The organism is Burkholderia arboris, from assembly GCF_902499125.1.
GTDB classification, from domain to species: Bacteria; Pseudomonadota; Gammaproteobacteria; order Burkholderiales; family Burkholderiaceae; genus Burkholderia; species Burkholderia arboris.
Window position 1 is genome coordinate 1 of sequence record NZ_CABVPX010000003.1, and the last position, 113504, is coordinate 113504.

The 113504-nt window shown below is 68.1% G+C and carries 106 protein-coding genes and 1 pseudogene (1 of these 107 running past the window's edge); 50 read left to right on the forward strand and 57 right to left on the reverse strand.

What is annotated here, in order from left to right:
- The 4 genes from BLA15945_RS04385 to BLA15945_RS04400 all read left to right on the forward strand — a co-directional run.
- Nucleotides 1–875, forward strand: an 875-nt coding sequence (locus tag BLA15945_RS04385) for a heme/hemin ABC transporter substrate-binding protein (protein WP_407045087.1), incomplete at its 5' end; no start/stop codon positions are given.
- A gap of 15 nt (nt 876–890) precedes the next feature.
- On the forward strand, nt 891–1979 hold the full coding sequence (locus tag BLA15945_RS04390; RefSeq protein WP_174991591.1) for a FecCD family ABC transporter permease: 1089 nt from the start codon (nt 891–893) through the stop codon (nt 1977–1979).
- Between the two features lie 19 nt (nt 1980–1998).
- The gene (locus tag BLA15945_RS04395) at nt 1999–2820 is read left to right on the forward strand and encodes a heme ABC transporter ATP-binding protein (RefSeq protein ID WP_059238683.1); all 822 of its coding nucleotides are present in this window, start codon (nt 1999–2001) and stop codon (nt 2818–2820) included.
- An 87-nt stretch (nt 2821–2907) separates the two neighbouring features.
- Nucleotides 2908–3297 (forward strand): VOC family protein, encoded by a 390-nt coding sequence (locus tag BLA15945_RS04400; protein ID WP_174991592.1) that lies wholly within the window; start codon nt 2908–2910, stop codon nt 3295–3297.
- Between the two features lie 31 nt (nt 3298–3328).
- Here BLA15945_RS04400 and BLA15945_RS04405 read toward each other — a convergent pair whose 3' ends face one another.
- Both BLA15945_RS04405 and BLA15945_RS04410 read right to left on the reverse strand, forming a co-directional pair.
- Nucleotides 3329–3940: a trimeric intracellular cation channel family protein gene (locus BLA15945_RS04405; RefSeq protein ID WP_059238679.1), complete on the reverse strand. Its 612-nt coding sequence runs from the start codon at nt 3938–3940 to the stop codon at nt 3329–3331.
- Between the two features lie 8 nt (nt 3941–3948).
- Entirely contained in the window at nt 3949–6069 is a 2121-nt protein-coding gene (locus tag BLA15945_RS04410) for a penicillin-binding protein 1A (protein ID WP_174991593.1), read from the reverse strand.
- A 241-nt stretch (nt 6070–6310) separates the two neighbouring features.
- On the opposite strand from BLA15945_RS04410, the gene BLA15945_RS04415 reads away from it, so the two are divergent.
- Nucleotides 6311–7114 carry an aminoglycoside phosphotransferase family protein gene (locus BLA15945_RS04415; protein WP_174991594.1) on the forward strand — a complete coding sequence of 268 codons (804 nt, stop codon included), beginning with the start codon at nt 6311–6313 and terminating at the stop codon, nt 7112–7114.
- 72 nt (nt 7115–7186) lie between these two features.
- Here the strand turns inward: BLA15945_RS04415 and BLA15945_RS04420 are convergent, their stop codons facing one another.
- From BLA15945_RS04420 to BLA15945_RS04440, 5 genes are all read right to left on the reverse strand, one after another.
- Nucleotides 7187–8023 carry a bifunctional allantoicase/(S)-ureidoglycine aminohydrolase gene (locus BLA15945_RS04420; protein WP_059238674.1) on the reverse strand — a complete coding sequence of 279 codons (837 nt, stop codon included), beginning with the start codon at nt 8021–8023 and terminating at the stop codon, nt 7187–7189.
- Nucleotides 8024–8807: 784 nt separating this feature from the next.
- Nucleotides 8808–9245: a hypothetical protein gene (locus BLA15945_RS04425; protein WP_059238672.1), complete on the reverse strand. Its 438-nt coding sequence runs from the start codon at nt 9243–9245 to the stop codon at nt 8808–8810.
- A 378-nt stretch (nt 9246–9623) separates the two neighbouring features.
- Nucleotides 9624–10283 (reverse strand): methyltransferase family protein, encoded by a 660-nt coding sequence (locus BLA15945_RS04430; protein WP_059238669.1) that lies wholly within the window; start codon nt 10281–10283, stop codon nt 9624–9626.
- A gap of 156 nt (nt 10284–10439) precedes the next feature.
- On the reverse strand, nt 10440–10604 hold the full coding sequence (locus BLA15945_RS04435) for a hypothetical protein (RefSeq protein ID WP_174991595.1): 165 nt from the start codon (nt 10602–10604) through the stop codon (nt 10440–10442).
- Between the two features lie 253 nt (nt 10605–10857).
- Entirely contained in the window at nt 10858–11277 is a 420-nt protein-coding gene (locus tag BLA15945_RS04440) for an HIT family protein (RefSeq protein ID WP_174991596.1), read from the reverse strand.
- A gap of 289 nt (nt 11278–11566) precedes the next feature.
- Between BLA15945_RS04440 and BLA15945_RS04445 the strand changes: the two genes are divergently transcribed.
- Together BLA15945_RS04445 and BLA15945_RS04450 are read left to right on the forward strand one after the other, a co-directional pair.
- Nucleotides 11567–12736, forward strand: coding sequence for a YncE family protein (locus tag BLA15945_RS04445; protein WP_174991597.1), 1170 nt, complete (start codon nt 11567–11569; stop codon nt 12734–12736).
- Between the two features lie 193 nt (nt 12737–12929).
- Entirely contained in the window at nt 12930–14342 is a 1413-nt protein-coding gene (locus BLA15945_RS04450; RefSeq protein WP_174991598.1) for a serine hydrolase domain-containing protein, read from the forward strand.
- A gap of 67 nt (nt 14343–14409) precedes the next feature.
- Here BLA15945_RS04450 and BLA15945_RS04455 read toward each other — a convergent pair whose 3' ends face one another.
- The 6 genes from BLA15945_RS04455 to BLA15945_RS04480 form a co-directional block, all read right to left on the reverse strand.
- Nucleotides 14410–15033 carry a glutathione S-transferase family protein gene (locus BLA15945_RS04455; RefSeq protein ID WP_174991599.1) on the reverse strand — a complete coding sequence of 208 codons (624 nt, stop codon included), beginning with the start codon at nt 15031–15033 and terminating at the stop codon, nt 14410–14412.
- A 72-nt stretch (nt 15034–15105) separates the two neighbouring features.
- Nucleotides 15106–16605, reverse strand: a complete 1500-nt coding sequence (locus BLA15945_RS04460) for a TIGR01777 family oxidoreductase (protein WP_174991600.1) — start codon at nt 16603–16605, stop codon at nt 15106–15108.
- Complete coding sequence (locus tag BLA15945_RS04465) at nt 16602–17471, reverse strand: thiol-disulfide oxidoreductase DCC family protein (RefSeq protein WP_174991601.1); 870 nt, start codon at nt 17469–17471, stop codon at nt 16602–16604. The genes BLA15945_RS04460 and BLA15945_RS04465 overlap by 4 nt, the downstream gene beginning before the upstream one ends.
- 97 nt (nt 17472–17568) lie before the next feature.
- Complete coding sequence (locus tag BLA15945_RS04470; RefSeq protein ID WP_059238660.1) at nt 17569–18039, reverse strand: DUF2269 family protein; 471 nt, start codon at nt 18037–18039, stop codon at nt 17569–17571.
- Nucleotides 18036–19355, reverse strand: coding sequence for an SDR family oxidoreductase (locus BLA15945_RS04475; RefSeq protein WP_174991602.1), 1320 nt, complete (start codon nt 19353–19355; stop codon nt 18036–18038). Before BLA15945_RS04475 ends, BLA15945_RS04470 begins: the two co-directional genes overlap by 4 nt.
- Before the next feature lie 88 nt (nt 19356–19443).
- The gene (locus BLA15945_RS04480) at nt 19444–19977 is read right to left on the reverse strand and encodes a GbsR/MarR family transcriptional regulator (protein WP_006480371.1); all 534 of its coding nucleotides are present in this window, start codon (nt 19975–19977) and stop codon (nt 19444–19446) included.
- Nucleotides 19978–20137: 160 nt separating this feature from the next.
- Here BLA15945_RS04480 and fabV point away from each other — a divergent pair, with 160 nt between their 5' ends.
- Both fabV and BLA15945_RS04490 read left to right on the forward strand, forming a co-directional pair.
- Complete coding sequence (gene fabV / locus BLA15945_RS04485) at nt 20138–21340, forward strand: enoyl-ACP reductase FabV (RefSeq protein WP_174991603.1); 1203 nt, start codon at nt 20138–20140, stop codon at nt 21338–21340.
- Between the two features lie 111 nt (nt 21341–21451).
- Nucleotides 21452–21880 (forward strand): VOC family protein, encoded by a 429-nt coding sequence (locus tag BLA15945_RS04490; RefSeq protein WP_174991604.1) that lies wholly within the window; start codon nt 21452–21454, stop codon nt 21878–21880.
- A gap of 30 nt (nt 21881–21910) precedes the next feature.
- Here the strand turns inward: BLA15945_RS04490 and BLA15945_RS04495 are convergent, their stop codons facing one another.
- Nucleotides 21911–22489 (reverse strand): hypothetical protein, encoded by a 579-nt coding sequence (locus BLA15945_RS04495; protein WP_059238654.1) that lies wholly within the window; start codon nt 22487–22489, stop codon nt 21911–21913.
- A 303-nt stretch (nt 22490–22792) separates the two neighbouring features.
- On the opposite strand from BLA15945_RS04495, the gene BLA15945_RS04500 reads away from it, so the two are divergent.
- Complete coding sequence (locus BLA15945_RS04500; RefSeq protein WP_174991605.1) at nt 22793–23710, forward strand: DMT family transporter; 918 nt, start codon at nt 22793–22795, stop codon at nt 23708–23710.
- Between the two features lie 15 nt (nt 23711–23725).
- Here the strand turns inward: BLA15945_RS04500 and BLA15945_RS04505 are convergent, their stop codons facing one another.
- Both BLA15945_RS04505 and BLA15945_RS04510 read right to left on the reverse strand, forming a co-directional pair.
- Nucleotides 23726–24511, reverse strand: coding sequence for a YhfC family intramembrane metalloprotease (locus tag BLA15945_RS04505; RefSeq protein ID WP_174991606.1), 786 nt, complete (start codon nt 24509–24511; stop codon nt 23726–23728).
- An 11-nt stretch (nt 24512–24522) separates the two neighbouring features.
- On the reverse strand, nt 24523–25053 hold the full coding sequence (locus BLA15945_RS04510) for a GNAT family N-acetyltransferase (RefSeq protein ID WP_174991607.1): 531 nt from the start codon (nt 25051–25053) through the stop codon (nt 24523–24525).
- 201 nt (nt 25054–25254) lie between these two features.
- Here BLA15945_RS04510 and BLA15945_RS04515 point away from each other — a divergent pair, with 201 nt between their 5' ends.
- From BLA15945_RS04515 to BLA15945_RS04530, 4 genes are all read left to right on the forward strand, one after another.
- A complete protein-coding gene (locus BLA15945_RS04515; protein WP_174991783.1) occupies nt 25255–25620 on the forward strand; it encodes an ArsR/SmtB family transcription factor in 366 nt (121 codons plus the stop codon).
- A complete protein-coding gene (locus tag BLA15945_RS04520; RefSeq protein ID WP_174991608.1) occupies nt 25592–26077 on the forward strand; it encodes an SRPBCC family protein in 486 nt (161 codons plus the stop codon). Before BLA15945_RS04515 ends, BLA15945_RS04520 begins: the two co-directional genes overlap by 29 nt.
- Nucleotides 26078–26196: 119 nt before the next feature.
- Nucleotides 26197–26673 (forward strand): SRPBCC family protein, encoded by a 477-nt coding sequence (locus BLA15945_RS04525; RefSeq protein WP_174991609.1) that lies wholly within the window; start codon nt 26197–26199, stop codon nt 26671–26673.
- Nucleotides 26674–26782: 109 nt separating this feature from the next.
- A complete protein-coding gene (locus BLA15945_RS04530; RefSeq protein ID WP_059238641.1) occupies nt 26783–27421 on the forward strand; it encodes a 2-hydroxychromene-2-carboxylate isomerase in 639 nt (212 codons plus the stop codon).
- 12 nt (nt 27422–27433) lie between these two features.
- Here BLA15945_RS04530 and BLA15945_RS04535 read toward each other — a convergent pair whose 3' ends face one another.
- On the reverse strand, nt 27434–28432 hold the full coding sequence (locus tag BLA15945_RS04535) for a LysR family transcriptional regulator (protein WP_059238639.1): 999 nt from the start codon (nt 28430–28432) through the stop codon (nt 27434–27436).
- 101 nt (nt 28433–28533) lie between these two features.
- On the opposite strand from BLA15945_RS04535, the gene BLA15945_RS04540 reads away from it, so the two are divergent.
- Both BLA15945_RS04540 and BLA15945_RS04545 read left to right on the forward strand, forming a co-directional pair.
- Nucleotides 28534–29766: an MFS transporter gene (locus tag BLA15945_RS04540; RefSeq protein WP_059240881.1), complete on the forward strand. Its 1233-nt coding sequence runs from the start codon at nt 28534–28536 to the stop codon at nt 29764–29766.
- Nucleotides 29767–30191: 425 nt separating this feature from the next.
- Nucleotides 30192–30884 carry a phosphatase PAP2 family protein gene (locus BLA15945_RS04545; RefSeq protein WP_059240880.1) on the forward strand — a complete coding sequence of 231 codons (693 nt, stop codon included), beginning with the start codon at nt 30192–30194 and terminating at the stop codon, nt 30882–30884.
- Between the two features lie 103 nt (nt 30885–30987).
- Here BLA15945_RS04545 and BLA15945_RS04550 read toward each other — a convergent pair whose 3' ends face one another.
- Nucleotides 30988–31647, reverse strand: a complete 660-nt coding sequence (locus BLA15945_RS04550) for a glutathione S-transferase family protein (protein ID WP_174991610.1) — start codon at nt 31645–31647, stop codon at nt 30988–30990.
- 121 nt (nt 31648–31768) lie between these two features.
- Nucleotides 31769–32839, reverse strand: a complete 1071-nt coding sequence (locus tag BLA15945_RS04555; protein WP_059238635.1) for a rhodanese-like domain-containing protein — start codon at nt 32837–32839, stop codon at nt 31769–31771.
- A 53-nt stretch (nt 32840–32892) separates the two neighbouring features.
- Between BLA15945_RS04555 and BLA15945_RS04560 the strand changes: the two genes are divergently transcribed.
- The 3 genes from BLA15945_RS04560 to BLA15945_RS04570 all read left to right on the forward strand — a co-directional run bounded on the left by BLA15945_RS04560 (nt 32893) and on the right by BLA15945_RS04570 (nt 34454).
- On the forward strand, nt 32893–33054 hold the full coding sequence (locus BLA15945_RS04560; protein ID WP_174991611.1) for a hypothetical protein: 162 nt from the start codon (nt 32893–32895) through the stop codon (nt 33052–33054).
- 134 nt (nt 33055–33188) lie between these two features.
- Nucleotides 33189–34094 (forward strand): HTH-type transcriptional regulator ArgP, encoded by a 906-nt coding sequence (locus tag BLA15945_RS04565; RefSeq protein ID WP_059238633.1) that lies wholly within the window; start codon nt 33189–33191, stop codon nt 34092–34094.
- A 147-nt stretch (nt 34095–34241) separates the two neighbouring features.
- Entirely contained in the window at nt 34242–34454 is a 213-nt protein-coding gene (locus BLA15945_RS04570) for a DUF1059 domain-containing protein (protein ID WP_011353793.1), read from the forward strand.
- A 114-nt stretch (nt 34455–34568) separates the two neighbouring features.
- On the opposite strand, the gene ltaE is transcribed toward BLA15945_RS04570, so the two are convergent.
- The 3 genes from ltaE to BLA15945_RS04585 form a co-directional block, all read right to left on the reverse strand.
- Nucleotides 34569–35582, reverse strand: coding sequence for a low-specificity L-threonine aldolase (ltaE, locus tag BLA15945_RS04575; protein WP_174991612.1), 1014 nt, complete (start codon nt 35580–35582; stop codon nt 34569–34571).
- A gap of 115 nt (nt 35583–35697) precedes the next feature.
- Entirely contained in the window at nt 35698–36249 is a 552-nt protein-coding gene (locus tag BLA15945_RS04580; protein ID WP_174991613.1) for a YMGG-like glycine zipper-containing protein, read from the reverse strand.
- Between the two features lie 13 nt (nt 36250–36262).
- Nucleotides 36263–36589, reverse strand: coding sequence for a hypothetical protein (locus tag BLA15945_RS04585; RefSeq protein ID WP_059238627.1), 327 nt, complete (start codon nt 36587–36589; stop codon nt 36263–36265).
- Nucleotides 36590–37091: 502 nt separating this feature from the next.
- Between BLA15945_RS04585 and BLA15945_RS04590 the strand changes: the two genes are divergently transcribed.
- The 3 genes from BLA15945_RS04590 to BLA15945_RS04600 are packed head-to-tail and all read left to right on the forward strand — an operon-like array spanning nt 37092 to nt 39690.
- Nucleotides 37092–38504 (forward strand): cytochrome ubiquinol oxidase subunit I, encoded by a 1413-nt coding sequence (locus tag BLA15945_RS04590; protein WP_059238625.1) that lies wholly within the window; start codon nt 37092–37094, stop codon nt 38502–38504.
- A gap of 27 nt (nt 38505–38531) precedes the next feature.
- Complete coding sequence (gene cydB / locus BLA15945_RS04595; RefSeq protein WP_034187693.1) at nt 38532–39539, forward strand: cytochrome d ubiquinol oxidase subunit II; 1008 nt, start codon at nt 38532–38534, stop codon at nt 39537–39539.
- Entirely contained in the window at nt 39511–39690 is a 180-nt protein-coding gene (locus BLA15945_RS04600) for a hypothetical protein (protein WP_174991614.1), read from the forward strand. The genes cydB and BLA15945_RS04600 overlap by 29 nt, the downstream gene beginning before the upstream one ends.
- A 156-nt stretch (nt 39691–39846) precedes the next feature.
- On the opposite strand, the gene BLA15945_RS04605 is transcribed toward BLA15945_RS04600, so the two are convergent.
- Nucleotides 39847–40458, reverse strand: a complete 612-nt coding sequence (locus BLA15945_RS04605; protein WP_233464121.1) for a hypothetical protein — start codon at nt 40456–40458, stop codon at nt 39847–39849.
- A 179-nt stretch (nt 40459–40637) separates the two neighbouring features.
- Between BLA15945_RS04605 and BLA15945_RS04610 the strand changes: the two genes are divergently transcribed.
- Nucleotides 40638–41543, forward strand: a complete 906-nt coding sequence (locus BLA15945_RS04610) for a LysR substrate-binding domain-containing protein (RefSeq protein WP_233464122.1) — start codon at nt 40638–40640, stop codon at nt 41541–41543.
- 44 nt (nt 41544–41587) lie between these two features.
- On the opposite strand, the gene BLA15945_RS04615 is transcribed toward BLA15945_RS04610, so the two are convergent.
- From BLA15945_RS04615 to BLA15945_RS04640, 6 genes are all read right to left on the reverse strand, one after another.
- Nucleotides 41588–41782, reverse strand: coding sequence for a YqaE/Pmp3 family membrane protein (locus BLA15945_RS04615; RefSeq protein WP_048023552.1), 195 nt, complete (start codon nt 41780–41782; stop codon nt 41588–41590).
- A gap of 100 nt (nt 41783–41882) precedes the next feature.
- Nucleotides 41883–42338 carry a TIGR00725 family protein gene (locus tag BLA15945_RS04620; RefSeq protein WP_155627300.1) on the reverse strand — a complete coding sequence of 152 codons (456 nt, stop codon included), beginning with the start codon at nt 42336–42338 and terminating at the stop codon, nt 41883–41885.
- Between the two features lie 76 nt (nt 42339–42414).
- A complete protein-coding gene (locus tag BLA15945_RS04625) occupies nt 42415–43245 on the reverse strand; it encodes an ABC transporter permease (RefSeq protein WP_174991616.1) in 831 nt (276 codons plus the stop codon).
- A gap of 10 nt (nt 43246–43255) precedes the next feature.
- Nucleotides 43256–44344, reverse strand: coding sequence for an extracellular solute-binding protein (locus tag BLA15945_RS04630; RefSeq protein ID WP_059238616.1), 1089 nt, complete (start codon nt 44342–44344; stop codon nt 43256–43258).
- Between the two features lie 26 nt (nt 44345–44370).
- Entirely contained in the window at nt 44371–45414 is a 1044-nt protein-coding gene (locus BLA15945_RS04635; RefSeq protein ID WP_059238614.1) for an ABC transporter ATP-binding protein, read from the reverse strand.
- Between the two features lie 7 nt (nt 45415–45421).
- A complete protein-coding gene (locus BLA15945_RS04640) occupies nt 45422–46273 on the reverse strand; it encodes an ABC transporter permease (RefSeq protein WP_174991617.1) in 852 nt (283 codons plus the stop codon).
- Nucleotides 46274–46435: 162 nt separating this feature from the next.
- Between BLA15945_RS04640 and BLA15945_RS04645 the strand changes: the two genes are divergently transcribed.
- Complete coding sequence (locus BLA15945_RS04645; protein WP_059238610.1) at nt 46436–47332, forward strand: LysR substrate-binding domain-containing protein; 897 nt, start codon at nt 46436–46438, stop codon at nt 47330–47332.
- 101 nt (nt 47333–47433) lie between these two features.
- Here the strand turns inward: BLA15945_RS04645 and BLA15945_RS04650 are convergent, their stop codons facing one another.
- Nucleotides 47434–49110 (reverse strand): alkaline phosphatase family protein, encoded by a 1677-nt coding sequence (locus BLA15945_RS04650; protein WP_174991618.1) that lies wholly within the window; start codon nt 49108–49110, stop codon nt 47434–47436.
- A gap of 251 nt (nt 49111–49361) precedes the next feature.
- Here BLA15945_RS04650 and BLA15945_RS04655 point away from each other — a divergent pair, with 251 nt between their 5' ends.
- The gene (locus BLA15945_RS04655) at nt 49362–49583 is read left to right on the forward strand and encodes a hypothetical protein (RefSeq protein ID WP_059238606.1); all 222 of its coding nucleotides are present in this window, start codon (nt 49362–49364) and stop codon (nt 49581–49583) included.
- A gap of 53 nt (nt 49584–49636) precedes the next feature.
- Here the strand turns inward: BLA15945_RS04655 and BLA15945_RS04660 are convergent, their stop codons facing one another.
- From BLA15945_RS04660 to BLA15945_RS04680, 5 genes are all read right to left on the reverse strand, one after another.
- Nucleotides 49637–53422 (reverse strand): DUF748 domain-containing protein, encoded by a 3786-nt coding sequence (locus tag BLA15945_RS04660; protein ID WP_174991619.1) that lies wholly within the window; start codon nt 53420–53422, stop codon nt 49637–49639.
- Nucleotides 53423–53573: 151 nt separating this feature from the next.
- Nucleotides 53574–55010, reverse strand: coding sequence for a DUF1254 domain-containing protein (locus tag BLA15945_RS04665; protein WP_174991620.1), 1437 nt, complete (start codon nt 55008–55010; stop codon nt 53574–53576).
- A gap of 334 nt (nt 55011–55344) precedes the next feature.
- Nucleotides 55345–55812 (reverse strand): OB-fold protein, encoded by a 468-nt coding sequence (locus tag BLA15945_RS04670; RefSeq protein ID WP_174991621.1) that lies wholly within the window; start codon nt 55810–55812, stop codon nt 55345–55347.
- Nucleotides 55813–55893: 81 nt separating this feature from the next.
- Nucleotides 55894–56322 (reverse strand): helix-turn-helix domain-containing protein, encoded by a 429-nt coding sequence (locus tag BLA15945_RS04675; protein WP_174991622.1) that lies wholly within the window; start codon nt 56320–56322, stop codon nt 55894–55896.
- 427 nt (nt 56323–56749) lie between these two features.
- Nucleotides 56750–57313, reverse strand: a complete 564-nt coding sequence (locus BLA15945_RS04680) for a PH domain-containing protein (RefSeq protein ID WP_174991623.1) — start codon at nt 57311–57313, stop codon at nt 56750–56752.
- A 279-nt stretch (nt 57314–57592) separates the two neighbouring features.
- Here BLA15945_RS04680 and BLA15945_RS04685 point away from each other — a divergent pair, with 279 nt between their 5' ends.
- Nucleotides 57593–60658 carry a heavy metal translocating P-type ATPase gene (locus BLA15945_RS04685; RefSeq protein WP_174991624.1) on the forward strand — a complete coding sequence of 1022 codons (3066 nt, stop codon included), beginning with the start codon at nt 57593–57595 and terminating at the stop codon, nt 60656–60658.
- Between the two features lie 169 nt (nt 60659–60827).
- Here the strand turns inward: BLA15945_RS04685 and BLA15945_RS04690 are convergent, their stop codons facing one another.
- From BLA15945_RS04690 to BLA15945_RS04705, 4 genes are all read right to left on the reverse strand, one after another.
- The gene (locus BLA15945_RS04690) at nt 60828–61307 is read right to left on the reverse strand and encodes a GNAT family N-acetyltransferase (RefSeq protein WP_174991625.1); all 480 of its coding nucleotides are present in this window, start codon (nt 61305–61307) and stop codon (nt 60828–60830) included.
- Between the two features lie 159 nt (nt 61308–61466).
- A complete protein-coding gene (locus BLA15945_RS04695; RefSeq protein WP_174991626.1) occupies nt 61467–61622 on the reverse strand; it encodes a hypothetical protein in 156 nt (51 codons plus the stop codon).
- Nucleotides 61623–61797: 175 nt separating this feature from the next.
- The gene (locus BLA15945_RS04700; protein ID WP_174991627.1) at nt 61798–63165 is read right to left on the reverse strand and encodes a flagellar hook-length control protein FliK; all 1368 of its coding nucleotides are present in this window, start codon (nt 63163–63165) and stop codon (nt 61798–61800) included.
- A 92-nt stretch (nt 63166–63257) separates the two neighbouring features.
- Nucleotides 63258–63956: an MgtC/SapB family protein gene (locus tag BLA15945_RS04705; protein WP_174991628.1), complete on the reverse strand. Its 699-nt coding sequence runs from the start codon at nt 63954–63956 to the stop codon at nt 63258–63260.
- Between the two features lie 115 nt (nt 63957–64071).
- On the opposite strand from BLA15945_RS04705, the gene BLA15945_RS04710 reads away from it, so the two are divergent.
- Nucleotides 64072–65181 (forward strand): AGE family epimerase/isomerase, encoded by a 1110-nt coding sequence (locus BLA15945_RS04710; protein ID WP_174991629.1) that lies wholly within the window; start codon nt 64072–64074, stop codon nt 65179–65181.
- Here the strand turns inward: BLA15945_RS04710 and BLA15945_RS04715 are convergent.
- Nucleotides 65154–66773: a methyl-accepting chemotaxis protein gene (locus BLA15945_RS04715; protein ID WP_174991630.1), complete on the reverse strand. Its 1620-nt coding sequence runs from the start codon at nt 66771–66773 to the stop codon at nt 65154–65156. The genes BLA15945_RS04710 and BLA15945_RS04715 overlap by 28 nt on opposite strands.
- A gap of 270 nt (nt 66774–67043) precedes the next feature.
- Here BLA15945_RS04715 and BLA15945_RS04720 point away from each other — a divergent pair, with 270 nt between their 5' ends.
- The gene (locus BLA15945_RS04720) at nt 67044–67487 is read left to right on the forward strand and encodes a PaaI family thioesterase (RefSeq protein ID WP_059238587.1); all 444 of its coding nucleotides are present in this window, start codon (nt 67044–67046) and stop codon (nt 67485–67487) included.
- A 62-nt stretch (nt 67488–67549) separates the two neighbouring features.
- Here BLA15945_RS04720 and BLA15945_RS04725 read toward each other — a convergent pair whose 3' ends face one another.
- Nucleotides 67550–68602, reverse strand: coding sequence for a CaiB/BaiF CoA transferase family protein (locus tag BLA15945_RS04725; protein ID WP_059238585.1), 1053 nt, complete (start codon nt 68600–68602; stop codon nt 67550–67552).
- Between the two features lie 94 nt (nt 68603–68696).
- Entirely contained in the window at nt 68697–69464 is a 768-nt protein-coding gene (locus tag BLA15945_RS04730) for an IclR family transcriptional regulator (protein ID WP_059238583.1), read from the reverse strand.
- A gap of 138 nt (nt 69465–69602) precedes the next feature.
- Here BLA15945_RS04730 and BLA15945_RS04735 point away from each other — a divergent pair, with 138 nt between their 5' ends.
- The 7 genes from BLA15945_RS04735 (at nt 69603) to BLA15945_RS04765 (ending at nt 77125) form a co-directional block, all read left to right on the forward strand.
- Nucleotides 69603–70385, forward strand: a complete 783-nt coding sequence (locus BLA15945_RS04735) for a crotonase/enoyl-CoA hydratase family protein (protein WP_059238580.1) — start codon at nt 69603–69605, stop codon at nt 70383–70385.
- Between the two features lie 80 nt (nt 70386–70465).
- Nucleotides 70466–71686: a CaiB/BaiF CoA transferase family protein gene (locus BLA15945_RS04740; RefSeq protein WP_059240878.1), complete on the forward strand. Its 1221-nt coding sequence runs from the start codon at nt 70466–70468 to the stop codon at nt 71684–71686.
- On the forward strand, nt 71683–72483 hold the full coding sequence (locus tag BLA15945_RS04745) for an enoyl-CoA hydratase/isomerase family protein (RefSeq protein ID WP_174991631.1): 801 nt from the start codon (nt 71683–71685) through the stop codon (nt 72481–72483). Before BLA15945_RS04740 ends, BLA15945_RS04745 begins: the two co-directional genes overlap by 4 nt.
- An 86-nt stretch (nt 72484–72569) precedes the next feature.
- Nucleotides 72570–73622 carry a porin gene (locus BLA15945_RS04750; RefSeq protein WP_174991632.1) on the forward strand — a complete coding sequence of 351 codons (1053 nt, stop codon included), beginning with the start codon at nt 72570–72572 and terminating at the stop codon, nt 73620–73622.
- 10 nt (nt 73623–73632) lie between these two features.
- Nucleotides 73633–74955: an MFS transporter gene (locus tag BLA15945_RS04755; protein ID WP_174991633.1), complete on the forward strand. Its 1323-nt coding sequence runs from the start codon at nt 73633–73635 to the stop codon at nt 74953–74955.
- A 38-nt stretch (nt 74956–74993) separates the two neighbouring features.
- A complete protein-coding gene (locus tag BLA15945_RS04760; RefSeq protein ID WP_174991634.1) occupies nt 74994–76148 on the forward strand; it encodes an acyl-CoA dehydrogenase family protein in 1155 nt (384 codons plus the stop codon).
- A 38-nt stretch (nt 76149–76186) separates the two neighbouring features.
- Nucleotides 76187–77125, forward strand: a complete 939-nt coding sequence (locus tag BLA15945_RS04765) for an alpha/beta hydrolase (RefSeq protein WP_174991635.1) — start codon at nt 76187–76189, stop codon at nt 77123–77125.
- Between the two features lie 58 nt (nt 77126–77183).
- Here the strand turns inward: BLA15945_RS04765 and prpF are convergent, their stop codons facing one another.
- The 4 genes from prpF to prpB form a co-directional block, all read right to left on the reverse strand.
- Nucleotides 77184–78374: a 2-methylaconitate cis-trans isomerase PrpF gene (gene prpF, locus BLA15945_RS04770; RefSeq protein ID WP_174991636.1), complete on the reverse strand. Its 1191-nt coding sequence runs from the start codon at nt 78372–78374 to the stop codon at nt 77184–77186.
- Between the two features lie 24 nt (nt 78375–78398).
- Nucleotides 78399–80993: a Fe/S-dependent 2-methylisocitrate dehydratase AcnD gene (gene acnD / locus BLA15945_RS04775; RefSeq protein ID WP_174991637.1), complete on the reverse strand. Its 2595-nt coding sequence runs from the start codon at nt 80991–80993 to the stop codon at nt 78399–78401.
- Between the two features lie 81 nt (nt 80994–81074).
- On the reverse strand, nt 81075–82247 hold the full coding sequence (gene prpC, locus BLA15945_RS04780; RefSeq protein WP_059238566.1) for a bifunctional 2-methylcitrate synthase/citrate synthase: 1173 nt from the start codon (nt 82245–82247) through the stop codon (nt 81075–81077).
- A gap of 97 nt (nt 82248–82344) precedes the next feature.
- Nucleotides 82345–83238: a methylisocitrate lyase gene (gene prpB, locus BLA15945_RS04785; protein WP_174991638.1), complete on the reverse strand. Its 894-nt coding sequence runs from the start codon at nt 83236–83238 to the stop codon at nt 82345–82347.
- 170 nt (nt 83239–83408) lie between these two features.
- Between prpB and prpR the strand changes: the two genes are divergently transcribed.
- Nucleotides 83409–85391, forward strand: coding sequence for a propionate catabolism operon regulatory protein PrpR (gene prpR, locus BLA15945_RS04790; protein WP_174991639.1), 1983 nt, complete (start codon nt 83409–83411; stop codon nt 85389–85391).
- A 45-nt stretch (nt 85392–85436) separates the two neighbouring features.
- On the opposite strand, the gene BLA15945_RS04795 is transcribed toward prpR, so the two are convergent.
- On the reverse strand, nt 85437–86078 hold the full coding sequence (locus tag BLA15945_RS04795) for a CGNR zinc finger domain-containing protein (protein ID WP_174991640.1): 642 nt from the start codon (nt 86076–86078) through the stop codon (nt 85437–85439).
- A 250-nt stretch (nt 86079–86328) separates the two neighbouring features.
- Here BLA15945_RS04795 and BLA15945_RS04805 point away from each other — a divergent pair, with 250 nt between their 5' ends.
- The gene (locus tag BLA15945_RS04805) at nt 86329–86712 is read left to right on the forward strand and encodes a VOC family protein (RefSeq protein WP_059238558.1); all 384 of its coding nucleotides are present in this window, start codon (nt 86329–86331) and stop codon (nt 86710–86712) included.
- A gap of 296 nt (nt 86713–87008) precedes the next feature.
- On the opposite strand, the gene BLA15945_RS04810 is transcribed toward BLA15945_RS04805, so the two are convergent.
- Nucleotides 87009–87617, reverse strand: a complete 609-nt coding sequence (locus BLA15945_RS04810) for a glutathione S-transferase family protein (RefSeq protein WP_174991641.1) — start codon at nt 87615–87617, stop codon at nt 87009–87011.
- A 120-nt stretch (nt 87618–87737) separates the two neighbouring features.
- Between BLA15945_RS04810 and BLA15945_RS04815 the strand changes: the two genes are divergently transcribed.
- Together BLA15945_RS04815 and BLA15945_RS04820 are read left to right on the forward strand one after the other, a co-directional pair.
- The gene (locus BLA15945_RS04815; protein ID WP_059238553.1) at nt 87738–88721 is read left to right on the forward strand and encodes a helix-turn-helix transcriptional regulator; all 984 of its coding nucleotides are present in this window, start codon (nt 87738–87740) and stop codon (nt 88719–88721) included.
- Between the two features lie 217 nt (nt 88722–88938).
- Nucleotides 88939–89226 (forward strand): annotated as a pseudogene (locus BLA15945_RS04820) (VOC family protein); the annotation flags it as partial.
- Between the two features lie 188 nt (nt 89227–89414).
- Here the strand turns inward: BLA15945_RS04820 and BLA15945_RS04825 are convergent.
- A complete protein-coding gene (locus tag BLA15945_RS04825; protein ID WP_174991642.1) occupies nt 89415–90263 on the reverse strand; it encodes an ureidoglycolate lyase in 849 nt (282 codons plus the stop codon).
- A gap of 249 nt (nt 90264–90512) precedes the next feature.
- Between BLA15945_RS04825 and BLA15945_RS04830 the strand changes: the two genes are divergently transcribed.
- The 3 genes from BLA15945_RS04830 to BLA15945_RS04840 all read left to right on the forward strand — a co-directional run bounded on the left by BLA15945_RS04830 (nt 90513) and on the right by BLA15945_RS04840 (nt 92474).
- A complete protein-coding gene (locus tag BLA15945_RS04830) occupies nt 90513–90815 on the forward strand; it encodes a hypothetical protein (RefSeq protein WP_174991643.1) in 303 nt (100 codons plus the stop codon).
- 112 nt (nt 90816–90927) lie between these two features.
- Nucleotides 90928–91749: an IclR family transcriptional regulator gene (locus BLA15945_RS04835; RefSeq protein WP_059238546.1), complete on the forward strand. Its 822-nt coding sequence runs from the start codon at nt 90928–90930 to the stop codon at nt 91747–91749.
- 173 nt (nt 91750–91922) lie between these two features.
- Nucleotides 91923–92474 carry a hypothetical protein gene (locus tag BLA15945_RS04840; protein WP_059238544.1) on the forward strand — a complete coding sequence of 184 codons (552 nt, stop codon included), beginning with the start codon at nt 91923–91925 and terminating at the stop codon, nt 92472–92474.
- Between the two features lie 651 nt (nt 92475–93125).
- Here the strand turns inward: BLA15945_RS04840 and BLA15945_RS04845 are convergent.
- The 5 genes from BLA15945_RS04845 to BLA15945_RS04865 all read right to left on the reverse strand — a co-directional run bounded on the left by BLA15945_RS04845 (nt 93126) and on the right by BLA15945_RS04865 (nt 98868).
- On the reverse strand, nt 93126–95483 hold the full coding sequence (locus BLA15945_RS04845) for a GNAT family N-acetyltransferase (RefSeq protein ID WP_174991644.1): 2358 nt from the start codon (nt 95481–95483) through the stop codon (nt 93126–93128).
- A 575-nt stretch (nt 95484–96058) separates the two neighbouring features.
- Entirely contained in the window at nt 96059–96361 is a 303-nt protein-coding gene (locus BLA15945_RS04850) for an H-NS histone family protein (RefSeq protein WP_174991645.1), read from the reverse strand.
- A 103-nt stretch (nt 96362–96464) separates the two neighbouring features.
- Nucleotides 96465–96737, reverse strand: a complete 273-nt coding sequence (locus BLA15945_RS04855) for a hypothetical protein (RefSeq protein WP_063805267.1) — start codon at nt 96735–96737, stop codon at nt 96465–96467.
- Between the two features lie 61 nt (nt 96738–96798).
- Nucleotides 96799–97326 (reverse strand): BON domain-containing protein, encoded by a 528-nt coding sequence (locus tag BLA15945_RS04860; protein ID WP_059240875.1) that lies wholly within the window; start codon nt 97324–97326, stop codon nt 96799–96801.
- Between the two features lie 54 nt (nt 97327–97380).
- Entirely contained in the window at nt 97381–98868 is a 1488-nt protein-coding gene (locus tag BLA15945_RS04865; RefSeq protein WP_174991646.1) for a sigma-54 interaction domain-containing protein, read from the reverse strand.
- Between the two features lie 316 nt (nt 98869–99184).
- Here BLA15945_RS04865 and BLA15945_RS04870 point away from each other — a divergent pair, with 316 nt between their 5' ends.
- The gene (locus tag BLA15945_RS04870) at nt 99185–100588 is read left to right on the forward strand and encodes a GntP family permease (RefSeq protein WP_059238535.1); all 1404 of its coding nucleotides are present in this window, start codon (nt 99185–99187) and stop codon (nt 100586–100588) included.
- Between the two features lie 47 nt (nt 100589–100635).
- Here BLA15945_RS04870 and BLA15945_RS04875 read toward each other — a convergent pair whose 3' ends face one another.
- Nucleotides 100636–100929, reverse strand: coding sequence for a hypothetical protein (locus BLA15945_RS04875; RefSeq protein WP_174991647.1), 294 nt, complete (start codon nt 100927–100929; stop codon nt 100636–100638).
- On the opposite strand from BLA15945_RS04875, the gene BLA15945_RS04880 reads away from it, so the two are divergent.
- On the forward strand, nt 100928–101179 hold the full coding sequence (locus BLA15945_RS04880) for a DUF4148 domain-containing protein (protein ID WP_174991648.1): 252 nt from the start codon (nt 100928–100930) through the stop codon (nt 101177–101179). The two genes, BLA15945_RS04875 and BLA15945_RS04880, sit on opposite strands and share 2 nt — an antisense overlap.
- 39 nt (nt 101180–101218) lie before the next feature.
- On the opposite strand, the gene BLA15945_RS04885 is transcribed toward BLA15945_RS04880, so the two are convergent.
- Both BLA15945_RS04885 and BLA15945_RS04890 read right to left on the reverse strand, forming a co-directional pair.
- Nucleotides 101219–102805 (reverse strand): thioredoxin family protein, encoded by a 1587-nt coding sequence (locus BLA15945_RS04885; RefSeq protein WP_174991649.1) that lies wholly within the window; start codon nt 102803–102805, stop codon nt 101219–101221.
- A gap of 261 nt (nt 102806–103066) precedes the next feature.
- A complete protein-coding gene (locus BLA15945_RS04890; protein WP_174991650.1) occupies nt 103067–103567 on the reverse strand; it encodes a GNAT family N-acetyltransferase in 501 nt (166 codons plus the stop codon).
- 566 nt (nt 103568–104133) lie between these two features.
- On the opposite strand from BLA15945_RS04890, the gene BLA15945_RS04895 reads away from it, so the two are divergent.
- The 6 genes from BLA15945_RS04895 to BLA15945_RS04920 all read left to right on the forward strand — a co-directional run.
- On the forward strand, nt 104134–106479 hold the full coding sequence (locus BLA15945_RS04895) for a phosphocholine-specific phospholipase C (protein ID WP_174991651.1): 2346 nt from the start codon (nt 104134–104136) through the stop codon (nt 106477–106479).
- A gap of 276 nt (nt 106480–106755) precedes the next feature.
- Nucleotides 106756–107025, forward strand: coding sequence for a hypothetical protein (locus BLA15945_RS04900; protein WP_012493620.1), 270 nt, complete (start codon nt 106756–106758; stop codon nt 107023–107025).
- A gap of 154 nt (nt 107026–107179) precedes the next feature.
- Nucleotides 107180–108175: a DedA family protein/thiosulfate sulfurtransferase GlpE gene (locus BLA15945_RS04905; protein ID WP_174991652.1), complete on the forward strand. Its 996-nt coding sequence runs from the start codon at nt 107180–107182 to the stop codon at nt 108173–108175.
- A gap of 1116 nt (nt 108176–109291) precedes the next feature.
- Complete coding sequence (locus BLA15945_RS04910) at nt 109292–111415, forward strand: type VI secretion system Vgr family protein (RefSeq protein WP_174991653.1); 2124 nt, start codon at nt 109292–109294, stop codon at nt 111413–111415.
- Nucleotides 111415–112341 (forward strand): DUF4123 domain-containing protein, encoded by a 927-nt coding sequence (locus BLA15945_RS04915; RefSeq protein WP_174991654.1) that lies wholly within the window; start codon nt 111415–111417, stop codon nt 112339–112341. Before BLA15945_RS04910 ends, BLA15945_RS04915 begins: the two co-directional genes overlap by 1 nt.
- A gap of 10 nt (nt 112342–112351) precedes the next feature.
- On the forward strand, nt 112352–113504 hold the start of the coding sequence (locus BLA15945_RS04920) for a toxin VasX (protein ID WP_174991655.1). Its footprint extends 1676 nt past the window's final position; 1153 of the gene's 2829 nt are visible here — the first part of the coding sequence; it begins with the start codon at nt 112352–112354; the stop codon falls past the right edge of the window.

Here is a 113504-nt window from a genome sequence, read left to right on the forward strand (position 1 = left end):
CAAGCGCGGCGGCCGGTGCGCTCGCGGGCGCGCTGCCCGGCAGCGCGCTCGCGCAAGTTGCGGCGGCCACCCCGAAGCGCGTGGTCGTGATCGGCGGCGCACTCGCGGAAACCGCGTTCGCGCTCGGCGGCGCCGAGACGCCGCGCTACCGGCTCGTCGGCGCCGACACGACCTGCACGTATCCGGACGCCGCGAAACGCCTGCCGAAGGTCGGCTACCAGCGCGCGCTGTCGGCCGAGGGGCTGTTGTCGCTGCGGCCCGATCTCGTCCTGGCATCGGCGGAAGCCGGCCCGCCCGCCGCGATCGCGCAGGTGAAAAGCGCGGGCGTCACGGTGACGACGTTCGACGAACGCCACGACGTCGAATCGGTGCGCGCGAAGATCGCCGGCATCGCGCAGGCGCTCGACGTCCGCGACGCCGGCACCGCGCTGCTGCAACGCTTCGATCGCGACTGGCAGGCCGCGCGTGACGCGGTCGCCGCGCGCGTGCCCGGCGGCGCGCAACCGCCGCGCGTGCTGTTCGTGCTGAACCATACCGGCAACCAGGCGCTCGTCGCCGGCCAGCGCACGGCTGCCGACGCGATGATCCGCTACGCGGGCGCGCGCAACGCGATGCAGGGCTTCGATCACTACAAGCCGCTGACGACCGAGGCGCTCGCGGTTGCCGCACCCGACGTCGTGCTGATCTCCGACGAAGGGCTCGCGGCCGTTGGCGGCCGCGCCGCGCTGCTGGCAACGCCCGGCTTCGGCGCGACGCCGGCCGGCCGCGCACAGCGCGTCGTATCGCTCGACGCGCTGTTCCTGCTCGGCTTCGGCCCGCGCCTGCCGCTTGCCGTCACGACCCTGCACCGGCGCCTGTCGGATGCGCTCGCCTGATTCCGGATTGCCTCGATGCCCGCTCACGCTTCGCCCTTCCCCGCGCCGTCGCCCGCTTCGCGCTCCGGCGCCGCGCGCGTCGGCACGTCGCGCCGCTTCGCGCCGTTCGCGCTGGCCGCGCTCGCCGTGCTCGTGTGCGCGATGTCCATCGTCGCGCTGTGTGTCGGCGCGTACCGCATTCCACTCGCGGAAGCCTGGGCCGCGCTGACCGGCGATGCCGCCGCGCAGCAGGCACGCGCGGTGCTGTTCGACATCCGCGCGCCGCGCGTCGTGCTCGCGCTGCTGGTCGGCGGCGGCTTCGGTGCAACCGGCGCCGCGATGCAGGCGCTGTTCCGCAATCCGCTCGCCGATCCGGGGCTCGTCGGCGTGTCGAGCGGCGCCGCACTCGGCGCGACGACGATGATCGTGCTCGGTCCCGCACTCTTTGCCGCGCACGCGAGCGCAGCCGCGCTGCCCGTCGCCGCCTTCGCAGGCGCGCTCGCGGTCGCGGCGCTCGTCTACCGGCTGGCCGCGTCGCGCGGCCGGCTCGCGCTGCCGCTGCTGCTGCTCGCCGGCATCGCGATCAATGCGCTGGTCGGCGCGGCGATCGGGCTGCTCACGTTCGTCGCCGACGACGCGCAACTGCGCTCGCTGACCTTCTGGAGCCTCGGCAGCCTCGGCGGCGCGCAATGGTCCGCGCTGGCGGCCGTGGCGCCGTGCGTCGCGATCGGCTGCGTGCTGCTCGCGCGCGAACGCGACGCGCTGAACGCGTTGCAGCTCGGCGAAACTGAAGCGCTGCATCTCGGTGTGCCGGTGCAGCGGCTGAAGCGGCGCGTGCTCGTGGCGGTCGCGCTTGCCGTCGGCGCACTGGTGTCATGCGCGGGCATCATCGGCTTCATCGGGCTCGTCGCACCGCATTGCGTGCGCCTCGCGTGCGGCCCCGACCAGCGCATCGTGCTGCCCGGCGCCGCACTGCTCGGCGCGTTGCTGACGCTCGCCGCCGATCTCGCCGCACGCACCGTCGCCGCTCCGGCCGAGATTCCGCTTGGCGTGCTGACCGCGCTGCTCGGCGCGCCGTTCTTCCTCGCGCTGCTGTGGAAGAACCGCGGCGCGCTCGGCGGGTAATCCTTTATTCACGACGATCATGCTGACTGTCCACCATCTCGACGTCGCGCGCCGCCACAACGCGATCCTGCGCGACCTGTCGCTGTCGATCGAACCCGGCCGCGTGACCGCGCTGCTCGGCCGCAACGGCGCGGGCAAGAGCACGCTGCTGAAGACCTTTGCCGGCGAACTGACCGGCAGCGTCGCGCCGAACGGCGTACGCGTGACGGGCGACGTCACGCTGAACGGCGAACCGCTCGCACGCATCGACGCACCGCGGCTCGCGTGTCTGCGCGCGGTGCTGCCGCAGGCCGCGCAGCCGGCCTTCCCGTTCAGCGTCGACGAAATCGTGCTGCTCGGCCGCTATCCGCACGCGCGGCGCAGCGGTGCGACGTCGCACCGCGATCGCGACATTGCGTGGCATGCGCTCGAACGCGCGGGCGCCGATGCGCTCGTCGGCCGCGACGTCACGACGCTGTCCGGCGGCGAACTCGCACGCGTGCAATTCGCTCGCGTGCTCGCGCAGCTGTGGCCGGACGACGACGCGCCGGAACGCGGCCCGCGCTACCTGTTGCTCGACGAACCGACCGCCGCGCTCGACCTCGCGCACCAGCATCGCCTGCTCGACACCGTGCGCGCGGTCGCGCGCGAATGGCAGCTCGGCGTGCTGGCGATCGTCCACGATCCGAACCTCGCCGCACGGCACGCCGATACGATCGCGATGCTCGCCGACGGCACGATCGTCGCGCATGGCACGCCGCACGACGTGATGACGCCTGCGCATATCGCGCAATGCTATGGATTCGCGGTGAAGATGGTGGAAACCGGCGACGGTGCGCCGCCGGTGATGGTGCCCGCGTAGCGCGGGATCGTTACCCGGCGCGATGCGCCGCCATCGTCCGCGACTGTCATTTGAGATCGTCCACACTGCCCCTTCGAGGAGACGCCCATGCCGCTTCCGATGACCCGCATCATCCTGTATGTCCAGAACGTCACGCTGCTGAAAACGTTCTACCAGCGGTATTTCGAGTTACCCGTCATCGAGGAAATCGACGGCGAATGGGTCGTGCTCGACGCGGGCGCGATTGAACTCGCGCTGCATCTGGCCGGCCCGGCGTTCCGCCATGCGACGGCGCCTGCGCCTGCAAGCGCAAAAGCGGACACCAGCAACGTGAAACTCGTCTTCAGGATCGACGCCGGTATCGACGCGCATCGCGACCGGCTCGCCCGCGACGGGGTGACCGTGCGCGATCTCAAGCGCTTCGACGGCTTCCCGTACGCGATGTACGACGGCATCGATCCGGAAGGAAACGTCTTTCAGGTGATGCAGCCGGACTGAACGCCGGCGCGGCGCGCGTGGCCGCGCGCGCTCAATGCTCGACGTCCGCCGCGCCGAAGGTCCGCATCTTCCAGCCCAGCTGCACCGCGAGCATCCGCATCGAGAAACCGGCGGCCAGTGCGACGATCGTCGCGAAACCCGCGTCGATGCCCAGATGCTGCATCCCGACATACAGCGTGCCCGTGACGAACGCGACACTCGCATAGAGCTCCTCGCGCAGGATCAGCGGCATCTCGTTGCACAGCAGGTCGCGCAGCATCCCGCCGCCGACGCCCGTGATCGCGCCGGCCAGCACGACGATGATCGGCGCGATGCCGGTCGACGCACCGATGTCGCAGCCGATGATCGTGAATGCCGCGAGGCCGATCGCATCGACGGTGACGAACAGCGTTTTCATCCGCGCGACGTGCCGTGCCGCCCACGACGCGACGGTCGCCGCGACCAGCGTGATCACCAGGTATTCCGGATGCGCGATCCAGCCGAGCGGATAGTGGCCGAGCAGCACGTCGCGCACGGTGCCGCCGCCGAGCGCCGTCACCGCGCCGACGAGCGCGAGCCCGAAGCGGTCCATTCCGCGGCGCATGCCCATCAGCGCCCCCGACATCGCTTCCGCGACGATCGCAATCAGATAAAGCGTATGCATGGTGTGCGTCAGTCGTCGGTCCGGAACAGGTCGAGCACGCGTTCGCGCTCGGCCGCATCGACCGCGGCAGGCATCGGTTCGTCGCGCCGGCCGCGGTCGGCCTGCGCATCCGGCGCATCGGTTGCCAGCGCACCGCCGCACGCAAAGCGGCTGCGGATATAGGCCGGCACGTCGGACGTGCACGTGCCGCGCGTGTATTCGGCGTAGACGAAATCGCCGTCGACGAGCGCGACGTCCTGCGGTGGCGTCGCATCGACCGGCGTGCGCCCGTCCACGGCCGTCTTCATGTAGTCGAGCCAGACCGGCAGCGCCAGCGTCGCGCCGGTTGCGCGCCCCATCGGGCGCGGCGTGTCGTAGCCGAGCCACGCGACCGCGACGATGCCCGACGAGTAGCCGGCGAACCACACGTCCTTCGATCCGTTCGACGTCCCCGTCTTGCCGGCCGCGTCGTCGCGGCGCAGCGCGAGCGCGCCGCGCGCGGTGCCGGCCCGCACGACGTCGCGCAGCATGCTGTCCATCACGAACGCATTGCGCGCCGACACGACCCGCTCGCCCGACGGTGCGGTCGCCTCGTACATCGCGCCGCCGTGACGCTGCTTCACCGACAGGATCAGCCGCGGCTCCATCCGCGTGCCGCCGTTCGCGAACACGCTGTAGGCGCTCGCGAGTTCGAGCGGCGTCACGGCGCCCGCGCCGAGTGCCAGCGGCAGCGACGCCGGATTGCGCTGCGCGTCGAAGCCGAAATGCACCGCGTGCTGCTGCACGTAGCGGGCGTCGGTGGCCTGCATCAGGCTGACCGCGACCAGGTTCTTCGAGCGCACGAGCCCGCGCCGCACCGGAATGAAGCCCTCGTAACGATTGCCGAAATTGCGCGGACGCCACGGCCGCGCGCCGGTTTCCTCGTGCGTGAGCGTGCGCTGCGTATCGTCGACGAGCACGCCGGGGAAGTAGCCCTTCTCCAGCGCCGCCGAATAGACGAACGGCTTGAAGCTCGACCCCGGCTGGCGATACGCCTGCAGCGCATGGTCGAACACGTTGCGATTGAAATCCGCGCCGCCGACGAGCGCGAGCATGTCGCCGGTGGCCGCATCGAGCGACACGAGCGCGCCTTCGAGCCCGTTGCGCGCATCGCGCTTCGCGCGCGGCTGCCGGCTCAGCGTCCGGTCGAGCGAGGCTTCGGCCGCGCGCTGGTCGCGCATCGAGATCGTCGTCGTCACGTCGAGGCCGAGCGTGTACGCGTCGTCATGAAACCGCTCGACCATCATCCGGCGTGCGCGCTCGGCGACGTACGGCGCCGCGACGATCCCGGGCGGCGGCGTGGTCACCAGCGCGATCGGCGCGTCGACGGCCGCGCGATAGGTCGCGTCATCGAGCTGGCCCAGCGCGTGCATGCGGCCGAGCACGTAGTTGCGCCGCGCGGTCGCGCGCGACGGATTCACGACCGGGTTGAACGCGGACGGCGCCTTCGGCAGCCCCGCGAGCACCGCCGCTTCACCCGCGCTCAGCGCGTCGAGCGGCTTGCCGAAATACACGTTCGCGGCGGCCGCGAAGCCGTACGCGCGCTCGCCCAGGTAGATCTCGTTCATGTACAGCTCGAGCAGCTTGTCCTTGCTGTATTCGCGTTCGAGCTTGGCGGCCATCAGGATCTCGGCAAGCTTGCGGCTCAGCACCTTGTCGCGCGTCAGGTAGAAGTTGCGCGCGACCTGCATCGTGATCGTGCTGCCGCCCTGCCCCGGCTGCCCGGTCACGACGTTCGCGAACGTCGCGCGCGCGAGGCCGCCGATATCGACCGCGCCGTGCTCGTAGAACTTCGCATCCTCGGCCGCGAGCAGCGCGTGCCGCATCAGCGGCGGGATGCGTTCGAGCGGCACGAACTCGCGCCGCTCGACGCCGTATTCGGCAAGCAGGTCGCCGTCGCGCGAGAAAATCCGCAGCGGCAGCGCGGGACGATAGACGGCCAGGTGTTCGACGGACGGCAGTTGCGTCCAGATGCGATCGATCGTCCATGCGCCGATGCCGGCGCACGCGAGCGTCAGGCCCAGCAGCGCGCCCGCGAGCGTGCGCCACACGCGGCGGCGGCGCGGCGGCGGCGCGGGTTGCGGTGGCGGATTGGCGATGTGGTCGGTCATGTCGGGCTCCTTCTTCAGTGCCCGCGCCGGCCGGCGCAAGATGGGCGCCGACCGGTCACGGAAGGCGCGCATTGTCGAAGGGATAGCCCGAAACCGGAACATTCTTTAGCCAAAGTTTGGCTGGCTAAATTTTATTTAGGAAAGCGCGCCGGGGGCCGTTCGCGCCGCATGCGCGGGCCTGCGGCATGTCGTCGCGGCGGAGCACACGGCACGCGATCCGGTTCGCTTGTACCATCGCGGGATGTTCGATCGATACCTCGACCTGTGGGGCCTCGCTCCCGACGGCGGCCCGATCCTGACCGCCAGCGGCGGCCTGTTACCCGTCGTGTGGCATGCGCGGCCCGCGATGCTGAAAGTCGCCACGTGCGACGAAGAACGGCGCGGCAATGCACTGATGGCCTGGTGGAACGGGCAAGGCGCCGCACAGGTGTGGCAGCACGACGTCGATGCGATCCTGCTCGAACGTGCGCAGCCGGCACCGTCGCTGGCCGCGTTGTCGGCATCGGGCCACGACGACGACACGATGCGCATCGCGTGCGGCGTCGTCGCGCGGCTGCACGCGCATCGTGCGCCGCAGCCGCCTGCGCAGATCGTGCCGCTTCATGACTGGTTCCGTGCCCTGCTGACGAATGACGCGGACCATAACGTGCTGCGCCGCTCGGCCGCAATCGCGCGCCAGTTGCTGGCCGAAGCCGCCTCGCCCGTCGATGACGTCGTCCTGCATGGCGACATCCATCACGGCAACCTCCTGCATTTCGGCGATCGCGGCTGGCTCGCGATCGACCCGAAAGGGCTACGCGGCGAGCGCACGTTCGACTACGCAAACCTGTTCTGCAATCCCGTGCACGACATCGCGGTCGATCCCGCGCGTTTCGGGCGGCGCGTCGCGCTCGTGGCCGATGCCGCACAGCTCGACCGGCGCCGGCTGCTGCAGTGGATTCTCGCGTGGTCCGGTTTGTCGGCCGTGTGGTTGATGGAAGACGGCCTGCTGCCCGATACGCGGCTGCAAGTCGCGACGCTGGCCGCGGCGGCACTCGGCCTGTAGCGAAACGCATCGCCCATGAAAAAAGCCCGCCGGCATGCACCGGCGGGCTTTCGTGTCCGACTTGCGCGGCGCTCAGCGCGCCGGGTTCAGCAACAGGTTCATGTGACGGTTCACGTCTTTGTACAGCAGGTAGCGGAAGCGGCCAGGGCCACCCGAGTAGCATGCCTGCGGGCAGAACGCGCGCAGCCACATGAAATCGCCCGCTTCGACCTCGACCCAGTCCTGGTTCAGGCGATAGACGGCCTTGCCTTCCAGCACGTACAGGCCGTGCTCCATCACGTGCGTTTCCGCGAACGGGATCACGCCGCCCGGCTCGAACGTCACGATGTTCACGTGCATGTCGTGGCGCATGTCGCTCATGTCGACGAAGCGCGTCGTGACCCATGCGCCGTTGGTGCCCGGCATCGGGATCGGCTCGACGTCCTGCTCGTTGGTCACGAACGCTTCCGGCAGCGGAATGCCGTCGACGGCCTGGTAGTGCTTGCGCACCCAGTGGAAGCGCACCGCGGCATCGCTGACGTTGTGCAGCGTCCAGTCCGCGCCCGGCGGAATGAATGCGTAGCCGCCCGGCTTCAGCGTGTGCTTGTTGCCCTGCAGCGTCAGCTCGGCTTCGCCTTCGACGACGAACAGCACGGCTTCGGCGTTCTTGTCCTGCTCGGGCTTGTCGCTGCCGCCGCCCGGATTCACTTCGACGATGTACTGCGAGAAGGTTTCCGCGAAACCCGACAGCGGGCGGGCGATCACCCACAGGCGCGTGTTCGTCCAGAACGGCAGCCAGCTCGTGACGATGTCGCGCATCACACCCTTCGGGATCACCGCGTACGCCTCGGTGAACATCGCGCGATCGGTCAGCAGATCCGTCTGCGGCGGGTGGCCGCCATGCGGCGCGTAATACGTTGTCTTAGACATATTGCATCCAGGCAATGGGTTGGTCCGGCCCCTGGCGCAAACGGCATCGGGCGGTTCGCACGCGCGTGGGGCACGCATGCGGCGGCGGGACATCGTTGCCGGGGTGGCTTGAAAGCGCATGCGCCTTCGTTCGGTCGGCCAGGCTTCGCGTCGGGTCCGTCCGGTTGATCGGACGCGGCGGCCCAGGTTGCTGGGTCCGGTGGCCGGGCCGCGGCGCTCGCGATCATGCGGCGAGGCGCGGCGGGCGGCACGGTCGACTCCGTACGCGGGCATCGTTGACGATAGCGAAGTCGATCACGATCGACCAATTAAATGTTGCGATGATATCCATTCGATTTTCCACTACCCGCCGGCGCCCGCGACGCGCGGTGAAGGGGCGTTGCGCGGCGTGCTGGCTATCAGGGAAATCCTGACTGCGGCGGATGGGCCGCAACCCGTCCGGTCATGCGAATCGACGGAAAGGCGACGGGCTCGCGGCAGCGGATCGCTGTGTCGCGGTCGTCAGGCCGGCACGGGCCGACGAACGATCCGTGATGACGCGTGCTGACACCGTGCCGGCGCGTTCAAGCGTGGCAGGCCAAGTCGTCGGGAAACGGGGAAACAGGGCGGGAGGGTTGTTGCCTGCCCCTGGATCGGGCGCATGGCAGCGGCTGATGAAGCCGGAGGGGTCGCCGGTCAGGCCGGCGATGACGGCCCGGCAGGCCGCCGGGCCGAATCTCGCGTCGGGTGCCGACGCCGTGGCGCGCCGGTGCGCATGGCGCGCACCGTGCCGCGCCAGCGGCGATCAGTCCCAGTCGCGGTGATGACGATGCTTGCGGTGGCGATAGCCGCGGTCGCCGTGATCGCGCTCGTACGAGTTGCGCGACATGTTGCCGCCGAGTGCCGCGCCGGCGCCGCCGCCGACTGCCGCGCCCAGCAGGCCGCCCGTGCGGCCGCCCATCGCGTTGCCTGCCGCGGTACCTGCGCCGCCGCCGAGTGCGCCGCCGATGATCGCGCCGGTGCGCTCGTGACGGTTCGACGTCACCGCTCCACCCGCGCCGCCGCCGATGGCGCCGCCGATTACCGAGCCCGTGCTGCCGCCGAGCGCGCCGCCGACTGCTGCGCCGGCTACCCCGCCGAGCGCGCCGCCAAGCGCATTGTTCATGTCACCTGCCAGAGCCGGCAGCGCAGTCGCGCCGGTCAGCGCGGCGACGACGAGAGCGGGGGCGATTTTCTTCCACATTCCCGTATTCTTCCTTGTTCGCAATCTGGTTATTGAAGGTCCGCCCGGTACGACGATCTGAATCGATCGACGTCGGGTGAGGCATTGTGCCGGACCGCGGACCAATTCATTTCAATGAGCTTGCGGCGAAGAATAGCACCGGTCCCGCTTCCTTGCCGTGGACATTCTGGTAACAAGTTGTTTACGAATAAAGGCGGTCGAACGGGCATCCCGAAATCGGCTGAAACCCGCGCCGGCATTGGCTCCGGCAAGGGTCCGGCCGCGCACGGCGACCGGCCGGCCATGCGCGGCGCCGCACGTTTGAGACACACGTGGCAACACATCGGGCACGCGTCGTGAGCGGGCGGCCGGGCGACGGTCGGGGGAAGATTGACGGGGTCAGTACAGGCCGGGCAGCAACCGCCACGTCCGCGCGCAATACGCGTCGTATTCGGCGCCGAATTGCGAACGCAGCAGCGCCTCCTCCGAGCGGATGCGCGCGACGAGCGGCACCAGCATCAGCACGACCAGCAGCACGCCAACGCCCGAGCGGAACGCCAGCGCCCAGCCGACCGAATTGACGAGCAGGCCAAGGTAGCTCGGATTGCGGATGCGGCGGTAGATGCCGTCGGTCACGAGCGTATGGCCCGGCTGGATCGCGACGAGCCCGCTGAAGCGCTTGCCGAGCACGAACACCGGCCAGATCCGCAGCGCGCCGCCCGCGATGTACAGCACGACGCCGATCCAGCGCACCGTGTCGCCGCCGAAGGTCCAGACATCGAGCCGGTCGGTCAGCGCAGGCAGGTACGCGAGCAGGAACCCGCTCACCGCGAATGCGGCGAGCACCCAGCGGTTGTCGCGATTCTCGCGCTCGCCGCTGCTCAGGTTGCCTTCGGTGAACAGCGCGGCGACGGCCATCACGAGCGTCGCGATCACGACGACGGTCAGCTGGGGATGCGAGAAAAACACCGCGAACCCACCGCTGCCGAGTACGGCGAGCCCGAGATAGACGAGCGTGGAGACGCCCGACAGGACTGCGACCTTGCGGGTGACTGTCATGACGGCCTCGTGGGGATGCGCTTTCCTGTGAAGTATAGGAAGCGCGCACACGAAACGCCGTGCGCCGCCGTCATGCGGTGCGCGAATCCGCGCGAATCGTCCGGCGAAAGGCGGCGAACCAGGCCGGGGCGGCCGGGGCTCGCGCGCGGTGCCGGATCAGCGGATGCGGATGTTGCCGCCGATCCCGACGCTGACGGGCGGCGCGTAGTACGCGGGCGCATAGCCGTAGTAGGCCGGCGCGGGCGCGTAGCCGTACGGCGGCGCGACGTAGCAGCCGGACAGGCCGCCGATCAGGGCAAGCGTGATGAGAAGTCTGGACATGGCTCGGTTCCCGGCGCGAAAGACAAATGGCACCTCGCGAAGGCCGCGCCGCCGCACCAGGCGGTGGCCGGCACGAAGAGGCGATCCGCCCTTCCTGTCGCTCGATGATGCAATGCGCGGAGTCTAGCGCCGGGCCTGGCCGGCCGAGTTTCGCCAGCCGTTACACGTGTTACCTCGCATGACCGCTGAAACAACCGGTGGCGGCGCGGCGGCCGGCCGGCGGGCCGTTGCCGCGCCGCCCGCAATCGTCCCGTTACACGAAACGGGCGCGAATGCGCTGCGCGAGCGTTTCGAGCGTCGCCGCGTCGGCGATCTCACGCGCATGCATCCGCAACTCGGCGCCTTCCCAGCGCGGGATCACGTGGAAGTGCACGCGCGGAACCGTCTGGCCGGCCGCTGCGCCGTTGAACTGGCCGATGAACACGCCGTCCGGCTCGAGCGCCGCGCGCACCGCCGCCGCGACGCGCTGCGTCATGCGGATGCCGGCCGCGGCCGCGTCGCCGGACAGCTCGAAGATCTGCGCGGCCGGCTCCTTCGGGATCACGAGCACGTGACCGTCGGCCTGCGGCATGAGATCCATGATCGCGAGCGTCGCGTCGTCTTCGGCGACCTTCACGCACGGCAGTTCGCCGCGCAGGATTTTCGCGAACGGGTTGTTGTTGTCGTAGGACATGGCGTTTTCCGATATCGGTTGAACAGTGGGACCGCGAGAGCAATGCCGGACGATTATCGACCGATGGCGGGCCGGATTTCAACTTGTCAGGCCTTGGCGCCAGCGCGGCGAACAATGAACGGCGGCTCGCCTTCGACGTGTGTTGCCGGATGGAATATCCGGCCGTCGCCATCCGTTTATTTCGAGTGCGGGTTCGCGCGGCAAGCCGGCGAACCCGCACCGGACACCCGTCGGCTGCGCAGGCCGGCAGCCGGGATGACTGATCGCGATCATCAACCGGAGTCATGCCATGGACCCTCTTCCCTCCTGTCGTTCGCCCGCCCCGACCGTCTTCACCGCTCATCCGCCGCGCTTCGCGCACGCCTGTCGCACGATGGCGCGCACGCTATGCCGGGCAGCTTGCGGCGCCGGGCTCATCGCGTTGTCGTCGGCTTTCGCGTGGGCCGGCGACGACGTCATCCTGCCGATTTCATCGGTCACCGCATCGACCGTGCCCGCCAACGGCGACGTCAATCCGTACGGCATCGCGTTCGTGCCGCGTGGCGTGCCGTCGTGGAGCACGCTGAAACCGGGCGACGTCGTCGTGTCCAACTTCAACGCGGCGTCGAACGCGCAAGGCACCGGCACGACAATCGTGAAACTGTCGCCCGGCCAACCGCCGGCGACGTTCTTCCAGGGCCGCAATCTCGGCCTGACGACCGCGCTCGCGGTGCTGCGCAGCGGTTTCGTGCTGGTCGGCAACGTCCCGGCGCCAGACGGCAAGACCGTGGTCGCGCCGGGCTCGCTGCTCGTCATCAATCCGCAAGGCGGCCTCGTCACGCAACTCGTCAGCGCCGCGCTGCTCGACGGGCCGTGGGACATGACCGTGATCGATCGCGGCCAGCGCGTCACGGCGTTCGTGTCGAACGTGCTGAACGGAACGGTCGCGCGGATCGACCTGTCGATCGGCAACGACGGCGTCGCGATGCTGCCGAGCTCGCGCATCATCGCGTCGGGCTATGTGAACCGGACCGATCCCAGTGCGCTCGTCGTCGGCCCGACCGGTCTCGCGTACGACCCGAACATCGACGTGCTGTATGTCGCGTCCACCGGCGACAACGCGGTGTTCGCGATCCAGAACGCCGCGTCGACGAACCGTAACGGCGGCGTCGGACGGATGATCTACTTCGACGCGGCGCACCTGCACGGGCCGCTCGCGCTGGCGCTCGCGCCGAACGGCCATCTCGTGACCGCCAACGGCGACGCGGTCAATCCCGACCCGCTGCATCCGAGCGAGATCGTCGAATTCACGGTCAACGGCCGCTTCATCGCGCAAATGCAGGTCGATACCGCGCCGGGGTCGGCATTCGGCCTGGCGTTCGGGCAAGGCAGCAAAGGCCAGCCGCAGTTCGCGGCCGTCGACGACAACACGAACACCGCGACGGTCTGGACGCTGCGTCCGGACAGCAACATGCAGTGACGCGTGACCTGAACGGGCCGCGCGCGGCCCGTTCGCCCCCGCTACGACCGACACAACCGATTCGCACACGCCGGGCAACATACGCCCGACCGACGCCGTCCGGCGTCGCCCGCCCCGCCATTGCCACCGCTCGCCCGAACCTGCGACACTGCCGGTTCCTGGCCTGCCTGCAGACAACCGAGGACGCTCGCGCATGACGATTCCCTTCAAGAAGCTGATGCTGCGCGGTGTCGCGCTCGCGCTCGCCGCCGCGGTCGGCTATGCCGGCTACATGTTGTCCCGGCTCGCGCCGATCGCGACCGGCTACGCGGCGAAGGCGCTGTGCTCCGGCGTGTTCGTGTCGGGCCGCCCGGCCGCGTCCGTGATCGACGTCGACATCATGGCCGGCGTCCATCCGCTGCTGAAACTGGTGCGCCCGTCGATCGATCCCGATCACCACCGCGCGACGGCGACCTTCGCCGGTTTCGCCGAGCGCGAAGCCGACTTCCGGCCCGGGCTCGGCTGCACGCTCGTGCCCGGGGCGTCGCCCGGCGCGACGTCGACCGCCCTGCCCGCCGCGCTGCCGCCGCTTCCCGATCCGCCGCCCGGCCAGCCTGCATCAGTCACCCCGCCTGCCGGCATCGACGCGCACAAGCTGCAGACCGCGCTCGACCGCGCATTCGACGAACCCGATCCGGCACGGCCGCGGCGCACGCGTGCGATCGTCGTGATGTGGCGCGGCCAGGTGATCGCCGAACGCTACGCGCCCGGCTTCACGGCCGACACGCCTTTGCCCGGCTGGTCGATGACGAAGACCGTGACGGCCGCGCTGGTCGGCACGCTCGTCGCTCAGCACAAGCTGTCGCCCGACGCGGCGGCGCTGCTGCCCGAATGGCGCGGCGCCGGCGATCCGCGTGCGGCCATCACGCTCGACGCGCTGCTGCGGATGACGAGCGGCCTGCAGTTCAACGAGGACTACGACGACCCGCTGTCCGACGTCGCCGTGATGCTGTTCACGCAGCCCGACATGGCACGGTTCGCGTCGGCGAAACCGCTCATCGCGACGCCCGGCACGCAGTGGTACTACTCGAGCGGCACGAGCGCGATCGTCGCGCGCGTGATGCGCGAAGCGCTCGGCGGCAGCGAGAACGACTACCTCGCGTATCCGCGCCGCGCGCTGTTCGCGCCGCTCGGGATGCGCAGCGCGGTGTTCGAGCCCGATGCGTCCGGCACGCTCGTCGCGCCGTCGTACCTGTATGCGAACGCGCGCGACTGGGCGCGCTTCGGCCAGCTTCTGCTGCAGGACGGGATGTGGAACGGGCAGCGGCTGCTGCCCGAAGGCTGGGTGCGCTACCTGACGCGCGCGACGCCGCAGTCGGCGCGGCAGGAGTTCGGCGCGCAGCTATGGGTCAAGGTGCCGGAGCCGTTCAACGATCGCGATCCGCAGGCGCCCGCGATGCCGGCCGACGCGTTTCATGCGGTCGGCCATGAAGGTCAGTTCGTGAGCGTGGTGCCGAGCCGTCAGCTGGTGGTCGTGCGGCTCGGGCTGTCGCGGCCGGAATCCGCGTGGAATCACGAGGCGTTTCTCGCGCGCGTGCTCGATGCGGTGCCGGCGCCGGGTGCATGAGCCGATGAATCAGGCGTAAGGCGGCAGCGATTGCAACACTGCCGCTTCACGCGCTACCTGCCTTGCATTACGGATTCGCGCTGCCCGCGTATTGCTTGAAACCTTCGCGCGTCGCCAGACGTTCGATGTAGCGCGACACGGCCGGCAGATCCGGATGCTCGAACGGCGTGCCGAACCAGCGGTTGACCGACAGGCCGATCGGAATGTCCGCGAGCGTGAAGGTGTTGCCGGCCACGTACGCGCCCGTCTTTTCGAGCTGCGCATTCAGCACGTGCATGTGCTTCGTCCAGCCCGCGATCGACTGCGCGATGCCGTCCGGATGCTGGTGATCGGGCGATTTGCGCACGAGGCCGAGAAACGCGCCGACCCACGAGCGGTTCAGGTCCGCACCCTGCCAGTCGATCCACTGGTCGACCCGCGCGCGCGCCTGCGGCTCGGCCGGATACAGCGCGTCGCCGCCGTAGCGGTTCGCGAGGTAACGGATGATCGTGTTCGATTCCCAGAGCACGAAGTCGTCGTCCTTGATGACGGGCACGAGCGCGTTCGGATTCAGCGCGAGATAGGCCGGAACGTTGGTCGTGCGGAAGCCCGCGCCCCAGTCTTCCTGTTCGAACGGCAGGTTCAGTTCGGTGCACAGCCACAGCACCTTGCGGACGTTGATGGACGGGATCTTGCCGAGGATGTGCAGCATGCAGTCTCCTTGTGAGGTCGGATGCGGAGCATTCGGGGCGTACGACACGCCCCGAACGCGTTCACGCCGAATTTATACACGACCTCGCGGCAAACGGCAGGCCGTGTGTGCGAAATCGGTGTGCGGCCGGTTCGTCAGATCGCGCAGCGCGTGCTCGACCGTTGGAAAGCGGAACATGAAGCCGTCCTGATGCAGCCGTGCCGGCATCACGCGCTGCCCGTCCAGCAGCAGCTCGGCCATCTCGCCCATCGCGACGCGCAGCGGCGCCCCCGGCACATGCAGCATCGCGGGGCGGCGCAGCACCTTCGTCACGACCTGCACGAACTCGCGCTGGGTCACCGGCACCGGTGCGACCGCATTGTAGACGCCGTGCATGCCCGCGTTCGACATCGCACGCGCAACGATCCGCAGCACGTCGTCGCGGTGAATCCAGCTCATCACCTGCGCGCCGTCGCCGAATCGCCCGCCCATCCCGAAGTAGTGCGGCAGCAGCATCGGTCGCAACGCGCCGCCGGGGCCGAACACGATGCCCAGCCGCAGCACCACCGTGCGCACGCCGTGACGCTCGAGCGGCTGCGCGGCCTGCTCCCACTGCCGGCACAGATCCGACATGAAGCCCGTGCCGGCGCCGCTGCCTTCGTCGAGCCGTTCGTCGCCCGGCCGCACGCCGTAATAACCGATCGCGGACGCCTGGATCCACGTGCGCGGCTTGACCTCGGCGCGCTCGACCCAGCGCATCAGCGACCGCGTGACGCCGACGCGGCTCGCGAGCAGCACCGCCTGCCGGCGCTTGCTCCAGCGTGCGCCCAGCACCGGTGCGCCCGCGAGATTGATGACCGTGTCGAAACGCTCGTGCGGCTGCAGCTGTTCGGCGGACGTCACGCTGCGCACGCGGCCGTGAAACAGGTAGGCCGCGCGCAGCGGATCGCGCGCCAGCAACGTGACGGTATGCCCCGCATCGAGCAGCTGGTTCACGAGCGTTTCGCCGATGAAGCCGGTCCCGCCGGTCGCGAGCACGTTGCCGGGCGGCTGCCCCGCGAACGGGTTGGCGGCCGGCGCGCGGTGCGCGATGCGGCACGCGGCGATCCCGTCGCGGCTGCCCGACACCGTCACGCCGACGGCAAACAGGCTGAGCAGCCAGCCGCGCCAGCCGAGATCGATCGGCTGCAGCGCGGTGGGTTCGTGCGCCCAAACGGCCAGTTGCATCGCGATCATCCCGAACAGCGCGCCGCCGTTGACGGCCAGCAGCGTGTGCAGCACGCGCTCGGTCGCCGGCAGCTTGCGGCTTTGGTCCTCGACGACGAAATCCCACAACGTCAGCACCACTTCGACGAGCACGACCGCCGCGAGCGCCGCAACCCACGCGCCGTGAAACGCGACGTTCGCGATCGATGCGAACACGAGGCCGTACAGTACCGACCGCACCGCGTGAATCGCCAGCTCGAGCCGCGCGCGCGGGCTGTGCGGCAGGTCCTGCGTGAGTTCATGGTGATAAAGCGTATCGAATGCGCCCATCGCGCCCTGCACGATCAGCAGGTTGAGCGCCCAGTCGAAAGCAGGCAAGGTGTTCATACCGTATCTCTCCTCCACAGCCAGACAAGCGGCGGCACCATCGCGACGAGCGCGGCAACGTCGATCGCCACGTGGCCCCACACATGCGCCCGCCACGACAACAGCATGTCCTGCGGCGCCCAGATCGACAGGCCGGCCAGCAGCCAGCCCCACACTTCCCGTTTCCGCAACCGGTTGCCGAGATGGACGAGCGCGAGCATCCAGACCGACGCGCACTGCACCGTCGCGCCGATCAGCGACATCCACCAGATCTGCTGGGCACGCGCGGCTTCGGGGGCCGCTCCCGCCCGGAAATGCAGTTCGATCCCCCGGTGATACGCGTCGAGCCACGGCGTACCGGCCACCCACGGCACGACTGCGCCGGCCAGCAGGTGCACGATCGCTACCGCCACCATCCAGTTCACGACGATGCGGCGCAGGGTGTCGCGCGCAGGGTGGCCTGCTTCCCGGCTTTCGGCGGGCTCGCCGGTACCGCACACTGCGTCGTCGCAGCACGCTTCGGCGCGATACCCGAGCCAGCGCGAAACAGCGTGCCGGTTGCGCGCGAAGCGGCGATACAGCGGCGCAAGCGCAGCGCGCAGCGCCGGCACGCGCAGCAGCCAGACGAGCCAGCGACGCCCGGCCAGCGCATGGGCGGCCAGGATGCTGTCGACGCCGGTCAGCATGCGTCCGTCAGGCAGGCGCGCATGCAGCTCGCGATTCAGCGCGTGCAGGTCGACGCCCAGCGGCGCCGGGTCGAAGCCCGGCCTGGCGATATCGACGAACGCCAGTTGATGCCGCGCGTCGCGGGCCCCGAGACGCCGAATTTCCGCGACGCAAAACGGACACCGCCCGTCGAAGTAAAGAACCAATTCACTTGAGTTCATGCTTTGCACTCCTTCCTGTTTTAGCAAGCATCATGAATCGATCGGTTGACTGCATTCCGGTGCTGGTAACCGCCGCTCGCGCACGGCGGCGACAGACTCACATCGGCTTGACCACCATCAGGAAGTAGACGGTCAGCATCGCGAAGAACGCCGGATAACCGAGCAGTTCCCAGCGCTTCGCGTAGCGCCAGTAGCGCTCCGGCAACGCGGCGTCGCCATTCGCGTGCGCGAGTTTCGCCATCGATGCAAGTTCGAGCTGCAGCCATACGACCGGCAGCCAGCACGCACCGGCGACCGCATACAGCACGATCGACGCGAGCAGCCACGGCGTATGCCACGGCCAGCCGGCCGTATGCGCGAGCCATAGCCCGGACGCCGGCTGGAAGATCACGGCCGGTGTCGTGAACCACCAGTCCGCACGCACCACGAGCCGCGACACGGCCGCGATCGCGGGCACCGAGCGCGTGCGGTTCGCGAAGAACAGGTAGAACGCGGTGCCGAACCCCGTGCCGACCAGCAGCACCGAGGACAGGATGTGAAGCGCCTTGATGACGAGATAGGTATTCATGCTCGTTCTTCTTCTGAATAAAGGATCAACAGGATGGCGAGAATCGGCACGTTCTTGAGCACGGGGCCGAACGGTTCGGCCAGCAGGCCGGGCATCGTGACCGCGATGACGGTCGAATACGCGACGATCAGCACGGCTTGCGCGGCCCACAGGCGCCGCGACGGCGCGGCGACGGTCGCGATGCCGAACGCGAAGTCCAGCGCACTGGCCGCATAGAGCGCAATCAGCGCGGGCAGCCCCGTCAGGTGCGCAGGTGCGAGCAGCGCGAGGCTCGCGTGCAGCGGATGGATGAATGCGCTGGCGATCGCCGTCCAGATCCACACGATCGCGAGCGCGCCCCGCAGCAACGGGCGCCGCCACATCGCGAGCGCGTCGCGGCGCAGCGCGGCGGCGTCCGCACCGATGAAGCTGCCGATGCCGCGCGGCGGCCGGCCCAGTACGGCTGCGGCGGCCGCCGGATCGCCGGTGTTCCCGCCGCGCAGCATCGTCCACGTGTCGCGCGTCAGCATCGCACCCGGCAACGCGCCGGACAGCACGGCCGCCGCGCCGACCAGCGGGCCCGGCAGCGTCACGCGGGCAGCCGGCGGAAAGCCCAGCGCGGCACGGTAACTCGCCAGCATCTCGCGGTATTCGACTTCGTCGTTGCCGACCACGTCGATCACCCGGCTGCCGGCCGCCTGCGCGTCGCCGGGTTGCACGACGAGCCGCGCGACGACTTCAGCGAGATCGTCGACATGCACGGGACGCAGCCGCTGATGGCCGCCGGCCGGCAGCATCTGCACGGGCAGGCTCGCGAGCATCCGGAAAAACCGCGCCGACGCGCCATCCACGCCGTAGACGAGTGCGGGCCGCACGATCCGACAATCGATCGGCAACGTCTGCAGGAAGCGGTCGGCCGCGTGCTTGCTCGCGAAGTACCGCGTATCGCCGCGCTCGACGCCCAGTGCCGAGATCTGGATCACGCGCCGCACGCCGGCGCGGCAGCACGCGGTAAAAAGCGCGCACGGCGCGGCGCGATGCACGGCGTCGAGCGTCGCGCCGCGTCGATCGGCAAGGATGCCGACCGCATTGATCACCACATCGACGCCTGCCAGCCGCGCCAGCCACGCTTGCGGATCGACGTCCTTCGCGAAGTCGATCGCGACGTCGCACGGCCCGGCAGCGTGACGCACGCCGCGCAGCACGCGATGGCCGCCGGCTTCGAGCTGCGCGCACAGCGCCCGCCCGATGAAGCCGTTCGCGCCGCAGACGAGAACGGTCATGCTGCGCGCGCCGGTGCGATCGTGCTGGCAGGTCGACGGCAGGACTACGTTCATTTTCATCCTCTATTTACAGTTATTTCTGTACAGACAGAAATAACAACCCCGAAAAAAGCGGGCTGTCCGCCCGCACTGCCGTTACCGCTTACTTCGACGGCTTGCGCCTGACCGTCTGGCTGATCTTCGCGCCGATGCCGAGCGCCTTCATCAGCGTATCGGGCTTGAGCCGCAGCATCTCGTCCGACCAGGTCGTGAGCGTCTCGACGAACTGCAGCGTGTCGCGGATGCGCTGTTCGGTCTCGCGGCTCTCGTTCGCGATCTCCGGATTCGTCAGGCAGTCGCGCAGCACCGTAAGCGTCGGCTCGATCTCGCGCTGCCGCCGCCCTTCGACGATCAGCTTGAACAACTCCCAGATGTCGGTCGACGTCTCGAAGTGGTCGCGGCGGTCGCCCAGCACGTGCACGACCTTCGCGAGGCGCCACGCCTGCAGCTCCTTCAGGCTCGTGCTGACGTTGGAGCGCGCGACGTTGAGCGTCTCCGCGATCTCGTCGGCCGCGACCGGCCGGCCAGCCAGGTAGAGCAGCGCGTGAATCTGCGAGACGGTGCGGTTGACGCCCCACCGCGAGCCCATTTCGCCCCAGTGGAGAATGAATCGTTCGGCTATCGGTGTGAGTTCCATGTCGGCAAATTTATTCATTTCAGTTATTTCTGTCAAGAGAGAAATAACCGGATGATCCGGCACCGTCCGGCCGCGCCCGCCCGCGATCGGCCGCATCCATTACAATGCGCGGGATTTTTCCGATTTCAGGCCGTTTCTGCCTTTCTGACAAGAGGTTTCCATGATCATCAAACCGCGCGTGCGTGGCTTCATCTGCGTGACGACTCATCCCGTCGGCTGCGAAGCCAACGTCAAGGAACAGATCGACTACGTGACTTCGCACGGCCCGATCGCCAACGGCCCGAAAAAGGTGCTCGTGATCGGCGCATCGACCGGCTACGGCCTCGCCGCCCGGATCTCGGCCGCATTCGGCTCGGGCGCGGACACGCTCGGCGTGTTCTTCGAGCGCCCCGGCAGCGAAACGAAGCCCGGCACGGCCGGCTGGTACAACAGCGCCGCGTTCGAGAAATTCGCCGCCGAAAAGGGCGTCTATGCGCGCAGCATCAACGGCGACGCATTCTCCGACCACGTCAAGCAGGTCACGATCGACACCATCAAGCAGGATCTCGGCAAGGTCGACCTGGTCGTCTACAGCCTCGCGGCCCCGCGCCGCACGCATCCGAAGACCGGCGAAACCATCAGCTCGACGCTCAAGCCGATCGGCAAGGCCGTCACGTTCCGCGGTCTCGACACCGACAAGGAAGTGATCCGCGAGGTCGCGCTCGAACCGGCGACGCAGGAAGAGATCGACGGCACCGTCGCCGTGATGGGCGGCGAGGACTGGCAGATGTGGATCGACGCGCTGGCTGAAGCCGGCGTGCTGGCCGACGGCGCGAAGACCACCGCGTTCACGTACCTCGGCGAGCAGATCACGCACGACATCTACTGGAACGGCTCGATCGGCGAAGCGAAGAAGGATCTCGACAAGAAGGTGCTGTCGATCCGCGACAAGCTGGCCGCGCACGGCGGCGACGCTCGCGTGTCGGTGCTGAAGGCCGTCGTCACGCAGGCCAGCTCGGCGATCCCGATGATGCCGCTGTACCTGTCGCTGCTGTTCAAGGTGATGAAGGAAACCGGTACGCACGAAGGCTGCATCGAGCAGGTGTACGGGCTCCTGAAGGACAGCCTGTACGGCACGACGCCGCACACCGACGAAGAAGGCCGCCTGCGCGCCGACTACAAGGAACTCGATCCGCAGGTGCAGTCGAAGGTCGTCGCGATGTGGGACCACGTGACGAACGAGAACCTGTACGAGATGACCGATTTCGCCGGCTACAAGACCGAATTCCTGCGATTGTTCGGCTTCGAGATCGCCGGTGTCGACTACGACGCGGACGTGAACCCGGACGTGAAGATCCCGGGCATCATCGACACGACGGTCTGACGGGCCGGCCCGCCGCCACGCCCCAGAGCGCAGGCGGCGGGTCGAACCTGCGCGTTTTTCCCCTGAAGCAGCGACGAAGCAGAACCCGACCCCAACCCGGAGGTTCGAACCATGCCAGTCCATCACGCCCTCATCCCCTGCCTGCGCTACGTGGACGCGCCGGCCGCCATCGACTTCCTTTGCAACGCCTTCGGCTTCGAGCGCCACGCGGTCTATGCCGACGCGAGCGATCCGACGTTGATTCATCACGCCGAGCTGACGCTGCACGGCCAGATGGTGATGCTTGGTTCGGCCCGCCCCGGCCCCGTGCGCGACCTGTATCGCTGGAAGACTGCGTCCGAGGCAGGCGGTATCACCATGTGCGTATGCGCGGTGATCGACGACCCCGACGCGCACTGCGCCCGCGCCCGGACGGCCGGCGCCGAGATCCTCACCGAGCCCACGGACAACGACGGCTATCCCGGCCGCGGCTACAACGTGCGCGACCCCGAAGGCAACGTCTGGACCTTCGGCAGCTACGATCCCTTCGCCGCCCACTGACGCCGCTCGCGCGTCACCCGGCGCGCTGCGCTACTCCACCGCCCGCGCGGCATCCCACAGCGGCTGCCCGCCGCGCGCCGCATTCCACGCGGCGAACTGCGCGCGCCACGATTCGAACGGCTCGGCCAGCGGATGGCGCGGATCTTCGCTGAGCGAATACGCCATCCCTTCGATCAGCCAGCGCGGCTTGGTCACGACGGCGAGGTTGCCGAGCGCTTCCGCCTGGCGGTGATGGATCAGTTCGTGCGCGAGGAAGTAGGTCTGCCAGCCGCGCGGCGCGATCACCACGCCGAAATCGCCGAGCGTCAGCGCCGCGCGCGTGCCGAGACCGAACGCGTCGGCGCACGCGCGCGTCGAGCAGAACACGACGCGCGGTGCGTCGCGGAACGCGCCGACGGCCGCCGCCGCACGCGCATAACCGTCGCGATAGAGTTGCTGCGCGTCGCCAAGCTTCGCGGCATCGTCCGTGCAGATGTCGGCGCTCGGGCACGACACGCCGGGGACCAGCGCGGGCGCGACGACGCGCAGCGGCTTGACGAGCGCATACGCGGCAATCGGCAGCGCGACCAGCAGGCCCGTGAGGGCGAAAGCGACGTGGGAGCGTTTCATCGAGGCGCGGTTCCGTGGCGTGGCGGTGGAGTCTTCCTGCGTGAACGTGAATATATCGGACCGGCAACGCGTCCAGCCCCGCTTTTCATGCCGGCTGGCTTCCGCTGAACGGCCAGCACGCGCCGCGACCTGGCAGACGTCCACGTTCGCGCCGCCACGAGCCCCCTCCCGCCTCGATAAAGACTTTTTACGACCTAATAGCGTCCAAATAATATATTGGACGTACGATTCGAAGCGCAGCATCCTTGCCCCCTATCGGCTCGCTCCACCGCTCGCGCAGCGGCCGCCTGGCAAGGACAGCACATGAACAGCAACGAACGGCTCGCCGGCATCAGCTACGGATTGCTCGCCGCGCTCATCTGGGGCGGCTTTCCGGTCGTCACGCGCCTCGGCGTCACGCACTCGGCATTCGACGCGTACGACATCGCATTCATCCGCTTCGCCGTTTCGGGCACGTTGCTGCTGCCCGTCCTGCTGCGCCGTGGCCTCGGCACGCTGCGCCCGGCATCGATCGCGCTGATGGTGACCGGCGCCGGCGCGCCGTACATCCTGACCGTCTCGGCAGCCTTGAGCCGCGCGCCGGTCGGCTATTTCGCGCTGACGCCGGGCAGCATGATCGCGTTCACGGCCATCCTCGGCCGGCAGGTCGCGCACGAACGATTGAGCGCCGCGCAGATCGCCGGCATCGCCGCGATCCTCTTCGGCATCGTGCTGACTGCGTCCGACGCATTGCACGGCGCGATCGGGCTGCCTGCGCTCGCGCTGTTCGTGCTCGGCGGCCTGCTGTGGGCCGTCTACAACGTGACCACGAAGCGGGCCGGAACCGGTGCGCTGCACGCGACGGCCGTCGTGGCGGTCGGCTCGGCGGTGCTCTACTGCCCGCTTTATCTCGCGATGCGCGGCGATGCCGTGCTGCATGCGCCGGTCGCGGCCATCGCGACGCAGGCGGTCTACCAGGGCGTGCTGATGTCGGTGCTGGCGCTCTACTGCTTCAGCCAGGCCGTCGTCGCGCTCGGCCCGGCGATCGGCGCGACCTTCGCCGCGATGATGCCGCTTCTCGCCACGCTCGAGGCAATGCTGCTGCTTGGCGAACGGCCGCATGCGCCGGCGCTCGCGGGTATTGCGATCGTCACGGCCGGGATGGGCTTGAGTCTCGTGAGCCGGTGGCGAACGGGGGAACGGCAGGCCATCCGCCGGGCAAACCCCGCCGCGCAGGGCTGAAACGAAGCAGGTCCGTCACACGGCGGGCCCCGTACGCGCATCGCCCGCCCCCGCGCCCCGTCGGCTCCAGCGCATCCCCAACCCCAGAAGCGCGACACTGCACACGAACAGCAGCACCTCGACCAGCACGGTATCGACATGCCAGTACCGCGTCAGCAGCACCGCTGCGAGGTCGAACATGAAATGGAACGCGATCGCATACGCAAGCCAGCGCTTCGTGCCGCGGACGAACGCCTGCAGCACGATCAGCGACAGCCCCACATGCGCGGCCATCGCGCTCGCCCGCTCGAACAGCGCGAGAAACGGCGATCCGAGCGTCATGGCCGCGAACTGCGCCCCGATCAGCGACCGATTGCCGGCCGACACGGCGTAGCCCGCATCCGCGAGCAGGTAGCCCGTGCCGAGCACGACAAACCCGACACCGACCAGCAGCATCGCTTCCAGCCCGCCATGCCCGAACCCGAGCATCACCGCCGTCTGCATGTCGTGCCGCTTCGGCAGCAGATACCGGAATGCGACCCAGCGCCCGCATTCCTCGAAGAGCCCGGCCGTCAACGCCGCGAACACGAGTATCGGCACACGCCAGCGCGGACCGGTCCCGAGCCAGTAGAACAGCGGCATCTGCCACGACAGGCGCAGCACCGGCTGGAACACGAAGAAGGTCAGCATGCCGTAGAAAAACACGCGCAACGGCACCTGCGTGCGGCACCGCCACGCGACCGCGAGCAACGCCGGCGCGATCAGCGCCACGACACCCGCCGCGAGCGTGAAGCACAGGAGCGCCGGGGCGACCGGATGCATGACGGATGCCGTTACGCCAACTGCTTGTGGAAATACGTCGTCGCGCAGAGCGCACCGTCGGGCATCAGCGCGTAGTTCGGCACGACGCCGACGCGCTGCCAGCCTGCCCGCTCGTACAGCCGCTCGGCGTCGCCGCCCGTCACGGTGTCGAGCACGAGCACGGTCTTGCCGGCGTCGCGCGCGGCCGCGTCGGCCGCCGCCATCAGCCGTGCGGCGATGCCCTGCCGGCGCGCATGCCGCGACACGAGCATCTTCGCGATGTCCGCGCGATGCGGCTGGTTCTCGGGTTGGCCGGTCACGACCTGCACAGTGCCGACGATCCGGCCGGACGCGTCCTCGGCAATGAGCAGGATGCGCTCGTCGTGCGCGACGCCCTCGGCCACCCGCGTCCAGAACGCGACGGCAGTCGGCCGCTCGATCGGCAGCATGAAGCTGACGGATGCGCCGCCTTCGACGCAATCGACCAGCACGTCGGCCAGCGCCTCGACACAGCTCATCGCTTCGCGCGCGTCGACGCGGCGGACGGTAACAGATTCGGTCATGCCATCTCCGGTAGTCAGGTGGGCCGCACGCGCGGGTTCGGCATGGGCCGGGATCGAAAGAGCACCGGCCGGCCATCGAAGCTCGCGACGGCGGCAGGCGTCCGGCAACGTCGCACCCGGTCGGCGCGCGTTACCGCCCCATCATCGTACGCGACGAAAATTTTCGCTGCATCGCCCGTCACGTCGTCTACACTTAGCCATATGGCTAACTTTCAACCCGGCATCAGCGACGTCTTCCACGCCCTTGCCGATCCGACACGCTGCGCGATCGTCAGCGCGCTCGGCCAGGGCGAGCGGACCGTCTCCGCGCTGGCCGCGCCGTTCGACATGGCGCTGCCGTCGTTCATGAAGCATGTCGCCGTGCTCGAGCGCAGCGGCCTCGTCGAGACCCGGAAAACCGGCCGCTCGCGCACCTGCGCGCTGGTCGGCAGCCGGCTGACCGAGGCCGAGGCATGGCTCGCCGCGCAGCGCGCGCTGTGGGAAGCACGATCCGATCGTCTCGTCGAATTCGTCGAACGCCATCATCAGGAGGAGCAAGATGTCAGCCAGCCACGTCGAACCCGTTGAAGCCCACGATCTCGTCATCACGCGCACGCTGCGCGCGCCGCGCCACGCGCTGTGGCGCGCATGGACCGACCCCGAGTTGCTGAAGGAATGGTGGTGCCCGCAGCCGTGGACCACCGAGGTGCGCTCATTCGACCTGCGGCCGGGCGGCGCTTTCCACACGTTCATGCGCGGCCCCGACGGCGGCACGAGCGACAACCCCGGCTGCTTCCTCGAAATCGTGCCGGAATCGCGCATCGCCTTCACGTCGATGCTCACCGGCGGCTGGCGGCCGCAGGCGCCATGGATGGGTTTCACGGCAGTCATCACGATGGCCGACGACGATGCAGGCAGCCGCTACGAAGCGCGCGTGATGCATCCGGATGCCGCGACGCGCGAGCGCCACGAAGCGCTCGGCTTTTTCGAGGGCTGGAACACCTGCATCACGCAGCTCGACGCATTCGCCGCAACGCTACGCTGAACGCAGACGAATGCGCGGTCGTTGCGTGGCGCCGCGCCCACGCCTAGGATTCCTGAAGGAAGCATGACGACACGCCGGGCTCCGGCGTGCACCGTCGCGCGCGCTCCGCGGGAGGCCACATGTTGCATACGCACACGCATTCGACCCGGGTCAGCCGGCACCTGAACGCCCCGCGCGGGCGCGTCTACCGCGCGCTGCTCGACCCGCACGCAGTCGAGCAATGGAAGGTGCCCGACGGCATGACGTGCCGCGTGCATGCGTACGATGCACGCGAAGGCGGCGCGCTGCGCGTGTCGCTGAGCTACGACGCGCCGTTGGCCGGCACCGGCAAGTCCGGCGCACGCACCGACACCTATCACGGCCGCTTCGTCACGCTCGTGCCGGACAAGCAGATCGTCGAGATCGACGTGTTCGAAACCGACGATCCGATGCTGCGCGGCGCAATGACGATCACGATCACGCTGTCCGACGAAGCGGGCGGCACGCGCGTGGACGCCGTGCACGACGGCGTACCGCCCGGCGTGCCGGCCGCCGACAACGAGACCGGCTGGCAGATGGCGCTGGCGCGGCTCGCGGCGCTGGTGGAAGCCGCATAGCGCACCGGTCGCGCCGGCGGCGAAAAAGCGATGCGGCAGCGCAAAACGCCGCCGCGTGCGACACTGGTCCGCCCCGATCCATCCGGACCCGCACGAGGAGACGCTCGCGATGAACGCCGCACGTACCGCCACCTGGTATTTCGATTTCGTTTCGCCGTTCGCTTATCTGCAACAGGAACAGTTCGACCGCCTGCCGCCCGCCGCGGCGTTCGAGCCGCGGCCGATCGTGCTCGGCGCGCTGCTCGCGCACTGGGGCCAGAAAGCGCCGGCGGAAATCGCGGCCAAACGCGTCTTCACCTATCGTCACGCGCAATATCGCGCGGACAAGCTCGGCATCGCATTCCGGATGCCGCCCGCGCACCCGTTCAACCCGATCAAGCCGCTGCGCCTCGCGATCGCGATGGGCAGTTCACGCGACGCGATCCGGCGGATCTTCCGGCATATCTGGCGCGACGGCCAGGACGTGTCGACGCCGGAAGGCTTCGCCGCGCTGTGCGAAGCCGTCGGTTTCCCGGAGGGCGTGACGGCCGTTGAAGCACAACCGGTCAAGGACGCGCTGCGCGCGAACACCGATCAGGCGATCGCCGACGGCGTATTCGGCGTGCCGACCTTCGCACTCGACGGCGACCTGTTCTGGGGCGAAGACGCGACCGACATGTTCGTCGACTGCGCGACGTCGCGTGCGTGGCTCGACTCGCCCGAGGTGCGCCGCATCAGCGCGCTGCCGGAAGGGATCCGGCGCGGCTGACGGCACGTGCCATCACGCGCCGGCTGGATCGCCCTCGCGCCCTTCGACGAGCGGCGGCACGGCCTCGCGCATCATCGCGACGAACCGCACGAGCCGCGACGGATAGAACTGCGCATGCGGATAGGTCAGGTAAACCGGCAGCGGCGCGGCCTGCCACTCGGGCGCGAGGTGCACGAGCTCGCCGCGCGCGAGATGGCCGGCCAGCATCCATGACGAGCCGACGCACGCGCCGACGCCCAGCAGCGCCGCGCTACGCAGCGCATACAGGTTCGCGGTCGTGATGCGCGGCCGGATCGCGATGCGCCGCGTATCGCCGGTGGCGGCGTGCGTCAGCGCGAGCTCGTTGCGGTAGTAGGTGCGCAGCGCGAGCCAAGGCAGCTCGGCCAGCGCGTCGGGGTCGGCCGGCACGTCGGCGCCGTTCAGCACCGACGGCGCGGCGACCACGAAGCGCGGCACCTTCGTCAGCCGGATCGCGACCACGCCCGGATCGGTCGGCTCGCCGACCTGGATCGCGCAATCAATGCCGCTGCCGACGAAATCGCGCACCTCGTCCTGCAGCAGCCATTCGATCGACACGCGCGGATAGTCGCGCAGGAACTGCGCGAGCGGCGCGACGAAACGCTCCTGCCCGAATGCGTGCGGTACCGCGACGCGCAGCAGCCCGTCGGGCTCCTCCTGCGCGCCGCGCAAGTCGGCCTCGAATGCCGCCCAGTTCGCCAGCAGCTCCTTCGCGCGCTTGAAACAGCGCTCGCCGTCGACAGTCAGCCGCATCGTGTGCGTCGTCCGTTGCAGCAGCCGCATGCCGAGCGAACGTTCGAGCGCCTGCAGCCGCCGGCTGATGGTCGGCTGCGTCGTATGCAGTTGCGCGGCGGCAGCCGACAGGCTGCCGGCCTCGACTATGCGTACGAAGGTTTCCATCAGCTCGAAACGATAGCCGGCGCCGTCCACCGGCACGGCCTGAACGCGCTGAGGCCCGCCAGCAGCGGGAGAAGAGGAAGATTTCTCGGTCATTCGCGCAGCGTATAACAAATCTGCGCAAGGCGGCACTACCGTGGCCTGCCACGTGCCGCCACACTCGCGTCCATCGCGTTATCCAACCGAGGATGCACACCATGTCCACCCCGACCCGTCTCGACACCGCGCCCCGTATGGCGCATGCCCCGGCCCATCCGGCCGCCCATTCGATGCCCGATCGCCGGCTCGTGCTGCTGCTCGCGGCCGCCGCCGGCCTCGGCGTCGCCCCGCTCTACTACGCGCAGCCGATGCTCGGCGCGCTCGGGCCCGATCTCGGCGCGTCGGCGCGCGCGATCGGCTTCGTGCCGACGCTCACGCAGCTCGGCTATGCACTCGGCATCCTGCTGCTGGCGCCGCTCGGCGACCGCTTCGACCGGCGCCGCGTAATCGTGACCAAGGCTGCCGCGCTGGTCGTCGCGCTGCTGCTCGCGTCGATCGCGCCGTCGCTCGGGTTGTTGCTCGCGGCGAGCTTCGCGATCGGCCTCGCCGCGACGATGGCGCAGGACGTCGTGCCGGCCGCCGCGACGCTCGCGCACGACACGCATCGCGGCCGCATCGTCGGCACGGTGATGACGGGGTTGCTGCTCGGCATCCTGCTGTCGCGCGTCGTGGCCGGCTTCATCGCGGAAACGGCCGGCTGGCGCGCGATGTTCGCGCTCGCGGCCGTCAGCGTCGCCGTGATCGGCGCGGTGGCCGCGCGCGGGTTGCCGCGCTTCGAGCCGACCACGCGCCTGCCTTATCGCGCACTGATCGCGTCGCTCGGCGCGCTGTGGCGCGATCATCCGGCCCTGCGTCGCGCCGCGCTCGCGCAGGGGCTGCTCGCTATCGGCTTCAGCGCGTTCTGGTCGACGCTCGCGGTGATGCTGCACGGCGCGCCGTTTCATCTCGGCAGCGCGGCCGCGGGCGCATTCGGCCTCGCGGGCGCCGCTGGCGCGCTGGCCGCACCGATCGCCGGGCGCCTGGCCGACCATCACGGCCCCGAGCGCGTCACGCGCATCGGCATCGGCATCGCGACGCTGTCGTTCGCGTCGATGGCCGCCGCGCCGCTGATGTCGCCGCATGCGCAGCTCGTGCTGCTCGCGGTCGCGACGATCGGCTTCGATCTCGGCGTGCAGGCGACGCTGATCGCGCACCAGGCAATCGTCTACCGGATCGATCCCGCCTCGCGCAGCCGCCTCAACGCGGTGCTGTTCGTCGGCATGTTCATCGGGATGGCGGCCGGCGCCGCGATCGGCAGTTTGTTGCTCGCGCAACTGGGCTGGAATGCGGTGACCGCGCTGGCCGTTGCGACGTCGCTGGCCGCGCTCGCCGTACGGGTCTGGCGCAACTGACATCCGGCGTCGCGCAGACGAGGCGGGCAGACCCACCGGGCTTGCCCGCCTTTTCTTTTATTTTCGATCGGCGCAGGCATGACGCCGCGCGGCCCGGCAGATTCGCCCGCGTATTGCCCGGCAATCGTTCATCCGGCGCAAGGTCCGCACCGGCCGGCCAAATTGCCCAGTTCAACCCAATATTTTTACAACGGCGATGCGTGCTCGCGCGCAAACGTCGGACGATTCGACCCTGCCGCACCGCGCGGCGCTCTCCCATCCGGCCCCACCACACAGCCCCGTTTTATCAGGGGATTCCCGGTATTTTTTCGCATTTTCTTCGAAAAAACGGGTGACATACTTGCCCCCCGTTGCGCTCCGGGCGAGCGCGCTTCCAGATCCTGCCGGCCGCATGTCATGTGCTGCGTCCGCCGGGGTCGCAGAACATGAACAATTTCGACACCACGATCCAGATCTTCCTCACCCACGTGACGTTCGGCCCACTGATGAATCACGCGATCCGCGTGATTGCCGGCCTGTACACGTTCAAGGGCTTCGTGCTCATTCCCGTGCTGTGCTGGCTGTGGTTCCAGCCGGGCCCTGAGCGCGAGCGGCAACGCGAGCTGGTCGTCGCGACGATTGCGAGCGGACTCATTGCACTCGCATTCGGCCGCCTGCTCGCGCAGGTGCTGCCGTTCCGCGTGCGGCCGATCTACAACCCCGACCTGCACCTGCACTTCCCGTCGGCCGGACTGCGCGCCGCCACGTTGCAGGCATGGAGTTCGTTCCCGAGCGATCACGCCATGCTGTGGATGGCAATCGCGACCGGCATCTTCATCATCGCGCGCCGCGTCGGCATCGTCGCGCTGCTGTATTCGGTCGTCTTCATCTGCCTGCCGCGCGCGTATCTCGGCTTTCACTACCCGACCGACCTGATCGCGGGCGCCGCGATCGGCATCGCGATCGCGTGGCTGCTGACGCGCGACACGATCCGGTCACGCTTCGCGCCGCAGGTGCTGGCGACGATCCGGCGCTTCCCCGCGCCCGCCTATACGCTCGCGTTCCTGCTGTGCTTCGAGCTGATCACGCAGTTCGACGAACTGCTGACGCTCGCGCAGTCGGTCACGCATACGATGTGACGGACCGGAGCCGCGATGCTGCCGCTGCTGCTCTCATTCCGTCGCCCTGGCGCGCGCTGCCGGCCGTGCGCGGCGGCGGCACGCCGCGCGACGGCCGCGCAGGTCAGTCGCGATCGGGCGCGCCGAGCGGGAAGAACGAGCGAAACGGCCGCGCCTCGTCCACCGCGCGCGCAAACGACGGCCGCGCGAGCAGACGCTTGCGATACGCGATCACGTTCGCAAACTTCGGATCGATCCGGTGCGTCCAGTCCGCGTAGAACAGGAACGGCGCGGCGCCGCAATCGGCGAGGCTGAAATGATCGCCGGCCGCCCATTCGCGATCGGCCATCTTGTTGTCCAGCCACGCGTACGACGTGTCGAGCATCGCGCGCGCATCGGCGACCCCGCGCGCATCGCGCTCGGATTCCCGGCGCAGCGCGTCGTGCACGACCTTCTGCTGCGGCGTCGACACGTAGTTGTCGAAGAAACGGTCCATCATCCGCACCTCGAGCGCGGCGTGCGGATCGTCGGGCAGCAGGCGCACGGGGCCCGGATGGTTCAGGCCGAGATACTCGATGATGATCGACGCCTCGATCACCGTGCGGCCTGCTTCGACCAGCACCGGAAAGCGCTTCAGCGGCCACAGCGCGGTCAGTTCCTGCATCGGCTTCGGATCGTCGTGTGCAAGCAGGCGATACTCGAACGGCGTGCCGTTCTCGTACAGCGCGGTCAACACCTTCTGGCAGTAGGACGAAAAGGGATGGGCATAGAGCGTCGGCATCATCGCGGGTTCTCTCAGGGTTTCGGCGCCGCGTCTTGCGGCGCCACATGAACGGATACCTTGACGACGAACGGCGCCGGGCCGGTTCGACATCGCTCCGGATATTTTTTTGCGACTTCGGTCGCTACGACCGGCCGTCCCTCACGACACGCCCCTCGGCGCGCCAGCGCAGCATCCCGCCGCCGAGATTCGCGACCGCATCGAACCCGGCCTTCAGCAGGATCACGGTCGCCTGCGCGGAGCGCCCGCCGGCCCGGCACACGGTCACGACCGGCCGGTCGCGCGCGATCTCGCCGGCGCGCGCGGCCAGTTCGCCGAGCGGGATCGGCGTCGCGCCGGGCAGATGGCCGAGCGGGCCCGCGAATTCGTCCGGTTCGCGCACGTCGACGACCTGCACGGCCGGCAGGTGATCCTCAAGCCACTGCGGATCGATTTCCCAGAACCCCGCGAACGTATAGACGAGCGGCGCCCAGTCGGGCGCCGCCTGCACATCGGGCGCGTTTGCGGCAACGCCGCATTGCAGGTTCGCCGGCACCGCGACGTCGATCTGACGCGGATGCGCGAGCCCGAGGTTGCGCATGTAGCCCGCGAAATCGTCTTCGCTGAGATCGCCGCCGAGGCGTGGATTGAAGCGCCGCTCCTCGCCGACGCTCGTCACCGTGAGCCCGCGATAGTCGTGCGCCGGATACAAAAGGCACGCGGCCGGCAGCGTGAAGAGCCGGCCGTGCACCGCGCGATACAGTGCGCGCGGATCGCCCTGCTGAAAGTCGGTGCGGCCGGTGCCGCGGATCAGCAGGCAATCGCCGGTGAACGCCATCGATTCGTCGTCGAGCACGAGGCTGATGCAGCCGCTCGTGTGGCCGGGCGTCGTGCGCACGGTCAGGTAGCGCGCGCCGAACGCGCAGCGGTCGCCGTCGTTCAGGTAGCGGTCGGCGCCCTGCGCGCCGCTCGCGGCCGAGATCGCGATCGCGCTGCCCGTGCGCTGCTTCAGGAGCCATGCGCCGGTCACGTGATCGGCATGCACATGCGTGTCGACGGTCGCGACGAGCCGTAGCCCAAGCTCGTCGAGCAGCGCCGCGTCGCGGCGCACCTGCTCGAACACCGGGTCGATCAGCAGCGCTTCGCGCGACGCGCTGTCAGCGAGCAAATACGTATAAGTCGACGATTGCGGGTCGAAAAGTTGCCGGAAGATCATCGCTCAGTCGCTCCGTCGCTGGTTCTTCGGTGAGGTGGGGTCGGGCCTGCGTGATGTACATCGTCGCCGGCTTCGGCTTCGGCTTCGGCTTCGGCTTCGGCTTCGGCTTCGGCTTCGGCTTCGGCTTCGGCTTCGGCTTCGGCTTCGGCATGATGACATCGCCGCCGCGCGAACGGCATCGCGCCCGCCGCGTTTCGCACATCCCTACAGCGTAGATCAAAATGCACGCGCCGCCGGCATCCCATGCGCGGCAACCCATTCCGATGACGATTCGCCACGCCCGGATGGTTGCGCACACTGCCTTACACTACGGCCTGTTTTCACCCCCGTTCACAGGAATTCCACCGACATGTCGATGACGATCGATCCGAAGCAGGCCGCCGCGCTGCTGGCCGTCGCCGACACCGGCAGCTTCGAGCAGGCGGCCGTGCGCCTGCACGTGACCGCCTCCGCCGTCACGCAGCGGGTCCGCGCGCTGGAAGCCAGCCTCGGCACGCCGCTCGTGCTGCGCACGCGTCCGTGCCGCCCGACGGTGGCCGGCCAGCGCGTGCTGCAGCACCTGCGCCGCGTCGCGCTGTTGCAAGCCGACCTGCAGAGCACGCTCGCGACCGAGCGCGAATCGCCGATCTCCGTGACGATCGCGCTGAACGCCGACAGCCTCGGCACGTGGTTCCTGCCCGCGCTGACGTCCGTGCTCGCGGGCGAGCGCATCCTGTTCGAACTGATCGTCGAGGATCAGGACCACACGTTCGCCCTGCTCGAAAGCGGGATGGCGGTCGGCTGCGTGACGACCGAGCCGAAGCCGATGCGCGGCTGCATCGCCACGCCGCTCGGCACGATGCGCTACCGGCTGCTCGCGGCCGCCGCGTTTGCGGTGCGCTGGTTTCCGCGCGGGCTGAACCGCACGAGCGCGCGCAAGGCGCCCGTCGTCGCGTATTCGCGGCGCGACACGCTGCAGTCGTCGTTCCTGAAGGAGAAGTTCGGGTTGCCTGACGGCGCGTACCCGTGCCATTACGTGCCGGGCACCCATTCGCACTTTGCGGCGGTGCGGCACGGGCTCGGCTATGCGATGGTGCCGGAGCCGCTGATCGGCACGACGCCGCTCGATGCGCAGGGGCTCGTCGACCTCGCGCCCGCGCATCCGACCGACGTCACGCTGTACTGGCACGCGTGGACCGTGCAGTCGCCGACGATGGCGTCGCTGTCCGAACGCGTCGTCGAAGCGGCGCGCCGCTTGCTCGCGCCGCTGCCGTGACGCGCGGGTGGTCGACACCTCCGACGCGGTGCGCGTCGCGGCGAGCATCCCTGCCGCGCCGCCTATGCTTTTTTCATCGGCCTCGCGAATGCGCCGCGCGGCCGATCAAGCCAATCCGGCCGTTCCCTTTCCCGCAAGGAGAACATCATGTCCCGCCGCTATATCGATTGCCGCGAGTTTCCCAGCGCGATGAACTGCTCGGTCGCGATTTCTGCCGACTCCGACAACGAACTGCTGGAGGCCGCCGTGCAACATGCGGTGCTGGTGCACCAGCACACCGACAGCGCCGAACTGCGCACGCAACTGCAAGCGCTGTTCCGCGACGGCACGCCGCCCGCCGACGCGCCGCGGCAAGCGTAACCCGCCGACTCGCCCGATATCGACAGACGGGTTGCCACGCCGCCCCCGTCGCCTCTTCGCTCCCTGCTTCGCGCCACGTCTCGCCGGCGCCCCCGCCGGCCGGCGCATGCCACCTTACGCGCGGTGCTGCGCGAAATACGCGCCAACCGCATCGAGGAACGTGTCGATGTCCGCACGCGATACGTCGCAGTGCGTGACGAAGCGCGACGCGTACAGCATCTGCGTGAGGATCCCGCGCGCCTTGAGCCACGCCTCGAGCGGCGCGCAATCGGCTTCGGGGAATTGCGCGAACACCATGTTCGTCGCATGCGACAGCACCTTCACACCATCGATGCGCGCGAGGCCTTCCGCGAGATGCACGGCATTCGCGTGATCGTCCGCGAGCCGCTCGACGTTGTGGTCGAGCGCATACAGGCACGCCGCCGCGAGGATGCCCGACTGCCGCATCCCGCCGCCGAGCACCTTGCGCCAGCGCTGCGCGCGCTCGATCAGCGCACGGCTGCCGACCAGCACCGAACCGACCGGTGCGCCGAGCCCTTTCGAGAAGCAGATCGACACGGTGTCGAACGGCGCGCACAGCTCGGCGATCGGCCGCCCCGACGCGACGGCCGCGTTGCACACGCGTGCGCCGTCGAGGTGCGTGGACAGCCCGCGGCTGCGCGCGAACGCGACGGCTTCCTGCACATAGCCGTCCGGCAAGACCTGGCCGCCGATCGTGTTTTCGAGCGCGAGCAGGCGCGTGCGGGCAAAGTGATTGTCGAGCGGCTTGATCGCCGCGGCGATCTTCGCGAGCGGCAGCGTGCCGTCCGGCGCATTCTCGATCGGCTGCGGCTGGATGCTGCCGAGCACGGCCGCGCCGCCGCCTTCGTACTTGTAGGTGTGCGCGAGCTGGCCGACGATGTATTCGTCGCCGCGCTCGCAATGCGACATCAGCGCGGCCAGGTTGCTCTGCGTGCCGCTCGGGAAGAACAGGCCGGCTTCCTTGCCGGCCCGCTCGGCCGTTACCGCCTGCAGGCGCAGCACGGTCGGGTCGTCGCCCCAGACATCGTCGCCGGTCTCGGCGGCAGTCATGGCGGCCAGCATTGCCTGGCTCGGACGTGTCACGGTATCGCTGCGTAAATCGATCATCGCTATGCCCTGAGTAAACGCGGACCGGCATCCCTGCGCCCGGCCCTGCCGAAACGAGACTCAGAGTGTACGCAATTCACGCAGCGTGTGCCGGCCGGCGAGCCGCAATCACGCGTCAATATCGCGGCGGCGGCGGCTGGACGCCGGCGGGCGGCATCGGCGGCGCCGCGCGCGGTGCGCCGCCGTATCCGCCACCGCCATACCCGCCCCCCCTGCCGCCGCTCATCCCGCCCGGCACCGGCACGCGATTGCCCGTCGCATACATGCACTGCAGGTACGCGTAGTCGTAACGGCGCTGAACATCGTAGGCCGAGCCCTGCGCGGCACCCGCACCGACGACGCTGCCCGCGAGCAGCCCCGCGCCCGCGCCGACGGCGGCGCCGGTGCCGCCGTTGAACGCGGCGCCGGCCGCCGCGCCCAGCGCGGTACCGACGGCCGCGCTGCCGACCGCGCTCGCGGTCGACGCCTGTCCGGCGCTCACGCCGCCGGATTGCTCGAACGCGTACTGACGGCAACTGCCGTCGTCGGCGCGGAACTGGTCGAACGACTTGCCGGTGCCGGGCAGCGCCATCACGCTCGGCCCGGCCGGCATGTACGCGCATGCGCCCAGCAGGCCAGCCAGCGCCAGCGCAGCCGGCACGCGCAAGAATCGATAGGCGGATGTCATCGTCGCGGCTCCGTTATTGCGGCCGCGCCGGCACCGATCGCCAGCCCGACTTGCAGGTCTTCACATACGGGTAGTAGTGCTTCGACGCGTCGCAGTAGTACCAGAGGCTCGCGTCGCCGTCGTCCTGCGGCTGCCCCTTCTCGACATACTCGGGCGGCGGCGGCGGATCGACCGGTACCGCGACGACGGGCGGCGGGTAGTAGTACGGCACAGGGACGACGGGGGTGTAATACGGGTAGCCGGGGCCGATATAGACCCCGACCCGGGCAGCATGGGCCACGCCGCCCGTCGCGAGCGCCACCGCGGCAACCGCGCCCAGCGCGAGCTTCAATCCATTCACGTCACGTTCTCCGGCAGGCCGGTTCGTCGATGCGAACCCGACACCCGGAACGCTACGCCGCGCGCGATCCGGCATCCATTACCGGCGGCCACGCCAATGTTGCGCGACGTTACCCGTGTGACACCGCTCCCCGCGACGGCCCGCCGGTACGCCGGCGTCCGTTACGCGTTAATGCGCCGAAACGGATCGGCTGCACCTGGCGCCGCGCGCGGACTGCCCGCCGCGCGATTTCCGCATGGCCGGAACCGTTCCGATGACGCGACGCGCCATATTGACGCACGTGCGTCAGAGCGCCACGCCGCACCCGCGGGCGCCGCGAACGGCCTTCTTGATACGAATCAACGATTTATCCCGCAATCACGCGCGACAGGCTGGACATCTGCGACGAGTTGGCGCATTTCGCGGTGCAACATCGCGGCACATACTCCAGCCAACCCCGACGCCTGTCTGCCGGGGTCCGCCGGCACCCGCCGGCGGGTATCGTCAGCTTCGGTCATCTGGTATGGACACCGCACTTTCGGCCCTCGATCTGGCCCGCCTGCAATTCGCGTTCACCGTCTCCTTTCACATCGTCTTTCCGGCGTTGAGCATCGGCCTCGCCAGCTTCATCGCCGTGCTCGAATACCGCTGGCTCAGGACCGGCAAGCAGTACTACAAAACCCTCTGTCTGTTCTGGTCGAAGATCTTCGCGGTCGCGTTCGGGATGGGCGTCGTCTCCGGCGTCGTGATGAGCTACCAGTTCGGCACGAACTGGTCGGGCTTCTCGAGCTTCGCCGGCGCCGTCACCGGGCCGCTGCTGATGTACGAGGTCATGACCGCGTTCTTCCTCGAGGCCGGCTTCCTCGGCATCATGCTGTTCGGCTGGAACCGCGTCAGCCCGCGCGCGCACTTCGGCGCGACGCTGATGGTCGCGATCGGCACGCTGATCTCGACCTTCTGGATCCTCGCGTCGAACAGCTGGATGCAGACGCCGCAGGGCTTCGAGATCGTCGACGGCCGCGTCGTGCCGACCGACTGGTTCGCGATCATCTTCAACCCGTCGTTCCCGTACCGCCTGTTCCACATGGCGATCGCCGCGTTCATCGTCGCCGCGCTCGTGGTGGCCGCGACGGGCGCGTGGCACCTGCTGAAGGGCCGCCGCGACAAGAGCGTGAAGAAGATGTTCTCGATGGCGCTGTGGCTGCTGCTCGTGCTCGCGCCGCTGCAGGCCGTGATCGGCGACCAGCACGGCATCAACACGCTGAAGCACCAGCCCGCGAAGATCGCCGCGATCGAGGGGCTGTGGGAAACCGAAAAGGGCGGCACGCCGCTCAACCTGTTCGGCATCCCGGACATGAAGGCGGAAACGACGCGCTACGCAGTGAAAGTGCCGCACCTCGGCAGCCTGATCCTCACGCACAGCTGGGACGGCGAGATCCGCGGGCTGAAGGAATTCCCGCCGGAAGACCGGCCGAATTCGACGGTCGTGTTCTGGAGCTTCCGGATCATGGTCGGCCTCGGCTTCGCGATGATCGGCCTTGCCGCGCTCGCGTGGTTCCTGCGCCGCCGCGGCCGCCTGTATGAATCGAAGGGGTTCCAGCGCTTCGCGCTCGTGATGGGCCCGACCGGCTTCGTGTCGCTGCTCGCGGGCTGGGTGACGACCGAAGCGGGCCGCCAGCCGTGGGTCGTCTACGGCGTGATGCGTACCGCGCAGGCCGTGTCGCCGCTGTCGGTGCAGCAGGTCAGCCTGTCGATGATGACGTTCGTGATCGTGTACTTCCTCGTGTTCGGCACCGGCGTGTACTACATGCTGAAGCTGATGAAGGCCGGCCCCGCGCTGCCCGACGCGAAGCACGACGACACGCCCGACACGCGCCCCGATCACACCGCGCGCCGCCCGATGTCGGCCGTCGACGAGCCGCTCGAAACCGTCTGAGCCCCCCTTTCGCAAACGAGAAAACCTATGGACGTCACCGTAATCTGGGCCGCGATCATCGCATTGGGGCTCTTCATGTACGTCGTGCTCGACGGCTTCGACCTCGGCATCGGCATCGTCTTCCCGTTCTTCCCGGACGAGAAGGAACGCGACCTGATGATGAACACGGTCGCACCCGTGTGGGACGGCAACGAGACATGGCTCGTGCTCGGCGGCGCCGGGCTGTTCGCCGTGTTCCCGATCGTCTATTCGACCGTGCTGTCCGCGCTGTACCTGCCGCTGATCTTCATGCTGGTGTGCCTGATCTTCCGCGGCGTGTCGTTCGAGATTCGCGCGAAGGCGCGACGCACGAAACAGCTGTGGGATCTCGCGTTCATCGGCGGCTCGGCCGGCGCGACGCTGTTCCAGGGCATCGCGCTCGGCGCGTTCCTGCAGGGCATCAACGTGAAGGACGGCGTGTTCGCGGGCGACGCATTCGACTGGCTCACGCCGTTCAGCCTGCTGACGGGCCTCGGCCTGATCGTGACCTATGCGCTGCTCGGCTGCTGCTGGCTCGTCGCGAAGACCGAAGGCGACCTGCAGCGCCGCCTGCATCGCGTCGTGTGGCCGCTGACCGTCGTGCTGCTCGGCTTCATCGCGGTCGTCAGCCTGTGGACGCCGCTGCAGGATCCGGCCATCGCGCAGCGCTGGTTCGATTCGGGGCTGTTCTGGCGCCTGCTGCCGGTGCCGTTCCTGGTCGCCGGGTGCGCGGTGTGGATGCGCCGTGCGGTACGCGACCGGCACGACATGACGCCGTTCGTGCTCGCGCTGGCGCTGGTGCTGCTCGGCTATGTCGGCCTGCTCGTCACGCTGTTCCCGTATGCGATTCCTCAGACGATGACGATCTGGGAAGCGGCGGCCCCGCGTTCGAGCCAGACCTTCACGCTGGTCGGCGCAGCGGTTATCCTCCCGATCATCATCGCCTACACGACGATGGGTTACTGGGTATTCCGAGGCAAGGTGCGCCATGAAGACCAGCATTACTACCACCACTAATTCCGCCGATCGTCCACCCGAGGCGCCACGGCCGCGAATGCGCGGCTGGATGTGGTTCGTCGTCTTGTGGGCGGGCGGCGTGATCGGCGCCGTCACGCTCGGCTATGCGTTCAAGATCTTCATGAATCTGACGCTGTTTGCCGTGAAGTAAGCGAAGCGGTCGCCCCGGTCGAACGACGATCCGGGCGGCCGTTTTCTCGCAGGCGCCTTCGTGCTGCGCGCCGCGCGCCCCGGCTCGCGCATCCGCCCGCCGTCGGGCGGCAGCCCCCCCCCTCCATTCCTCCCCGCCTCGGCACGTGCGTGCCGCTCACCGCTCGCACGACGTCGTGCACATCGCCTTGTCCATTGCACTGAAGAAGGTCTGGTAGCAATCGGGCTCGACGACGGTCTTCATCCGCGAATCGCCGTTGCTGTCCCATACCGTGCGGTCGAAGCGCGCCCGCACGATCGCGTCGCGCGCCGATGTGACGCGGACCGAGACGACGGCGGCCACGCGCTCGTGATCCGGTTTCGCGGGCAAGCCGCCGATCTTCGCCTTCAGCGCGCCGCGCAGCAGTTGCCGCCACTTCGGAATCAGCGTGTTGCTGCGGCCGCCTTCGATCAGCCCCATGTCGCGGTCGACCGTCACCGGCGCATAGCCCTGCGCACGCAGCACGGCCGCCACCGCGTCGAGCGTGCGCGCCTGCGTCGCGCCCGCATAGCGGCGATCGGTCATCATGCGCAGCGTCTGTTGCTCGTGGTCCGTCAGGTCGACTTCAGTCTGGCTGGAGCTGTAGCGCACCAGCGATCCGCCGTTGCCGATCTGGCGTTCGTTCTGCGGCTTCGCCGCGCACCCGGCCAGCATCGCGAGCAGCCCGGCGCAGGCGAGCGCCAGCGCACCGCGGCCGCGCACCGGCGGCACCGCTGCCACGCGGCGCATCGCGCGCGGCGCCGTGCGCCGGTCGCGAAAACGGCGGCGAATTCCGGTTGATCGGCAATCGGGTGGCGCTATGATCGTCATCGCGGTTTTCTCCTGTCGGCGCCATCATAGGGACGCGCCCAAGCCGCGACAAACGACATTTTTTGACCCACTGTGTAGCTTTTCTTCGCGATCTCACGATGCGCCGATTGCCGCCCCTGAACGCGCTGCGCAGCTTCGAAGCTGCCGGCCGACTGCAGAGCATCACCCTCGCCGCCGAGGAACTGAACGTGACCCAGAGCGCGATCGCGCAGCAGATCCGCGTGCTCGAATCGTTCTTCGGGCAGAAGCTGTTCGAACGCGACGGGCGTTCGCTGCGGCTCACGCCGCGCGCGCGGCATTACCTCGTCGACGTCGCGAGCTGCCTCGGCCGGCTCGCACAGGCGACCGGGCAGATGTTCGAGCCCGTCGGCGGCCATTCGGTCCGGGTCAACGCGTCCGTGTCATTCGCGCATGGATGGTTGCTGACGCAACTGGCCGTGTTCCAGGCCGCGCATCCCGGCATCGACGTGCAGCTCGTCACGAGTGCCGACGTGGAGCGCGACCAGATCGACGAGGCGTGCGACATCGTGATCCGCCGCTATACGCCGGAGCTGCGCCGCAAGGGCTTCGTGTCGCGCCCGCTGCTCGCGAACGTCGCACTACCCGTGTGTGCGCCCGGCCATCCGGTGCTCGCACAGGCGCGTGTGCCGGCGGACCTCCGCAGCGCGCCGCTGCTCCACTACGCGGGGCTGCCGCAGGCGTGGCAATACTGGTTCCACCAGGCCGGCACGGACGTCACCGAAACCTTGCGCGGACCGTTCTATCGCGAGTTCTTCCTGCTGGTCCAGGCCGCCGCGAGCGGGCTCGGCGTGTGCCTCGCGCCGCGCGCGGTGGTGCGCGACGCTCTCGCGAGCGGCCGGCTCGTCGCCCTGTTTCCGGACGTCCACCTGGAAGGGCCGCCGTTTCATTGCCTGTATCGCAACGACGACGATCCGGCGTTGCGCACGTTCGTCGACTGGCTGTTCGCGCGGGCCGAGGAACTGGACGGGCCGCCGCCGCAGTAACCGGCGGTGGCCACGGCGAGCGGCGACGCCCGTGGCCGCCTGCGTCAGCGCCGCTCGCGCAACGCCGCGTCGATCTTGCGGTCGGTCTTGTACTGGCTCAACGCATACACCGACCAGATCGCGGCCGGCAGCCAGCCGATGATCGTGAGTTGCAGGACCAGGCAGATGATCCCGGCGATCGGGCGGCCGATCGTGAAAAACTGGAACCACGGCAGCAGCAGGGCAAGCAGAAGGCGCATGAACGATCCTCTCGGTACGTCGTTGAACGGGTGATGCGTAGCCAATATGGCGGGTTGCGCCCGTCATTTCAAGCCCGTGCCCGACGCGCGCCCGTCGGCGCTATGCCGAATCGGCCAGCCACTGGGCAACCCGCACGACGAGCCCGTCCGCTTCGTCGAAGCACTCGACGCCCGCCACCTGCGGCGCGCCGCACATCGTGAACACCGGCTTGCCCCACTGCAGCCCGAGCGCGATTTCGGACAGCGTGCCGAGCCCGCCGCCGACCGCGATCAGGCAGAGCGACGCTCGCGCGACCAGTGCATTGCGCGTGATGCCGAGCCCGGTCGGCAGCGCGACGCTCAGGTACGGATTCGCAAGCGTCGCATCGTCTTCGGGCAACAGCCCGATCGCGCAGCCGCCGGCCGCATGCGCGCCACGGGCGGCGGCCTCCATCACGCCCTGCTTGCCGCCGCCGACGAGCGCGACGCCCGTCGACGCAACCGCGTGCGCAATCCGTTCCGCGGTGCGCATCTGCTCATCCGTCGCGTCGCGCGGGCCGATCAGGCCGACCGGCATCCGGTGCCGGCGCGTGCCGCGTTGCCGCTGCGCCAGTCGCGCGAGCGCATCGCGCGCCGGCTCGGACCACACGCATTCAATGACGTCGTTGGCGAACAAGACCTTCCCCCAGTGCCAGAACGCAGGTACAGATCGCCGTCAGCACGATCGACAGCACAGCCGCCTGCGAAAAATCGGTTTGCCCGTCCGACAGCTTCAGGTACATCAGCAGCGGCAGGATGTTGATCTGCGTGCCGGCCAGCGCGATCGCCGTGCCGTAGGTACCGAGCGCGATCGCGGTCACGAGGCACCATGCGGACGCGACCGACGGCCACAGCTCGCGCCATGCAACGTCGAGCCATGCACGCCACGGCCGCGCGCCGAGCGTCAGCGCCGCCTCGAGCGGCCGCCGGTCGAGATTCGCGAGCGCCGGGTAGATCATCAGCGCGACGCGCGGGATCAGGTAGTACGCGTACGCGACCGCGAGCCCCGGCATCGTGTAGATCGCGCCGCCGACCACGGTCGGATCGGCGCCCAGCGCGGCCAGCAGCGTGGTCACGAAGCCCGCGCGGCCGAAGGCGAGGATGAAGCCGTACGCGATCACCAGCCCGGAAAACGCGAGCGGTACACCGAGCAGCGCGAGCGACCAATGGCGCCGCGCCGGCGACTGCCCGGCCAGCGCGAATGCGACCGGCACGCCCACGCCGACCGACAACGTGCCGGCGCCGATCGCCAACGCCAGCGAGCGCGCGATCGCGTCGGCGACGAGCGGATCGCGCCACACCGCCGCAAACGCGCGGCCACCGTCCGCGCACGCCGCATCGACCAACGCGGCCAGCGGCAGCACGAAACACACCGCGAGCAAGGCCGCCGCGGGCAGCGCGCCGAAGCGGCGCAATACACCGCGTTCCGGTAAGGAAGCGTGCATCCCGCGCCCCTTACTGGCCGAGCGTGGCCTGCGACCAGAGCTGGTCGACTTCGGCCTTGCGCGCCGCCGCCTTCGCGACATCGAGCGGACGCACCTGCGGCGCGTTCGGCAGCTTCGCCGCGACCTCCGCTGCGACCGGCGTGCCGGGCACCGCCGGGCGCACATAGCCTTGCGCGAACAGCGCCTGCCCGACGTCGCTCATCACGAGGTTGAGCCAGAGCTGCGCGGCGGACGGGTTGGGGCCGTTCTTCACGAGACTCATCGCATAGGGCGCCGATACGCTGCCGTCCTGCGGAATCACGACGTCGGCCGCATCGCCCATGCCGTCCGCGTACTTCGCCTTGAGGCCGTCGTTCTCGTAGCCGATCAGGATCGGGATCTCGCCCTTCACGAACTTCGCGTACGGCGTCGTGCCCTCGACGCGCAGCACGTTGCCGGCCTGCTTCAGCTTGCCGAAGAAGTCGGCGCCCGGCTTCGGGTTCTCGACACTGCCGCCGTTCGCATACGCGGCCGCGAACACCGCGACCTGGCCCTGCCCGGTCGAGCGCGGGTCGAGATAGACCACCGCATTGCGGTACTCGGGCTTCAGCAGATCGGACCAGCGCTGCGGCACGTTCTTGACGAGCTTCCGGTTGACGAGGAACGCGATGTTCAGCGAATGCACGGCGAACCAGCGGCCGTCAGCCGCGCGGAACACGCCCGGCAGCTTGTCGAAGTTGACCGGCCGGAACGGCGCGACGACGTCCTTGCCCGCGGCATCGAGCGCCGACGCCGCGAAGTAGTACGCGGTGTCGGCCTGCGGACGGCGGCGCGACTTGTCGAGCGCGACGACGGTCGCGGCCGAGCCGATGTCGTTGTACGTGATCTCGACCTTCGGATAGCGCTTGCGGAATTCGGCGAACAGCGCCTTCCAGTTCGCCCATTCGGGGCCGGTATCGAACGACACGACGAGCCCTTCGTCGGCCGCCTTCGCGTACAGCGCGTCTTCGCCCGGATACAGCGGCGCGGCCTGCGCTGCCGCACAAGAGAGCGCCGCGAGCGCGCACAGCGCCAGCACGCGGGCGCGCATGGCCTTCACAAGAGGGGAGCCTGCAAGCATCGTGAATCTCCGTTGAACGAAAGGGATCAGTGCGCGTCCGGCGATGCCGGCAGCACGAGCAGATGGCGCGGGTCGACCGCGATGCTGCGCGCGGCGGGTTCGCGCCCTTCGCACAGCAGCACGTCGGCCGAGCCGTCCGGCATGAAGTCGTAACGCTGCGTCGCGCCGAAATAACGCACTTCCCCGCGACGGCCTTCGATGCGGTTCGTGCTCTGCGCCGGCGGATCGGCCTGCACGTGCTCGGGCCGCACCAGCACTGCGACGTCCTCGCCCGGGCGATGCGCGCCCGTTTCCGCGCGCAGCGTCGCGAAACTCACGTCGATTTCGCCGTGCGCGAGTACCCGCCCGCGCAGTACCGTCGAATGCCCGACGAAGCGCGCGACCTGCGCGGTGGCCGGGCGCTCGTACAGGTCGCGCGGCGTGCCGGCCTGCAGCACGCGGCCGCCGTCGACGATCGCGACGCGGTCGGCCATGCTCAGCGCTTCGTCCTGGTCGTGCGTGACGAACAGCGTCGTCGCGCCGCACGCGCGCTGCAGCGCGCGGATCTCGTCGCGCAACTGATGGCGGATGCCGGCGTCGAGCGCCGCGAGCGGCTCGTCGAGCAGCAGCAGCTTCGGTTCGATCACGAGCGCCCGCGCAAGCGCGACGCGCTGCTGCTGCCCGCCGGACAGCATCGCGACGCCGCGCGTCGCATGGGCCGACAGCCCGACCCGCTCGAGCATGTCGAGCGCGCGCCGGCGCCGAAGGCCGGCCGCCACGCCGCGCATCCGCAACCCGTACGCGACGTTGTCGACGACCGACAGGTTCGGGAACAGCGCGTAGTGCTGGAACACCATCCCCACTTCGCGCCGCCACACGGGCACGCCGGCCACGTCGGCACCGCCGATCGCGATGCGGCCGCGCCAGCCGTCGAGCAGCCCGGCCGCGAGCCTCAGCAGCGTGGATTTGCCGGACCCGCTGCGCCCCATCACCGCGAGCAGTTCGCCCTGCGCAGCGGACAGCGTGACGTCGTCGACGCCATGACGGGCGCCCGGATACTGAAAGCTGACGTGTTCGAATTCGAGACTCATGGATGGCTCATTTCAGACGTTGCACGGTGCCGACGGACACGAGCGTCGCAAGCACGGCGAGCACGAGCAGCACGACGGTGGCCGCGCACGCCATCCCCGTCGCGCCGTAGAACGCCTGCAGCAGCACGATCGGATAGTTCCGGTAGCGAAAGCCGGCGATCAGGTTCGAGATCTGGAATTCGCCGATCGACAGCGCGGCGACCATCACGAGGCCGGAAAACAGGCTGTGCCGCAGGTTCGGCAGCACGATCGTGACGAACTGGCGCAGCGGCGTCGCGCCGAGCGTCGCCGCGCAGGCCTCGAGCCGTGCGAGGCCGAGGTGGCGCAGGTCGCCGAGCAGCGTCTGCAGCAGATACGGCAACGTCAGCACCGCGTGCGCCGCGATCATCAACGGCAACGTGCCGAGCCACGGCAGCGTGTCGCCGCTGAAGATCGCGATGTAGCCGAAACCGAGCGTCAGTGCCGGCACGGCGACCGGCAACAGCATCACGACGCGCGTCGCGAACCCGCCGCCGGCCTGCGCGCGATGATGCAGCGCATACGCGAGCGGCAGGCCGATCACCGCGTTGAGCGCGCAGCACGCCAGCGCCACCATGAAGCTCACGCCGAACGCGCGGGTGAAGCTCCGGTTCGCAGCCAGGTCGGCAAACCAGTGCCCGGTGACACCGGTGGGCAGCAGCGTGTTCGTCCACGATTCGCCCACGGCGCCGATCAGCAGCAACGCGATCGGCAACAGCAGGTAGAGCGCGAACGCCGCGAGCAGCGCCTGCAGCAACAGCCTGCCGACGCGCGGACAGGCCGGTCTGTTACGACGAATCGGAACACCGTCGGCCAATGCCGGGGCGGTTGACGGATGCATGAACTCACTCGCTGACGATCGGGGAACGCCTCGCTCGACGCCCGCCGGACGGGGCCCGCTTGCGTTGTCGAAGCCGGCGCAGTGTGCGGTTTCGACATGGCATCGTCATGAAAAAAACGTAAAAAGCGCGCATCGACCTGTGCAAGGACGGAACAGCCCGCCATGAAGCACCTGTATCCGAACGTGGCGGAGCTGCACGCGTTCGCCGCCTCTGCGAAGTACCTGAACTTCTCCTACGCGGCCCGCGAGCTGGGCCTGACGCCGAGCGCAGTCAGCCGGCAGATCGCGAACCTCGAAGCCCTGTTCGGCGTGAAGCTGTTCGTGCGCGAGGGGCGCGGCCTCGCGCTCACGCGTGCGGGCCAGGTGTATCACGCACGCGTCGTCGGGCCGTTGCGCGAAATCGGCAACGCATCGATCGAACTGCTGAGCGCGCGCGAGAACAGCGACCTGCTGACGATCGCGAGCGTGCCGACGTTCACGACCAAGTGGCTGCTGCCGCGCCTCACGCGCTTTCTCGCCACGGCGCCGGACGTCACGCTGAGCTTTCGCCGCCATCTCGCACCCGGCGACGTGTTTCCTTTCGGACTCGACGCGGCGATCCGCTACGGCGACGGCGGATGGGAAGGTGTGCGAAGCGACTATCTGGGCGGGCGAACCTTCGTGCCGGTCTGTTCGCGCGAATTCGCCGACCGGCATGCGCTGCACGCGCCCGCCGACGCGGCGACGGCGCCGCGCCTCGTGCACGAGCAGGCGGAGATCGCGTGGTCCGCATGGGCGGAGCGTCATCGCGCATCGCAGATGAACGCGCTGGCCGGGCCGCGCTTCGAGCAGTATTCGGTGCTGATCCAGGCCGCACAGGCGGGGCTCGGGATCGCCCTCGTGCCGCGTTTCCTGATTCTCGACAATCTCGCGGCGGGCACGCTGATCGAGCCGTTCGACGCACCGGTCGACGTGGACGCGCAGGGACATTACCTCTGCTACGCGCCGGAGCGTCTCGACACGAGCGATGCGTTGCGGCGATTCAGGGACTGGATGCTGGACGAATCGGGGCGCGCGTAGGGTGGCACGACGTCGCCTCGAAAGCGAACGGCGCGCGCCGCCGCACGGCAACGCGCGCCCGGCGCCGGACGCCGCCCGGCGGCGACATCCGGCCTGCCGCGTCAGCGCCCGATCCCGAGCCCCGGCAGCACACGCGTGTTCTCGGCCACGACCGCATGCAGCAGGCGCGGGTCGGCGCCGAGCAGCTCGAGGATCGTCGGCGCGACCTGCTTCGTGCCGACGAGGTCGTTCACGGTGCGCGCGCGGTGGATGCCCGGATACGACACGAGCAAGCCGAGATGGCTGTCGTCCGGTGCGTTGCCGCCGTGCTCCTCGTCCTTCTTCGTGCTCGCCGTGTAGATCACGCCCGGATTCGGCTGGACGATGATGTCCGGCGTACGGCCGTTGGCCGGATCGCCGAAGCGGTCGGCCAGCGCCGCGCCATGCAGGACATACGCCTGCGGACCGTCCGCGCAGATCCCCGGCGCATTGCAGCCCAGGTTCGCCTTCAGCGTCTCGACCACCGCCGTGCGCTGGCTGCGGTCGCGCAGCCAGATCAGGCCCACGTCGTCGGTCTGCACGAAGCCCGTGCCGACCAGGCCCGAACCGTCGTTCAGGTTGCCCGTCGTCGTGTTGTTCTGGCCGAAGTTGCCGTTCGGATCGAGGTAATTGTTCGTTTCGAGCAGCTTCGTCAGCGTGTCGCCGTTCTTCACGAGCTTCGTGTGATCGGTCGGCGACTGGCCATGCTTCGACGTGACGATCACGGCCGTCGACGCGTACAGGTTCGCCTGCTTCAGCGCCGCGACGATATGACCGATCGAGTTGTCGACGTAGGTGATCGCGTTCGCGACCTGGCCGTTCGGCGTGAAGTCGGCATCGAGATAGCCGCCGCCCTTTGCGACCGGTGACTTCTGCGCGACGCTCAGCGTCTGGAAGTCGGCGCCGAACAGCGTCGGCACCGGCGCGCGCTTCGTGCCCGTCGAATCGCGGCCTTCGATCTGGTTGAGCAGTGCCTGCACGTGCAGGTTGTCGAAGCGCGCGGTGTGCGAATAGACGTCCGTGTAGTCGGTGTTCGTCGCCGGGTCGATCGAGTTGATCTCGGTGCGCATCATGTCGTCGACGCCGGTGCCCGACGGGCCGTTCAGCCAGTCGTAGCCCCACGCGTGCTTGTCGGCCCACGCGGTGTGCGCGTTCGGCACGCCGGCCTTCACGGCTTCGAACACCGTGTTGGTCTTCACGTAGTTGTGCGGATAAACGGGCACGCACTGGCCGTTCACGCGCGCATGCGGGATCGCCTGCGGGTTGAACGCGCCGCCGCCGTCGAGGTGCACGAGCTTGCCGCCGTTGATCGCGTCGATGCCCGTCGTTTCGTCGAACACGACGTTCCAGCCCTGCTTGCCCGAGCACGTCGTATCGCCCGGCGCATACAGGTTGCGGTCATACGACACGTCGTAGAACAGGCCGGCCGTCTTCGGCGAGCCGCCCGTCACGAGCGCCGCGAGGCCCGGGAACGAATCCGACAGGCCCGGCGTGTACGCATTCGCGTACGTCACGCCGCTCTTGGCGAGCACCGCGATGTTCGGGCACGTGTTCGCGCCGATGCAGCGCGCGAGATCCTGCTCGTGCAGACCGTCGACGCTGAGCAGCAGCACGTGCTTCACCACGCGGCGCGCATTGCCGCCGTTCTCGCCCTGGCTGTTGCCATCCTGCTGCGCCGCATACGCGCCCGCGCTTGCGAGCGCCAGCGCGCCCGCCACCATCACCGCCATTTTTCGTTGCTTGACGAACCTGGAAATCATCACCCCACCTCATCGATTGACGTTGAACTGCACGACTTGCCATCAGGCGCGCAAAATATCGCCGGATCGTGCGGCGACCGGATGAAGCGGGGCTTTCTGTTCTCTGTCAAACGTAACCAATCGCAAGTGACATGACGCGGTCGCAATGCGATGCCGTTCGGGGCGCCAACGCGTGCAACCGGATTTTTTTTCGGCTTGGCCCGCGACTATTGGCGTGTGATAAAGGGTTTTCCCTGACCCGGAGCACGAGTATGTCGACCCTGGAAGCTCTCCGGTTCGTGCTGGACGATGCACGTACCCCCGAAATCATTCGCCACCACGTCGTCGACGCGCTGCAGTACGCGTTGCGCAACTACGGACAGGTGTTCACCGCGAAGGAAATCGAATGGCTGACGCAGTGGGACGACGCCCGTCTGCCGCTGGCCGCGAGGAAGGAACTGGACAAGCGCGAACCGGCGATCGCCGCGCGCTGAAAAAAACCGCCGCGCCCAGCAGGTGCGGGCGCGGCGGCGGATGGCGGCAAGGCTTACTGCAGCCCGAAGTCGACGCGGGTCGTCGCGCCCTTGTCCGAGATGCCCTTCGCGTCGAGCTTCGGCGCGACGACGAATACGCGGCTCGAATCGATCTTCCCGTCGAGGTACTGGCGCACGGCCTGCGCGCGTTGCTGCGCGAGCGCCCGCAGCGCGTTGTCGTCGGCCGGCGCGTGATCGGCCAGCGCCTGCTTCATGTCCGCATCGGGAAGCGTCTTCTGCAGGCCGACGAGGTTGCGCGGCTTCTTGAAGTCGGCGGCCTTGTAAGCGCGCGTCAGGTACTTCGTGTATTCGGTCTTGTCGACCTTCACCGACATCGGATCGACGCTTTCGCCCTGGCCGACCACGTCCTTCAGCTTCTGCTGGCGCACCAACCGCTCGACGTACGCGTCGCGCAGCCCCGGCGTGTCCTGGGCCGGATCGACACGGCCGATCAGGTCGAGGCGGATCGACGGCTTCTCGGTCAGCATCTTCACGACCGTGTCGAGCTTCTTCTGCTGCGCGTCGGTCAGCTCGTACGAGCCCGGCGCAAACTCGACATAGCCGAGGTCCTCGCCGCCGCCGCCGAATGCATTCGCGAGCAGTGTGAACGGCGACGTGACGGCCTTCGCGATCAGGTTCAGCACCGCGTGCCAGATCAGCCCGCCGACGCTGAATTCCGGATTCGACAGCGAACCCGACACCGGCAGGTTCACGTCGATCTGGCCGCGCGTGTTCTTCAGCAGCGAGATCGCGAGCTTCACCGGCAGCTTCGTCGCGGTGTCGTTCTCGACGCGATCGCCGAACGTGAGCTGGTCGATGAAGATGTGGTTGTTCGCCGACAGCTGGTCGTTCGCGAGCTGGTAGTGCAAATCGACGTTGAGCTTGCCCTTCGTGATCGGATAACCGGCGTACTTCGCCGAGTACGGCGTCAGGTTGGTCAGCTCGATGTCGTGTGCGGTCGCCGTCAGGTCGAGCGCCGGCTTTTCGATCAGCGGGTTCACCGAGCCCTTGATCGAGATCGGCCCGTTGCCCGCGAGGTTCGCGGCGACGTCGACCGGCGCGGACGTCGTCGAATCCGTGCCGAACGCGCCGACCGTGCCCTTGATCGCGACGAGGTTCGCCGTGTAGTTCGGCTTGATGAAGTTGTCCGTGTAGGTCACGCGGCCGTTCTGCAGCACGAGCTCGCCGAAGTGCATCCGAACCGGATTCTGCGGCGGCGTCGCGGCCTTCACGACCACCGTCGCGGACGCGGGTGCGGGCGCAGATGCCTGCTGCGCGGCGGCCGGCGCCGACGCGGCCTGCGGCGACAGCGGCACCGGCTCGCCCTTGCTCGCGTCACGCGTGAGCGACTGCGCGGGGCCCGTCTCCTTCGCGACCACGTCCTTCAGGTTCAGACGCCCCTGCGCATCGAGCAGCACGCGGCCGTAGAAGTTCGAGAACGTCACGCGCGCGGCGTCGACGTCGGTGCCCTTCTCGTCGTAGTTCGCCTTCAGGTTCGACAGCGCGAGCGAGCGCCAGCCCGCGAACGGGTCGGACGTCGCCTTGTCGAGCATCCGCACGTCGACCAGCGCGACGTCGCCGCGATAAGTCGCGCGCGGCGTGTCCTTCACCTGCGCGAACGTCAGGTTGCCCTGCGCGTTGAGCAGCGCGCTCGCGATCGTCGCGTTCAGCGCACTGCCGAAGTACGGCTCGAACGCGGCCGCGTCGAGGCGGTTGCCGTTGATCTTCAGGCCGACCTTCAGCGGCTGCGCGGTCACGTCGCCCGTCACGTTCAGCGAGCCCTTGCGGTTCAGCGTCGCCTTCAGCTGCACGGGCAGCGGCTTCGTCAGGTCGTCGCTCAGCTTCTGCACCGACAGTTCCAGCGGCTTGATCGCCAGCTTCACCGGGCGCGGCGTCGACAGGTCGGTGAAGTTCGCGGACGAATCCTTCACGTTCAGCGCGTCGATCCGGTAGTGCCACGACGGCGCGGCGGCCTCGGCCTTGCGCGCGACCGTGCGCTTCGGCACCGACGCCTGCGCGGGTTCGGCCAGCGCGGCGAGGTCGATCCTGCCGTCTTTCAGGCGCTTCACGTCGAGCGCGAGCCCGCTCGCGTCGACGCTCGCGATCTCCGCGGTGCGCGCGGCGACGTCGACCTTCGCGATCTTCGCGCTCGCGTCGGGCAGCACGATCGCGGGCGCCTTGTTGTCCGGCGTCGCGATCTTCAGCGACTTCAGGCTGATCGTGCTGTCGGCGACTTCCGCGGCGAGCGGCGTCTTGCCCCAGTCGGTCTTCGCGTTGACGGTCGCGCCGAGCGTGCCGTCGAGCACGCGCGCACGCGTCGCCTCGCCCAGGTACGGCTGCAGCGCCGGCAGCGCGAGCGCGGCGACCGTCAGCTTCGTGTCGGCCTGCTTGTCCGCCAGGTTGAACGCGCCTTCGGCCGTCACGTCGCCGCCGCGCGACAGCGACGTCGACAACGTGTATTTCGCCGGCGTCTTGCCCTGCAGCGAGAAGCCGTCGAGCGTCGCGGCAAGCTTCGTCAGCGACATCGCGGTCGGTGTCGCCGGCACGCGGTCGTCGACGTTGACCGTGCCGCCGTCGATCGCGAAATGACGGATCGTCAGGTCGAGCGGCGGCGCTTCCTTCGCGGCGGCATCGTCGGCCTTCGCGCCGCTGGCCGCGGCGCCGGCGGCGCCGGAAGCGGCGGCGGCACCCGGTGCGGCCGGCTTGCCGGCTTCGGCCTTCGGGGCGGCAGCCGGCTGCGCGACGAGCTTCTCGACGTTCAGCACGCCCTGCTTGTCGCGCGACAGGTCGACCACCGGCTGGTCGATCTTGATCTCGTCGAAGTGCATCGCGTTGCGCAGCGGCTCGAGGCTGGCCGCCGCGACGTGCACGCCGCGCGCGGCGAACAGCGGCGCGGACGCATGGTCCGTCACCTTCGCGTCGCTCAGGTCGACGGTGCCCGATACGCGCAGCGCGGGCGTCTCGCCGCTCATCACGAAATTGACCGTGAGGTTGCTGCTCAGCAGGCCGCTGGTCACGGCCACCGGCAGCTTCGCCGGCACGTACGAGATCAGCTTGGGGACGTCGAGGCGGTCGAACTTCAGCGCGATCTCCGATTCGCGCGACTGCGCGAACGGCTTGGTCTTGCCGTCGATCGAGAGCGGGCTGCCGTCGAAGCGCGCGCGCAGCTTCGGCTCGACGAAGATGTCGGTCTTCGAGGCCAGCGTCGCGATGTACGGAATGCCGAGCGTCCAGTTGTCGACCACGTGCTTTTCGTTCAGCAGACGGTCGTCGAAATCGATCCGGCCGTCGTTCACCTGGATGTTCGACACCGAGAACTGCGTCGGCTTGCTTTCGGGCTTCGGCGACGGCGCGGAGAACTTCTCGATCAGGTCGGTGAAGTTGAAGCGCTGCGCGTCGTAGCGGACGATGTGAAAGCGCGGCGAGTCGAGCCGGATTTCGTTGACGATCGGCGCACCGCGGAACAGCGACGACCACGACGGCCTCACGACGAGCTTGCCGATGTCGATGAAGTCGCCCTGGCCGCCGCGCTCGCCGAGGTGGATGCCGTCGGCTTCGAGGTTCAGCGTGTACGGGTTCAGTGCGATCCGCTGGATCGTGGCCGGCCGGTCGAGCTGCTTGCTCAGCTGCTGTTCGGCGATGTGACGGATCAGCGGCGGCGCCGCGAAGAACCCGAGCAGTCCGAACAATACGAGGAAGATCAGCACGCCGATGCCGATACGCCGGGCACGGCGCGAGCGTGCAACACCGCCGAGGGCATGGAGGGTCGAGGATACGGTTTCTTTGTCTGGGCTTGCCATGCTTGAATGCCTCGGGAATGGATGCCGGGCCGCGCCGGACAACCGGGCGGCCGCGCACGCTATCCCGAAAGTATAGGCTCAGGAGGTGACGATACGGGGTTCGGGCGCCACCACCGCGCCCGCCGGTCGGACAACGGTGGCGGTCAACCGTTCATTTCCGGACGACGACGGGCGGCATCCACGACCCGTCGCTCGCCTGCGGCTTCGGCGCGTACAGGCGCAACGTGAGCGCGAAATCGGTGCGCGGCGCCGGCAGCCAGTTGCCCGCATGCGCGCCGCCCGGCGATGCCGACACGACGATGTCGATCGAACCGTCGTGGTTGCGGCGCAGCCGGTCGCGATCGCCGAGCGAGCGGCGCGCCGACCCGACGTCGGGCAGTGCGCCGTTCGTCGTATAGGGGGTGAGCGTCCAGAACGCGCGGGCCGGCGGCAGCGCGCCCGGCGCGAAACGCAGCACGTAGCGGTTCGCGCCGTTCAGCGGGTGGCCGTCGCTGTCGACGCGGACGACCGCGAGCGTCTCGTCGTCGCGCGTCGCGGCGCCGAACTGCGTGTAGGCCGCATACGCGCGCAGCGCGTAGTCCTGGCCGTACTTGCCGGCCGTGTCGCCGATCCAGCTCCAGCCGTTCGCGTTCAGCAGGTTCGACGGCGCCGCCGCGAGCCGCGCGCGCGCCTCGGCGACGCCGGCCGTCGCGGCCGTCAGGCGGTCGCCCGTCCACAGCACCGGGTAGCCGGCCGTCACGCCGATGTCGCCGAGCGATTCCAGTGCGTGCGCGTCGTCGACCGGCGCCGGATTGTCCTGAAGCGCCTGCGCGAAGCGTGCGAAGAACGCCTTCGGGTCGAGCGCGGCCACCTGCTCGGCCGGCGTGCCGCCGCCCACCGCTTCGGACGGCGCGCTGCCCGCATGCACCGCGACCGACGCGCCGCGCTCGGCGCCCGTGTAGACGGACAGCGGCACCACGCGGATCGCCCGCTGCAGTTTCTTCACGTTCGTGAGGTCGCGCCCGCCGCTCGTCTGCAGCCGCACGTCGAGCCACGCATTGGCGGACGGCACGTCGACGCGCAGCACGCCCTTCGGCAGCGTGCCTTGCCAGTCCTTCGCGGCGAAGGCAATCGTTTGCGATCGCACGGCACCGCGGGCACCGCGCGGCACGACGCTCGACGCCGACCACAGCACGTTCGTCCACATGTCGAGCGCGCGCGCGTCCCAGTAGCGGCCGCGCGTGTCGGGCAACGTGACGATCACGGGTTCGGCGGTCACGTCGAGCCAGCCGGTCGAGTCGAGCGTGTCAACGCCCGGCAGCGGCGGATTGACCGCACCGACGGGCGGCAGCGCCTGTGCGTGGCGCAGCGTGTTGAGCGGCGCCTGCCCCGGTTGCGCGCCGTCGCCGCCCGTCGCCGCTTCCTTCGCGACGTCCATCAGCACGAGCGGATACGCATACACATAGGAGTCGGCGACTTCCGCGCGCATCCAGCCGGTTTTCCGCTGGATCGCATCCGGTTGCGACGCGCACCCCGCGAGCAACGCCGTCATGGCCAGCGACACGCACGCGCGCCGCAGAGAAACTGATTCCTGCAGGTTTTCAATCATCGATTACTGGCCGAATATCGTTCTTTTCAGTCAACGCCTTGTTCGTCTCGCGAACGGCGAATGCAAGGCACCCCAGCCTGCCCGGATGCCGTTTTGCTACGTTTCGCAACGGTGGGCGCTGATGTCAGGCCGGTATCATAGCGCCTCGGGGCAATCCCTAATACGCCGAATACATCAGACTTCTGACCGGATCTCCGCTGTTGTGAAAATGAAAGCAAAGACAGGCGGTTCGTACCACCGACGAACGCTCCGCCTGTCGACCTCTCCACGCCTGGATCGGTAAAAACAAAAAAGCCCGCAATCGCGGGCTTCGTGACGCAGACCTGCTCAACGATTACGCAGGAAAGCAATCTCGCAGGATCGGGCTGCCGATGAGGCGCCCGGCGCCTTCGCACACCCACGACACTTTCTGTCCCTTTTCCAGCGACGCGGCGAGCGCTTCGTGTTCCTTGCTCAGATAGGCATTGACCGGCATGAACTGGTTGCTGGTCTTCAACTTCACGACGATGTTGTCAAAGGCATCCTTGTCGATGCTTTGAACCGTTCCGCCCACGGCCAGGGCCTTGCCCTTGTATTTCTGGTCCGCGGAGACTTCGTTCTTGTCGTAAGCGGTGAACAGCGCCGATGCGGTGACGCTCACCGTTTCAACGGGCTTTTGCGCCTGTGCAGCCTGCGCCGGCGCCGCCGGTGCATCGGTTCCCGCGCTCGATGCGGCGGACGGTGCCGGCTTCTTGCCGAAAATCACACTGATGACGATGAGCGCAAGCACGATGCCAAGGCCGATTTTGAACAGTTTTTTCATTGGTCCCTCATATCATTAGCGCATCTGCGCTTGTTGGAAATTGAATTGCCATGCGGCCGCACGCGATGACTGTCAGGTCCGTCAATCGCGGACAGTCCGTTTCTCGTGCAAGGCACCCGGGGCGATCGTGCAGGGCGCGCCCGCGTCATCGCCGGCCGATCGCTCCATGCCGTTGCTGTCCTGTCGCTGCGCAAGCGTGCCGGGCATCGCTCCAGCGACCAGGGCCGCGAAGGCCGCGGCGCGCACGACGGTCGGCGCTTCGCGATATCGGCGCACGAGATCGCCCTCGTCGACGGAAAGCGCGGTGACATCGCGCTGTCCCGTGAGCGCATACAGGACGTCGACGCCATGCGTGGCGACGGCCTCCAGGTACGTTGAATCCGGGCGTCTCGAGCCGTTCTCGTAGTTGAGTTGGGCATCCTTGGACACGCCGCCGAGAGAGGCAAACGCCGTCTGGTTCAATCCGAGACGCTGGCGTTCCTCTTTGAGCCTTTGCGAAAAGATGGTCAATTGACAACCATATACGATTACATGTGGCCAATTGACCACCATTTAAAATCACTGCAAGGTTAACGAAGGGAAGTATATCGTCATTGTTAATATAAAAACTTCCGGCTGGCACGTCGTATCGAAAACGAAATGCGAAATGGTATGGCGCAGGGCCACGGGATTTGGCGCCGTTCCGGCGCTCAGTCAATCAGGACAATTGACCGATTATATTTTTCGGCATTGCCAACTGTCCGGCATGGATCATGACGGGCCGGCCAATAGCGACGGATCTCTGCGGCCAGTCAATACCGGTACAACGTCGACGATTACGCATTCCGGGCATAGGCAGCGCAATGCCTTATGCGGAACGGGCGCAGTTTGCATGGCCGGCAGGCCCGTCGCTTCCCCGTGATGCGACGGCCCGCCTGCAATGCCTGTTCCCTCGGAATTACGACGCCAGTATCTTCATCTTCTGCTCCGAGAACTCGGCATCGGTGAGAATCCCCCGCTCCTTCAACGCGGCAAGCCGCTCCAGCTTCGATACGACGTCGTCGGCGGCAGGCGGCGCGGATACGGCGACCGCCGGATTCGATGCCCGCGTGTACTCGCGAATCGCGTCTCTCACCTTGTTCGTGAACGGCACAACCGTTTTCTTCCAGACGTTCTTGATGATCCGCTCGCTGGCGCCATCCTCGATGCGGATTTCGCCGAACATCATTCCGGTCGTTCCCGATACCGAATTCACCTTGTCGAGATTGATCGAAACCTGTTTGAGACCGTAAATGAGACCTTTGTCGAGGAACACGACGCGGTGGTCGGTGAGTACGATCAACCAGGTATTGCCGTCCATCAATCCGGACGAAAAGGCCAACACCTGCTCGCCGTCCATCAGGATTTCAGGCAGATGATTCAACTCCTTTTTCGTAAAGAATTGATCGTCGCCGACTTCCCGGGCAATACGCTTGTATTCCGCCTTCAATGCCTCTTTGCTGGAATTTTTGAAATCGAACATCGGATGGCCCCCGCGCCTGTTTATAGAGCGTCGGATTTTACAGCCGGGGTCGGCATATTGCTCCGTCAGGTGCAGATCATGCGCCGCTTTCTACGAAAGCGAACAACTGGTGTGCAGCGCGATCACCCCCATATAGGATCGACAGGCTGAAAGGGGCCCGCGGGGGCTCCCGGAATCCGCCCCCCTCCGCACTTGCAATCTGGTGCTTGACCTTACCATCATGGGAATGTTGATACTGGAACCATTCGCGGCACAAACCGCGCTTTTGGGGAATCCGACATGACAGAACCACTTGCCTCCGCAGCGCTGCAAACGATCGAGCTGAGCGTCGACGGCATGCATTGCGGCGGCTGCACGGGCCGCGTGCAGCGGGCGCTGGCCGCCGTGCCGGGCGTCGTCGATGCTGCGGTCGATCTCGATGCGCATGCGGCGACGGTGACCGCGCAGGACACGGTCGAGCCCGGCCGGCTCGTCGACGCAATCCACGAAGCCGGTTACCGCGCGGCCGTGCGCGAAGTGGCCGTTGAAGCCGCCGCGGCCGCACCGGCGGAGCATGTGCAGCACGAAGCAGCGCCGTCCGCAGCGACCATGCTTCCTCCCGCCGCCGCCACGATCGAGCTCGATATCGACGGCATGACCTGTGCGTCATGCGTGTCGCGCGTCGAAAAGGCGCTGGCGAAAGTGCCGGGCGTCACGCACGCATCGGTCAACCTGGCGACCGAACGCGCCACCGTCGACGCGTCGGCGGGGGTTTCCGCAGCGCAACTGGCGGATGCCGTGAAGCAGGCCGGCTATGGTGCGACGCCCGCGGTGCCGGACACCGCCATCCCGGCCGCCGTCGCCGCCTTGCCCGCCACGCCCGCCAGCATCGAAATCGACATCGACGGGATGACCTGTGCGTCTTGCGTGTCGCGCGTCGAAAAAGCACTGGCAAACGTGCCGGGTGTCACGCGTGCGTCGGTCAACCTCGCGACCGAACGCGCCACCGTCGACGCCACAGCCGGCGTGTCCGCCGCGCGGCTCGCCGAAGCGGTGAAACAGGCCGGTTACGGCGCGACACCGGTCGCCGCCGCCACGCCGCCCGCAGTCTCCGCCTCCGCCGGACTCGAACTCGACATCGGCGGCATGACCTGCGCGTCCTGCGCCGGCCGCGTCGAAAAAGCGCTGGCCGCCGTGCCGGGCGTCGCGCGCGCGACGGTCAATCTCGCGACCGAGCGCGCATCGGTGCATGGCGCCGGCGCACTCGACGCCGCCACGCTGATCGCGGCGGTCACCACAGCCGGCTACCGTGCATCGCTCGCCGCCGCGCCGTCAGCCGGCGCAACGGCCGGCACCGACGCGCAACCGGCCAGCCCCGCGCAGGACCCCGATGCCCGCAAGCGCCGCGAAGCGGTGCGCGAACGCAACCTCGTGATCTGGTCCGCCGTGCTGAGCGCACCGCTCGTCGCACCGATGCTCGTCGCGCCGTTCGGCATCGACCTGATGTTGCCCGGCTGGCTGCAGCTCGTGCTCGCGTCGATCGTGCAGTTCGGCTTCGGCGCGCGCTTCTACCGCGCGGCCTGGCATGCGGTGAAGGCGCGCACCGGCAACATGGACCTGCTCGTCGCACTCGGTACGTCGGCCGCATACGGCCTGAGCCTGTGGATGCTGCTGCGCGATCCCGCGCATCCCGGCCATCTGTATTTCGAGGCGTCGGCCGTCATCGTCACGCTCGTGCGCTTCGGCAAATGGCTCGAATCGCGCGCGAAGCGCCAGACCACCGAGGCGATCCGTGCGCTGAACGCGCTGCGCCCCGACCGTGCGCGCGTCGTCGAGCACGGCGTCGAGCGCGACGTGCCGCTGGCGCAGGTGCGCGTCGGCACGCAGGTCAGCATCCGGCCCGGCGAGCGCGTGCCCGTCGACGGCCGGATCGTGTCGGGCCGCTCGCACATCGACGAATCGCTGATCACCGGCGAAAGCCTGCCGGTACCGAAAGACGACGGCGACGCCGTCACGGCCGGCTCGATCAACGGCGAAGGCGCGCTCGTCGTCGAAACCACCGCGATCGGCGCGGAAACGACGCTCGCGCGCATCATTCGCCTCGTCGAATCCGCGCAGGCCGAGAAGGCGCCGATCCAGCGGCTCGTCGATCGGGTCAGCGAGGTGTTCGTGCCGGCGATCCTCGGCATCGCCGTGCTGACGCTGGTCGGCTGGCTGATCGCCGGCGCCGGGACGGAAACCGCGATCCTCAACGCGGTCGCGGTGCTCGTGATTGCATGCCCGTGCGCGCTCGGTCTCGCGACGCCCGCCGCGATCATGGCCGGCACGGGCGTGGCAGCCCGGCACGGCGTGCTGATCAAGGACGCGCAAGCGCTCGAACTCGCGCAACGCACGACCGTGATCGCGTTCGACAAGACCGGCACGCTGACCGAAGGCAAGCCGTCCGTGACGGCGTTCGAAGCCGTCGGCGCGTCGCGCCCCGACGCGCTCGCGCTTGCGGCGGCCGTGCAGCGGCAGAGCGACCATCCGCTCGCGCGTGCCGTGGTCGCCGCATACGATGCGGACGTTGCCGCGCGCGGCGACACCACGCCGCCGGCCGTCGCGGCCGATGCACGCGCGGTGGCCGGACGCGGCGTGGAGGCGCGTGTCGGCGGCCAGCTGCTCGCGCTCGGCAGCACGCGCTGGCGCGACGAGCTCGGCATCGCGGTGCCGCCCGAGCTCGACGCCCGCGCGGCCGAACTCGAACGCGCCGGCAACACGATCTCGTGGCTGATGCGTGCCGATGCGCCGCGCACGTTGCTCGCGCTGATCGCGTTCGGCGACACCGTGAAGCCGCGCGCCCGCGACGCGATCGCGGCGCTGTCCGCGCGCGGCGTCGTCAGCGCACTCGTGACCGGCGACAACCGCGGCAGCGCGGCGGCCGTCGCGGCGTCGCTCGGCATCGGCGAAGTGCACGCGCAAGTGCTGCCCGACGACAAGGCGCGCGTCGTCGCCGAGCTGAAGCGCACGCACGGCGGAATCGTCGCGATGGTCGGTGACGGGATCAACGATGCGCCCGCGCTCGCCGCGGCCGATGTCGGCATCGCGATGGCGACCGGCACGGACGTCGCGATGCACACGGCCGGTATCACGCTGATGCGCGGCGACCCGGCGCTCGTCGCCGACGCGATCGACATCTCGAAACGCACGTACCGGAAGATCCAGCAGAACCTGTTCTGGGCATTCGTCTACAACCTGGTCGGCGTGCCGCTCGCGGCATTCGGCTTGCTGAACCCGGTGATCGCGGGCGCGGCGATGGCGTTTTCGAGCGTCAGCGTCGTGACGAACGCATTGCTGCTGCGGAGATGGAAAGGCCGCGCACGCTGAAGCGTGCCGGTGGCGCTGGCCGGATGGCAGAACGGCCGTTCGGCCATCGGCCATCGGCCATCGGCCATCGGCCAACAGGAAGGATCGGGAGGCGTGCCGGCGCTGGCCGGTTGCGGCGTGTCGAACCTCGAACCGGCAGCGCGTCACGACGCATCGCCGGCCGGCGGATTCAGTCCGACACGACCGGCTTGATCAACGTCGTCGTGATTGGCGCGAAGCCGCACGCGCGATACAGCGCACGGGCGGCCGTGTTGTGATTGAACACCGACAGACCGATCTCAGTGATGCCGTACCGGCGCGCCTCGGCGTCGAGCGCATCGAGCGTGCGCGTGGCCCAGCCCTGGCGGCGCCGGGACGGGACGATGTCGAGGTCGTAGATGAACAGCGTGCGGTTCGGCCCTTCGGGCACGATCGCGTACCAGAGGTCGCCCACCGCGTCGCCGCCGGCGCCGTCGATGAGCATCACGAGGGTCTGGCCGGCTGTCAGCAGGCCGTCCGGAAGGAGCGTGTCGAAACAGGCGCGCGCACGATCGGCGGCGTCTTCGACAGCGTTTTGTCCGGATGAAACGAGATCGCGCGCGTAGCCGTCGATGGCTCGCGTGCGGTATGCACGGAATTCGCCGGCCGTCATCGGCCGCATCTGCAACATGGCCCGGTCGCCGCAAAGGGAATCGGACTTCCAGTGTAGCGGGACGGTCGCACCGGCGCGCAACGCGACGGTGGAAAGCGGGCAGGCGGGTGCAGCGAGCGCCGCGCCGAATCAGCGAATCAGCGAATCAGCGAATCAGCGAATCAGCGAATCAGCGAATCAGCGACGGTACAGGACGATCGGCACGAGGTGCGCACGGCGCACGCGCTCGGCTTCGGCGCGACGCGCAGCGTACGAGTATTCGGCGTCGAGCGGCAGATGCGGGGACACGAACAGGTCGTCGATCTTTTGCAGCACGGCGAGGATGAAGCTCATGTGAGACTCCTGACAGATGTGACTAGGGTTATCCCTTAGATGACCTCCATTCTAAGGGTTTTCCCTGAACTCTGCCAGTGAACCGCATCCGTTTGCCGCAGGCGCGCAACAGCCGATCGCCGGTGCAGACCGGCGATCCTTGCTCCGTCAGGCTTTCATGATAGGGTCGAAACGATTAACGCGCGCGATGAGCACGCTTCGCGACGGCCGCCTCGCGGTTCGCGTTGCGCTGCAGCCGGTCGACTTGCGACAGCAGCGCTTCGTGGTGCTCTTCGAGCGTCATCAGCGTTGCCTGCTGCGTCGACAGATCGGCCGCGAGGCGATCGATCCGCTGCTGCTTCGACGCCACGTCCTGCTTCAGGTGCGCGATCTGCCGCGTTTGCATCACCAGTGCAACGAGCCCCGCCAGCACGACGACGGCCAGCGCCAGCAGCAGGCGGTTGACGCGGCGCATCTCGCGATCGGCCGTGTGCGTCAGGCCGTCCACGTCGGCCTGCAGCGCGGCGAGCCGGTCGGTCAGCGGGCGCAGGTGCGTGTCCGGGTCGAACGCCGGCGCGGCCGGCTGCGCGCGCTCCGACGACGGCCTGGTCACGAAAGACGCGGCGGATGCCACCGGCTGCGTGACCGGCGACGGCGAAACGTCGGGCTGAGGCGTCGCTTCGCCGGGCTTCGCGGAATGCGCGGCGCTGGCCGGCTCGGCCGGCTGCGCCGGCGTCTGCGGTTCGACCGGCGCAGCGGCAACCGGCGGCAAGTTCGATTCGGTCGCTTCCGGCGTCGAGTCGGCGCGCGTCGCAACCGCTCCGGATCGCGTTGCCGCCGCTTCGCCTGCACCGGCAGCCGCGCGGCGTTTGCCGCCCGACGATGGGCGGCGCTCTTTCACGGCATCGCCGGAGGCTTTCCCGTCGCGCGATTTGACGGCCACGACCTCGGCCGCGGGCTGCTCGACTTCAGCATCCGCCGCTGGCGATTCGATCGCCTTTGCCGCAGCGCCATCGGACGTTTGCAGCGTGGTTGCCGCCTTCATCGCGTCGTCGGCCGCAGGCACGCCGGCCTTCGTGGCCACGCCATCGGCCGCAGGCAGATCGGCTGCCTTCGTGACGCGCCCCGCTGCCGATGTACCGGCGGCGTCCGCGGCCGCATCACCTTCCGGCGTCGAAACACCCTCGGCTGCCGCCACGACATCCGGCGTCGCCGCACCTTCCGCTGCCGCGTGCACAGCCGAGGCCGCGATCGCCCCCTCCGGCGCGATGAACCCGTCCAGCGAGGCCTGTCGCCCGTCCGCGACACCGGCTGCCGCGTCGTCTTCCACGACAGCCTCATCGCGCGCCGCACCCGGCGCACGCTCGCCCGGCTCGAGCACCGGATCGCCGAACAGGTCGAGCGTCCGTTCGTCCCGCAGCGCATCGCCGGCCGGCGCGTTGCCGGGCCGCGCCGTCGCCCTTGCGGACGTGCTGCCTGCGGCAGCGGCCGAGCGCTGGCGGGAACGGGTCGACGAACGACTGGAACGGGAACGGGGGCGAGGCAAGGAAACGGATTCGGTCATGGAAATCGGATGGCGGGGCCCGCAGGCGCGGAACCGGATGTCGAACGGAATCGGTGGTCGGTCATTGTCGCATGCCCCGTTGCCGATTCAGCCTATTCGTCGCCCGACAGCCCGTTGCCCTCTTCGAAACGCGTGACACCCTTCAGCGCCCGCAGCTTGTCGCAGATCGCCCGGTATTCGAGTTCCGACACCCGCGCGAGCGCGATGCGCACTTCGTCGTGCTCGCCCGTATCGTCGGCGCGCTGCACGATGAACTGCTTCACGCGCGCACTGTCCGGGCCGAGCGCCGCGTGCAGCGAATCGAACGTCAACGCGCCGCTCACGACCGTCAGCGCGAGCTGGCGCCGCTGGCGCACCGTGAAGTAGCGTCGTTCCAGCGGCTTGATGCCGGCCAGGATGATCAGGATGATGATGGTCGCCGAAATCGACGCGAGATAGAGCCCGCCGCCCACCGCGAGGCCGATCGCGGCGACCGACCACAGGCTCGCGGCCGTCGTCAGCCCGCGCACGATCTCGCCGCGCAGCAGGATCGAGCCCGCGCCGAGGAAGCCGATCCCCGACACGACCTGCGCGGCGATCCGCGACGGATCGAGCACGACGTGGTCGCTGCTGCCGAGCACGTCGGCGAAGCCGAACGCCGACACGATCATGATCAGCGTCGAGCCGACGCACACCAGCATGTGCGTGCGCAGGCCGGCCGCCCAAGACAGGCGCTCGCGCTCGAAGCCGATGACACTGCCGAGCGCCGCCGCCAGAACGAGCCGCATCACGAGTTCCAGGTTGCTGAGCATCCGATTTCTCTCCTTTTTTTGGTGCCGGCCGCGCGGAATGTTTTATCCTTGGCCCCGGCCGCGCCGATCCTCCGGGCCGCGCCGACACGTTTCGATCCAAGCGCTCAACCCCGTCATGCCCGTTTCCGACTCCGCTTCCGCCCAGGCCGCCCAGCTGCGCCACCATTTCGCGCACGTCGTCTTGCCGATCTGGCGGGGTTCAGGGTTCGACCAGACATTGCAGTTGCCGTTCGAGGCCGTCGATCCGGCCACCCACGCGCCGCTGCCCGTCACCCGTTATCGCGCAATGGCGTGCGCACGGCAACTGTTTGTGTTCGCGCAGGCCGGCGACACCGCGCACGCGGCCACGCTGTTCGACGCACTGTGCCGGCACTTTCGCGACGCGCGCCACGGCGGCTGGATCTACAGCGTCGACGCGCAGGGCGCGCCGCTCGATACGACCAAGGATCTCTATACGCACGCGTTCATCGTGTTCGCGTGCGCTGCGTGGCATGCAGCGTCGGGCGACGCCGCCGCGCGCAAAGTGGCCGAGGAGACTGCCGGGCTGATCCAGGACCGCTTCGCGCCGCACCACGGCGACGCGCTGCTCGATGCGGCGCGACACGCCGATTTCTCGTCGTCCGGCAGCGGGGCGCTGCAGAATCCGCTGATGCACCTGACCGAAGCGTGGCTCGCGGCCGCCGATGCCTTCGGCGACGCGGCGTTCGACGATGCGCTGACGCGCACCGCGCAGGCCGTCGAGCGCACGTTCGTCGACGCGGCCACCGGCTGCGTGGCCGAACTGCCGCTTGGCGCAGCCGACAACCGTTTCGAACCCGGCCATCAGTTCGAGTGGTTCTATCTGGTCGATGCGGCCGGCGCGCGGCTCGCGCAGACCGCGCTCCCCGCCGCGCTGTCGCGCGCGTTCACGTTCGCGGAGCAATACGGTGTCGATCCGCAGACGGGCGGCGTCTGTGCGGCGCTCGATGCGCAAGGTGCATGCGTCGACGGCACGCAGCGGATCTGGGCGCAGACCGAATACCTGCGCGCGCTCGCGACGCACGGCGGCACGCCGGCCTCCGCGCCGCTCGCGCGGCAGATCGAGCGGTTCGCCGCGCGCTTCCTGCATCCGCGCGGCTGGTTCGAGTGCAAGACGGCAGACGGGCAGGTGGCGCGCGCCGACATGCCGTCGACGACGCCCTACCACCTCGCGACCGCCTACGCGGCGCTGCCGGCCGGTTCGTAACCCGCCCCGGCGAACGACGGCGCCGCGCGCTCGCCGCGTGCGGAACGTCCGTCACCCAGCTCGAACACCGACACCGCCTGCATCAGGTGTGCGGTCTGGTCGTTCAGCGACGCGGCCGCCGCCGCGACTTCCTCGACCAGCGCCGCGTTCTGTTGCGTGAGCTGATCCATCTGCGTGACGGCCTGATTCACCTGCTCGATCCCGACGCTCTGCTCGACCGACGCCGAGGTGATCTCCGACATCGTCTGCACGACGCGCGTAATCGACGCCGACACCGTCCGCATCGCATCGCCGGCGCGCTCGACGAGCGCTGCGCCACCGTTGATCTGCGCGACCGAATCCTCGATCAACGCCTTGATCTCCTTCGCCGATTGCGCGCTGCGCTGCGCGAGCGAGCGCACTTCACCTGCGACCACCGCGAAACCACGCCCCTGTTCGCCGGCCCGCGCAGCCTCGACCGCCGCGTTCAGCGCGAGGATGTTGGTCTGGAACGCGATGCCGTCGATCACCGAGATGATCTCCGCGATCCGCCCCGAGCTCTGCGCAATGCCGCGCATCCGGTCGATCACGCTGTCGACCACGCCGCCGCCGTGGCCCGTCGCTTCGAGCGCCGCGTCGGCCAGCGCGCTGGCTGCGCGTGCGCTGTCGGTGTTCTGCCGGACGGTTGCGGTCAGTTCCTCCATGCTCGCGGCCGTTTCCTCGAGCGACGCGGCCTGCGTGCCCGTGCGCGCCGACAGGTCGGCGTTGCCGCCCGCGATCTCGCCCGCGCCGAGGTGGATCGCGTCGGACGCCTGGCGCACCGTGCGCACGGTGCCCGCGATGCTCGCCTGCATCGTGGCGAGGCCGCGCAGCATCCGGTCGATTTCGAACACACCGCCCGCGCGCACGGCTTCGTCGAGCCGGCCCTGCGCGATCCGCTCGAAGTGGCGGCCGGCTTCCTCCAGCGGTGCGACCACCGCGCGCCGTGCAGCCGCGTAGATCGCGGCGCTCGCCGCGAGCATCGCCACCAGCAGCACGATGCCGACCGACTTGAACCAGAGCATGCCGCCGTCGATCGTGTCGAGGGCCGCGCGGCTCGATGCGCCGCCGTAGTCGGTGAAGCGGTGCAGTTCGGCGATATAGGCGTCCTGGATGCTTTGCGTCGGCTGGTCGAGGAAAGCCTGGATGTTGTCGGCGTCGAGGAACTGCACGAGTTCGCCCAGCGCGCCGCGCAGCGCGCGATAACGCTCGGTCAGCGCCGCGACGCGTGCGCGGTTCGTGTCGTCGACCGCCTGCGCGGCCGTCAGCACGGCAAACGCCTTGTCCGCTTCCGCGAGCGACGCGCCTGCATGACGGATGATGTCTTCCGGCTTCGGGCCACCGCGCACCATCCGCGTGCCGGCGCGCGACAGGTTGATGCGCGCGTCGAGCAGCTGCTCGGTCGCCCGGCTGGCCGCGCCGACCTGCGCGATCGCGACGTTCGACAGATCGTCGACGCCGCTACGCGTCGACGTGAGCGCCCAGAAGCCGAGCGCTTCGATCGCGAGCAGGAAGAGGCAAAACACGGTCAACACGCCGAGCAGACCCGACGCGAGCTTGATTTTTCCGAACATGGGGAGGTTCCTGGAGAGCGGACGATGAAGCAATGCCCCGGCATTAGCGGCATTTCTTCGTCGGACTTTAGGAACGGAACGCGGCAAAGTTCGCGTTGCCCGCGCATTCCCGCGGAATCGCCCGCAAACCGGGAGATCTCCGGTATTTGACGCAATAATCGCGTCGCATCGCACCGGAATTTGCAGGAAATGCGGACGAATTTCCTTGCTTATCCGCAGCCCCCTTCCTAGAGTTCAGCGCAAGCGGGCACTCATTTCGAAGGAAGTTCGATGACCGACATCACGGACCACGCGCGCGGCGCATTGCGCGCGCAACCGTTCAGCATGCTGCTGGGCACGGAGCTGATGCATATCGGCGACAACGAAGTGTCGCTGTGTCTGCCCGTGCGCGAGGAACTGCGGCAGCAGCACGGTTTCGTGCACGGCGGCGTCATCAGCTATCTCGCGGACAATGCGCTGACGTTCGCGGGCGCGCTCGTGCTCGGCCCGCGCGTGATCACCGCGGAATACAAGATCAACTACCTGCGGCCGGCCGTGAACGGCACGCTCGTCGCGCGCGCGAAGCTCGTTTATGCGGGACGGCACCAGGCGACCTGCCAGTGTCACGTGTTCGTCATCGACGGCGATCACGAGCGGCTCGTCGCGATCGCGCAAGGCACGATCAACCGCGTCGGCGACGGGAAGATGTCGGATGCGCCGGAGGAAACGGCGTGAGACGGGCCGGATAACGGTCTGAGCGGCCGCTACCCGATTTCGCACAGCAAGCCTTCGCGCCGCTAACCGGCGGCGTCGTCAGCCAGCGGCAAGAAACGCGGCGCCACGCGCGCCCGCACGTTTCCGTTCTCGTCAGTTCGATAGATCCCGCGCGCCGCGTTGTGCGGATGTACGGCCGCGTCGGCCACGCTCAGCACCGGCGCGAAACACGCGTCCGTGCCTTCGAGCAGCGCGCGCCAGTGCGCGGACGGCTGCTGCGCGAACACGTCGGCAAAACGCGCCTTCAGCGCCGGCCAGCGCGCGCGGTCGTACTGCGATGCCGGATCGACGTCGGCCAGCCCGAGCCGTTCGACCAGCAACGCATAGAACGGCGGTTCGAGCGCGCCGATCGTCACGTACTCGCCGTCCGCGCAGCGATACACGTCGTAGAACGGCGCATCGTGGAACAGGCTCGGCTGCGCGCCGTCGAGCTGCCCGTTCGCTCGCGCCCACAGCGCAAGCGAGCCGAGCATCGACACGATGTCGACGATCGCGCCGTCGACCACGCGCCCCGGCCCGCCGCCGCGAACGTCGAACAGCGCGCAGACGATCCCGAACGCGAGCCCGAGCGCGCCGCCCGCATCGCCGACGACGGTCGGCGGCACGCCCGGCCGGCCGTCGCGCGGCGCGGACAGCGACAGCAGCCCCGTCAGCGCGACGTAGTTCAGGTCGTGCCCGGCCGCGGCCGCGAGCGGGCCGTGCTGCCCCCAGCCGGTCATCCGCCCGTACACGAGCTTCGGGTGGCGGCGCGAGCAATCGTCGGGCCCGAGACCGAGCCGCTCCATCACGCCGGGCCGCAGCCCCTCGATCAGCGCATCGGCCTGTGCGATCAGGTCGAGCGCCGCATCGCGGCCGGCCGGCGCCTTCAGGTCAAGCTCGACGATCGTCTTGCCTTCGCGCAGCAGATCGCCGTCGCGGGCCCGCAGCGCGTCCGGCGCGCTCGTGCGGCCGGACGGGCGCGCGATCAGCGTGATCCGTGCGCCCATCCCGGCGAGCATCCAGCCCGCGAGCGGGCCGGGGCCGAGACCTTCGAATTCGACGATGTGGATGCCGGAAAGCGGCGCGTTCAATGCCATGGCGACCTCGCTGAAATGCAGCCGGAACAGGAGCGGCGAAACTTCCCGATTCTATGCGAATGCCGGCTCGCGCCGGCGTCGGCCGACTAGTCGACTAGCCGGCTGCCGCATCCGGACGCCGTGCGTCAAGCGCCTCCCGCATCGCCTTCACGATCGCGTCGCGACGCGCGTCGATCCTCTCGACGGGACCGGCCACCCCCATCGCCAGCGGCAGGCCGTTCCAGCCGTCCGCGATCACCATCGAGATCATCGCCGCGCCCTGCGTGACCGTATGCGCCGAATACGAATAGCCGAGCCGGCGCGTCTGTTCGACCTTGTCGAGCACGACATCCTCGTCGATCGTCCTGCCCGACTTCCCGATCCTGCGGATGCTGCGCGAGACGAGCCGGCGGATCGCGCTGTCCGGCTGAAGGCTCAGCAGCGCCCAGCCGAGCCCCGACATACACATCTCGCGACGCGTGCCGATCGGCGCGTAGAACTGGATCGGAATCGTATGCGAACCCTCGACCGCATCGATGTACTGCACGTACAGATCGCTCTGCACCGCGATCACGACCGCCTCGTGCGTACGTGCCGCCAGTCGCTTCGCGACGGCATGCCAGTGCCGCCGGCTGCCGGCCGCCGAATCGACCAGCGCTTCGCCGAGATTGACGAGCCGCGCGGTGGGCGCATACGCGTGGGTCGCGTCGTCGTACGCGAGATAGCCGAGCGCCTTCATGCTGGTCAGCAGCGCCGCCGCGCTCGACCCCGGATACCCGCAGCGCGTGGCGATCTCGCGCACGCTCAGCGGCCGCTGCAATGTGCTGAAGAGTTCCAGTACCTCGAACACGCGCGCCGCGCTCTTGACCACGTTTCCGCTCATCCCGCCCTCTCCGCAGCTACCGGGACGGGCCTTCCACATATGTGGAACGGAATTTCCCGCCGCCAACCGTCGTGACGATACTAGGCTTCGGCCCGCGACGTGAAGTCCCGCGGCACAGAACACACGGAGACACCAACCATGGCAGCCTTTCTGATCCGTGAACGGCAGGGCCCGATCCTGACCGTCACGATGAACCGTCCCGAAACCCGCAACGCCATTTCGGACACCGATGCGATCGACGCGCTGACCGAATGCTGCGACGACGCGAACCGCGACGAATCGATCCGCGTGCTGGTCCTGACCGGCGCCGGCACGACGTTCTCGTCGGGCGGCAACGTGAAGGCGATGCGCGCGTTCATGGAATCGGACCCGCACGATCTCGCCGCGATCCGGACCAGCTACCGTCGCGGCATCCAGCGCCTCGCCCAGGCGTTCCAGCATCTCGAAGTGCCGGCCATCGCGGCGGTCAACGGCCCGGCGATCGGCGCCGGCACCGATCTCGCGTGCATGTGCGACATCCGCATCGCCGCCGACCGCGCGCGCTTCGCCGAGAGCTTCATCGCCCTCGGCCTCGTGCCCGGCGACGGCGGCGCATGGTTCCTGCCGCAGATCGTCGGCGCCGCCGTCGCCGCGGAAATGTCGTTCACGGGCGACGCGCTGGACGCACAAGCGGCGCTGCGCTGCGGGCTCGTGTCGCGCGTCGTGCCCGACGGCGACCTCCTCGCGCACGCCCACGAACTCGCCGGCCGCATCGCCCGTCACTCGGGTACCGCGTTGCGCCTGACCAAGCGGCTGCTGCGCGAAGGCCGCCATGCAAGCCTCGACACGCTGCTCGACCTGTCCGCGTCGTACCAGGCGTTCGCGCACGCAACGCCCGAACATCGCGCGGCGGTCAACGCGCTGTTCGCCGCGCGCGGCTGAACCCGCGACACATCACGGCCGTGCAGCCGGCGCGTGCCGGACTGCCGGCGCATCGCATCCACATCGAAGGAGACATCGTCATGATCAGCAGTACCGAAGGCGCGCTCGCAGGCGTGCGCGTGGTGGACCTGAGCCGCGTCTATGCGGGGCCGTTCTGCGCGCAGACGCTCGCCGACCACGGCGCGGACGTCATCAAGATCGAACCGCCGCAGGGCGACGAGACGCGCGACTGGGGGCCCGCGATGCCGAACGGCATTTCCAGCTACTACTGGGGGCTCAACCGCAACAAGCGCAATCTCGCACTCGACCTGTCGCATCCCGACGGACGCGACGTGCTGTTCCGTCTGCTCGAAACAGCCGACGTGCTGATCGACAACTTCAAGCAAGGCACGCTCGAACGCTGGGGCATCGGCTACGAGGACTGCCTGCGCGAGCGCTTCCCGCGCCTCGTTCATTGCTCGATCTCCGGATACGGCACCGACGGCCCGCTCGCGCGCTTTCCGGGCTACGACGCCGTCGCGCAAGGCCTCGCCGGCTTCATGTCGATCAACGGCGAGCCGGGCGGCATGCCGCTCAAGGTGCCGTTCCCGGTCGTCGATTTCGCGGCCGGCCTGAGCGCGGTATCGAGCGTCCTGCTCGCACTGGTCGAACGGACGCGCTCCGGCCTCGGGCAGCACGTCGACATCGACCTGTTCAGCACCGCGCTGTCGATGCTGCATCCGGTCAGCACGAGCTGGATCGCGACCGGCGAGGTTCCCGTCGCGACCGGCAACGTGTACGGCGCGATCGCGCCGTACGGCGTCTATCCGTGCAAGGACAAGCCGGTCGCGACCGGCGCCGGCAACAACCGAACGTTCGCACGGCTCGTCGACGCGCTCGGCGTGCCCGAGCTGGCGCGCGACCCGCGGTTCGCGACCAACGCGCAGCGCGTCGCGCATCGCGACGCGCTCGACACGCTGCTCGGCCAGCTGACCGCCGAGCTGCGTGCCGACGACGTCGTCGAGCGGCTGATGCAGGCCGGCGTCGCGACCGGGCCGGTCAATACCGTCGCCGATGCATTCGGCCACCCGCAGGCCGCGCGCAACGCGATGTTCGTCGACACCGACACGTACACCGGCGCAGGCATCCCCGCCAAACTGTCACGCACGCCCGGCTCGATACGCCGGCCGCCCCAACCGTTCGCCGCCGACACCGACGCCGTGCTCGACGCGTTCGGCATCGACGCAGCGCGCCGGGATGTACTGCGGCAGGCTGGCGTACTCCACGACACGCGCGCGGACGCCACCGGGAGCACGTCATGAGCGCGTCCGGCTCGTTTTCCTCGCTGACGGGCGACGACGCGCCGTCGATCTTGCGCAACGACGACGACGGCATCGCGTGGCTGACGATCCATCGCCCGCACGTCGCCAATGCGCTGTCCGCCGAAGCGATCCGGCGCCTGTGCGACGAACTCGTCACGCTCGACGACAACCCGTCGATCCGCGTCATCGTGATCCGCGGCTCGGGCGAACGCGCGTTCAGCGCGGGCGTCGATCTCGGCGATCCCGAGATACGCGGGATGCAGCCGATGCGCGGGCTCGCCCGCAACGTGCACGAGCTGATTCTCGAACTGCGCAAGCCGACGATCGCGGCCGTCAACGGCCACGCCATCGGCGGCGGCTGCGAAATCGCGCTCGCGTGCGACCTGCGGATCGCCGCCGATCACGCGACCTTCGCGCTGCCCGAAGCGCGGGTCGGGATGGGCGCGAACTTCGCGAGCGTGCTGCTGCCGCGCCTGCTGCCGCGCGCGATCGCGATGGAGCTGCTGTTCACGGGCCGCCGCTTCGACGCGGACGAAGCGCAGCGCGCCGGCTTGCTGAACTGCGTCGTCCCCGGCGCCGCACTCGACGACACCGTGCGCGAACTGGCGCAGACGATCGCCGCGAACGCGCCGCTCACGATCCGCCGCATCAAGGAAACCGCGACGCGCAGCCAGGGGCTGCCGGTGGCCGCCGCGCTGCGGCTGGACGTCGGCCCCGACGTCTACGCGAGCGAGGACCGGATCGAGGGCGCCCGCGCGTTTCTCGAGAAGCGCAAGCCGGTATTCAAGGGGCGCTGAACCCGATACGGCACGGCGACACCCCGCGCGCAACCGCTCCCAGAACGCGGGCGCGCAAAAAAAAGACATGGAACGGAGACACCTTCATGCAACGGAAAGCACTCCTGATCGGCGCGTGCATGCTGTGCGCCACGTCGGCGCACGCGTCGTCGGTCACGCTGTACGGGATCGTCGACAGCTACGTCGAATTCGATCGCATCGGCAGCCTGTCGAGCGTGCGGCAAAGCGGCGGCGGCTCGTCGACGAGCCGCTTCGGCCTCACGGGCGTCGAGGATCTCGGCGGCGGCACATCGACGAAGTTCGTGCTGGAAAGCGGCTTCTCGCCGGCCGACGGATCGTTCCAGGGCGGCACGCTGTTCTACCGGCAGGCCTACGTGTCGCTGCAGAACACGCGCTACGGCGACCTCCGGCTCGGCCGGCAATACACGCCCGCGTTCTACGTCGTGTACGACGGCGATCCGTTCGGGCTCAACGAACGATTGTCGCCGCTCGCGCTGCTCGCGACGTCGACCGACACGATCACGAGCAACACGACCCCGCCGATTCCGCGCTTCAACCAGGCGGCGTCGTATCTGAGCCCCGACTGGAACGGCCTGCGCGTGATGGCCACGTACGGCTTTCCGACGCCGAACGCGCTGTCGACGCAAGCCGGGCGCAACTACGGCGCCGGGCTCCAGTACCGGATCGGCGGGCTCTACCTCGGCGCCGGCTTCCAGGGCGACACATCGGCCGGCAACCTGGCGCCCGTCGTCTCGCCGTCGACGACGCGCCACTACGTATTCGCGGCCAACTACGCGTTCGCGCGCGTCAAGCTGTACGCCGCGTTCCTGTACGGCGTCGGCACGGCGCCGCACCTGCCCGCGTTCTCGACCGCGAGCGCCGGCGCGTCGATCAACGTCGGCGCGCTCGATCGCGTGCTCGTCTCGATCGTGCGCCGCGACGTGAAAGGCTCGGCGAACGACGCGACCGCGCTCGGCGTCGGCTACGACCATCCGCTGTCGAAGCGCACCTCGCTCTATGCACGCTATCTCTACATGAAGAACGGCGGCGACGCCCGCAACACGGTCGTCGTCGGCCTGCAGCCGCAACCGGGCGGCACCGAGCAGGTGTTCGCGCTCGGCATCGTTCACCGCTTCTGACGGAGTGTCCATGACCCCGACCCTTTCCACTCACCCGGCCGCCGTCGACGAGCGCGCGACGCAGGCGCTCTACCGCCGGATCTCGCGCAGGCTGCTGCCGTTCCTGATCCTCTGCTACACGCTGTCGTTCATCGACCGGATCAACATCGGTTTCGCGCACGCGCAGATGGCCGCCGAACTGCACTTCTCCGACGCCGTCTACGGGCTCGGCGCGGGCATCTTCTTCATCGGCTACATGGCATTCGAGATTCCGAGCAACGCGTTGCTTGCGCGGATCGGTGCACGCAAGACGATCGCCCGGATCATGGTGCTGTGGGGGCTCGGCTCGGCCGCGACGATGTTCGTCACGACGCCCGCGCAGTTCTACGCGTGCCGCTTCCTGCTCGGCGTGTTCGAGGCCGGCTTCTTCCCCGGCATCCTGTTCTATCTCGGCGCGTGGTATCCGCCGCGGCAGCGCGCGAAGGCATTCGCGCTGTTCATGACCGCGCTGTACCTCGCGGGACTGATCGCCGGCCCCGTGTCGGGCGCGATCCTCTCTTACTTCGACGGCGCCGCCGGCCTGAGCGGCTGGCAATGGCTGTTCCTCGTCGAAGGGCTGCCGAGCAGCGTGCTCGGCCTCGTCGCGCTGCGCTTTCTCGACGACCGGCCGGACGACGCACGCTGGCTGTCGGATGCCGACAAGGCCGCGCTGCGCGCCGCGCATGCGCAGGCCGAAGCCGGCACGCCGGACGCAAACGCGGCGCGGCCACTGCTCGCACACCGCGACTTCTGGCTGCTGTGCGCGGCCAATTTCGCGATCGCGGCCGCCGGCTACGCGCTCGTGTTCTGGATGCCCGTGATCCTGCATCGCGGCGGGCTGCATGGCGCGATGCAGATCGGTCTGCTGTCCGCGCTCCCCTACCTGTGCGGCATCGTCGGCATGCTCGCGATGGGCTGGCGCACCGAGCGCCGGCGCGAATGGCGCGGGCACGGCGCCGGCGCGATGCTCGCGTGTGCGGCCGCGCTCGCCGGGCTGGCGAGCGTCGGCGGCACATCGCACCTGCTGATCGCGCTCTGCCTCGCGGTCGCCACGCACGCCGCGTCGTTGCCCGCTTTCTGGGTGCTGCCGGGGCTCGCACTGCCGAAGCGCTCGATGGCGGTCGCGATCGCGGCGATCACGATGTCCGGCGCGATCGGCGGGTTCGCGAGCCCGTTTCTGATGGGCGTGCTCAACACGGCCACCGGGTCGATGCGCGGCGGGCTGTATTTCAACGCCGCGCTGCTCGCGGCCGGCGCCATCGCGTTGCTCGGCACGCTGCGCGGCCGCGCGGTGTCACGCGCGAACGCCGGCTGACGGCATCGACCTCCCTTTTCTCCCACTCATCGACTCCCATGAATTTCGACCTTGAACTCGAACACCGGATGATCCGCGACCTCGTCGCACGTTTCGTGAAGGACGAGCTGATTCCGCTCGAAGCAGCCGTCATGGCGCGCGAGGCCGACGGCCAGCGTTTCGGGCTGCTCGACGATGAACGCTCGCACCTCGACGCGCGTTCCCGACAACTCGGCCTGTGGGGCCTCGACGCGCCACTCGATGCCGGTGGCTCGGACCTGCCGGCCGTCGCGATGGTCGGCGTGAACGAGGCGATCGGCACGACCGTGACACCGTACATCCTGCCGCCCGATTCACCGAACCTGCGGATGCTGTGCGAAGTGGCCGACGACGCACAGCGCGCGCGCTATCTCGACCCGTACGCACGCGGCGTCACGCACGCCGCGATGGCGATCTCCGAACCCGGCGCCGGCTCGGATCCGGGCGCGTTGTCGACGACGGCCGTGCGCGACGGCGACAGCTGGGTACTGAACGGCCGGAAGATCTGGATCAGCCACGCGCCTGAAGCCGACTGGACGATCGTGATGGCGCTCACCGATCGAAGCAAGGGCAAGCGCGGCGGCATGTCGGCGTTCATCGTCGATCGCGACACGCCGGGCTTCGTCATCGAGCGCCGGATCCCGATGATCGGCGGACTGTCGACGTATGAAATCGTGCTGGAGGACTGCCGCATTCCCGCGGCGCAACTGCTGGGCCAGGAAGGCGCCGGCTTCGCGCCGATGCAGGCACGGCTCGCGAACCGGCGGCTGGAGATGGCCGCGTGGTGCATCGGCCGCGCCGAGCGCGCGGTCACGATGCTGTGCGACTATGCGAAACAGCGCAAGACCTTCGGTGTGCCGCTCGCGGAACGCCAGGCGGTCCAGTGGTGGGTCGCCGACGCGCTCACGCAGATCCACGCGTGCCGCCTCATGACCTACGAAGCGGCCGCGCGCGTGGATGCCGGGCAGGATGCACGCACGCAGATTTCGATGGTCAAGGTGTTCGCCACCGAAACGGCATCGACCGTCATCGATCATGCGATGCAGACGCTCGGCGCGATGGGCATGACGAAGGAAATGCCGTTGCAGCAGATGGCCAGCGAAGCGCGGTTGATGCGCATCTTCGAAGGCCCGACCGAGGTGCACCGTTGGGTCATCGCGCGCAGCGTGCTCTGACCACGGCGCACCTCCTACCTTCATGATGGAGCCACGCGTTGGACACCCTGCATCTCGTCGATCCTGAAATCCGCCCGCTGCTCGAGACCTGGCCGACCGTCACGCTCGGCGTCGAAAACCTCGCGCAGTCGCGCGAACGCGTGCTGCCGCTGCCGCCGCCCGACCTTGCCGGCAGCACGCTCGAACGCCACATGGTGCCCGGTCCCGCCGGCGCGCCGGACGTCCCGGTCCTCGTCTACCTGCCCGACGATCACGCGCGCCCGCTCCCGGCGATCGTCCACATGCACGGCGGCGGCTTCGTGCGCGGCAAGGCGAAGGATCTCGAGGCGGTGCACCGGTCGCTCGTCACGCAGCTCGGCTGCGCGCTGATCTCGATCGACTACCGGCTCGCGCCGGAAACCGTGTTTCCCGGCGCGATCGAAGATTGCTACGCGGCGCTCGCCTGGGTCTTCCGCCATGCCGATACGCTCGGCATCGACGCAACGCGGATCGGCGTGGCCGGCGAAAGCGCGGGCGGCGGGTTCGCCGCCGCGCTGGCGCTGCTGGCCGGTGACCGCGGCGAATACCGGCTCGCGTTCCAGCACCTGGTCTATCCGATGCTCGACGATCGCACCTGCACGCGCACGCCGCATCCGCATACCGGCGAATTCGTCTGGCATGCGGCCAACAACCGGTTCGGCTGGACCTCGCTGCTCGGTCACGCGCCAGGCATCGACGGCGTGTCGCCCTACGCGGCCGCCGCGCGCGCCACGCGGCTCGACGGCCTGCCGCCCGCGTTCCTGTCGGTCGGCTCGCTCGACCTGTTCCTCGACGAAAATCTCGACTATGCGCAGCGCCTGCTCCGCGCGGGCGTGCCGACGGAACTGCACGTGCTGCCCGGCGGCGTGCACGGTTTCGACATCGTGCCTGGCGCACGCGTGTCCGAAACGGCGCGCCGCCTGAGCCACGACGCGCTGCGCCGCTTCCTGCACGGCTGACGAAAACGACGCGGGCGGCCGAAGCCGCCCGCATCTCCATCGATACCGCCCGCAACGATCAGAACGCGTCGCCCGGCACCCGCACCCAGCCTTCCATCAACACGCGCGCGCTGCGGCTCATGATCGCCTTCGTGACGCTCCACTCGCCGTTCTCGAGCTGTGCTTCCGCGCCGACGCGCAGCGTGCCCGACGGATGGCCGAAGCGCACCGCGTTGCGTGCGCCGCCGCCCGCCGCGAGATTGACGAGCGTGCCGGGGATCGCCGCGGCCGTGCCGATCGCGACTGCCGCCGTGCCCATCATCGCGTGGTGCAGCTTGCCCATCGACATCGCGCGCACCAGCAGGTCGACGTCGCCCGCGTTCACGCGCTTGCCGCTCGATGCGACGTAATCGGCCGGCTTCGCGACGAACGCGATCTTCGGCGTGTGCTGCCGCGTCGCGATTTCATCGAGCGTATCGATCAGGCCCATGCGCAGCGCGCCGTGCGCGCGGATCGTCTCGAACTTCTCGAGCGCCTTCGCATCGCCGTTGATCGCGTCCTGCAGCTCGGTGCCCGTATAGCCGATCGCTTCCGCCTCGACGAAGATCGTCGGGATGCCCGCGTTGATCATCGTCGCCTTCAGCGTGCCGACGCCCGGCACCGCGAGATCGTCGACGAGGTTGCCGGTCGGGAACATCGACCCGCCCGCCCCTTCTTCCTCGGCGGCCGGGTCCATGAATTCGAGCTGCACTTCGGCGGCCGGGAACGTGACGCCGTCCAGCTCGAAGTCGCCCGTCTCCTGCACCGCGCCGTTCGTGACCGGCACGTGCGCGATGATGGTCTTGCCGATGTTCGCCTGCCAGATCCGCACGGTCGCGACGCCGTCGCGCGGCACGCGCGCCGGATCGACGAGCCCGCCGCTGATCGCGAACGGGCCGACGGCCGCCGACAGGTTGCCGCAGTTGCCGGTCCAGTCGACGAACGCCTTGTCGATCGCGACCTGGCCGAACAGGTAGTCGACGTCGTGGCCGGGCCGCGTGCTCTTCGACACGATCACCGTCTTGCTGGTGGACGACGTCGCGCCGCCCATCCCGTCGATCTGCTTGCCGTACGGATCGGGGCTGCCGATCACGCGCAGCAGCAGCGCGTCGCGCGCGGCGCCCGGCGCCTGCGCGGCGTCCGGCAGATCCTGCAGCCGGAAGAACACGCCCTTGCTGGTGCCGCCGCGAATGTAGGTCGCGGGAATCCTGATTTGAGGAATGTGAGCCATATGTGTGTTCCCAATGTGCGCCCGTCAGGCCGCCTGCGACGATTCGAGGAAGTCCTGCGCGAAACGCTGCAGCACGCCACCCGCTTCGTAGATCGACACTTCCTCGGCCGTATCGAGCCGGCACGTCATCGGCACCTCGACGCGCTCGCCGTTCTTGCGGTGAATCACGAGCGTCAGGTCGGCGCGCGGCGTGCGCTCGCCGATCACGTCGAAGGTCTCGGTGCCGTCGATGCCGAGCGTCGTCCGGTTCGTGCCCGGCTTGAACTCGAGCGGCAGCACGCCCATCCCGATCAGGTTCGTGCGGTGGATCCGCTCGAAGCCTTCGGCGGCGATCGCCTCGACGCCCGCGAGCCGCACGCCCTTCGCGGCCCAGTCGCGCGACGAACCCTGGCCGTAGTCGGCACCGGCCACGACGATCAGCGGCTGCTTGCGATTCATGTACGTCTCGATCGCTTCCCACATCCGCATGACCTTGCCTTCCGGCTCGACGCGAGCGAGCGAGCCCTTCTTCACCGCGCCGTCGACGACCGCCATCTCGTTGATCAGCGTCGGGTTCGCGAAGGTTGCGCGCTGCGCGGTCAGGTGGTCTCCCCGGTGCGTCGCGTACGAGTTGAAGTCTTCTTCCGGCAGGCCCATCTTCGCGAGGTATTCGCCGGCCGCGCTATCCAGCAGGATCGCGTTCGACGGCGACAGGTGGTCGGTCGTGATGTTGTCGCCGAGCACCGCGAGCGGGCGCATGCCCTGCAGCGTGCGCTCGCCGGCCAGCGCGCCTTCCCAGTACGGCGGACGGCGGATGTACGTGCTCTGCGCGCGCCAGTCGTACAGCGGCGCCGCGCGCTCGCCCGCATCGGCGCTGCGCGCGAACATCGGTTCGTAGACCTTGCGGAACTGTTCGGGCTTCACGCTCGACGCGACGATCGCATCGATCTCCTCGTCGGTCGGCCAGATGTCCTTCAGCGTGACGGGCTTGCCGTCCTGGTCGTGACCGAGCACGTCCTTCTCGATGTCGAAGCGGATCGTGCCGGCGATCGCATACGCGACGACGAGCGGCGGCGACGCGAGGAACGCCTGCTTCGCATACGGGTGGATGCGGCCGTCGAAGTTGCGGTTGCCGGACAGCACGGCCGTCGCGTACAGGTCGCGATCGACGATCTCCTGCTGGATCTTCGGGTCGAGCGCGCCCGACATCCCGTTGCAGGTCGTGCACGCGAACGCCACGATGCCGAAGCCGAGCTTCTCGAGTTCGGGCAGCAGGTTCGCTTCTTCCAGATACAGCTCGACCGCCTTCGAGCCGGGCGCGAGCGAGCTCTTCACCCACGGCTTGCGCGTGAGGCCGCGCGCGTTCGCGTTGCGGGCGAGCAAGGCCGCGGCGATCACGTTGCGCGGGTTGCTGGTGTTCGTGCAGCTCGTGATCGCGGCGATGATCACCGCGCCATCGGGCATTTCGCCCGCTTTTTCTTCCCACTGACCGGCAATCCCGCGCGCGGCGAGATCGGACGTCGGCAGCCGCTTGTGCGGGTTCGACGGGCCGGCCATGTTGCGCACGACGCTCGACAGGTCGAACGTCAGCGTGCGCTCGTATTGCGCATTGGCGAGCGTATCGGCCCACAGGCCCGCTGCCTTCGCATAGGTCTCGACGAGCTTCACCTGCTCGTCGCTGCGGCCGGTGAGGCGCAGGTAGTCGGTCGTCTGGCCGTCGATGAAGAACATCGCGGCCGTCGCGCCGTATTCGGGCGCCATGTTCGAGATCGTCGCGCGATCGCCGAGCGTGAGGCTCGCCGCCCCTTCGCCGCGGAATTCCAGGTACGCGCCCACCACCTTTTCCTTGCGCAGGAACTCGGTCAGCGCGAGCACGACGTCGGTCGCGGTGATGCCGGGCTGGCGCTTGCCGGTCAGCTCGACGCCGATGATGTCGGGCAGGCGCATCCACGACGCGCGGCCGAGCATCACGTTCTCGGCTTCGAGGCCGCCCACGCCGATCGCGATCACGCCGAGCGCGTCGACGTGCGGCGTGTGGCTGTCGGTGCCGACGCAGGTGTCCGGGTACGCGACGCCGTCCTGCGCCTGGATCACCGGCGACATTTTCTCGAGGTTGATCTGGTGCATGATGCCGTTGCCCGGCGGGATCACGTCGACGTTCTCGAACGCCTTCTTCGTCCACTCGATGAAGTGGAAGCGATCCTCGTTGCGGCGATCCTCGATCGCGCGGTTCTTCGCGAACGCGTCCGGATCGAAGCCGCCGCATTCGACGGCGAGCGAGTGGTCGACGATCAGCTGCACGGCCACGACCGGGTTCACCTTCGCCGGGTCGCCGCCGCCGTCGGCGATCGCGTCGCGCAGGCCGGCGAGATCGACGAGCGCCGTCTGCCCGAGGATGTCGTGGCACACCACGCGCGCCGGAAACCACGGGAAGTCGCGTTCACGCTTGCGCTCGATGATCTGCTTCAGCGACTCGGCGAGGATCGCCGGATCGCAGCGGCGCACGAGGTTTTCGGCGAGCACGCGCGACGTGTACGGCAGCGTGTCGTAGGCGCCGGGCGCGATCGCGTCGACCGCGGCGCGCGCGTCGAAATAATCCAGCGACGTGCCGGGCAGGGGTTTGCGGTTGGCGGTATTCATGATGTGGGGCGGGAATCTGGGTATGACGTTCCGCGCGCGCCGGCAGCCCGCATCACGGGCGCCGGCACGCGCGGCGGGCGATCAGCGCTTCTCGATCGGCACGAACTGCAGGTCTTCCGGGCCCGTGTAGTTCGCGCTCGGGCGGATGATCTTGTTGTCGACGCGTTGCTCGATGATGTGCGCGCTCCAGCCCGACGTGCGCGAGATCACGAACAGCGGCGTGAACATCGCGGTCGGCACGCCCATCATGTGATACGACACCGCGCTGAACCAGTCGAGGTTCGGGAACATCTTCTTCGCATCCCACATCACCGATTCGAGACGCTCGGCGATGTTGTACAGCTTCACGTCGCCCGCTTCCTTCGACAGCTTGTGCGCGACGCCCTTGATCACCTTGTTGCGCGGATCCGAGATCGTGTAGACCGGGTGGCCGAAGCCGATCACGACTTCCTTGTTCTCGACGCGGCGGCGGATGTCGGCTTCGGCGTCGTCCGGCGAGCTGTAGCGGCTCTGGATTTCATACGCGACTTCGTTCGCGCCGCCGTGCTTCGGCCCGCGCAGCGCGCCGATCGCGCCGGTGATCGCCGAGTAGATGTCCGAGCCCGTGCCCGCGATCACGCGGCCCGTGAACGTCGATGCGTTGAATTCGTGCTCCGCGTACAGGATCAGCGACGTGTGCATCGCCTCGACCCACGACTTCGACGGCGTCTTGCCGTGCAGCAGGTGCAGGAAGTGGCCGCCGATCGAGTCGTCGTCGGTTTCCGTTTCGATGCGCTTGCCGTTGTGCGAGAAGTGATACCAGTACAGCAGCATCGAGCCGAGCGACGCCATCAGGCGGTCGGCAATGTCGCGCGCGCCCGGCAGGTTGTGGTCGTCCTTCTCCGGCAGCACGGTACCGAGCACCGACACGCCGGTGCGCATCACGTCCATCGGGTGCGCGGACGCCGGGATCTGCTCGAGCGCCACCTTCAGCGCGCTCGGCAGGCCGCGCAGCGCGCGCAGCTTGGTCTTGTATGCGGCCAGTTCGGTCAGGTTCGGCAGCGTGCCGTGCACGAGCAGGTGCGCGATTTCCTCGAATTCGCACGATTCGGCGACGTCGAGAATGTCATAGCCGCGGTAATGCAGGTCATTGCCGGTCTTGCCGACCGTGCACAGCGCCGTGTTGCCGGCCGTCACGCCCGACAGCGCCACCGACTTCTTCGGCTTGAATGCGCCTGCGGCGGCCGGTGCTGCTGCGTCTTTCGTCTCGCTCATCTCTGGATTCTCCGATTTGTCGGCCAGTGTTGGCGCCTCAGCGCTTGTGCTGGCCCCATACAACGTTCAGATTCGTGTCTCGTGGGGGCGGGCCGCGTTACTTCTTGCCCTGCGCGAACAGCTCGTCGAGCTTGCGTTCGTATTCGTGATAGCCGAGGAAGTCGTACAGCTCGGCGCGCGTCTGCATCGTCGGCACGGCTGCCTTCTGCGTGCCGTCGCGACGCAGCGTTTCGTAGAAATTCAGCGCGGCCTTGTTCATCGCGCGATACGCGCCGCAGCAGTACAGCGCGATGTCGACGTTCGCCTCGCGCAGTTCGTCGAGCGCGAACAGCGGCGTCGAGCCGAATTCGGTCAGGTTCGCGAGGATCGGCACCTTCACGGCGGCCTTGAAGCGGCGGTAGTCGTCGAGCGACTTCATCGCTTCCGGGAAGATCATGTCCGCGCCGGCTTCGACGTAGGCCACCGCGCGCTCGATCGCCGAGTCGATCCCTTCGGCGGCGGCTGCATCGGTGCGCGCCATGATCACGAACTGGTCGTCGGTACGCGCATCGACCGCGGCCTTCACGCGATCGACCATTTCCTCGACCGGCACGACTTCCTTGCCCGGACGGTGGCCGCAACGCTTCTGGCCGACCTGGTCTTCGAGGTGGACGGCCGCGACGCCGGCCTTGATGAACGAGCGGACCGTACGTGCGATGTTGAACGCGCCGCCCCAGCCCGTGTCGATGTCGACCAGCAGCGGCAGGTCGGTCGCGTTGGTGATCCGGCCCGCGTCGATCAGCACGTCTTCCATCGTGCTGATGCCGAGGTCGGGAATGCCGAGCGAGTTTGCGGCGACGCCGCCGCCCGACAGGTACACGGCCTTGAAGCCGACGGCCTGCGCCATCTTGGCCGCGTACGCGGTGATCGCGCCGACCACCTGCAGCGGTTGTTCCGCCGCGACTGCCGCGCGGAATTTCGCGCCGGCGCTCTGAAGATGCGTATTGCTCATGAACGGCCTCCTGATGGAATGCCCGATAACAGCAAGGACCGGGCCAGCTCGCGAAACGTCGCTAACCCACTGATTCTTAAGCAACCGCCCCGAGCGCTACAGCGTCCTGAGATTTCAATTCGGCAATTTCATGTTTCAAAAATGAAATCGCACGCGCATAATCGGCCGTCATGGACCTCTCCTCGACCAAGCCCGCCGGCCCGGCCGACCGCACGGTGCGCCCGCGCATCTGGGCGATGGGCATCAGCCGCCTGCGCGACCTGTTTCGCGAGATCGCCGGCGAATTCGACGAACGCGCCGACGTGCGCATCGTGACGCGCGCGTATGAGGATGCGCTCAGCGCGATCGCCGAGGCCGGCGCCACGCGGCCCGACGTGATCGTCGCGGCCGGCTCGAACGGCGGCTTCCTGAAAACGCGTGCGCAGGTGCCGGTGGTGGTCGTGTCGCCGACCGGCTTCGACGTGATGCAGGCGCTCGCACGCGCGCGGCGCGACGCATCGCGGATCGCACTCGTCAGCGCCGGGGAAACGCCGCCCGAGGTGCGCCGCTTCGTCGCCGCGTACGGCCTCGACGTGCAGTTTGCGTCATATCAGTCCGCGCAGGAAGCGGAAGCCTGCGTGCACGACCTGCGCGATCGCGGCATCGAAACGATCGTCGGCCCGGGCCTCGTCACCGATCTCGCGGCCAGCGCCGGCATGGGCGCGGTGTTCCTGTATTCGCACGCTTCGGTGCGCAAGGCCGTCGAGACGGCGCTCGAAGTCGCGTATGCGACGCACGCCGAGGGGTTCCGCCGCCAGCGGCTCGACACGCTGCTGCAACACCTGCGCGATGGCGTGGTCGCGCTCGACGCACGCGGCCGCGTCGAGGCGATCAACGAACGGCTCGCGTCGGCGCTCGGGGTCGAACCCGCGGCGGCCGTGGGCCGCGCGCTCGTCGACCTGCGCCCCGAGCTGCGCACGCTGCGCGGCGAGGACGGCGACGCGCTCGCGACCGTGCGCGGCGTGCGCTACGTCGTGCATCGCGGGCCGCTGGTCGATCGCGGCGTGACGTCGGGCAGCGTGCTGACGTTCCAGGAATCGCGCGCGGTCGAACGGCTCGACCGCGCATTGCGTTCGCAGCCGACCACGCAGCAGTTCGCCGCGCGCTACGCGCTCGACGACGTGGTCGGCGCGTCGGCGCCGATGGCGCGCGTGCGCGACCTCGTGCGCCGCTACGCGAAATCCGACGCGACCGTGCTCGTGCTAGGCGAAAGCGGCACCGGCAAGGAAATGATCGCGCAGAGCCTGCACGCGCTGTCCGCGCGGCGCAGCTATCCGTTCGTCGCGGTCAACTGCGGCGCGTTTCCGGAAGCGCTGCTCGAGAGCGAACTGTTCGGTTACGAGGAAGGCGCGTTCACCGGCGCGCGGCGCGGCGGCAAGACCGGCCTGTTCGAGGCCGCGCACCGCGGCACGCTGTTTCTCGACGAGATCGGCGAAATGCCGCCGTCGCTGCAGAGCCGGCTGCTGCGCGTGCTGCAGGAGCGCGAGGTGATCCGCCTGGGCTCGACCGAGCCGATCCGCATCGACGTGCGCGTGATCGCCGCGACGCATCGTCCGCTGCTCGCGGCCGTCGAGGCCGGCACGTTCCGCGCGGATCTCTATTACCGGCTCAACATCCTGAACGTCGGCCTGCCGCCGCTGCGCGAGCGCGCGGCCGACATTCCCGCGCTCGCGGCAACGCTGCTCGTGCAGGCCGCACGACGCGAACCGCGCCTCGCCGAACGCCTGCGCGACGCCGATGACGCGACGCGCGTGCTCGGCGCAACCCGGGCGACGCTCGCGCGCTACCGGTGGCCCGGCAACGTGCGCGAACTGCAGAACGTGATCGAGCGGATCGCGGTGGAGCTGGCCGAGGAAGCCGACGAAAACGATCCGGCCGCCGCTTGCGGCGCGCTCGATCCCGACGCGCTGCAGGCGATCGCGCCCGAGCTGTTCGCGGCGCCGCCCGACGCGGCCGACATCGACGATGCGCAGACACTGCACGCGCGCCGCCGCCGTGCCGAAGCCGACGAGATCCGCGCGGTGCTCGACGCGTGCGGCGGCGACCGCGACCGCGCGTGCGCGATGCTCGGCATCAGCAAAACGACGCTGTGGCGGAAGCTGTCGGTGAAATAGGCAGGCCGGATTCGACGCGCCGGCGCGCTTGCCTGAAACGGTCCGTCACTCGGCCTTGTGATAGTGGCGGTACGCCTTCGCGCGATTGCCGCACGACGACATCGAACACCAGCGGCGGCTGCCGTTCTTGCTGTCGTCGATGAACAGCCACTGGCAGGCGTCGTTCGCGCAACGCTTGACCTTCGCGAGCCGCGCCCCGCCGAGCAGGTCGATCGCCGACCACAGCACCGGGCTCAGCAGCGCCGCGAGCGTGGCGCCCGTGCCGCCGATCCGCCACCCATAGGCGCCGTCGATGCGCGCCAGCGCGACGCGCGGCGCCGCTTCTGCAAGAAAACCGCCGAGCAGCGCCAGATCGTCGGCGTGCGGCTCGCGCTGCTCGGCCTGCGCATGAAAGAGCCGATACAGCGCCTCGCGCAACGCGAGCGCGCGAGCGAGCGTCGCCGGTTCGTCACCCTTCTGCCGTACGTGACACGCGTCGGCCAGACTGGCCGGTACGCCTGCCTGCTCGCGGCACCACGTGACCAGGTCGTCCAGCGTCCCGAGGGTTTCAGTCGGCGCATCGGCGCCGCGCCAGTACAGCGTGTTCGCGAAATCGATGCTCAGCGTTTCCGGCGGCGCCGGAATCAGGCAGTCCGTCATGACGGAAGGTTGCGTTTTGCTCATGACGCGATCGTATCTAACCATCATGCCGGTTGACAAGCTTCCGGCCGCTTTCTAACATAACCATCATGGTGGTTACGAACGGGTTGGCTGCACTGGCCCCTTCAGATCAAGGAGACACAGATGATCGATCGACTTTCCTTCGGTGTTATCCACAACGACCGCAGCCGCGCGTCGTACGACAGCACGCTCGGCGCGCTTCGCTGCAAGCGGCTGGCATGGTGCCTGTAAGCCGGCTTGCTGCACTGACGTCCCCCTCAGTTCAAGGAGCCCACAGATGATCGATCACCTTTCCTTCGGCGTCGCCCACATCGGCCGCAGCCGCACGTTCTACGACAGCACGCTCGGCGCGCTCGGCTACAAGCGGCTGTATAGCGACGACGGCTCGATCGGCTACGGCGCGACCGAACCGGTGCTGTGGCTGCAGCATGCAGCTCGCCCCATCGCCGCCGATCCCGAGTCCGGGTTGCACCTGTCGTTCAAGGCAGCGTCGCCCGTCGAGGTCGACGCGTTCTACCGCGCCGCGCTCGAGCACGGCGGCCAGGACAACGGCGGGCCCGGCAAACGCGAGCACTACGGCCCCGGCTATTACGCGGCGTTCGTCGTCGATCCCGACGGATACCGGCTGGAAGCGCATTGCGAACTGGACAACATCGTGTGACCCGTTCGCGTACGAACGCCAAGGGCCCGATTCCTCTTGATGCGGAATCGGGCCCTCGCTTTTGAATCATCGCCGTCCGGTTGCCGACGACCCCCGCAGGCGGTCGTTCAGCGGAATCGCGGCATGCGCGGTTATTGCGCGCCGCGCGTGCGCTGCAACTGCTCGCCAGGCCCTTCGATGCCGAGGCGCACCGCAGGCAAGCTGTGGTATTCGGTGAACTACCGCGCTTGCGGCAAGCCGGCCGCCGGCACCTGCTGGGGCTGATAAGCGAGCGGCCTGGCGCGGCGTTTTCACATTCAGACGTCGCCCTGCATCGCGGGGCGGCTCTTGACCTTGCCCAGCCAGGCCTGCACCTTCGGGTGCGCGGCCACCGGCGCGCCCACCATGGCGGAATACCCGACCACCGACCCGACCACCAGGTCCGCCAGCGAGTATTCGCCGCCCAGCATCCAGGGCTGGCGCGCCAGGTGCGCATCCAGCAGCCCCAGCAGGGAATCCAGGTCGGTGGTGGCGCGCGCGGCCTGGCCGGCATCGCGAATCTGTTCATCGCCGTGGGTCGTGAGGAACAGGCGCGACAGCACCGCGCCATACGTCACGTAGGCCCAGGCGCACCACGACAGGGCGGCCAGCCGCTCGGGGGTACCGGCGACGGGCCACAGGCCTTGCTTGACGCCCCAGTTCTCGCCCAGCCACAGATGGATCGCGAGGGCCTCGAACATCGGCGCGCCGTCCACCGTCAGCGTGGGCACCTTGCCATTGGGATTGAGGGCCAGGAATTCGGGGCGGCGCTGTTCGCCCGCGCGGATATCCACCTTGACGCGTTCGTGCGGGACCTGCAATTCGGCCAGGGCGCAGGCGATGGGGGAGGCGCTGGACTGGGGGTGCCAATAGAAAACGATAGACATGGAAAAGGCTCCGGATTTCGGGGGGTGAGTGCCGCGGCCCCGTGGCCGCTGACGACGGACGAACTGTAGAATCCATTGCGGACAGTTTCTGCCCTCGATACGAGGTATCGTCGCCCCACCATGCTCAGTTCCAGCAACCGCCTGCTCCGCCTGCTTTCCCTGCTGCAGACCCGCCGCCATTGGGCCGGCGCCGAGCTGGCGCAAGCCTTGGCGGTGCACCCGCGCACGCTGCGGCGCGACATCGACCGGCTGCGCGAACTGGGCTACCCGATCCAGGCCAGCAGCGGCGTGGCGGGCGGCTACGCGTTTCGCGCGGGCAACACGCTGCCGCCCCTGCTGCTGGACGACGACGAGGCCATGACGGTGGCCATCACGCTGCGCACGGCGGCCACCGGGTCGATCGGCGGGGTGGAAGAAGCCGCGCTGCGCGCCCTGGTCAAGCTGGAACAGGTCATGCCCACGCGGCTGCGCCACAAACTGGATGCGCTGCGCTCGGCCATCGTGCCGCTGCCGCGCGCCGGCCCATTGGTGGACGCCGGCCAGCTGGCCACGCTGGCGGCCGCCTGCCGCGATCAGCTGCGCGTGAATTTCGACTACGCCGATAGCCGCGGCCAGGCCAGCACGCGCCAGGTCGAGCCGCAAGGGCTGGCGCACACGGGGTGGCGTTGGTATCTGGTGGCGTGGGACCCGGCGCGCGACGACTGGCGCACCTTCCGGCTGGACCGCATTGCCGGCCCCGTGGCGCTGGGCGCGCACTTCGCGCCGCGGCCGCCCCCGGAAGGCGGCGACCTGCGCGCGTATGTGGCGCGTTCCGTGGGCCAGGCGCCCAATGCCGAAGAAGCCCGCATCGTGCTGCATGCGCCGCGCGCGGTGATGGCGGCGCGCATTCCCGCATCGGCCGGCCAGGTCGAGGCGCTGGACGACGACAGCCGCTGCCTGCTGCGCTGCACAGGGCAATCGCTGGAATCGCTGACGTACTGGCTGATGGCGCTGGAAGTGGAATTCGAGGTGCTGGCGCCCGACTCGCTGGCGCTGCGCTTTCAGGCGGCGGGCGAACGTGTCGCCCGCATGCTGCAACGGCGCGAGACGGGCGGCCAGACTTAAGCGCGCAGCCGGCTCGCCGACATGGAGGCTGACGTCGTGCCGAAAGGCGGAACTGACGTGTCGTCGCCCCCGTAAGGAGGTCAGCTGGCCAGCTTGGCCTGGTTCGCCTGGTTGGCCTTCGACAGCGGCTGCATCATCAATGACACGTTCTCGGCGACCTTCAGCTTGTCGGCGGCCGACATGGCGTCGTCGTCTTTCTTGGAAATACCCGGCGACTAGCGACGACGGCGCCATCGGGTACGGCACGACCGAACCGGAGCTGTGGTTGCCGCACGCTGCCCGCCCAGTCGCCGCCGATGCCGAGTCGGGGCCGCACCTGTCGTTCAAGGCGGCTTCGCCCGTCGAGGTCGACGCGTTCTGCCGCGCCGCGCTCGAGCACGGCGGCCAGGACAACGGCGGGCCCGGCAAGCGCGAGCACTACGGCCCCGGCTACCACGCCGCGTTCGTCGTCGATCCCGACGGGTATCGGCTGGAAGCGCATTGCGAACTCGACAACGTCGTGTGATCGAGCCCGCATACACCACGTACAAACGGCAGGGGCCCGATTCCGCATCGCGCGGAATCGGGCCCTTGTCGTTGCTGCATCGATGTTCGGTTCGCGACGCGCGCCGCAGGCAGGCACGCCGACGACCGGGCGGCGCGGCCGGGTTGCGACTGATTGCACCCGCGGCCCGGCTCGCGCCGGACACATGCTTACCGCGCGTTGCGCGTGCTCTGCAACTGTTCGCCGAGCCCTTCGATCCCGAGGCGCACCATTTGGCCAGCCTTCAGGAACACCGGCGACGGCTTGATGCCCATGCCAACGCCCGGCGGCGTGCCGGTCGTGATCACGTCGCCCGGCTGCAGCGTCATGCAGGTCGACAGATACGCGATCAGTTGTGCGACGGTGAACACCATCGTGCGCGTGTTGCCGTTCTGAAAACGGTGGCCGTCGATCTCGAGCCACAGGTCGAGACGCTGCGGATCCGGCACCTCGTCGCGCGTGACGAGCCACGGGCCGATCGGGCCGAACGTGTCGAAGCCCTTGCCCTTGTCCCACTGGCCGCCGCGCTCGATCTGCCATTCGCGTTCGGACACGTCGTTGACAACGCAGTAGCCCGCGACGTAATCGAGCGCGCTCGCCTCGTCGACGTCCTTGCACTTCGCGCCGATCACGACGCCCAGCTCGACTTCCCAGTCGGTCTTGACCGAGCCCTTCGGGATGTCGATGCCATCGTTCGGGCCGCAGATCGAGCTCGTCCACTTGCCGAACACGACCGGCTCCTTGGGCACCGGCATGCCGGCTTCGGCCGCATGATCGGCATAGTTCAGCCCAATGCCGATGAACTTGCCGACGTGCCCGACGCACGCGCCGATGCGCGGCTCGCCGGACACGAGCGGCAGCGTGGCCGGATCGATCGCGCGCAGCCGCGCGAGACCCGCGTCGGTCAGCACATCGCCGGCAAGATCCGGCACGTGCGCGGACAGGTCGCGAATCCGGCCGTCCGCGTCGAGGATACCGGGCTTTTCCTGGCCGGACGGGCCATAGCGAAGCAGTTTCATCGTGCTTAACCTCTGTTGTCGAATGGGACAGGATACCGGTCGACGCGACCCTTCGCGGCCGCGCGCCGGACTGATTGTCGATCGTCGATTGCGCGCGTCGGTACCGCATCCGGCGGGCGGTTCGACGCGCGAAGGTCGCGCGGGCGCAGCGATCGCGGCGCCGCACGAAAGTACGGCGCGCATCGAACGGGCGGCCGCCGGTCTGCGCATCGGCGACGACGGCCCGGCACCCGCGACGCGTGCCGGCCCATGGCGGCCGGCTTCACGCGCGGCCGCACCGTCGCTGGCCCGCAAGCCTTTGTACCATCGGCCGCGCATCGTGAAATGACGCGCGACGGATACCGACTATTGGTGCGCCTGCCGACGTTGCGGCGCAGCATCGAATGCACGAACGCCGGCCGACCGCTTGCGGCTGCCGGCGTCGCCTGCCATCAGACCATGAATACTGGATATTCGGGCTGCCCCTGTCATCGAGAACGTTTGCTGATCCGTTCTTGTCCGGTAACGATCGGTAAAAAGACGCTGCATTGCACACTATTTGTTTATTGCTAAGCTCGTACGAATGGCTTTCATTGCCATACGCGGGCCCGAACCATGCGCGTGCAGAACCGGCCAGCGTGCGTCGCCAACCGATCGACGGTAATCCCCCAACCTCACACCGACAATGCAGACAACCAACGACCCGCTTCCCGGCTGCGACGCACGGGAATCGATGGCCGCTATCGACCGCTATCGCGCACCCGCGCTCGACAAGGGCCTCGACATTCTCGAACTCCTGTCCGAACAGAAAGAAGGACTCACCCGCACCGAAATCACGAAGGAACTCGGCCGCAACGCGAGCGAAATCTACCGGATGCTCGAACGCCTCGTCGCCCGCCGCTACGTGATGCGCTCCACCGGCGGCGACCGCTACACGCTCAGCCTCAAGCTGTTTGCGCTCGCGCACCGGCACCCGCCGATGAACCGGCTGATTGCCGAGGCCCTGCCGCCGATGCAGCGCTTCGCCGATGCCGCCGAGCAATCGTGCCATCTGTCCGTCTACGATCGCGGCAACCTGCTCGTGATCGCGCAGGTGGACGGGCCTGGCCCATGGGGCGTGTCGGTCCGCCTCGGTTCGCGGGTCGGGCTCGCCGATACGGCATCGGGGCGCATGATGCTGGCGTTCCAGGGCCCCGAGCAACGGGCGCACATGCTGGCCGAGCACCGCAAGGTCAAGGGCGAAGCGCCGCTGAACGAGCAGGAGCTCGCGATTGCGTGCCAGTCCATCCGGCAGTCCGGCTACCTGCGCCAGGACAGCCGCCAGGCGTACGGCGTGACCGATCTGACCGTACCGATCCTCGGGCCGTCCGGCCTGGCGATCGCGGTGCTGACCTGCCCGTACATGCGCCGCATCGACGCGCACACGGTGCAATCCGTCGACGTGGCCGTCGAAGCGCTGCGCGACACGGCCGCCCATCTGTCGATGGGCCGCACAGAAACCTGCTGACACGCGGGTTCGATGAAGCACACCGGGTACGGCGCAATGGCGCCGACCCCGGTCGCGCGCGACGCCCGTTCGGCGCGCGATGCACGCCGTCGCATCGCGCGCCCACGGCGCTACGCTAAAATAGCGGCCCTCTCAAAAACTACGGCGGCCGGTTGTCGCGGCCGTCGTGTCCGATGGATGTCATGGCCAAACTTCTGAACGATCAAGAATTCCAGCGTTTCTCCGAACTTCAGCAGAAGCAGGCAAGCTTCACGATCACGCCCGAGGAAGCGGACGAGCTGCGTGATATCGTCGCGCGCGCGCAGCAAAAGCGCGACGATCGTGCCGCCGCAATGCAGGCGATCGAGAACTACATCGAGCAGTTCGACATCACGCCTGACGAACTCTTCTCGCCCGAGCAGATCGGCGACGCGGCCCGCACCTACGGGCTCATCACGGCGACCAAGAAGGAACGCACGCTGCCGCCGTCGATCACGTTCAACGGCAAGCCGTACCAATGGACCAAGACGCTTCCGGACGACGTGCGCGGCGCGCTGTTCGAAGCATTCACGTCCGGCGAATCGGTCAAGCGCTTCATCGCGATGCCGAAAGACACCGCGCGCTGTGCGCTGACGATCGCCCGCCTCGAGCGCGAAACCGGTGCCGTCTATGCCGATCCGCACCTCGAGGAACTCGCGATTTCGCGCGACCAGGTGAACGACGCGGCGTCGAAACTCGCGGCGTAATGCTGCTGGCGGGCACGGTTCATGCGTGCCCGCACCCGCGTATGACGCCGGCATGGGCCGGCGCCGCGCTCGCGGGAGTCGTGCTTCCTCACGCTCCCGAAAAGCCTCACCTCGGCGTCCCGCAAGCACTCACCCATATCTCCCGAAAAAGCTCACCCAAGGCTCCTGGAGATCCTCACCGACACCTCCCGAACGTCCTCACCGACACCTCCCGCAGGTGCTCACCGACGCGTCCCGGAAAGGCTCACCAGCGGCTCCTGCAGGTCCTCACCGGCTGTTCCCGGGAAGGCTCACCGAATGCTCCCGTATCGGCTCACCGTGCCATTCCGGAACGGCTCATGTACGGCTCCCGAAAAATCTCACCTTCGTGACGGTTTCGAATCTCCGAGGCCGGAATGCGGCAGCGACATTGCAACAACACATCGTTTGAACCCGCTCGCCGGACGCGTATCGCGCCATGCCGCCCTGCATCGTCGGACACCTCGCGTGCATTGATATTGCCGCGGCTGACAGGGCCCGCGCATTCGCAGACGCTTCGCTCCACAGGCTGGTTCAAATATCCTGCATTCCTGAGTAAGCTTGCGGCGAGGCGAAACGTCGGAGGCATCGACTGCATGCGACAACCCCAAGCCTCAGGCCGCGGGCCGATGCCTACGGCTGCAACTTCATCCTGAAACCCACGACACCGGGCTCTTCCGTCGTCGACACCGCGAAGCCGCACGACTTCGCGAGCGAGATCATCGCCGAATTCTCGCGCAGCGCCTCGCCGACCATCCATGCGGTGCCGCGCGAGCGTGCGTAGTCGATGATGCGGGCCATCATCAGCCGGCCGAGCCCCTTGCCCTTCTGATCGGGCCGCACGGCAATCGCGAACTCCGCCGTCTCGTTGTCGGGATCGGCAACCGCACGCGCCACCGCAAGCGTGTGGTCACGCCCCGACACATCGGTGAACGACACGATGAAAGCCATCTCACGGTCGTAGTCGATCTGCGTCATACGCGCCACCTGCGAATGATCGAAGCTGCGCACCGCACCGAAGAAACGCATCCGCAGATCTTCCGGCGTCATCGCGCCGAGCAGTTCGTTGTGCGCAGCCTCGTCCTCCGGACGGATCGGGCGGATCGTTACCGTCTCGCCGCGCCACTCGAGCGTCTGCTCGAGGTGCCGCGGATACGGCATGATCGCCAGCCGGCTGCGCCCCGTGGCCAGCGTGATGCGCGGCGCGAGTACCCTTGCGCGGTCGGACATCACGCGCAGCGTGACCGACATCGCGACGACTTCGCGCACGTCGCAGACGACCTGTGACAGCGCCGTCAGCGCATCGAGCGTCGGTTCGACGGGCGTACGGCGCGCATACGGCGAGCGCTCCATTACCGCACGGGCGAGCACGCTGTTCAGCGGCGGCAGGCCGTAGACGACGAACGGCGCCGACACGCCGTCCGCAGGCGGCACGGCATAGCGAAACACCGGACCGAAATTCGCATCGTCGTACATGTCGACCGTGATATCGACGACCTTCGTGCCGACAGGCTCGTTGGCCTGCTCGCCCTGCAAGCCGAAATGGGACAGCCAGCGCAGCGCGGCCTCGCCGGCCAGATCATGCTCACCGGCTTCGACCATCCTGCGCGCGTCGGCCTGTGCGGATGCCACGCACTCGGCCGGCTGCGGCGGCGTGCCTTCGGGCGTCTGCATCAGCAGTTGCCGCCCGAGGTTGTAGTCGACGAGACGCGCATACGCGCGTGCCAGCCGCTGCGGTGTCGTGTGCACGGGAATGCCGTTCGCGTGCAGCGCATCGCGCGTCGCTGCGTCGACCGCACCGAAGAAACACGCGAGGATGCCGCGATGCGCGTACTGCCGCGAGTCGATCAGCGTGCGTGCGACCGACTCGGCCGGCGCACTGTGGGACGTCGAATGGACGACGAACAGCGTACCCGTTTGCGGAAACGGCGCGAGCGCCTTGATCGCCGCGGCAAAGTGCTCGGGGCGTGCGTCGTCGCCCAGCGTGAGCGGATTGGCGGGCGCCGCGAGATGCGGCAGCGCGGCCGCCACGGCGGACGTGGCCGCGGGCGACCAGTCGGCCAGCACGTCGCGTACCTCGGCAACCGCATCGACCGCGAGTTTCGCCACGCCCGCATCGCTCGTCACGAGCGTCGCCGCGCCACGCGCGGTGACACGGCCGACGCCGAGCGTCTCGATTTCGTCGAGCAGATCGTCGAGTGCATCGACGCGCACCATGCCCGCACGCTGGAACGCCGCCGTATAGAGTGCGTCGCCGGGATCGGCGCGGCCGGTGCGCAACGCGAGCACCGGCTTGTTGCGCGCGGCCGCACGCGCAGCCGACATGAACTTGCGCGCCGCGCGCACGGTATCGAGTTCGAGCAGGATCGCGCGCGTGCCGGGATCGCTTGCCAGATAGTCGAGCACATCGCCCGCATCGACGTCGGATTCGCTGCCGAGCGCGACGACATGCGAAAAGCCGAGACCCCGTGCATCGGCCCATCCAAGCACCGCGTTCGTCAACGCATTCGATTGCGACACCCATGCGACGCCGCCCGATCGCGCGGTGTACGCCGGCGCGCCGAAATGCGCATGCCGCGCAGGCGACAACACGCCGAGGCTGCCGGGCCCGACGATACGGAGCACGAACGGCTTCGCCGCCTTCAACGTGCGATCGACCGCGGCGCGATCGGCATCGGTGCGCGCCTCGCCGACGATCACCGCGACGCGCGTGCCGAGCTCACCGAGCTTGCGCACGATGCCGGCCCAGGTTGCGGGCGGCGTGCAGATCACGGCAACCGACGGCGGCGCAGGCAACCGGTCGACATCGGCGACAACGGCATGCCCGTCGAGCGCGCGATATTTCGGATTGACGGGCCACACGGGCCCCTGGAACGCACCGTCGAGCACACGCGACCACACCATTGCGCCAATACTGCCCGCACGCGATGACGCGCCGACGACCGCAACGGACCTGGGCTGAAACAACGCATCGAGATGGCGAACGGTCACATCGGCTCCCTGCGGTGACGAAAGACGACACGATCGGCACGCGGCCGGGCAGGCCGGGCGCCGATCGACGCGAACCCCAAGCATAGGCGAAGCGCCTGCGGCTGCCTATATGCCGAACGGCCGACTGTTCGACGAACGTCAATGCTCGCACCATGGACCTGCAACACACGCGTCCGGCATCGCAGCGCCGCTCGCACGACGCAAGCAACGCGGCACGGCGGCCGCTTTCTCAAAGGTGAGGATTTACAGGAGCGATGGTGAGTATGTTCGGGATTTGCACGACACCCCGCGCAAACACGCGAAAGGTGATGATTATCCGCTGCATGCCTGCACCGCGAAAATCGCGAATGCCAATGCGCGTGCCTGGCGTCATTACGCGATTGTTTACCGGAATTCCCCGCAATATGCAGCCGGATCGCGGCGAATTGGCAAAACAGGATCCGTTAATTGCGCGACATGACACGTCCATTCGTCAGGGAAAATCGCATGGCGACTGCCCAAAAACAAAACGGTGCGACGGCCGCATGGCCATTCGCACCGTCGGTCAACTCGCGAAAGGTGAGGATTTTCGGGAGTCAGTCCTTGATCAGGAAACGTGCGCGGTTCTTGCCGAGCCAGGTCGGCGATCTTCCGCGGCCACTCCACGTTTCGCCCGTCTTCGGGTTCAGGTATTTCGGCGGCAGCGTCCGCTTGGGCTTCGCGGCGGCAGCGGCATTCGCTCCCACCGGACGAAAACCGAGCTCTTCCGGCGTAATGTCGTATTCCTCGATTTTCGCGCGGATATCCGCAATCGCGTCGGCAATCGCCTTTTCACGTTCCTTGTCGATCTTTTGCTGAAGCCTTTCGAGCTGCGCGGTCAGTTGCCTGTAGGTCGCCATATGGATGGGACTCCGTGAATGTTATTCGTGAAAAACAGGTGACTTCATGCAAACAGAAAAGCACTTCGCCCGATCGTGGTCTCCTCAGCCGGTCATTTCGGGATCAATAACCGCTCTTCTTCTTGCATGCGAAGAGAAGATTTCGCACGGCGTCATCAGTCGATTGCTGAATCACTTCGAAATCCCCGTTGCACATGGCCCGGGCATTGTCCGTGCAATTGCTCCAGTCGCTGCCGGTGCATTGCACCTGGGTGGTCGGACGGCCGTCCGACGTGAAGAGCGGGGCACTGCCACCGCACCCGCCGAGCCCCGCAACCAGAACCAGCATTGCGGCCGCCCGAGGCCACCGACAGACCGACGCAAGCATGTGTTTCATTGTTCTTCCCGTCAACCATTTTTTGAATGTCGCGAGTATGCCATGCGCGGCCCTCCGGCTGTCAGTCCGGCTTGCGGTCGGGTTGCCCACGCGCCTTGTACGGCAAGCGCTTGCGCGGATCGTCGGTGATGCGAACGAACACCTGCTCGACGTCCGGAAGCGCCTCGAATTCGCGTTGCAGCGCCTGACGATCGAACGCTGCATCCGCGCATCCTTCGACGTAGATGAAACGTCGCTGCACGGTGATCCACAGGCTCGTGCCGCGCAGATGATCGGAGCCGGCGAAGTGGGCCTTCGCCGCATCGGCGATCGACGCGTCATACATATACGAGTTCGGCTTCGTGCAGCGATGGGCGAGCCAGCAGGTCGTGCCGCGTTCGGCGCGGTAATGCGCGTCGTCCGTCATCTCGGCGCGCGTCATCCATGGGCCAAGCGGAAGCGGGCATTCGGCCACGTCCCGCGACAGCGCGACGAACGGATCGTTGTACCAGTTGCGCCGCGCCTCGGGCGCGTCGGCGTCGCCGGCCTGCGCAAACGCGGACGTCGCCAGCAACATGGTCAGCCACCCTGCGATGCCGATCCGCTTCATCGTGATCTCCTGTTCGATGCTTGACGTCACGCCGCATCGGCATCGCCGGCCGGTCTACCGGTCGATGCCCAGCGCAGCCAGTTTCTTGTACAGCGTCGCGCGGCCGATCCCGATGCGCGCGGCCGCTTCGACGACCTTCCCGTCGCAGGCCGCCAGCGCGTCGGTCAGGAACTGGCGTTCCCATGCCGCCAATGCATCGGCATACGAAGCGGCCGGTGCGCCGGATTCACCGGCCATATCGCCCGCGCGCCGCCCGGCCGGCGCCGCGGCAACCTGCTGCACCGGTGACGCGCCATCCGTCGATACGCGCACCGGTCCGAGGAACGGCGCGAGCGCGCGCGCATCGATGACCGAACGGTCCGACAGCATCAGCGCGCGTTCGAGCGTATTGCGCAACTCGCGCACGTTGCCGGGCCACGGATACGCACACAGCATCCGCAGCGCATCGTCGGTCAGCTCGCAATGCGCGGCGCGGCCGTGCTGCGCGGCCAGCTCCTCGAGCGTCGCGTAGACGAGCGCCGCGATGTCGGATGCGCGCTCGCGCAGCGGCGGCGCATGGATCGTCAGCACGTTCAGCCGGTAATAGAGATCCGCGCGAAAACGCCCGGCCGCCACGAGCGCCGGCAGGTCGGCCGACGTCGCGGCGATGATCCGGACGTCCGCGCGCACGATCCGGTTCGAGCCGACCGGCTCGAACTCCTTGTCCTGCAGCACGCGCAGCAGCTTGCCCTGCAACGGCAGCGGCATATCGCCGATCTCGTCGAGAAACAACGTGCCGCGATCGGCCAGCTCGAACTTGCCGACGCGCCCCTTGCGATCGGCGCCCGTGTAGGCGCCGGGCGCCGCGCCGAAGAATTCGGTTTCGAGCAGCGTGTCGGGAATCGCGGCGACGTTGACGGTCACGAGCGGCTGGAGCGCCCGCGCCGACGCCGCATGGATCGCGTGTGCGAGCAGTTCCTTGCCGGTGCCCGTCTCGCCGAGCAGCAGCACCGGCGAATCGACCTGTGCGGCACGACGGGCCTGGCGCTTGGTTTCGAGGCTCGCGGCACTCGTGCCGACGAAGCTCGCGAACGTATATTTCGCGCGGCGGGCCTGCGCGAGGGAGCGCTGCGTCGCGATCAGCTGCTGCTGCAACTGCGCGTAGCGGGAAAAGATCGGCGTGAGCGTCTTCAACTGGTCGAACAGCGCGAAGCCGATCGCGCCGACCGTCTCGCCCGCCTCGTTCTTCAGCGGCAAGCGCGTGACAACGAGCGGCTCGCGGCCCGTCTCCATGATGTCGAGCAGGATCGGCTGCCCGGTCGACACGACCTCGCGCATCAGGCTGTTCGGGATCACGGTCTCGCAGTCGAGGCCGACGGCCTGTTGCGGATCGGCGAAACCGAAACGCGCCGCATATCGCTCGTTCATCCACACGACGCGCGCATCGCGATCGACGACCACCGTGCCCGCGCTCGAATCCTCGAAGGTCCGGAACAGCGACTCGGCGGCGCGCCGCAGCACGTCGCCGTAGTTGACGGGCAGGCGGGCCCAGTCGTTCATCATCGTGTCTTCGTCTCCGTGTATTTTCGGCCGGATGTCTCCGGAACGAGACGGATTATCTCATTATGGAGACGCGCCGCAATGCGTTGTCCGGGCAAGCCCTGCACGATTTCATGGGCTGGCCGGATGGCCATATCGTCTCCAGACGGAGACGATTTATGTAGAATCGTCAGACATAGGCCGGCGCGGGCCCGCCAGCCTCCGGCGGACCCATGTCCGGCGGCGCATTCCGGCCGATGGCACGAAACCTGCACGAACCTGAGCCGGTCCGCGGCGCATCGCGCGATCGAACAACAACCAAAGCCATTAGGAGACTCCCTTGTCTTTCGTGATCGTCCTCGCCGCGCTGGCGTTCCTGATGTTCGCCGCCTATCGCGGCTACAGCGTGATCCTGTTCGCGCCGATCGCCGCGCTCGGCGCGGTGCTCCTGACCGAACCCGCCGCCGTCGCCCCGGTCTTCTCCGGCATCTTCATGGAGAAAATGGTCGGCTTCGTCAAACTGTATTTCCCGGTCTTCATGCTCGGCGCCGTGTTCGGCAAGGTGATCGAACTGTCCGGCTTCTCCGAGTCGATCGTCCATGCGGCCATCCGCTACATCGGCCGCTCGCGCGCGAATGCGGTGATCGTCGCGGTGTGCGCACTGCTCACCTATGGCGGCGTATCGCTGTTCGTCGTGGTGTTCGCGGTCTACCCGTTCGCGGCCGAACTCTATCGCCAGAGCAACATCCCGAAACGGCTGATGCCCGGCGCGATCGCACTCGGCGCGTTCTCGTTCACGATGGATTCGCTGCCGGGCACCCCGCAGATCCAGAACATCATCCCGACCACGTTCTTCAAGACGACCGCCTGGGCCGCGCCCGCGCTCGGCACGATCGGCTCGCTGTTCATCATCGTCGTCGGCCTCACGTATCTCGAATGGCGTCGCCGTTCGGCCATGGCAAAGGGTGAAGGCTACGGCACGTCGCTCGTCAACGAGCCGGAACGCGTCGAGGCGACGTCGCTGCCGAATCCCGCGCTGGCGATCCTGCCGCTGATCCTCGTCGGCGTGTCGAACTTCGCGTTCACGAAGCTGATCCCGCAGTGGTACGGCGCCGCGTCGTACACGGTCGCGCCGGACGTGCTGCCGGGCGTGCATGCGCCGGTCACGGCGTCGATCAAGACCGTCGTCGCGATCTGGTCGGTCGAAGCCGCGCTGCTGCTCGGTATCGTGCTGGTCGTGCTGACCGCGTTCAAGCGCGTCAGCGACCGCTTCGCGGCCGGCTCGAAGGCCGCCGTCGCCGGTGCGCTGCTCGCGGCGATGAACACCGCGTCGGAATACGGCTTCGGCGGCGTGATTGCCGCACTGCCGGGCTTCCTCGTCGTCAGCGATGCGCTGAAGAGCATCCCGAACCCGCTCGTCAACGCGGCCGTGTCGGTCAGCTCGCTCGCCGGCATCACGGGCTCCGCGTCCGGCGGCATGAGCATCGCGCTCGCCGCGATGTCGGACCTGTTCATCAAGGGCGCGCAAGCGGCCAACATCCCGATGGACGTGCTGCACCGGGTCGTCGCGATGGCCAGCGGCGGCATGGACACGCTGCCGCACAACGGCGCGGTCATCACGCTGCTCGCGGTCACGGGCCTCACGCACCGCGAGTCGTATCGCGACATCTTCGCGGTCACCGTCATCAAGACGCTCGCGGTGTTCTTCGTGATCGCCGTGTACTACGCGACGGGGCTCGTGTAAGTGCCTGTGTGAGGCGGCGTCCTGCACGCCGCCTCGCGACCTGTCCTTCAGGATCGGACCGCATGCGAACCGGAACGGATTCCGGCCTTCGCATCCGGTCCGATTTCTTTTGTCCGCTCGCCGGGCCCGGTCGAAACCAGGCCGCCGCGGGCCTGCGCAGCACCGCCGGGCCGCCATTCGGCATCGCCGCCGCCCGCCCATTGTTGCCCGCAACAAAACACAGCGTTGGGCGCGATCGCATTTTTCACGCGCCCGCCTCGGCCTACACTGGTTTCAACGTCGCACGGCGCTTCGGCGAACGAAGTGCAGCGATTTACCGGAATCGTGGAGGTCCCGATCATGAAGCGCCTGATCCAAGCCGTTGCCATTGCCCTCGCCGTCTCGGCCCCGCTCGCCGCGCAAGCCCAGTCGAACCCGCCGCTCACGCGCGCGCAGGTCCACGCCGAAGTCAAGGCACTCAAGCAGGCCGGCTTCCAGTCGAGCGACTGGTTCTATCCGGCCAGCATCGTTTCCGCCGAAGCGAAGATCGCCCGCCAGCACGATGCCGGCTACGGCAACGATCGCGGCACGTCGTCGGAGTCGGGCCGGTAATCGATCGTCCGGCCCGCTCGACGATGCCTGCTTGCGTCGTCAGGCCTTCACGGGCTGGATCAGCTTCGTGCACGCCGCTGCCTGCGGATCGCCCGCGGGCAGTTTTCCGCATACGCCGTCGAACTGCTTCACGACCGACCTGACCGACGCATCGTGCGCGCCGCCGGCGCGCCAGCGGTTCAGCTGCGTGACGACCTTGGTCAGCGCGCGCAGGTTCGCGCCGTAAAACGCGTCCCGTGTCTTGTCGGCCTGGGCGAGCACACTGGCGGCGATCCCTTCGATGCGCGCCGAATCGTCCGGCGCCAGCTGGACCGCATTCGCAAAGTAAGTCGCGCCCCAGCGCAGCTTCGTCGCCGGCCCGCTCGCCGCGTCGTAGGCCTTGCGGTACCAGTCGAGCGCCGCGGCCTTGTCGCCGCGCGCCTTCGCATTCGCGGCCAACCCGGACATGAAGTAGTACGGCGTGGACGAACGCGGCAACTCGGCCTTCAGCAACGCATCCGACGCGTCGTACAGCCCCGCGTCGGTCAGCGTGTCCGCGCCTTCGCTGACGAGCGCCTGCCGCTCGTACGCATTTGCCGCGCCCTGTACCGATGCGGCGATCTGCTTGCGTGCGGTATCGGCCAACGCGGGCGGCGCGCCCTTGCCCGCGTCGCCGCGCGCGAGCAGCACGCGGCCATGCAACGCCATCAACCGGTCGATCGACGACAGCGTGGTGTCGGCCGACAGGCGCGCGAGCGCCGTGTCGTACGCGCCGCGGAGCTTCGCGCGCTGCGCGTCGTCACCCCCGAGATAGGCAACCACCCGCGCAGGCGCCGTGACCAGCACATCCGAATCGGCCCGCGACAGCACCGGATCGTGCAGCACCGTGCGCAGCGATTCGGCGAGCGCCGCCTTGTCCAGCGCACCGGCCTGAGCCGGATCGTCCGATGCGGCGACCACCGCCGATTTCAGCGCGAAGCGTGCCGCTTCGGCCTTCGCGCCGGCCGCCCGCGCGCGTTGCGCGAGCGACTGCAGCGTCTCCGCGACACGATCGGCCGGCACCGGCAACGCGCCGTCGGTATCCCACGAATAGTCGGCCAGCAGGCGCCACTCGTCCGGCGTCAGCGACGCGCCGTTCTTCAGCGCGGTCGCGAGCGTCTGCCGCACCGGATGCGCGGCCGTCATCCCGAGCGACAGCGCCTGCATGTAGCGGTCGAGATCTGCTTCGCCCGGCAGCCGCGTCACTTCGGTGCCGTCGGGGCGGAACAGGATCATCGTCGGATAGCCGTGCACCTTGAAGCGCTCGCCGAGCTTCTGCGCGCTTTCGGTATCGCCGTCGAGATACACGGGCACGAAGAACGACGAGCGCGTCTTGAATGCCTGCTGGCTGAAGATCGTCGACTTCACCTGGTTGCACGACGGGCACCACACCGCGCCCCAGTACAGCAGCAGCGGTTTTCCCGTGCGCTTCGCGAGCGCGAATGCGGCATCGACGTCACCGTGTTGCCACGCGATGCCGGGCGGCAGATGCGCGCCATCGGACGCGGCGCTCGCCACCGGCGCGCCCGCAGGCGTAGCAGCGGCAAACGCCGCACCCGCGGCGGCGAACAGGCAGGCGGCAGTCAGATTCCGGAGAACGGTTTTCATGGAAGCGGGTTCCGTTGAAAGGGACGGTTGCGGGACAGCAAGGCGAGCCAAAACACGGGCCGTGAAGCGATGACGATGAAGCCAGCCGACGTGCAACGCCGCGCATGCATCGAGTCGGAAAAGCGAGCACCGGCCGAAGCGGCCGGCAAATCGTTCAACGATACGACGGGTACAGCCGGGGGAAAACGAACGAATTCTCGAATGAATATGACGCGCGGCATCGCGGCCGCGCGTGCCGACGCCCGGGCGGCGGCCGGCCCTTCACTGCCGGCCCTTGATCCGTGCCATGTGATACACGGACGCATGCACGCCGTCGCGCAATGCATAGCCCGGCGATTCGCCTTCGATCCGGAAACCGTGCTTTTCGTAGAGCGCGATCGCCGCGCGGTTGTCGGCAAACACGGTCAGTTCGAGGCGCGTGACGTTCAGCCAGTTCTCCGCGAGATCGATCGCGGCCGCGAGCAGCCGGCTGCCGATGCCGTGCCCGTGACGGGCCGCATCGACCATCATGCCGAGCCCTGCCGCATGGCGCCGGCGCGGATTCGGCTCGGGATGCAGGCCGAGATGGCCGACCACCGTGCCGTCGATTTCGGCGACGAGGCTCACACCGTGCTCATGCACGTTTTCGATCCGCTTCTGCCATTTCCCGAGCGACGGAAACGGATGCTGCAGCGTATTCATGTACACCGCGGGATGTGCGGCGATCTGCCGGATCGCGTCGACGTCGTGCGTCTCGCTGTGCCGGATCTTGATGTCGGTCATGGGTAGGCCGGTTCCGAAAAGTCGCGCCAGCGGCGCGGGCTGCAACACGTATGCAGCAACGTGTCGAGCTTATCCGATTTCACGCATTTGAAACACGGGCGTCACGCAGCTTCCTGGGTCGTTGCCTTTACAACGACAGGCGACCACGCGCACGGGCCACGAGTCGGAAATATCTGACCGGTCCCGCGCGAGGGAATCGGTAATTCCTAGCCTTTTCTGCCGACATAGTTGCGCACGCAACGTCACACGCGCGACATGCGGTGTCATGCCTTCATCACGTCGACGTCATGTCGCCTCCCTAGACTGGGCGCCACCCAGCCCGGCATGCGCCGGACCGGTGTGTGCCGCCGCCCTGTCCCGCGCATCACGAGCGCGCGGCACGCAGGATCGCGTCGACGGCCGCTGCCTCTGCGCGACACCCCGTGCCGGACGCGATGCGCGCATCTCCGCCGCGTGCGGCCGGCGCACCCGAACCCACACGCATCGCGATTCGTCCCGGGGGGACGACGCATGGGCGCCTCCACACGAAGTCACGAACGCTCCCACCATCACAGGATCCGAACGCCATGACGTCACGCCGCAAATTCCTTCAGCAGACCGCCACTTCCGGCCTCGCCGCCGCCGCGCTGTCCGCGTTCCCGCCGAGCATCCGCCGCGCGCTCGCCATTCCCGCGTTCCACGAAACGGGGACCATCAAGGACGTCAAGCACGTCGTGCTGCTGATGATGGAGAACCGCGCGTTCGACAGCTACTTCGGCACGTTCAAGGGCGTGCGCGGCTACGGCGACCGCTTCGCGGTGCCGTCGCCGAACGGCCGCGACGTGTTCTACCAGTCATACACGAAGGCGACGCCCGCCACGACCGTGACGCCGTATCACCTCGACGCGAGCCAGGGCAACGCGCAGCGCGCGGGCGGCACGCCGCACACGTGGGCCGATGCGCAGGCCGCGTGGGACCACGGCCGGATGAACCGCTGGCCCGACGCGAAGACGCCGCTGTCGATGGGCTACTACGACGCCGCGGAAGTACCGTTCCAGCGCGCGCTCGCCGATGCATTCACGCTGTGCGACCACTACCACTGCGGGATGCACACGGGCACGATCGCGAACCGCCTGTTCTACTGGAGCGGCACCAACGGCCCGAACGGCATCAGCCCGGCCGACGGCAGCCGCGTGAAGATCGCCGCGCTGAACAACCAGTTCAACGGCGGCAACGACATCGGCCCGTCGAGCCAGGGCTGGACCTGGACGACCTATGCCGACCGGCTGCAGCAGGCCGGCGTGAACTGGAAGGTCTACCAGAGCCTGATCGACAACTTCGGCTGCAACGAGATGATGAGCTTCCGCCACTGGCGCGCGGCGATCGAGCAGATGCCGGCCGCGCGCCGGCCCGCGTACGTCGCGTCGACGGACATCACGCAGCCGGTGACGGCCGCCGGCGCGTTCTACGACCCGGCGATCGACGATCCGCTGAGCCCGCTCGCGAAAGGGTTCGGCAACACGATGCCGTACGGCTTTCTCGAATCGTTCCGCGACGACATCCGCAACGGCACGCTGCCGGAAGTGTCGTGGATCATCCCGCCGTCCGTGTACAGCGAACACCCGGGGCCGTCGAGCCCCGCGCAGGGCGGCTGGTACGTGCAGGCCGTGCTCGACGCGCTGACGGCGAACCCGGAGGTGTGGAGCAAGACCGTGCTGCTGGTCAACTACGACGAGAACGACGGCTTCTTCGACCACATGCCGTCGCCGGCCGTACCGTCGCGCAACGCCGACGGCACGCTCGCGGGCGGCCATACGCTGCGCGACGCCGACGTCGCCGCCGAATACCACGACTTCACGCCGGCCACGTCGAGCCAGCCGGCCAGCGACGGCCGCCCGTACGGCCCGGGCCCGCGCGTGCCGATGTGGGTCGTGTCGCCGTGGAGCCGCGGCGGCTGGGTCAACTCGCAGGTGTTCGACCATACGTCGACGCTGCTCTTCCTCGAGAAGCGCTTCGGCGTCGCCGAGCCGCAGATCAGCGCGTACCGCCGCGCGGTGTGCGGCGACCTGACGAGCGCGTTCAACTTCCGCTCGCCGAACAACGAGCCGCTGCCGACGCTCGCGGGCCATACGACGAAAAGCCAGGTCGACGCGCTGAGCGCCGCGCAGCAGGCCGCGCCGAAGATCGTGCCGCCGACCGCGCCCGCGCTGCCCGCGCAAACCACCGGCGTGCGCCCGTCGCGCGCGCTGCCGTACGAGCTGCATGCGAGCGCGCGTACCGACGCCGACACCGGCACGGTCACGCTGAAGTTCGCGAACACCGGCCGCGCGGCGGCCGTGTTTCACGTCTATGACAAGCTGCACCTCGACCGGCTGCCGCAGCGCTACGTCGTCGAGCCGGGCAAGACGCTGCACGGCAACTGGGCCGCGCGCGCCGACAATGGCGGTAAATATGACCTGTGGGTGCTCGGCCCGAACGGCTATCACCGCCGCTTCACCGGGGACCTGGGCCGCCTCGCCGACACGCGCGCGCCGCGCCCGGAAGTGCGCGTCGGCTATGCGGGCGCCAGCGGCAACCTCCATCTGCGGCTGCGCAACGAAGGCGGCGGCACGGTGCGCTTCACGGTGAAGTCGAACCAGGTCTACGGGCCGCTGTCCGGCCGCGGCGGCAACGACGGCCACGGTCATGGCCATGGCAACGAGGACGGCAACAGCCAGGGGCGCGGTCACGGCACCGGTACCACGTGGACCGTCACGGTGCACGCCGGCGACCAGTCCGAACTGCACTGGAAGCTCGACTCGACCGGCCACTGGTACGACTTCATCGTGACCGCCGACAGCGACGCGAGCTTCTCGCGCCGTGTGGCCGGCCGCGTCGAAACGGGACGCCATTCGGTCAGCGATCCGGCGATGGGGCTCGCCGACCGCTTCTGACGCCACGCTCGGCGACACGCATCGCACCGCGTGTCGCCGCCCGCGCCGGCGCGACCGCGAACGCCGGTCCCGCGCCGGCCGCGGCCGGTGCCCGATCTGGCTGAAACGCCCGCCCGGCATGGCTCAAACATCAGAAGGATCGGTGGTGCAACCCTCATTTCACCGCACGAAAATGCTCCGTGTTGCGGCCCGTTCGCGTTAAACTGCGTCAAGCCGTATTCAACAAAGACATCTTTGCCGCCAAGGCATCCACGACACGATACGAGGATAGGTTCGATGCGCACTACCGGCTCATCCGGGGCAATGACCCTGCTCACCGAACACGACCCGGCCGACGGCCGTGAATTGCGCTCGCTCCGGCTCGAAGCAACGGGCGATGGCAAGAGCGTGCTGCTGATCGAGATCGACGAACGCAAGCCCGGCATTCACCGCGAGGTTCGCTACGAGATCACGCCAGCCGAACTGATCGCCGCGATCCGCTCGCATGGCGCCGAGCTGCCCGGCGAAAACCACGGTGCCGCGTCGCTCGCCCGTACCCCGTCCTGATTCCGAACGGTGAGCCGCGCGCAATGCGCAGGCTCACCGACATCCCCCTGCCGCCGTCAGGCGCTTTCCGTCATTCCCGCCGTTGTCTTGAAAAAGGCCGATAATCGGCCCATCTGCATTTCCTGCCCACGCCATTCCTTTTCGGCCAGCCGTCATGCTCCTACGTGACCTCGTCGCCCAGTACGGGCCGCTTCTCGTGTTCGTCAACGTGCTCGCGGCGGCCATCGGCCTGCCGGTGCCCGCGATGCCGACGCTCGTGCTGTTCGGCGCGATGTCCGCGATGCATCCGGCGATGATCGGGTCGCAGCTCGTGACGGTGGTCGCGCTGTCGGTGCTCGGCGCACTGATCGGCGATACCGTCTGGTACCTCGCCGGTCGGCGCTTCGGCGGCACGACGCTGAAGACCATCTGCCGACTGTCGCTGTCGCGTGACAGCTGCGTGAAAAAGACCGAACGCTTCTTCGGCCGCTACGGCGTGCGCGTGCTCGCCGTCGCGCGCTTCATTCCCGGGCTGTCGCTCGTGTCGGTGCCGATGGCCGGCGCGTTCGGCACGCGCTATCGCACGTTCGTCGGCTACGATGCGCTCGGCGCCGCGCTGTGGACGATCGTCGGGCTGGTGGTCGGGGTGATGTTCTATCGCCAGATCGACTGGCTGTTCGCCGGCGCGGGCCAGCTCGGCCGTGTGGCGCTGCTGGCGGCCGTCGCGGTGCTGGCGGTGTACGCGGCGATCCGCTGGATGCGCCGCCGCGCGCTGATCCGCCAGCTCGCGAGCGCGCGGATCGGCGTCGACGAGCTCGACGCGATGCTGCGCGATACGTCCGCGCCGGTGGTCCTCGACGTGCGCTCGCCCGAGCACCGCAAGCTCGACCCGTTCACGATTCCCGGCGCGCAGTTCGCGGACGAACGCCAGATCGGCGACATCGTCGCGCGCTATCCGATCACGCAGAAGTTCGTCGTGTATTGCTCGTGCCCGAACGAGTTCACGGCCGCGCTGATGGCGAAGCGCCTGCTCGACGCAGGCTTCACCGATGCGCTCGCGCTGCGCGGCGGCCTCGACGCATGGCGCGATACGGGCCGCCAGCTCACGTCGCTCGTGGAAGAGATGCCCGCCGCGAACGATCCGGTCGCAGGGTTGCACAAGCCGGCCTGAGCACGGGTTATACGGTAGCTGTTTCAAACGCTCATGGTAACGACCCCGTTGTAAAGAGCCGTACTGCAGTGTGGTAACTCAACGCCACGCAACGATCTGCCGCGACACGAGCGCCTCTCCAAGTCAGCAAACACCGTCCGTATCGCCGCCTAAATCCCGTTTGACGGCCCGGCAAAGCGTCGATTTCGACACGCCATCCGTTGCCCGGAACACCCTCCTGAGAATTCGATCGATGCCCGCGTAGGTATCGACGATTGCCTGATCAAGCCCCAACGACATTCAACTGCTCGCGCTTTCAGCTCGTCGCCTCGCTAGTGCGCCCGGATGCGTCTCCTGTGGATCTGCAAGACCACCGACGGCCACCCGTTCAATGCTCGGTATAGCTGAGCCGGAGATCGACCAACCAGTTCGCCAACCTCAGGGTCTCCTTGCACGATATCGCCGCGGAATCCCTTGCGAGGGAAACATCCCGCGAAAATGGTTATCCGAACTCCGGATTTCGTACGACGAAATTTATTCGATAGATATTTTTGATTAGCTACATTTACAAAAAATATATCGAATAATTTCGCATTCCTTCATGAATATCGATCTTATCTCACTGGAGCAAATTTGCTCGTCGCATGGCTGCGTCATTTCTGAAACAGTTACGCAATTCGACATTTACAGATCTGACCGAGGTCGCTTTCGACCTGCCAGCGCATTCACTAAATCGTCAGGCATCACTTTCCTCTCGCGCACCACTCCATTTTCGAATTTGTCCCATAGACGGACATGTCGTCTTCGTCAACCATCACCACTCAAGCGTCCGCATGCACCGTCGGCGGCGTCATGAAGATGGCGATTACGTTGCTCACCGAACATACCCACGGTCGAATGATCGCTACGTAAAACATGCCTGCAGGTAAATGAATTCAAAGCATGAAGCAAAAGACGAGTCTCCCGTTCGATATCGTCGACAACGGCAACCATGCAGCGTTGGCAGGCTGAAAGCCCAGGGATGTTGCTGCGATGGCTCGTTTGGTGACGCCCCCAAGCCGGGTCTTGTGGTGGACGTTCATCACTACTCGTTCGGCAATACATTGTGAAAGCCATTTTCGAGGTAATGAGCCGACTATGCCCACGCAATCCGACCTGCGCTTTACCTTCACCGCTGGCGATGAATCGTTCGAGGTGGTGGAGTTCACACTGCACGAGGGGTTGTCCGAAACCTTCCTGTTGCAGATCGAACTCGCCAGCGCCAACGGCGCCATCGACTTCGGCCAAGTGCTCGATCGCAGCGGCCTGCTCACCATCTGGCAGGGCGGCGTGCCCGTGCGTTACGTGTACGGCGCGGTGTCCAGTTTCGTGCAGCGCGACACGGGTTTCCGGCGCACTCGGTATGCCGCTGTAGTCGAGCCGCGCCTGGCGCGCCTGAAGCTGTCTTCCGACTGGCGCATCTTCCAGACTCTGAGCGTGCCTGAGATCGCCACGGTCGTGCTCAAGGCGCATCACCAGACGCTGGACTATGAACAGCGTGTCACCAACGAGCATCTGGCGCGCGAGTACTGCGTGCAGGCCGGTGATACCGACTACGATTTCGTCGAGCGCATCCTGCGCGAGGAAGGCTTTTTCTACGCCTTCCAGCACAAGGCCGACGGCCACCGGCTGATCCACTGCGATCGACTCTTTATCTTCGGTCGCCAGCAGGGCGAGCCGGTGCTGTATAACCCCACACCCGGCGGCGACCAGTCGCAGCCGTGCCTGCGTACGTTCGCCTATACCGAGAACGTGCGCACCGCGCGCCAGGTGCAGCGTGACTACACGTTCAAGAGCCCACGCTATCCGCACGAATATCCGCGTGAGGGCACTGACCTCCATCACCAGGGCCGCAGCTACGCGCGCTACGACTATCCGGGCCGCTACAAGCACGAGGGTAGCGGCAAGGCCTTCACGCAAGACCGGCTGCGCGGCCACCGCCGCGATACGCGTATCGCGCGGGTTAGCGGCGACGATGCGCGCCTGCAGCCGGGCATCGCGTTCGACCTGACTGGCCACCCGCGTGAGGACATGAACCGCGGCTGGCGTCCGGTCAGCATCGTGCATCACGGCGTACAGACCACCAGCCAGGCGGAGGAAAGCGCTGACGCGCGGCAAGGCACGCACTACCGCTATGACGCCGTACTGGTGCCGGACGATATCGAGTGGCGCGCCGAGCCGCTGCCGCGCCCGCGCATCGACGGCCCGCAGCCGGCGACCGTGGTGGGCCCCGAAGGCGAAGAGATCTACACCGACGAATTCGGCCGGGTGAAGGTGCAGTTCCCATGGGATCGCGACGGCAAGCACGACGAGCACAGCTCGTGCTGGATCCAGGTCGCGCAGAATTGGGCCGGCGCGACGTGGGGGCATATGGCGATCCCGCGTATCGGACAGGAAGTGATCGTGGTCAACCTGGATGGCGATCCGGACCAGCCTCTCATCATCGGGCGGGCGTACAACCGCCTGCAGTTGCCGCCGTACGAACTGCCGCGGCACAAGACGCGGATGACAATCAAGAGCCAGACGCACAAGGGCGAGGGCTACAACGAACTGCGCTTCGAGGACGAGAAGGACCAGGAGGAAATCTACGTCCACGCGCAGAGGGATCAGAACATCCACGTCAACCACGACGAAACCACCTTCGTGGGCAACGACCGCAGCGAGCAGGTCGAGCACGACGAAACGATCGCCATCGGCAACGATCGCAAAGAAACCGTGGGCCACGATGAGCAAGTCACCATCGGTCAGGACCGTCGCCACGACATCGGGCAGGACGACTTCCTGGGCATCGGACGCAACCACACCATCCACACCGGCAAGGACCGCATCGAAGAGGTCGGCAACCACCGCCGCGACACGACGGCTGCCGATCACACGGTGGACATCGGCGGGCATCAGACGCAGCGCGTGCAAGGGCGTGCCGAACTGGAGGCGGGGCAGGCCATTCGCCAACGCACCAAGGTCTATGAAATCAACGCTGCCGATTTGCTGGAAGTCAAAGGCCCAGGTGGCACCGTGCGCATCGATGGCGGCGGAATCACGCTGGAAGGCGTGACGATTCGGACGAAGGGGTCGATGCAAATCAACTCCGGCACGGCAAGCAACGCGCTCACGCTGCCTGCAGCGCCCCGTAAAGGGCAAGGTATGGACCTCGCCTGCACGATGCGCGTCGATGGTTCCTGCCCACGCAGGCCGTGTCCCTGCAGCAAGGGAGCAGCATGATGAACACGATCGATCCACTCCCCTGGTCGCGTCAGGTGGTGAGCACACTGCCTTGCACGAGCTGGGCGACGCTGGAACAGGGGCCGCGCCCCTGGCTTTGCTTAAGCGGGGTTCACAGCAAAGCGCTTGAAGAAGACGTGCAAGCGATCACCAAGGGCTTTGATTATCGTTGGGTCTGGCGCAACACGGCATGGGAGTACGGCTCCCCAGGCTATCGTGAAGGCCCCTTGCTGGTGCCGCTCGACGAAGCGGTGTACGCCCACGCCGTCGACCATTGGATAACCCGACAAGCCGGACTGATCCTGCTGGCCCCCGCTGATGGCGACGACCTGGTGATTCATCTGCAACGATTGCGTCAGTTGACGGCACCCGACGGCTTTCCGCTCGGCTTCAGCCTGCATGCCGCGCGACAACTCGAAGAACTCTGCGAAGCGTTGCCGACCGAACGTCTGTCCGAACTGTTCGGCCCTATCCAGCGCCTCATCTGGCATGCGGATGATGAGCGGACGGTTGAATGGTTGTTTGCCGATGCACCGGCAACCGATCATCCGCAGACCGTGACCGACGAACCCATCGCTTTGACGCACGACGACGAGTTCGCACTCAATCAAGCCAGCTTCGCATGGTTCATGCGCGACTGCGCCCGCGAGTTCCGCCACCGCTTTCCGGTTTACGACCATCCGGATAACGAACCAGTGCTACGGCGCTACCTGATCCACTTCGCCAACGAAGCGATTGATCGACTAGCACTTACCGCAGAGCGGGACGTGCGCCACTACATGGAGCTGCGTTTCCGGTATCCGCATGATTTCTTTGCCACGGACGCCTCGTTGCGCAACATCTTGCTCCAGCGGCAGGTGAAGGGGAAACAGCGATTGTCCAATGCGGAGGCGCTGCTGGCGGCGCGGACCGCCGCAACGTCCTGAAGGACACCACATGGCAACCACCTCCCCAAAGGCCCTCGGCCCGAATCGTCCCAACGAGAAGCAAGTGGGCAAAGCCATCTCGCCGCCATCATGTGAACGAGGCGTGCCCGTCTACCCGTTGCGCTATGGCATCGCGGATCAAGCGCCGGATAAAACGGTGTTTTCCACACTTGGCACCGACGGCTATCCTGCGCTCACGGCGGGCAGAGCCTACGGCTTGCGCGTGCTGCGTCCAGGCAGCTACGTCTACCTCTGCTACTTCGAGAACGGTCGCATGTGGACGCAGCACTACCAGGTGACCGAGCAAGTGCGCTTTGCGCGCATCTGGTGGCGCAAGGCAGACGACGACCACGACGCACCGGGACGCCTGTCTGAACCGGATACCGCCGTGGCCAAGCCCTATCTGCTGGCACCCGAAACTGCCGAGACGGTATACGTTCTGGCGGCCGATACAGTGCTCACCCATGACACGCTCTGGCGTATCGAAACGAACAAGGACGGGCTGCGCGACAAACTCGCCACGACCGTCAAACCGGCAAATGGCGTCGGGCAGCCGCATGCGTTCAATGCCGCCCTGCTAGGCAACGCCACGCGCGAACTGGTACCGCCCGCCGTGTATGGCGTACCCATGCAGTACACGTGGAGCGAAATCTCGCTCCCTGACGGTATACCAGGGTACGGCGCTATCCTGACCGCCATGTCTATCGCCACGGCGCCGCGGAAAGACATCACACCATTGGCCGTGGTGTTGCAGGATCCGATCGGCGTGATCAGCGAGTTGCACCATCTGGCCGCAGACGCTGTCAAAGCGAAGGCCCGGTACGAGGGCAAGCATGCCCACAAACTGCAAAGTGCGAAGTACATCGCCGATTACTTCGCGGCCGCGCAACAGCGCGCGCAACGGTCACCCGACGTGGCCAAAGTCGTCGCCAGGCAGCGCGACCTGATCGACTACAACGGCGCCATCGCCTTTCCTGCGAAACACGCCAAACAGCTTTCCGAGTTCGATACCCGTATCACGATAGCCGTTTCGGATGTCGTGGCCTGGGTCAAGCACCTCGGCAAACCCAGACGGCTAGGTGCTGCGCTCAGTTGCTTCGACCTGACCGTGCTGTGCAACGCACGCGACTATGAAAAAGCCGTGTTCCAGTGTCTCGGTGCCC

Coding starts and splice junctions, on each gene's coding strand:
- BLA15945_RS04390 (WP_174991591.1), top strand. CDS start 891: ATGCCCGCTCACGCTTCGCCCTTCCCCGCGCCGTCGCCCGCTTCGCGC.
- BLA15945_RS04395 (WP_059238683.1), top strand. CDS start 1,999: ATGCTGACTGTCCACCATCTCGACGTCGCGCGCCGCCACAACGCGATC.
- BLA15945_RS04400 (WP_174991592.1), top strand. CDS start 2,908: ATGCCGCTTCCGATGACCCGCATCATCCTGTATGTCCAGAACGTCACG.
- BLA15945_RS04405 (WP_059238679.1), bottom strand. CDS start 3,940: ATGCATACGCTTTATCTGATTGCGATCGTCGCGGAAGCGATGTCGGGG.
- BLA15945_RS04410 (WP_174991593.1), bottom strand. CDS start 6,069: ATGACCGACCACATCGCCAATCCGCCACCGCAACCCGCGCCGCCGCCG.
- BLA15945_RS04415 (WP_174991594.1), top strand. CDS start 6,311: ATGTTCGATCGATACCTCGACCTGTGGGGCCTCGCTCCCGACGGCGGC.
- BLA15945_RS04420 (WP_059238674.1), bottom strand. CDS start 8,023: ATGTCTAAGACAACGTATTACGCGCCGCATGGCGGCCACCCGCCGCAG.
- BLA15945_RS04425 (WP_059238672.1), bottom strand. CDS start 9,245: ATGTGGAAGAAAATCGCCCCCGCTCTCGTCGTCGCCGCGCTGACCGGC.
- BLA15945_RS04430 (WP_059238669.1), bottom strand. CDS start 10,283: ATGACAGTCACCCGCAAGGTCGCAGTCCTGTCGGGCGTCTCCACGCTC.
- BLA15945_RS04435 (WP_174991595.1), bottom strand. CDS start 10,604: ATGTCCAGACTTCTCATCACGCTTGCCCTGATCGGCGGCCTGTCCGGC.
- BLA15945_RS04440 (WP_174991596.1), bottom strand. CDS start 11,277: ATGTCCTACGACAACAACAACCCGTTCGCGAAAATCCTGCGCGGCGAA.
- BLA15945_RS04445 (WP_174991597.1), top strand. CDS start 11,567: ATGGACCCTCTTCCCTCCTGTCGTTCGCCCGCCCCGACCGTCTTCACC.
- BLA15945_RS04450 (WP_174991598.1), top strand. CDS start 12,930: ATGACGATTCCCTTCAAGAAGCTGATGCTGCGCGGTGTCGCGCTCGCG.
- BLA15945_RS04455 (WP_174991599.1), bottom strand. CDS start 15,033: ATGCTGCACATCCTCGGCAAGATCCCGTCCATCAACGTCCGCAAGGTG.
- BLA15945_RS04460 (WP_174991600.1), bottom strand. CDS start 16,605: ATGAACACCTTGCCTGCTTTCGACTGGGCGCTCAACCTGCTGATCGTG.
- BLA15945_RS04465 (WP_174991601.1), bottom strand. CDS start 17,471: ATGAACTCAAGTGAATTGGTTCTTTACTTCGACGGGCGGTGTCCGTTT.
- BLA15945_RS04470 (WP_059238660.1), bottom strand. CDS start 18,039: ATGAATACCTATCTCGTCATCAAGGCGCTTCACATCCTGTCCTCGGTG.
- BLA15945_RS04475 (WP_174991602.1), bottom strand. CDS start 19,355: ATGAACGTAGTCCTGCCGTCGACCTGCCAGCACGATCGCACCGGCGCG.
- BLA15945_RS04480 (WP_006480371.1), bottom strand. CDS start 19,977: ATGGAACTCACACCGATAGCCGAACGATTCATTCTCCACTGGGGCGAA.
- fabV (WP_174991603.1), top strand. CDS start 20,138: ATGATCATCAAACCGCGCGTGCGTGGCTTCATCTGCGTGACGACTCAT.
- BLA15945_RS04490 (WP_174991604.1), top strand. CDS start 21,452: ATGCCAGTCCATCACGCCCTCATCCCCTGCCTGCGCTACGTGGACGCG.
- BLA15945_RS04495 (WP_059238654.1), bottom strand. CDS start 22,489: ATGAAACGCTCCCACGTCGCTTTCGCCCTCACGGGCCTGCTGGTCGCG.
- BLA15945_RS04500 (WP_174991605.1), top strand. CDS start 22,793: ATGAACAGCAACGAACGGCTCGCCGGCATCAGCTACGGATTGCTCGCC.
- BLA15945_RS04505 (WP_174991606.1), bottom strand. CDS start 24,511: ATGCATCCGGTCGCCCCGGCGCTCCTGTGCTTCACGCTCGCGGCGGGT.
- BLA15945_RS04510 (WP_174991607.1), bottom strand. CDS start 25,053: ATGACCGAATCTGTTACCGTCCGCCGCGTCGACGCGCGCGAAGCGATG.
- BLA15945_RS04515 (WP_174991783.1), top strand. CDS start 25,255: ATGGCTAACTTTCAACCCGGCATCAGCGACGTCTTCCACGCCCTTGCC.
- BLA15945_RS04520 (WP_174991608.1), top strand. CDS start 25,592: ATGTCAGCCAGCCACGTCGAACCCGTTGAAGCCCACGATCTCGTCATC.
- BLA15945_RS04525 (WP_174991609.1), top strand. CDS start 26,197: ATGTTGCATACGCACACGCATTCGACCCGGGTCAGCCGGCACCTGAAC.
- BLA15945_RS04530 (WP_059238641.1), top strand. CDS start 26,783: ATGAACGCCGCACGTACCGCCACCTGGTATTTCGATTTCGTTTCGCCG.
- BLA15945_RS04535 (WP_059238639.1), bottom strand. CDS start 28,432: ATGACCGAGAAATCTTCCTCTTCTCCCGCTGCTGGCGGGCCTCAGCGC.
- BLA15945_RS04540 (WP_059240881.1), top strand. CDS start 28,534: ATGTCCACCCCGACCCGTCTCGACACCGCGCCCCGTATGGCGCATGCC.
- BLA15945_RS04545 (WP_059240880.1), top strand. CDS start 30,192: ATGAACAATTTCGACACCACGATCCAGATCTTCCTCACCCACGTGACG.
- BLA15945_RS04550 (WP_174991610.1), bottom strand. CDS start 31,647: ATGATGCCGACGCTCTATGCCCATCCCTTTTCGTCCTACTGCCAGAAG.
- BLA15945_RS04555 (WP_059238635.1), bottom strand. CDS start 32,839: ATGATCTTCCGGCAACTTTTCGACCCGCAATCGTCGACTTATACGTAT.
- BLA15945_RS04560 (WP_174991611.1), top strand. CDS start 32,893: ATGTACATCGTCGCCGGCTTCGGCTTCGGCTTCGGCTTCGGCTTCGGC.
- BLA15945_RS04565 (WP_059238633.1), top strand. CDS start 33,189: ATGTCGATGACGATCGATCCGAAGCAGGCCGCCGCGCTGCTGGCCGTC.
- BLA15945_RS04570 (WP_011353793.1), top strand. CDS start 34,242: ATGTCCCGCCGCTATATCGATTGCCGCGAGTTTCCCAGCGCGATGAAC.
- ltaE (WP_174991612.1), bottom strand. CDS start 35,582: ATGATCGATTTACGCAGCGATACCGTGACACGTCCGAGCCAGGCAATG.
- BLA15945_RS04580 (WP_174991613.1), bottom strand. CDS start 36,249: ATGACATCCGCCTATCGATTCTTGCGCGTGCCGGCTGCGCTGGCGCTG.
- BLA15945_RS04590 (WP_059238625.1), top strand. CDS start 37,092: ATGGACACCGCACTTTCGGCCCTCGATCTGGCCCGCCTGCAATTCGCG.
- cydB (WP_034187693.1), top strand. CDS start 38,532: ATGGACGTCACCGTAATCTGGGCCGCGATCATCGCATTGGGGCTCTTC.
- BLA15945_RS04600 (WP_174991614.1), top strand. CDS start 39,511: ATGAAGACCAGCATTACTACCACCACTAATTCCGCCGATCGTCCACCC.
- BLA15945_RS04605 (WP_233464121.1), bottom strand. CDS start 40,458: ATGCGCCGCGTGGCAGCGGTGCCGCCGGTGCGCGGCCGCGGTGCGCTG.
- BLA15945_RS04610 (WP_233464122.1), top strand. CDS start 40,638: ATGCGCCGATTGCCGCCCCTGAACGCGCTGCGCAGCTTCGAAGCTGCC.
- BLA15945_RS04615 (WP_048023552.1), bottom strand. CDS start 41,782: ATGCGCCTTCTGCTTGCCCTGCTGCTGCCGTGGTTCCAGTTTTTCACG.
- BLA15945_RS04620 (WP_155627300.1), bottom strand. CDS start 42,338: ATGCCGGTCGGCCTGATCGGCCCGCGCGACGCGACGGATGAGCAGATG.
- BLA15945_RS04625 (WP_174991616.1), bottom strand. CDS start 43,245: ATGCACGCTTCCTTACCGGAACGCGGTGTATTGCGCCGCTTCGGCGCG.
- BLA15945_RS04630 (WP_059238616.1), bottom strand. CDS start 44,344: ATGCTTGCAGGCTCCCCTCTTGTGAAGGCCATGCGCGCCCGCGTGCTG.
- BLA15945_RS04635 (WP_059238614.1), bottom strand. CDS start 45,414: ATGAGTCTCGAATTCGAACACGTCAGCTTTCAGTATCCGGGCGCCCGT.
- BLA15945_RS04640 (WP_174991617.1), bottom strand. CDS start 46,273: ATGCATCCGTCAACCGCCCCGGCATTGGCCGACGGTGTTCCGATTCGT.
- BLA15945_RS04645 (WP_059238610.1), top strand. CDS start 46,436: ATGAAGCACCTGTATCCGAACGTGGCGGAGCTGCACGCGTTCGCCGCC.
- BLA15945_RS04650 (WP_174991618.1), bottom strand. CDS start 49,110: ATGATTTCCAGGTTCGTCAAGCAACGAAAAATGGCGGTGATGGTGGCG.
- BLA15945_RS04655 (WP_059238606.1), top strand. CDS start 49,362: ATGTCGACCCTGGAAGCTCTCCGGTTCGTGCTGGACGATGCACGTACC.
- BLA15945_RS04660 (WP_174991619.1), bottom strand. CDS start 53,422: ATGGCAAGCCCAGACAAAGAAACCGTATCCTCGACCCTCCATGCCCTC.
- BLA15945_RS04665 (WP_174991620.1), bottom strand. CDS start 55,010: ATGATTGAAAACCTGCAGGAATCAGTTTCTCTGCGGCGCGCGTGCGTG.
- BLA15945_RS04670 (WP_174991621.1), bottom strand. CDS start 55,812: ATGAAAAAACTGTTCAAAATCGGCCTTGGCATCGTGCTTGCGCTCATC.
- BLA15945_RS04680 (WP_174991623.1), bottom strand. CDS start 57,313: ATGTTCGATTTCAAAAATTCCAGCAAAGAGGCATTGAAGGCGGAATAC.
- BLA15945_RS04685 (WP_174991624.1), top strand. CDS start 57,593: ATGACAGAACCACTTGCCTCCGCAGCGCTGCAAACGATCGAGCTGAGC.
- BLA15945_RS04690 (WP_174991625.1), bottom strand. CDS start 61,307: ATGTTGCAGATGCGGCCGATGACGGCCGGCGAATTCCGTGCATACCGC.
- BLA15945_RS04695 (WP_174991626.1), bottom strand. CDS start 61,622: ATGAGCTTCATCCTCGCCGTGCTGCAAAAGATCGACGACCTGTTCGTG.
- BLA15945_RS04700 (WP_174991627.1), bottom strand. CDS start 63,165: ATGACCGAATCCGTTTCCTTGCCTCGCCCCCGTTCCCGTTCCAGTCGT.
- BLA15945_RS04705 (WP_174991628.1), bottom strand. CDS start 63,956: ATGCTCAGCAACCTGGAACTCGTGATGCGGCTCGTTCTGGCGGCGGCG.
- BLA15945_RS04710 (WP_174991629.1), top strand. CDS start 64,072: ATGCCCGTTTCCGACTCCGCTTCCGCCCAGGCCGCCCAGCTGCGCCAC.
- BLA15945_RS04715 (WP_174991630.1), bottom strand. CDS start 66,773: ATGTTCGGAAAAATCAAGCTCGCGTCGGGTCTGCTCGGCGTGTTGACC.
- BLA15945_RS04720 (WP_059238587.1), top strand. CDS start 67,044: ATGACCGACATCACGGACCACGCGCGCGGCGCATTGCGCGCGCAACCG.
- BLA15945_RS04725 (WP_059238585.1), bottom strand. CDS start 68,602: ATGGCATTGAACGCGCCGCTTTCCGGCATCCACATCGTCGAATTCGAA.
- BLA15945_RS04730 (WP_059238583.1), bottom strand. CDS start 69,464: ATGAGCGGAAACGTGGTCAAGAGCGCGGCGCGCGTGTTCGAGGTACTG.
- BLA15945_RS04735 (WP_059238580.1), top strand. CDS start 69,603: ATGGCAGCCTTTCTGATCCGTGAACGGCAGGGCCCGATCCTGACCGTC.
- BLA15945_RS04740 (WP_059240878.1), top strand. CDS start 70,466: ATGATCAGCAGTACCGAAGGCGCGCTCGCAGGCGTGCGCGTGGTGGAC.
- BLA15945_RS04745 (WP_174991631.1), top strand. CDS start 71,683: ATGAGCGCGTCCGGCTCGTTTTCCTCGCTGACGGGCGACGACGCGCCG.
- BLA15945_RS04750 (WP_174991632.1), top strand. CDS start 72,570: ATGCAACGGAAAGCACTCCTGATCGGCGCGTGCATGCTGTGCGCCACG.
- BLA15945_RS04755 (WP_174991633.1), top strand. CDS start 73,633: ATGACCCCGACCCTTTCCACTCACCCGGCCGCCGTCGACGAGCGCGCG.
- BLA15945_RS04760 (WP_174991634.1), top strand. CDS start 74,994: ATGAATTTCGACCTTGAACTCGAACACCGGATGATCCGCGACCTCGTC.
- prpF (WP_174991636.1), bottom strand. CDS start 78,374: ATGGCTCACATTCCTCAAATCAGGATTCCCGCGACCTACATTCGCGGC.
- acnD (WP_174991637.1), bottom strand. CDS start 80,993: ATGAATACCGCCAACCGCAAACCCCTGCCCGGCACGTCGCTGGATTAT.
- prpC (WP_059238566.1), bottom strand. CDS start 82,247: ATGAGCGAGACGAAAGACGCAGCAGCACCGGCCGCCGCAGGCGCATTC.
- prpB (WP_174991638.1), bottom strand. CDS start 83,238: ATGAGCAATACGCATCTTCAGAGCGCCGGCGCGAAATTCCGCGCGGCA.
- prpR (WP_174991639.1), top strand. CDS start 83,409: ATGGACCTCTCCTCGACCAAGCCCGCCGGCCCGGCCGACCGCACGGTG.
- BLA15945_RS04795 (WP_174991640.1), bottom strand. CDS start 86,078: ATGATGGTTAGATACGATCGCGTCATGAGCAAAACGCAACCTTCCGTC.
- BLA15945_RS04805 (WP_059238558.1), top strand. CDS start 86,329: ATGATCGATCACCTTTCCTTCGGCGTCGCCCACATCGGCCGCAGCCGC.
- BLA15945_RS04810 (WP_174991641.1), bottom strand. CDS start 87,617: ATGTCTATCGTTTTCTATTGGCACCCCCAGTCCAGCGCCTCCCCCATC.
- BLA15945_RS04815 (WP_059238553.1), top strand. CDS start 87,738: ATGCTCAGTTCCAGCAACCGCCTGCTCCGCCTGCTTTCCCTGCTGCAG.
- BLA15945_RS04825 (WP_174991642.1), bottom strand. CDS start 90,263: ATGAAACTGCTTCGCTATGGCCCGTCCGGCCAGGAAAAGCCCGGTATC.
- BLA15945_RS04830 (WP_174991643.1), top strand. CDS start 90,513: ATGGCGGCCGGCTTCACGCGCGGCCGCACCGTCGCTGGCCCGCAAGCC.
- BLA15945_RS04835 (WP_059238546.1), top strand. CDS start 90,928: ATGCAGACAACCAACGACCCGCTTCCCGGCTGCGACGCACGGGAATCG.
- BLA15945_RS04840 (WP_059238544.1), top strand. CDS start 91,923: ATGGATGTCATGGCCAAACTTCTGAACGATCAAGAATTCCAGCGTTTC.
- BLA15945_RS04850 (WP_174991645.1), bottom strand. CDS start 96,361: ATGGCGACCTACAGGCAACTGACCGCGCAGCTCGAAAGGCTTCAGCAA.
- BLA15945_RS04855 (WP_063805267.1), bottom strand. CDS start 96,737: ATGAAACACATGCTTGCGTCGGTCTGTCGGTGGCCTCGGGCGGCCGCA.
- BLA15945_RS04860 (WP_059240875.1), bottom strand. CDS start 97,326: ATGAAGCGGATCGGCATCGCAGGGTGGCTGACCATGTTGCTGGCGACG.
- BLA15945_RS04865 (WP_174991646.1), bottom strand. CDS start 98,868: ATGATGAACGACTGGGCCCGCCTGCCCGTCAACTACGGCGACGTGCTG.
- BLA15945_RS04880 (WP_174991648.1), top strand. CDS start 100,928: ATGAAGCGCCTGATCCAAGCCGTTGCCATTGCCCTCGCCGTCTCGGCC.
- BLA15945_RS04875 (WP_174991647.1), bottom strand. CDS start 100,929: ATGATCGGGACCTCCACGATTCCGGTAAATCGCTGCACTTCGTTCGCC.
- BLA15945_RS04885 (WP_174991649.1), bottom strand. CDS start 102,805: ATGAAAACCGTTCTCCGGAATCTGACTGCCGCCTGCCTGTTCGCCGCC.
- BLA15945_RS04890 (WP_174991650.1), bottom strand. CDS start 103,567: ATGACCGACATCAAGATCCGGCACAGCGAGACGCACGACGTCGACGCG.
- BLA15945_RS04895 (WP_174991651.1), top strand. CDS start 104,134: ATGACGTCACGCCGCAAATTCCTTCAGCAGACCGCCACTTCCGGCCTC.
- BLA15945_RS04900 (WP_012493620.1), top strand. CDS start 106,756: ATGCGCACTACCGGCTCATCCGGGGCAATGACCCTGCTCACCGAACAC.
- BLA15945_RS04905 (WP_174991652.1), top strand. CDS start 107,180: ATGCTCCTACGTGACCTCGTCGCCCAGTACGGGCCGCTTCTCGTGTTC.
- BLA15945_RS04910 (WP_174991653.1), top strand. CDS start 109,292: ATGCCCACGCAATCCGACCTGCGCTTTACCTTCACCGCTGGCGATGAA.
- BLA15945_RS04915 (WP_174991654.1), top strand. CDS start 111,415: ATGAACACGATCGATCCACTCCCCTGGTCGCGTCAGGTGGTGAGCACA.